Annotated in this window: 89 protein-coding genes and 1 riboswitch; of the genes, 50 read left to right on the plus strand and 39 right to left on the minus strand. The window is 54.7% G+C overall.

What is annotated here, in order from left to right:
• From SBL51_RS18415 to SBL51_RS18425, 3 genes are all read left to right on the plus strand, one after another.
• A partial coding sequence (locus tag SBL51_RS18415; RefSeq protein ID WP_317932584.1) for a PKD domain-containing protein occupies nt 1-4,652 on the plus strand: 4,652 nt, incomplete at its 5' end.
• Nucleotides 4,653-4,672: 20 nt separating this feature from the next.
• On the plus strand, nt 4,673-5,092 hold the full coding sequence (gene mrtJ, locus SBL51_RS18420; RefSeq protein ID WP_317932585.1) for a JDVT-CTERM system glutamic-type intramembrane protease MrtJ: 420 nt from the start codon (nt 4,673-4,675) through the stop codon (nt 5,090-5,092).
• 236 nt (nt 5,093-5,328) lie between these two features.
• A complete protein-coding gene (locus SBL51_RS18425; RefSeq protein ID WP_317932586.1) occupies nt 5,329-5,727 on the plus strand; it encodes a DUF4278 domain-containing protein in 399 nt (132 codons plus the stop codon).
• Nucleotides 5,728-5,757: 30 nt separating this feature from the next.
• Here SBL51_RS18425 and SBL51_RS18430 read toward each other — a convergent pair whose 3' ends face one another.
• Genes SBL51_RS18430 through SBL51_RS18445 form a run of 4 tightly spaced genes read right to left on the minus strand, consistent with a single transcriptional unit; the run spans nt 5,758 to nt 9,557 of the window.
• Nucleotides 5,758-6,525 (minus strand): choline/ethanolamine kinase family protein, encoded by a 768-nt coding sequence (locus SBL51_RS18430; RefSeq protein WP_317932587.1) that lies wholly within the window; start codon nt 6,523-6,525, stop codon nt 5,758-5,760.
• The gene (gene pnuC / locus SBL51_RS18435) at nt 6,522-7,148 is read right to left on the minus strand and encodes a nicotinamide riboside transporter PnuC (protein ID WP_317932588.1); all 627 of its coding nucleotides are present in this window, start codon (nt 7,146-7,148) and stop codon (nt 6,522-6,524) included. The genes SBL51_RS18430 and pnuC overlap by 4 nt, the downstream gene beginning before the upstream one ends.
• Before the next feature lie 11 nt (nt 7,149-7,159).
• A complete protein-coding gene (locus SBL51_RS18440; RefSeq protein ID WP_317932589.1) occupies nt 7,160-7,423 on the minus strand; it encodes a YkoF family thiamine/hydroxymethylpyrimidine-binding protein in 264 nt (87 codons plus the stop codon).
• A 28-nt stretch (nt 7,424-7,451) separates the two neighbouring features.
• A complete protein-coding gene (locus tag SBL51_RS18445; RefSeq protein ID WP_317932590.1) occupies nt 7,452-9,557 on the minus strand; it encodes a TonB-dependent receptor in 2,106 nt (701 codons plus the stop codon).
• A gap of 61 nt (nt 9,558-9,618) precedes the next feature.
• Nucleotides 9,619-9,727, minus strand: a riboswitch (TPP riboswitch).
• A 169-nt stretch (nt 9,728-9,896) separates the two neighbouring features.
• Here SBL51_RS18445 and fadB point away from each other — a divergent pair.
• The 9 genes from fadB to SBL51_RS18490 all read left to right on the plus strand — a co-directional run bounded on the left by fadB (nt 9,897) and on the right by SBL51_RS18490 (nt 22,474).
• Nucleotides 9,897-12,041: a fatty acid oxidation complex subunit alpha FadB gene (gene fadB, locus SBL51_RS18450; protein WP_317932591.1), complete on the plus strand. Its 2,145-nt coding sequence runs from the start codon at nt 9,897-9,899 to the stop codon at nt 12,039-12,041.
• Between the two features lie 63 nt (nt 12,042-12,104).
• Nucleotides 12,105-13,280, plus strand: coding sequence for an acetyl-CoA C-acyltransferase FadA (gene fadA / locus SBL51_RS18455; RefSeq protein WP_317932592.1), 1,176 nt, complete (start codon nt 12,105-12,107; stop codon nt 13,278-13,280).
• 223 nt (nt 13,281-13,503) lie between these two features.
• Nucleotides 13,504-14,814 (plus strand): NAD(P)/FAD-dependent oxidoreductase, encoded by a 1,311-nt coding sequence (locus SBL51_RS18460; RefSeq protein WP_317932593.1) that lies wholly within the window; start codon nt 13,504-13,506, stop codon nt 14,812-14,814.
• 158 nt (nt 14,815-14,972) lie between these two features.
• Nucleotides 14,973-15,410: an OsmC family protein gene (locus SBL51_RS18465; protein WP_317932594.1), complete on the plus strand. Its 438-nt coding sequence runs from the start codon at nt 14,973-14,975 to the stop codon at nt 15,408-15,410.
• Between the two features lie 125 nt (nt 15,411-15,535).
• Nucleotides 15,536-17,440: a molecular chaperone HtpG gene (gene htpG, locus SBL51_RS18470; protein ID WP_317932595.1), complete on the plus strand. Its 1,905-nt coding sequence runs from the start codon at nt 15,536-15,538 to the stop codon at nt 17,438-17,440.
• 245 nt (nt 17,441-17,685) lie between these two features.
• Nucleotides 17,686-18,708, plus strand: coding sequence for an NAD(P)H-dependent glycerol-3-phosphate dehydrogenase (locus SBL51_RS18475; protein WP_317932596.1), 1,023 nt, complete (start codon nt 17,686-17,688; stop codon nt 18,706-18,708).
• Entirely contained in the window at nt 18,705-18,983 is a 279-nt protein-coding gene (locus SBL51_RS18480) for a DUF4389 domain-containing protein (protein ID WP_317932597.1), read from the plus strand. The genes SBL51_RS18475 and SBL51_RS18480 overlap by 4 nt, the downstream gene beginning before the upstream one ends.
• A gap of 228 nt (nt 18,984-19,211) precedes the next feature.
• Nucleotides 19,212-19,667 carry a phosphohistidine phosphatase SixA gene (gene sixA, locus SBL51_RS18485; protein ID WP_317932598.1) on the plus strand — a complete coding sequence of 152 codons (456 nt, stop codon included), beginning with the start codon at nt 19,212-19,214 and terminating at the stop codon, nt 19,665-19,667.
• A 971-nt stretch (nt 19,668-20,638) separates the two neighbouring features.
• Nucleotides 20,639-22,474 (plus strand): DUF885 domain-containing protein, encoded by a 1,836-nt coding sequence (locus tag SBL51_RS18490; protein WP_317932599.1) that lies wholly within the window; start codon nt 20,639-20,641, stop codon nt 22,472-22,474.
• A 99-nt stretch (nt 22,475-22,573) separates the two neighbouring features.
• Here the strand turns inward: SBL51_RS18490 and SBL51_RS18495 are convergent, their stop codons facing one another.
• From SBL51_RS18495 to SBL51_RS18520, 6 genes are all read right to left on the minus strand, one after another.
• Complete coding sequence (locus SBL51_RS18495; RefSeq protein ID WP_317932600.1) at nt 22,574-23,884, minus strand: glycerophosphodiester phosphodiesterase family protein; 1,311 nt, start codon at nt 23,882-23,884, stop codon at nt 22,574-22,576.
• Between the two features lie 199 nt (nt 23,885-24,083).
• The gene (locus SBL51_RS18500) at nt 24,084-24,398 is read right to left on the minus strand and encodes a DUF1244 domain-containing protein (protein ID WP_411860499.1); all 315 of its coding nucleotides are present in this window, start codon (nt 24,396-24,398) and stop codon (nt 24,084-24,086) included.
• Between the two features lie 3 nt (nt 24,399-24,401).
• Nucleotides 24,402-25,595: a gephyrin-like molybdotransferase Glp gene (glp, locus tag SBL51_RS18505; RefSeq protein WP_317932601.1), complete on the minus strand. Its 1,194-nt coding sequence runs from the start codon at nt 25,593-25,595 to the stop codon at nt 24,402-24,404.
• A 73-nt stretch (nt 25,596-25,668) separates the two neighbouring features.
• The gene (gene moaB / locus SBL51_RS18510; protein ID WP_317932602.1) at nt 25,669-26,175 is read right to left on the minus strand and encodes a molybdenum cofactor biosynthesis protein B; all 507 of its coding nucleotides are present in this window, start codon (nt 26,173-26,175) and stop codon (nt 25,669-25,671) included.
• Between the two features lie 63 nt (nt 26,176-26,238).
• On the minus strand, nt 26,239-27,249 hold the full coding sequence (gene moaA / locus SBL51_RS18515; RefSeq protein WP_317932604.1) for a GTP 3',8-cyclase MoaA: 1,011 nt from the start codon (nt 27,247-27,249) through the stop codon (nt 26,239-26,241).
• Nucleotides 27,250-27,341: 92 nt separating this feature from the next.
• Nucleotides 27,342-30,044 (minus strand): molybdopterin-dependent oxidoreductase, encoded by a 2,703-nt coding sequence (locus tag SBL51_RS18520; protein ID WP_317932605.1) that lies wholly within the window; start codon nt 30,042-30,044, stop codon nt 27,342-27,344.
• 493 nt (nt 30,045-30,537) lie between these two features.
• Between SBL51_RS18520 and cobA the strand changes: the two genes are divergently transcribed.
• From cobA to SBL51_RS18550, 6 genes are all read left to right on the plus strand, one after another.
• Nucleotides 30,538-31,350 carry a uroporphyrinogen-III C-methyltransferase gene (cobA, locus tag SBL51_RS18525; RefSeq protein WP_317932606.1) on the plus strand — a complete coding sequence of 271 codons (813 nt, stop codon included), beginning with the start codon at nt 30,538-30,540 and terminating at the stop codon, nt 31,348-31,350.
• A 20-nt stretch (nt 31,351-31,370) separates the two neighbouring features.
• On the plus strand, nt 31,371-33,908 hold the full coding sequence (gene nirB, locus SBL51_RS18530) for a nitrite reductase large subunit NirB (protein ID WP_317932607.1): 2,538 nt from the start codon (nt 31,371-31,373) through the stop codon (nt 33,906-33,908).
• Nucleotides 33,909-34,043: 135 nt separating this feature from the next.
• Entirely contained in the window at nt 34,044-34,376 is a 333-nt protein-coding gene (gene nirD / locus SBL51_RS18535) for a nitrite reductase small subunit NirD (protein WP_317932608.1), read from the plus strand.
• A gap of 287 nt (nt 34,377-34,663) precedes the next feature.
• Nucleotides 34,664-35,950, plus strand: coding sequence for a conjugal transfer protein TraF (gene traF / locus SBL51_RS18540; protein ID WP_317932609.1), 1,287 nt, complete (start codon nt 34,664-34,666; stop codon nt 35,948-35,950).
• Nucleotides 35,951-36,336: 386 nt separating this feature from the next.
• Complete coding sequence (locus SBL51_RS18545; RefSeq protein ID WP_317932611.1) at nt 36,337-37,548, plus strand: efflux RND transporter periplasmic adaptor subunit; 1,212 nt, start codon at nt 36,337-36,339, stop codon at nt 37,546-37,548.
• Entirely contained in the window at nt 37,545-40,691 is a 3,147-nt protein-coding gene (locus SBL51_RS18550) for an efflux RND transporter permease subunit (RefSeq protein ID WP_317932612.1), read from the plus strand. The genes SBL51_RS18545 and SBL51_RS18550 overlap by 4 nt, the downstream gene beginning before the upstream one ends.
• Before the next feature lie 433 nt (nt 40,692-41,124).
• On the opposite strand, the gene SBL51_RS18555 is transcribed toward SBL51_RS18550, so the two are convergent.
• From SBL51_RS18555 to SBL51_RS18565, 3 genes are all read right to left on the minus strand, one after another.
• On the minus strand, nt 41,125-43,518 hold the full coding sequence (locus tag SBL51_RS18555) for a TonB-dependent receptor (RefSeq protein WP_317932613.1): 2,394 nt from the start codon (nt 43,516-43,518) through the stop codon (nt 41,125-41,127).
• Between the two features lie 296 nt (nt 43,519-43,814).
• A complete protein-coding gene (locus SBL51_RS18560; protein WP_317932614.1) occupies nt 43,815-45,191 on the minus strand; it encodes an 8-oxoguanine deaminase in 1,377 nt (458 codons plus the stop codon).
• Between the two features lie 63 nt (nt 45,192-45,254).
• The gene (locus tag SBL51_RS18565) at nt 45,255-46,616 is read right to left on the minus strand and encodes a nucleobase:cation symporter-2 family protein (protein ID WP_317932616.1); all 1,362 of its coding nucleotides are present in this window, start codon (nt 46,614-46,616) and stop codon (nt 45,255-45,257) included.
• Between the two features lie 1,610 nt (nt 46,617-48,226).
• Here SBL51_RS18565 and SBL51_RS18570 point away from each other — a divergent pair.
• From SBL51_RS18570 to SBL51_RS18590, 5 genes are all read left to right on the plus strand, one after another.
• Nucleotides 48,227-49,147, plus strand: a complete 921-nt coding sequence (locus tag SBL51_RS18570; protein ID WP_317932617.1) for a kinase — start codon at nt 48,227-48,229, stop codon at nt 49,145-49,147.
• Nucleotides 49,148-49,406: 259 nt separating this feature from the next.
• Complete coding sequence (locus SBL51_RS18575; protein WP_317932618.1) at nt 49,407-50,243, plus strand: HAD-IIB family hydrolase; 837 nt, start codon at nt 49,407-49,409, stop codon at nt 50,241-50,243.
• Between the two features lie 15 nt (nt 50,244-50,258).
• Nucleotides 50,259-51,485, plus strand: a complete 1,227-nt coding sequence (locus SBL51_RS18580) for a glycosyl transferase (protein ID WP_317932619.1) — start codon at nt 50,259-50,261, stop codon at nt 51,483-51,485.
• A gap of 279 nt (nt 51,486-51,764) precedes the next feature.
• On the plus strand, nt 51,765-53,510 hold the full coding sequence (locus SBL51_RS18585) for a sugar phosphorylase (RefSeq protein ID WP_317932620.1): 1,746 nt from the start codon (nt 51,765-51,767) through the stop codon (nt 53,508-53,510).
• Between the two features lie 31 nt (nt 53,511-53,541).
• Nucleotides 53,542-54,372 (plus strand): hypothetical protein, encoded by an 831-nt coding sequence (locus SBL51_RS18590; RefSeq protein ID WP_317932622.1) that lies wholly within the window; start codon nt 53,542-53,544, stop codon nt 54,370-54,372.
• 29 nt (nt 54,373-54,401) lie between these two features.
• On the opposite strand, the gene SBL51_RS18595 is transcribed toward SBL51_RS18590, so the two are convergent.
• From SBL51_RS18595 to SBL51_RS18610, 4 genes are all read right to left on the minus strand, one after another.
• Nucleotides 54,402-55,439, minus strand: coding sequence for an FAD-binding oxidoreductase (locus tag SBL51_RS18595; RefSeq protein WP_317932623.1), 1,038 nt, complete (start codon nt 55,437-55,439; stop codon nt 54,402-54,404).
• A 28-nt stretch (nt 55,440-55,467) separates the two neighbouring features.
• Nucleotides 55,468-55,857 carry a group 1 truncated hemoglobin gene (locus tag SBL51_RS18600; RefSeq protein ID WP_317932624.1) on the minus strand — a complete coding sequence of 130 codons (390 nt, stop codon included), beginning with the start codon at nt 55,855-55,857 and terminating at the stop codon, nt 55,468-55,470.
• Nucleotides 55,858-56,464: 607 nt separating this feature from the next.
• Complete coding sequence (locus tag SBL51_RS18605; RefSeq protein WP_317932625.1) at nt 56,465-57,121, minus strand: CoA transferase subunit B; 657 nt, start codon at nt 57,119-57,121, stop codon at nt 56,465-56,467.
• 9 nt (nt 57,122-57,130) lie between these two features.
• Nucleotides 57,131-57,832, minus strand: a complete 702-nt coding sequence (locus SBL51_RS18610) for a CoA transferase subunit A (RefSeq protein ID WP_317932626.1) — start codon at nt 57,830-57,832, stop codon at nt 57,131-57,133.
• A 237-nt stretch (nt 57,833-58,069) separates the two neighbouring features.
• Between SBL51_RS18610 and SBL51_RS18615 the strand changes: the two genes are divergently transcribed.
• Together SBL51_RS18615 and SBL51_RS18620 are read left to right on the plus strand one after the other, a co-directional pair.
• Nucleotides 58,070-58,981: a LysR family transcriptional regulator gene (locus SBL51_RS18615; RefSeq protein ID WP_317932627.1), complete on the plus strand. Its 912-nt coding sequence runs from the start codon at nt 58,070-58,072 to the stop codon at nt 58,979-58,981.
• Nucleotides 58,982-59,099: 118 nt separating this feature from the next.
• On the plus strand, nt 59,100-60,560 hold the full coding sequence (locus tag SBL51_RS18620) for an NAD-dependent succinate-semialdehyde dehydrogenase (RefSeq protein WP_317932628.1): 1,461 nt from the start codon (nt 59,100-59,102) through the stop codon (nt 60,558-60,560).
• Between the two features lie 20 nt (nt 60,561-60,580).
• On the opposite strand, the gene SBL51_RS18625 is transcribed toward SBL51_RS18620, so the two are convergent.
• On the minus strand, nt 60,581-61,051 hold the full coding sequence (locus SBL51_RS18625) for an Lrp/AsnC family transcriptional regulator (protein WP_411860500.1): 471 nt from the start codon (nt 61,049-61,051) through the stop codon (nt 60,581-60,583).
• Nucleotides 61,052-61,233: 182 nt separating this feature from the next.
• Here SBL51_RS18625 and SBL51_RS18630 point away from each other — a divergent pair, with 182 nt between their 5' ends.
• The gene (locus SBL51_RS18630) at nt 61,234-62,430 is read left to right on the plus strand and encodes an amino acid aminotransferase (RefSeq protein WP_317932629.1); all 1,197 of its coding nucleotides are present in this window, start codon (nt 61,234-61,236) and stop codon (nt 62,428-62,430) included.
• Nucleotides 62,431-62,612: 182 nt separating this feature from the next.
• On the plus strand, nt 62,613-63,872 hold the full coding sequence (locus SBL51_RS18635) for an HD-GYP domain-containing protein (RefSeq protein WP_317932630.1): 1,260 nt from the start codon (nt 62,613-62,615) through the stop codon (nt 63,870-63,872).
• A 3-nt stretch (nt 63,873-63,875) separates the two neighbouring features.
• Here the strand turns inward: SBL51_RS18635 and SBL51_RS18640 are convergent, their stop codons facing one another.
• From SBL51_RS18640 to SBL51_RS18660, 5 genes are all read right to left on the minus strand, one after another.
• Entirely contained in the window at nt 63,876-64,484 is a 609-nt protein-coding gene (locus tag SBL51_RS18640) for a flavin reductase family protein (protein WP_317932631.1), read from the minus strand.
• Nucleotides 64,485-64,647: 163 nt separating this feature from the next.
• Nucleotides 64,648-65,301, minus strand: a complete 654-nt coding sequence (locus SBL51_RS18645) for a 2OG-Fe(II) oxygenase (protein WP_317932632.1) — start codon at nt 65,299-65,301, stop codon at nt 64,648-64,650.
• Nucleotides 65,302-65,466: 165 nt separating this feature from the next.
• Nucleotides 65,467-65,967: a transcription elongation factor GreB gene (greB, locus tag SBL51_RS18650; protein ID WP_317932633.1), complete on the minus strand. Its 501-nt coding sequence runs from the start codon at nt 65,965-65,967 to the stop codon at nt 65,467-65,469.
• A 117-nt stretch (nt 65,968-66,084) separates the two neighbouring features.
• A complete protein-coding gene (locus tag SBL51_RS18655; protein ID WP_317932634.1) occupies nt 66,085-66,492 on the minus strand; it encodes a GFA family protein in 408 nt (135 codons plus the stop codon).
• Between the two features lie 194 nt (nt 66,493-66,686).
• Nucleotides 66,687-68,669: a S9 family peptidase gene (locus tag SBL51_RS18660; RefSeq protein ID WP_317932635.1), complete on the minus strand. Its 1,983-nt coding sequence runs from the start codon at nt 68,667-68,669 to the stop codon at nt 66,687-66,689.
• A gap of 92 nt (nt 68,670-68,761) precedes the next feature.
• Between SBL51_RS18660 and tilS the strand changes: the two genes are divergently transcribed.
• From tilS to truD, 8 genes are all read left to right on the plus strand, one after another.
• The gene (tilS, locus tag SBL51_RS18665; protein ID WP_317932636.1) at nt 68,762-70,096 is read left to right on the plus strand and encodes a tRNA lysidine(34) synthetase TilS; all 1,335 of its coding nucleotides are present in this window, start codon (nt 68,762-68,764) and stop codon (nt 70,094-70,096) included.
• A gap of 284 nt (nt 70,097-70,380) precedes the next feature.
• Nucleotides 70,381-72,015 (plus strand): CTP synthase, encoded by a 1,635-nt coding sequence (locus tag SBL51_RS18670; RefSeq protein ID WP_317932637.1) that lies wholly within the window; start codon nt 70,381-70,383, stop codon nt 72,013-72,015.
• 49 nt (nt 72,016-72,064) lie between these two features.
• Nucleotides 72,065-72,916 carry a 3-deoxy-8-phosphooctulonate synthase gene (kdsA, locus tag SBL51_RS18675; protein WP_317932638.1) on the plus strand — a complete coding sequence of 284 codons (852 nt, stop codon included), beginning with the start codon at nt 72,065-72,067 and terminating at the stop codon, nt 72,914-72,916.
• A gap of 167 nt (nt 72,917-73,083) precedes the next feature.
• On the plus strand, nt 73,084-74,376 hold the full coding sequence (gene eno, locus SBL51_RS18680; RefSeq protein WP_317932639.1) for a phosphopyruvate hydratase: 1,293 nt from the start codon (nt 73,084-73,086) through the stop codon (nt 74,374-74,376).
• 211 nt (nt 74,377-74,587) lie between these two features.
• Entirely contained in the window at nt 74,588-74,872 is a 285-nt protein-coding gene (locus SBL51_RS18685; RefSeq protein ID WP_317932640.1) for a septum formation initiator family protein, read from the plus strand.
• Nucleotides 74,873-74,883: 11 nt separating this feature from the next.
• Nucleotides 74,884-75,603, plus strand: coding sequence for a 2-C-methyl-D-erythritol 4-phosphate cytidylyltransferase (gene ispD / locus SBL51_RS18690; RefSeq protein ID WP_317932641.1), 720 nt, complete (start codon nt 74,884-74,886; stop codon nt 75,601-75,603).
• A 58-nt stretch (nt 75,604-75,661) separates the two neighbouring features.
• The gene (gene ispF / locus SBL51_RS18695) at nt 75,662-76,135 is read left to right on the plus strand and encodes a 2-C-methyl-D-erythritol 2,4-cyclodiphosphate synthase (protein ID WP_317932642.1); all 474 of its coding nucleotides are present in this window, start codon (nt 75,662-75,664) and stop codon (nt 76,133-76,135) included.
• Nucleotides 76,136-76,162: 27 nt separating this feature from the next.
• A complete protein-coding gene (truD, locus tag SBL51_RS18700) occupies nt 76,163-77,155 on the plus strand; it encodes a tRNA pseudouridine(13) synthase TruD (RefSeq protein WP_317932643.1) in 993 nt (330 codons plus the stop codon).
• An 11-nt stretch (nt 77,156-77,166) separates the two neighbouring features.
• Here truD and SBL51_RS18705 read toward each other — a convergent pair whose 3' ends face one another.
• From SBL51_RS18705 to SBL51_RS18720, 4 genes are all read right to left on the minus strand, one after another.
• The gene (locus SBL51_RS18705) at nt 77,167-78,432 is read right to left on the minus strand and encodes an MFS transporter (RefSeq protein ID WP_317932644.1); all 1,266 of its coding nucleotides are present in this window, start codon (nt 78,430-78,432) and stop codon (nt 77,167-77,169) included.
• Between the two features lie 186 nt (nt 78,433-78,618).
• A complete protein-coding gene (locus tag SBL51_RS18710; RefSeq protein WP_317932646.1) occupies nt 78,619-79,269 on the minus strand; it encodes an intradiol ring-cleavage dioxygenase in 651 nt (216 codons plus the stop codon).
• Between the two features lie 408 nt (nt 79,270-79,677).
• Nucleotides 79,678-80,112, minus strand: coding sequence for a phosphate ABC transporter substrate-binding protein (locus tag SBL51_RS18715; protein WP_317932647.1), 435 nt, complete (start codon nt 80,110-80,112; stop codon nt 79,678-79,680).
• A gap of 17 nt (nt 80,113-80,129) precedes the next feature.
• Nucleotides 80,130-81,392, minus strand: coding sequence for a hypothetical protein (locus SBL51_RS18720; RefSeq protein WP_317932648.1), 1,263 nt, complete (start codon nt 81,390-81,392; stop codon nt 80,130-80,132).
• A gap of 526 nt (nt 81,393-81,918) precedes the next feature.
• Between SBL51_RS18720 and SBL51_RS18725 the strand changes: the two genes are divergently transcribed.
• Nucleotides 81,919-82,326, plus strand: a complete 408-nt coding sequence (locus tag SBL51_RS18725) for a GFA family protein (RefSeq protein WP_317932649.1) — start codon at nt 81,919-81,921, stop codon at nt 82,324-82,326.
• Here the strand turns inward: SBL51_RS18725 and SBL51_RS18730 are convergent.
• Nucleotides 82,323-83,519 carry a multidrug effflux MFS transporter gene (locus tag SBL51_RS18730; protein WP_317932650.1) on the minus strand — a complete coding sequence of 399 codons (1,197 nt, stop codon included), beginning with the start codon at nt 83,517-83,519 and terminating at the stop codon, nt 82,323-82,325. The genes SBL51_RS18725 and SBL51_RS18730 overlap by 4 nt on opposite strands.
• Before the next feature lie 441 nt (nt 83,520-83,960).
• Here SBL51_RS18730 and SBL51_RS18735 point away from each other — a divergent pair, with 441 nt between their 5' ends.
• The 8 genes from SBL51_RS18735 (at nt 83,961) to SBL51_RS18770 (ending at nt 96,103) form a co-directional block, all read left to right on the plus strand.
• Nucleotides 83,961-85,748 (plus strand): diguanylate cyclase, encoded by a 1,788-nt coding sequence (locus tag SBL51_RS18735; protein ID WP_317932651.1) that lies wholly within the window; start codon nt 83,961-83,963, stop codon nt 85,746-85,748.
• 262 nt (nt 85,749-86,010) lie between these two features.
• Nucleotides 86,011-86,679 (plus strand): GntR family transcriptional regulator, encoded by a 669-nt coding sequence (locus SBL51_RS18740; protein WP_317932652.1) that lies wholly within the window; start codon nt 86,011-86,013, stop codon nt 86,677-86,679.
• A 7-nt stretch (nt 86,680-86,686) separates the two neighbouring features.
• The gene (prpB, locus tag SBL51_RS18745) at nt 86,687-87,577 is read left to right on the plus strand and encodes a methylisocitrate lyase (protein WP_317932653.1); all 891 of its coding nucleotides are present in this window, start codon (nt 86,687-86,689) and stop codon (nt 87,575-87,577) included.
• 88 nt (nt 87,578-87,665) lie between these two features.
• Entirely contained in the window at nt 87,666-88,811 is a 1,146-nt protein-coding gene (prpC, locus tag SBL51_RS18750) for a 2-methylcitrate synthase (protein ID WP_317932654.1), read from the plus strand.
• A 201-nt stretch (nt 88,812-89,012) separates the two neighbouring features.
• A complete protein-coding gene (gene acnD, locus SBL51_RS18755) occupies nt 89,013-91,616 on the plus strand; it encodes a Fe/S-dependent 2-methylisocitrate dehydratase AcnD (protein WP_317932655.1) in 2,604 nt (867 codons plus the stop codon).
• 334 nt (nt 91,617-91,950) lie between these two features.
• Complete coding sequence (gene prpF / locus SBL51_RS18760) at nt 91,951-93,129, plus strand: 2-methylaconitate cis-trans isomerase PrpF (RefSeq protein ID WP_317932656.1); 1,179 nt, start codon at nt 91,951-91,953, stop codon at nt 93,127-93,129.
• Nucleotides 93,130-93,288: 159 nt separating this feature from the next.
• Entirely contained in the window at nt 93,289-94,311 is a 1,023-nt protein-coding gene (locus SBL51_RS18765; protein ID WP_317932657.1) for a phytanoyl-CoA dioxygenase family protein, read from the plus strand.
• Nucleotides 94,312-94,384: 73 nt separating this feature from the next.
• Complete coding sequence (locus tag SBL51_RS18770; RefSeq protein WP_317932658.1) at nt 94,385-96,103, plus strand: mechanosensitive ion channel family protein; 1,719 nt, start codon at nt 94,385-94,387, stop codon at nt 96,101-96,103.
• Nucleotides 96,104-96,291: 188 nt separating this feature from the next.
• Here SBL51_RS18770 and SBL51_RS18775 read toward each other — a convergent pair whose 3' ends face one another.
• The 3 genes from SBL51_RS18775 to SBL51_RS18785 all read right to left on the minus strand — a co-directional run bounded on the left by SBL51_RS18775 (nt 96,292) and on the right by SBL51_RS18785 (nt 100,134).
• On the minus strand, nt 96,292-97,434 hold the full coding sequence (locus SBL51_RS18775) for a flavohemoglobin expression-modulating QEGLA motif protein (protein ID WP_317932659.1): 1,143 nt from the start codon (nt 97,432-97,434) through the stop codon (nt 96,292-96,294).
• Nucleotides 97,435-97,462: 28 nt separating this feature from the next.
• Nucleotides 97,463-98,584: a GNAT family N-acetyltransferase/peptidase C39 family protein gene (locus SBL51_RS18780; protein WP_317932660.1), complete on the minus strand. Its 1,122-nt coding sequence runs from the start codon at nt 98,582-98,584 to the stop codon at nt 97,463-97,465.
• A gap of 107 nt (nt 98,585-98,691) precedes the next feature.
• Nucleotides 98,692-100,134, minus strand: a complete 1,443-nt coding sequence (locus SBL51_RS18785) for a RimK family protein (protein WP_411860501.1) — start codon at nt 100,132-100,134, stop codon at nt 98,692-98,694.
• Nucleotides 100,135-101,127: 993 nt separating this feature from the next.
• On the opposite strand from SBL51_RS18785, the gene SBL51_RS18790 reads away from it, so the two are divergent.
• A complete protein-coding gene (locus SBL51_RS18790; protein WP_317932661.1) occupies nt 101,128-101,865 on the plus strand; it encodes an SDR family oxidoreductase in 738 nt (245 codons plus the stop codon).
• A 107-nt stretch (nt 101,866-101,972) separates the two neighbouring features.
• On the opposite strand, the gene SBL51_RS18795 is transcribed toward SBL51_RS18790, so the two are convergent.
• The 3 genes from SBL51_RS18795 to SBL51_RS18805 all read right to left on the minus strand — a co-directional run bounded on the left by SBL51_RS18795 (nt 101,973) and on the right by SBL51_RS18805 (nt 104,796).
• Nucleotides 101,973-102,497: a DUF1993 domain-containing protein gene (locus tag SBL51_RS18795; protein WP_317932662.1), complete on the minus strand. Its 525-nt coding sequence runs from the start codon at nt 102,495-102,497 to the stop codon at nt 101,973-101,975.
• 122 nt (nt 102,498-102,619) lie between these two features.
• Nucleotides 102,620-103,855 (minus strand): hypothetical protein, encoded by a 1,236-nt coding sequence (locus SBL51_RS18800; protein WP_317932663.1) that lies wholly within the window; start codon nt 103,853-103,855, stop codon nt 102,620-102,622.
• A 50-nt stretch (nt 103,856-103,905) separates the two neighbouring features.
• Complete coding sequence (locus SBL51_RS18805; RefSeq protein ID WP_317932664.1) at nt 103,906-104,796, minus strand: LysR family transcriptional regulator; 891 nt, start codon at nt 104,794-104,796, stop codon at nt 103,906-103,908.
• A 169-nt stretch (nt 104,797-104,965) separates the two neighbouring features.
• On the opposite strand from SBL51_RS18805, the gene SBL51_RS18810 reads away from it, so the two are divergent.
• From SBL51_RS18810 to SBL51_RS18825, 4 genes are all read left to right on the plus strand, one after another.
• Nucleotides 104,966-105,169: a 4-oxalocrotonate tautomerase family protein gene (locus tag SBL51_RS18810; RefSeq protein ID WP_317932665.1), complete on the plus strand. Its 204-nt coding sequence runs from the start codon at nt 104,966-104,968 to the stop codon at nt 105,167-105,169.
• A gap of 49 nt (nt 105,170-105,218) precedes the next feature.
• The gene (locus tag SBL51_RS18815) at nt 105,219-105,839 is read left to right on the plus strand and encodes a glutathione S-transferase (protein WP_317932666.1); all 621 of its coding nucleotides are present in this window, start codon (nt 105,219-105,221) and stop codon (nt 105,837-105,839) included.
• A gap of 127 nt (nt 105,840-105,966) precedes the next feature.
• Nucleotides 105,967-106,149 carry a hypothetical protein gene (locus tag SBL51_RS18820; RefSeq protein WP_317932667.1) on the plus strand — a complete coding sequence of 61 codons (183 nt, stop codon included), beginning with the start codon at nt 105,967-105,969 and terminating at the stop codon, nt 106,147-106,149.
• A gap of 14 nt (nt 106,150-106,163) precedes the next feature.
• The gene (locus tag SBL51_RS18825) at nt 106,164-106,355 is read left to right on the plus strand and encodes a DMT family transporter (protein ID WP_317932668.1); all 192 of its coding nucleotides are present in this window, start codon (nt 106,164-106,166) and stop codon (nt 106,353-106,355) included.
• Nucleotides 106,356-106,496: 141 nt separating this feature from the next.
• Here SBL51_RS18825 and SBL51_RS18830 read toward each other — a convergent pair whose 3' ends face one another.
• The 5 genes from SBL51_RS18830 to SBL51_RS18850 all read right to left on the minus strand — a co-directional run bounded on the left by SBL51_RS18830 (nt 106,497) and on the right by SBL51_RS18850 (nt 114,072).
• Nucleotides 106,497-107,549, minus strand: a complete 1,053-nt coding sequence (locus tag SBL51_RS18830) for a 2-oxoacid:ferredoxin oxidoreductase subunit beta (protein ID WP_317932669.1) — start codon at nt 107,547-107,549, stop codon at nt 106,497-106,499.
• 14 nt (nt 107,550-107,563) lie between these two features.
• On the minus strand, nt 107,564-109,426 hold the full coding sequence (locus SBL51_RS18835) for a 2-oxoacid:acceptor oxidoreductase subunit alpha (RefSeq protein WP_317932670.1): 1,863 nt from the start codon (nt 109,424-109,426) through the stop codon (nt 107,564-107,566).
• Between the two features lie 20 nt (nt 109,427-109,446).
• Nucleotides 109,447-111,276: an FAD-dependent oxidoreductase gene (locus SBL51_RS18840; protein ID WP_317932671.1), complete on the minus strand. Its 1,830-nt coding sequence runs from the start codon at nt 111,274-111,276 to the stop codon at nt 109,447-109,449.
• Between the two features lie 1,051 nt (nt 111,277-112,327).
• Nucleotides 112,328-112,855, minus strand: a complete 528-nt coding sequence (locus tag SBL51_RS18845) for a hypothetical protein (protein ID WP_317932672.1) — start codon at nt 112,853-112,855, stop codon at nt 112,328-112,330.
• A gap of 131 nt (nt 112,856-112,986) precedes the next feature.
• Complete coding sequence (locus SBL51_RS18850) at nt 112,987-114,072, minus strand: hypothetical protein (protein WP_317932673.1); 1,086 nt, start codon at nt 114,070-114,072, stop codon at nt 112,987-112,989.
• 327 nt (nt 114,073-114,399) lie between these two features.
• Here SBL51_RS18850 and SBL51_RS18855 point away from each other — a divergent pair, with 327 nt between their 5' ends.
• A complete protein-coding gene (locus SBL51_RS18855; RefSeq protein ID WP_317932674.1) occupies nt 114,400-115,221 on the plus strand; it encodes a M48 family metallopeptidase in 822 nt (273 codons plus the stop codon).
• Nucleotides 115,222-115,343 lie beyond the last annotated feature (122 nt).

Here is a 115,343-nt window from a genome sequence, read left to right on the forward strand (position 1 = left end):
TGTTGGTGAGCAAAGCTGAACTCAATACGGGCGGCCCGTCGTTGGTACGTTCCGGCGAGAGCGTAGTAATTCGTGAGGGAGTTGATCTCAACCTGGATGTCACGGTAACCGGTGACAGCATGCACGGCGATCAATTCAGTTACTACCGCTATGTGGTTTCGAATACCGGCAACAGCAGTTTGGCAGATGTAGTCTTGCGGGTGGTGGCCCCGAACCGGGCCGCGTTCAGCGCAGCCGCCTCCTTGCCTGTGCCCACCGGCTGTTCTGCGTCGGTTTGTAACGGCAGCGAAGCCGAGTGGGGAGTCTATACCATTGGCCAGCTGGATGCCGGTGAAACCCGGGTGATCGTCTACCCGCTATTCGATCAAAGTCCCATCGATGGTGAACCGATGGTGACCCACGCATTATTGACCGAAGGCAGTGGTGACTACACGCTAGGAGTAAAACCCACTGTCCTTTATGAAACCACCACTGGCCTGGACTTGAACGTCTCAGCGAGTAAGCAGGTAGTTGCGGCTGAAGAGGTGTTCGACTACGAATTGAGCTTCGGCAATCGAGGCGGCAGCGCAGTTCAAGATTTGGTGTTAGCCATGACCTTGCCAGCCAATACCACATTTGTGTCAGCCAGTGATGGCGGTACAGAGAGTGGCGGAGTGGTGAGCTGGCCTTTAAATACCTTGAATGCCGGTGTGGCCGGTAAGCGTTTTGTCACTGTGCAAGCCAATACTGGATTAGGTGACGGTGAAGTACTGGTCAGCAAAGCCGAGCTCAATACCGCTGGCCCATCGCTGGTTCGAGCTGGCGAGAGCGTAGTGATTCGTGAGGGAGTTGATCTTAACCTGGATGTCACGGTAACCGGTGATAGCATGCACGGCGATCAATTCAGTTACTTCCGCTATGTGGTTTCGAATACCGGCAACAGCAGTTTGGCAGATGTAGTCTTGCGGGTGGTGGCCCCGAACCGGGCCGCGTTCAGCGCAGCCGCCTCCTTGCCTGCGCCCACCGGCTGTTCTGCGTCGGTTTGTAACGGCAGCGAAGCCGAGTGGGGAGTCTATACCATTGGCCAGCTGGATGCCGGTGAAACCCGGGTGATCGTCTACCCGCTATTCGATCAAAGTCCCATCGATGGCGAACCCATGGTGGCTCATGCAGTGTTGATGGATGGCAGTAATGATTACACGCTGGGTACTACGCCAACTATCCTCTTCGAAAGCTCTCTTTCACCAGAGTTGGTAATTGAGTCTGGTGAGTTCCACGTCACACCCGGGCAGCAGCAAGCCTTTAAAGTCTCTGTAGGTAACCCCACAGCAGAGGCGATAGGCAACGCGTTGTTAAAAGTCGCAATACCAGCGGGTTACAGTTTCACCTCGGCCAGTGGCCGCTACGAGATGGTCGACGGTAAGATTCTTTGGCCGCTTGGTAATATCAGCCCCAATACCTGGCGTGATGAGACATTCACCCTTAGCGTGGCTGGCGATGTTGTCGATGCACAAGTACTCACTATTGATGCGCAGTTGGTGGAAGCCAGCACAGCCGGTGAGGAGACCCCCATTGAGTGGGCAGGTATCTCATCGGTGGTGGAATCCAGTGGTGTGATGACCCTTAGCACAGCCCAATCGTTTACTTCCCCATTGGGTGAAGACAGCGCCATTAACTTTACGCTCACGGCCGATAACCAATCCGGTGTGGAGAATGCTGATGTCGGGCTTTATCACATGGTTTCGACCTACTCCATTGCGCCGGAAGCAACCGCTGGTGTTACCAACTGCTCGGCGTCAACGTGTACTTCAGGCGAATGGGCGAACTGGGCTTTAGGTAATATCGCCTCCGGTGGCTCGGTGAATTCCACAATCATCCCGGCGCTGACCGGCACTGTCCCCCCCGATGGCTTCCTGTTGGTGTTTAACACCTATCTGAATCACGCTTCGACCCCCCGTCACGATCAAATCCTGGTCGATACTCTAGGCGTCGGCAATGAGTTTAGCGTAGATACCAACCACGACAGTGACGCCGATGGCATCCCCGACTGGTGGGAACTGCGTTGGGGTTACAACCGTTGGGATGATTCGGATGCAAGTTCGGACGATGATGCCGATGAATCGACCAACCTGGAGGAGTATCAGGAGGAGACCTCACCTGTAAACTCTGATACAGACGGTGATGGCATTCTGGATGGCCCAGATACCAATGATCCGCTTGGTGACCTAACACCTGTAGCGGATGCTGGCGCTGATTTTAACGCCGCAGAAGGGGTAGACGCCTGTTTGGATGGTACCGGCTCTTACCAGCCAGATGACCCTGATCATACTCAAGCGTTGCTCTATCTCTGGTCACAAAGCAGTGGCACAGGTGTAACTCTCGATGATGCCACGGTAGCAGAGCCCTGCTTCACGGCACCCAATGTGGCGAGCTCCGAAGCGTTGGTCTTCTCCTTGGTGGTAACGGATCCGGGCGATAATGCCTCAGCACCCGACACAGTGACGGTAACGGTTGCGCCGGATGCAGCGCCGACAGCGGATGCCGGTGTAGACCAAACTACCGATTGCGGTCTTTTGGTAACCCTTAATGGCTCCAACTCTTTTGATGATATCGATGCGTTGGCCGATCTAACCTTCGCCTGGCAGGAGACCACCAGCACCGGTGTGACCCTCTCGGATGCTACGGCGGTGTCGCCAACCTTTACCACTCCCTGCTTTGGCTTAACCGGTGGTGCGGTTGCATTTGAGCTGACGGTGACTGATAGCGCAGGACAGCCCGATACCGACTCGGTAATTATTAATGTTGGCGCGCAGTCTGCGCCAATTGCGGCGTCTGGGCCGGACCAAGGCGTGTTGGAGTTTACCGAAGTGACGTTGGACGGCAGTGCCTCCTTTGACACTGACGGTACCGTGGTCAGCTATGTCTGGAGTCAGGCGATGGGTGATACGCCAGTAACTCTCTCGCCCAATGCCAACAGCGCGGTGGTCACCTTTACCGCGCCGGCAGCGACTGACACGCTCACCTTTACATTGACGGTTACAGACGACGACGGTTACATGGATGATGATGCCGTTGTGGTCAGTGTGGGGGATGTGCCTGTGCCCGTTTGTGTCGCCGGCCCGAACCAGAATGTGACGGAATTTTCTGATCCGGATAATGGTGTATTGACCGTGGTTGCCATGGATGCAACGGCAGGATCATCGATCCCATCGGGCAGCATTGTTGCATACGACTGGAACCAGCTTAGTGGGCCGGATGTTGTGTTAACGCCTCCGGATAATGGTGCAACCCAGTTCACCGTGCCTTCGGTGGGTAGTGGTGGTGCGTCGCTGAGTTTTGAGGTGGTCTGTACTTCGGACCTGGGGGCCTCTACCACCAGTGCACCGATTATCATCAATGTCTCTAACGTCAACCGTGCTCCAGATGCTGAAGCCGGTGTCGGACAAAATGTCGATATTGATGAACTGGTCACTTTAGATGGCGCCGGGTCTTCCGACCCTGACGGGGATAACCTCTCCTATGGCTGGGTTATGAGTAGTTCCACGCAGGGGTCAACTGTAGCCTTGGATAATCCTACAGCTGCCACACCAAGCTTCACCGCACCTGAGGTTGACCCGGTGACAGGCGAATCCTTTACCTTCACCTTGACGGTGACCGACGACGGCGAGGGTAACTTGATGGATAGCGACACGGTGATCATCAATGTTGCCCCCTGCGCTTGCCCACCGGTGGCGTCCGCCGGTGCAGATCAGTCGGTAAATGAGGAAGATGTGGTGATGTTGGATGCCTCGGCCTCGAGTGATCCCAATGAAGACACCTTAACCTACGCTTGGACGCAATTGAGTGGGCCAGTGGTGACCATAAGCGGTGCTAACTCGGCTACGCCCGCATTTACAGCACCAGCAGTGGGAGCGGGAGGCGCGGTACTTGAGTTCCGAGTGACTGTCTCTGATGGTTCACTTCAGGATTCTGACCAGGTGGTAGTGAGCGTTGCGGATGTGCCGACCACGCCCGCCGCCGAGGCCGGCGCCAACCAGACGGTATTGGTGGGTAGCCTGGTGTCGCTTAGTGGTGCCGCTTCAAGCGATGCCGATGGCGATATCGACAGCTACCTGTGGACGACCGATGCGGGCTTTACCCTCTCCGGTGCCGGGACCGCTGAGGTTAGCTTTACAGCGGATTCAGTGGGCACTTTCACCTTCACTCTGACGGTAACCGATGCCACTGGCCTCGCGGATAGTGACACGGTCACTGTGACTGTAACGCCGGATGGCGACCCGGTCGCCAATGCCGGCAGCAACCAGACGGTTAACGAAGGTGCCAGTGTTACCCTGAATGGCTCGGGCTCCAGCGACGCTGAAGGTAGCGTCACCTACCAGTGGCAACAGGTGAGTGGCCCTTCGGTTACCTTGTCGGGTGCCAACTCGGTATCGCCCAGCTTTACGGCGGGTACTGAAGGTAGCTTGGTGTTCCGGTTAACGGTGACCGACACTGCTGGCAATACCGATACTGACGAGGTGGCGATTACCGTTAACAAACCTTCGTCTGGCGGCAGTGGCGGTGGTGGCTGTACCATCGGTGGTACGGGTGCCTTTGACCCAACCTTACCGCTATTAGCCCTGTTGTCGTTGCTATGGATAAGCCGTCGTCGAATCAAGCGTTGCTTACTGTAAAAAAGATTTGTTGTGATCCAATGTTTTGGGCGGCACTCTGTGCCGCCTTTTTTATTGATATTGTGATTGCCTTCAATAGCCATTTCCCGGAGCGCTCTGTCTCTGGTTGGCAGGTTTTACTGCTGATTTTGGTTTACCCGGTGTTAGAAGAGATCGTCTTTCGGGGCTTATTGCAGTCTTTGCTACTAAAAGCTACCGGCAGTCGTTATTGCCTCGCCGGCGTAAGCTACGCCAACCTGATGGCAGCACTGCTGTTTGCCTTGGCCCATCTGCCCAGAGTGGGCGGGCTATTCGCGCTTTGGTTTTTTCTGCCCGGGTTGGTGTTTGGCTTCTTTCGGGACCGCACCGGTAACCTGTTGCCGGCCATCCTGCTGCATATTCTCTTCAATAGCATCTGGTTTTTAGTGGTCGAGCCGCTGAGGCTGGTGACTTTAGTTTGAAAAACCATCGAATTTAAATCACTTATTTCAATCTGTTATTTAACCCTGCATTTCGTGCGGGTAAAGGCGCCGTTCGGCCGTTTTCCTCTACCGTTAGCCCGCTGCCTGCTACTTTTGAGAGGTGTGCCCTGAGATTGCAGTAAACGGAAAAACACAAAGCAAGGAATCTTGCCAAGATTGATCGCTAAGCCTCCTGGAGGCGGTCCCAACAACAAAAATGGAACGGTTTAAGGGTTATGTCAGCAATCTACTTTTCTACTGAAAACTTAATTGCCCTCAACAAATTGGAAGCCTCGGTTCGCAAAGAGTCGGGGGTTCGTCATGTGCTCTCTGAAGAGCGGTCGCTGATCGATCTGATTAAAATGGCCAGTGTCAGCAGCAGTATTCAAATTCAAACGTCGTTGTTTAATTTTCTGCAGGGACTATCTTCAGAGCAGAAAAACCAGTTGGTTTATCGTGGTGTGAGTTTCTCTCGCGCCGAACAGAGGCCTGTGACGGAGAGTGATGGTCGTGTGGTTGAGCGCACCTATCGCGGTGTAAAAGTTGCCACACAGGCACCGGCATCAGTGAAGGCTGAAGAACCTGCCGTGAAAAAACCGGTGCGTATCTATCGCGGCCGGGTTATTACCGATTAATCAGATTGTGGTTAGTTTACTGTTGCGGCGTTAAAGCATTTGCCATAAACGAATAAACCAATAACGAATCTGCTCCAATTGTTTCCGGTCACACTGGCTAAACCCGCAGTCCATTTCTGGCAGATCCAGCCAGTCGAACTGTGGGTGGCCAAGCCCCGCGTATTCCCAATCGATGATCTGCAGCCCGCTACCGGTTTCGATGATGTTTTCCGGGCTTAAGTCGTGGTGGGTCAGAGTTTTTGGCCAGGCACAGCCTTGCCAATCTTCCAGGTTTTTGAGAAAAGCTTTTAAAGTGAGTCGTTCAGCTTTGCTGAGTAGGGCGCAGGTCCGGTCGGCATAATTTTTTATATGCCGGTAATAGTTGAACGGCTGAAGCTCGGTCAGCTCCAGTTGCTGGTAGCGCTGAATTATCTGAGCCAGGGCCTGCCGTTTATCGGGGGATTCCAAATCGGCCTGGCTCCAGGTTCTGCCGGGAAGATATTCCACCACGCTAAAGCCCAGGCGATTGTCCCAATAGAGGATGGCCGGGCTGATGCCTTGCTCGGCTGCAAGCTGATGGATTGTCTGCTCATGACAGCGGTTGATGCCGTACATTTTTGTCTGTGGCGAAAACAGTCGCAGCACCAGGTGCGGATAATTCGGATGGGGGGTGGAGAGCAAAAATGCGGTGTTGGTCAGGCCACCGGTAATAGTACCTTCTATTACCGGTGGTTTGTGCAGGTCGAGTGGCCAGAGCTTCCAGGTTGACGCTGCCAAGCGGCACGCTTCCAGGCCCTGAGTGGCAATGAAACTAATCAACCTGCACTAACCAAGGCTGGATTCTCCACAGCTTGTTGTTGCCGATAAATTTGCAGCCACTTGTAATAGCCAACCACGCACATACCCACATACCAGGCGAACAGTAGTGCGGTGAGGTACAACCCGCGATCAATGTAGAGGGCAATGGATACCGAGTCGATCACTATCCAATAGAGCCACTGCTGCAACACTTTTCTGGCGGCCAAGTAGGTGGTAAATACCGCTGCCCAAGTGGTAAAGGAGTCGACATAGGGCCAGGCGGCATCGGTATTTAATGAGAGCCACCAACCACTGGTGACGGTGGCGAAGGCGATAACCGCAAGCCACACCGCATTTTGCCACAGCTGCCACTGGTGAATCTCTATCCCTTCGTGCCCCTGGCCGCCATAACGCCACTGCCACCAGCCAAAGGCCGCCATCAACACATAATAGATATTGAGTGCGGACTCCATCAGCAGGCTGACGTGCCAAAACAGTAGTGTGTAAATAAGCGAGCTGAAAAAGGCGCAGTACCAGGCTTCGATGCGCTCCTTGACCATCAACCATAGATAGGCGACGGCCAATACCACCGCCAAAAGCTCCCAGGGGTTGATCTCTGCCAGCCAGGAAACGAGATTAGTCATAACTCAGACCCCTAATTCGGGGCGCTCTCCAGAACGGTAGAGTTAGGCAGAAATTTAGCGACGAATACCGCTTTACCGTGGGTTTCTTGGCTCCAGCGCAGCAGCATTTTTAAGCTGTCCATTACCAGATCGTAGTCGCCCATCATGATGGTGGCGGTTGGAAAAGTCTGTGTGGTAAGCCCTGTGATGGTATTTAATTTCTCAATAAAACCTTTAATCGGCGGAATATAGTCGCCGTTGAAGGGATACATAGTGAGTTCAACCGATATTTGCATAGGTGCCCCCTGGTCTAACGATTGTTAACTATTTGAATTGGTACTCGGCACTGATGCCAACCACTCTGGGTTCGCCGTACTGAACGTACAATTCGGGTTCGGCGTAGAAATCACGAGGGTCATTGCTAAAAGAGCCAAAGCCGCGCACGTAATAATCTTTGTCGGTTAAATTACGGCCCCATAGGCCCAGCTGCCAGTTGCCCAGGTCGTAGCTCAAGCGGGCATTGAGCAGTTGATAAGCCTTGGATTGATACTCGTGGTCGTTGGAGAAATAAAATTTATCCTTGCCCACCAGGCTCATCGCCAATAGCAGATTTTCGGTCAGCTGAGCCTCGCCACCCACGGTGTAGGTGTAGCTGGGAGCGTGGGGCAGTTCGTGACCGTCCAGATCCACGCCGATATTATTTTCCGGGTCGGCATCCACATGGGTGTAGCTGATGAAATCGGTAAATTCGCTGTGCATCAAGCCCAGGTTGGCAAACACTTTCACGGTGCTGGTAACCTGCCAATCAAGTTGTCCTTCCAAGCCGTAGGTGGTGCCGGCCGAGGCATTGCCGGTGTAATCATTAAAGACGCAGGGGAATCCCGCCGACGGGCACTCAACAAAGGTATTGGTGATCTGAACATCGCTGCGGTCCTGCCAGAAGAGCGCCACCTGGCTAAAAATTTTGCCCTCTGCCATTACGCTTTTTAATCCGAGTTCATAGTTGGTGAGGTATTCGGCATCGTACTCGCGAAATTCTGCGGGCACCTCGTTATTGGGGTTAAAACCGCCGAACTTGTAACCGCGCGAGGCAACACCGTAGAGCGTTTGCTCGTCGGCCAGGGCGTATTGCAACGCAACTTTACCACCCCAGGTATTTTCACTGGTGTCTAATTTGGTGTTGAGGTTGTCCTGGTAATCGGCATCGCGGTTCTCATAGCGCAGGCCGCTGGTCAGGCTTAAACGTTCATTTAAGGCAATGGTCACCTCGCCGTAGAGCGCTTCATTTTCTGTCTGGTAGCTGCTCTGAAAATCGCTGTCGTAGGTGTAAATCCGTTTTAGGTCGACCTCCTGGTCGCGGTAGTAAATGCCCAGCAGCCACTCAATATGGCCCGGTGCCGAGAGATAGCGCAGGTCGATCGCGCTGTTTTTGTTATCGCGCAGATACTGGTCGAAAGAGCTGTAGTCCCAGCCCTCACAAGGGGTGCCGTCACAGAAACCGGCGTAGACCCAATCCTCGTCGTAGCTGTATTCGATATCGGAGTCGGCGAGGCTTAAATTGGCGATCAGTTGGCTCGCGTTGGCAAATTGATAACGGCCAATGAGGGCCGAGGCCAGGGTCTCTTGCGCATCGGTGCCGGGTTGGTCGGAGAGGGTGGTGCGTTTATTGTCGAGGGAGAAGCCGTCGTAGCCGTTGTCGGCGTCGGCGTAAAAGGTGATCCAATTTAACGAGAAGGCATCGCTCGCCTGCCACTGCAGATTGGCCCGCAGATTGGTTTCGTCAATATTGGCGGTGTCGTCGCGCTGCAGGTAGGCGTTTTTGGTATAGCCGTCACTGCTGTTGTTTTGCGCCGCCAGGCGCAACCCCAAACGGCTGTTAATCGGCAGGTTGATAAAGCCGCGCACGTTGGTGGTGTTGTATTCGCCGATATCGGCTTTTATGTCCGCGTTCAGTTGATCCGTCACGGGGTTGCTGCGCACATTAATTAATCCGGCCAGGGCATTGGCGCCATAGACGGTGCCCTGGGGTCCGCGCAAGACTTCGATTTGGTCCACATCCAGGCTGGTGACTGCCGTGCTGATACCGGTGAAATCGATCCCATCAACAATCACGCCCACCGAGTAGTTGGTGGGTTCGATAAATTCACTGCGCTCACCAATGCCGCGAATTTGAATGAAGCGGCCGCGCGAGGCGCCACTGGAGAGGTTAACGTTGGCGCTCTGGGCCAGCACCTGCTCCAGGTGGGAGATGCTCTGTTGGTCCAGTTGTGCCTGATTGTAAATGGTGACGCTGGCCGGGTATTTAAGCAGCTGCGCTCCGCGCAGGTCGGCGGTTACCACCACCTCTTCAATGGCTGTATCAGCAGCCTGCACGGCGGCGGCCAGGGGCATCAGTAAGCTGAGAGAAACTAAAAAGCGAGCGTGTTGCATAGAGCCTCCATTAGAGAATGAACTAAAAGGAGACCCGGTAAGCGAGTGCGCAATAGGCGGAAGGTAATGGATTTCCTATCCCTACGCCGGCATTAACCGGATCAGGTCATAAGGGTTCGCACAGTCAATTGGTGCATCTCAGGCGTTCATTGCCACCCCTTAGGATGGGGGCCATTTTAACGACACGCGCAGAAATTTCTAGCGCTTTAGAGGCGACTTAGCCCATGTGATGGGCCAAAATGAGAGAAAATTGAGCGCAATGGTCATAAGCGTGGCGTACTGTTCGTATTACACTGCTGCGCTTGTCTTTCACACCAACAATAAATGAGGGTAAGCAACATGTTTGCGGGAACCGTCTTATCGGTAAAACCATTGGCCAACGGCATTGCAGAGCTCTGCTTTGACCGCCCGGGCGATGCCATAAACAAGTTTGATAAAGCCACTCTGGCAGAATTCCAACAGGCATTGACGGAGCTCTCCACCGCGACCGACGTCAAAGGTTTGCTACTCACCAGTGCCAAGGATAGTTTCATTGTCGGTGCCGATATCGGGGAGTTTGGCGAGATGTTCGCGCAAACCACCGAGGCGCTGATTGCCAATCTGGAAGATGTCAATTTCAACATCTTCAATCTGCTGGAGGATCTCCCTTTCCCCACGGTGGCGGCCATTAACGGCATCGCCCTGGGTGGCGGTTTGGAGGTGGCCCTGGCCTGTGATTTCCGCGTTTTATCCGATAATGCCCGAGTCGGCCTGCCAGAGACGCAATTGGGTATCTTCCCAGGCTTTGGTGGCACCGTGCGCTTACCGCGATTGATAGGCGTCGATAACGCCGTCGACTGGATTGCCAGTGGCAAAGAGAAAAAGGCCGCGTTGGCTTTGAAAGATGGCGTGGCCGATGCGGTGGTTGCGGGCGATCTGCTGCGCGACGCGGCACTGGATATTATTAGCAAGGCCATCGCCGGCGATTTCAACTGGCAGGCCAATCGGGCCGCCAAAAAGGCACCGCTGCTGTTGAACGACATCGAATCGTTGATGGCCTTTGAAACCTGCAAGGCGGTGGTTGGCCAGGCAGCCGGGCGCAACTACCCGGCACCTCTGGCGGCGGTTAACTGCATCCAGGAGGCCGCCAAACTCGACCGCGATGGTGCACTTAAGGTGGAGGCGAAAAACTTTGCCGCCGTTGCCAAGACGGAAGTGGCCAAGCAGTTGATCAACCTCTTCCTGGGTGACCAGCTGCTGGTAAAAACCGCCAAGGGTTTTGCCAAAGCGGCCGAGCCGGTGCAGCAGGCGGCGGTGCTGGGTGCGGGCATTATGGGTGGCGGTATCGCCTACCAATCGGCCTACACCGGTACCCCCATTATCATGAAAGACATCGCCCAGGCCGGTATTGATCTGGGCGTGACCGAAGCCACCAAGCTACTCAGCAAGCTGGAAGCCAAGGGTAAAATCAACAGTACGCGCATGGCGCAGGTGCTCAACAGCATCCACCCGGCCTTGGATTATCACCAGTTTGGCAGTGTCGATATGGTGGTAGAAGCCGTGGTGGAGAACCCCAAGGTTAAGCACGCCGTGCTGACCGAGGTGGAGTCAGTCATTCCTGAGACCGCCATCCTCGCCTCCAACACCTCAACCATCTCTATCGATTTTCTTGCCCAGCCACTGAAGCGACCAGAGAACTTCCTGGGTATGCACTTCTTCAACCCGGTTAACCGCATGCCCCTGGTAGAGGTTATCCGCGGCAGCAAAACCAGCGATGCCGCCGTCGCCAAAACCGTGAGCTACGCCCTGGCGATGGGTAAAAAGCCGGTGGTGGTGAAAGACTGCGCCGGCTTCCTGGTCAACCGCGTGCTCTTTCCCTACTTTGCTGCCTTCACCCAGCTGCTGCATCAGGGCGCCGACTTTGTCGCTATTGATAAGGTGATGGAGAAGTTTGGCTGGCCTATGGGCCCCGCCTACTTGCTGGATGTGGTCGGCATGGATACCGCGCACCACGCCGCCAGTGTGGTGGCTGAGGCCTACCCCGATCGCATGAAACACGAGTTCCAGGATGCTGTAACCGCCCTCTACCAGGCCAATCGCTACGGCCAGAAGAACGGCAAAGGCTTTTACCAATATGTGGCCGATAAAAAAGGCCGGGTTGGCAAAGTGGCGGATGAGTCTGTGGCTGAGTTTTTGGCGCCCATCTGTGGGCCGGCTAAGGAGTTCTCGGCCGATGAGATCTGTGAGCGTTTGATGATCGCCTTCTGCCTGGAGTCGGTCCGCTGTCTGGAAGAGGGCATCGCCGCATCACCCACCGACCTCGACATGGCCATGATCTACGGCGTTGGCTTCCCACCCTTCAGGGGTGGGCCGATTCGCTACCTGGAGACTATCGGCGTGGCCGAGTTCGTCAAGCTTGCCGACAAGTACGCTGAACACGGTGGCCTGTTTAAGGTAACCGACCAGCTGCGCGCCATGGCTGCTGCCGGCAAAACCTTTTACTAGGGGCGGGCGTTTGTCTCTCCTTAACCAGAATAAAACCTAATACGAGATGATTGGAGGCTAGCCATGAGCTACCAACCGAGAGATGCGGTGATTGTCGACTATGGCCGTACCGCCATGGGCCGGTCCAAAGGCGGTATGTTCCGCAACACCCGCGCCGAAGATTTATCGGCGGATCTGGTCAACGGGCTGTTTGCCCGCAACCCCAAAATCGACCCGGCCGAAGTGGAAGATGTGATCTGGGGCTGTGTTAACCAAACCAACGAGCAGGGCTGGAATATCGGCCGCATGTTGTCGTTGCTGACGGTAATTCCGCACACCGCCGGTGGCCAAACCGTAAGCCGCCTGTGTGGCTCGTCGATGTCGGCCCTGCACACCGCCGCCCAGGCGATTCAAACCAACAACGGCGACGTGTTTGTGGTCGGTGGCGTGGAGCACATGGGCCACCTGCCTATGGATCACGGCGTTGACCCCAACCCCCGCTTGAGCAAGTACGTCGCCAAGGCTGCCGGCCTGATGGGCATGACCGCCGAGATGCTGAGCCTGCTGCACGGCATCAGTCGGGAGCAGCAGGATCAGTTTGCCGTTCGTTCCCACCATCGCGCCGCCGCGGCGGCCGCCAGTGGCCACTTCGACCGCGAAATTATCGCCATCAATGGCCACGACGCCCGCGGCTTTAAGCAGCTCTGCAAGGCGGATGAAACCATCCGTGCCGAGACCAATATGGCCGATCTGGCGAAGCTGGCGCCGGCCTTTAACCCCAAAGGGGGTTCGGTAACGGCGGGCAGCTCCTCGCAAATTACCGACGGCGCCTCGGCCATGATCGTTATGTCCTACGAGCGCGCTCAGGCCCTGGGGGTGACACCTATCGCCCGCATCAGCGCCATGGCGGTGGCCGGCTGCGACCCCTCCATTATGGGTTATGGGCCAGTGCCTTCCACTCAAAAAGCGCTCAAGCGCGCTGGGATGAGCATGGACGATATCCAGATGGTGGAGCTCAATGAAGCCTTCGCTGCCCAGGCGCTGGTGGTTCTAAAAGATCTGCAACTACTGGATGCCATGGATGACAAGGTGAACCTCTACGGCGGTGCCATCGCCCTGGGCCACCCCTTTGGCTGCTCCGGCACCCGTATCACCGGTACTCTGCTAAGCGTGATGCAGGAGAAGGGGGCCACCATAGGCCTGTCGACCATGTGTATTGGCTTGGGGCAGGGTATCAGTACCATTCTGGAACGCTGTTAGCCCCTTGCGCCTGTGCTGGTAAACCAGCGCAGGCGTGCCCTCTATTCCTCTCCTCAAACTCTCCCTTCTAGTAAGCCCGCCGCTAGTGCTTGGGTAGTACAAAACCGCCACCATCTCCCAGTTGAATCGCCAAGGGCGAGCCGGTAACTTGGATTGCTGCCAGGAAATATACCCCTGCTCGCCCAGCCGGCAGCGGTATATTTCTTAAATTAAGGGTACTCACATGAAAATTGTCATTGTTGGAGGTGGCGCCGGCGGCCTGGAACTGGCCACAAAACTGGGACAAAAGTTGGGTAAAAAGGGGCGGGCGGAGGTGGTCCTGGTGGATCGCAGCCAAACCCACATCTGGAAGCCCCTGTTGCACGAGGTGGCTTCCGGCTCCCTGGATGCCGACGTCGAAGGGGTAAGTTATCGCGCCCACGGCCATATCAACGGCTACACCTTCAAGCTGGGGGAGTTGAGTGGGGTGAATCCAGAGACCCGTACCATCCAGCTGCGCGCCATGCAGAACGCCCAGGGCGAGGAGTTTCTGCCGGCCCGCATCGAGAGCTATGACCTGCTGGTGCTGGCCATCGGCAGTGTCGCCAATGACTACGGCACGGCCGGTGTTGCCCTGCACTGTATCTTTCTCGACAGCCTGAAACAGGCCAAGCGCTTCCATCAGCGGTTGCTGGAGAAGTTTATTCAGCTGAATAAGCGCCTGGAGGAGGGCGATACCCAATCGGTGTTGCGAGTGGCCATTATCGGTGGCGGCGCCACCGGGGTGGAGTTGGCGGCGGAGCTGCACCGGGCAAGGGAGTGGTTTGCCACCTACGGTTTGAAAAACCTCACCGCGGAGCACCTGCAGTTAACCCTGATAGAGGCCGGGCCCAGGCTGCTGCCGCAGTTGAACGAGCGCATCAGTGGCGGCGCGGCGGCGGAACTGGTTAACCTGGGAGTAGATGTGCGCACCAACACGGCGGTGACGGCCGCCACCAATGAGGGCTTTGAGACCGGCAGCGGCGAGCTGATTGCCGCCGATATGATGGTCTGGGCGGCGGGGGTGAAGGCGCCGGAGTTCCTTACCCAGATTCCCGGTTTGGAGTTTAACCGCGCCAATCAGATTCTGGTTAAGTCAACCCTGCAATCGACCCGCTACGACAACCTCTTCGCCCTGGGCGACTGTGCCGGTTTCTCCCTGCCCACTGCCGATGGTAAGCCGCGCTGGGTGCCGCCCCGGGCGCAGTCGGCCCACCAGATGGCCGACACCGTGGCCTGCAATGTGGTGCGGCTGCTGCAGGGCAAGTCGCTGCAGGAGTTTCGCTACCAGGATTTCGGCTCGCTGGTATCACTCAGTGACTACAGCGCCTTTGGCCGCTTGATGGGTGGCCTGGCGCGGGGCGGGCTGAGCCTGGAGGGGACTCTCGCACGCTGGGCCTATCTCTCCCTCTACCGCATGCATCAGCTGGCAATTTATGGCTGGTTCCGAACCCTGCTGATCACCATCAGCGACCGCCTCAATCGCTTTATCCGCCCCAAACTCAAACTGCATTAACTCGGTTTTGCCGGCCACCACGGCCGGCTTAAGCCCTGGTAAAAGTTAAGGATTTATGGTTTGGGCTTGAAAAAGCGCGGCGCGGCTGCAATGGTTAGCAGTTATCTAACTAGTGTAGAAAGGCCTAAGCCCGCTAATTTTTATCAGGAATTGATTTTATGAATGAGTTTCCCCACCACTACCCCGTCACTGCCAGCGTCTCCAGCGACAGCTACGTAACCCTGCAGAGCCCGGGTATCAGCGCCACTATTGAGTCGGCCGCCCCCGCCCAGTTTGGTGGCCCGGGTGACCGCTGGTCGCCCGAAACCATTCTGGTGGCCGCCGTAGCCGACTGTTTTCTGTTGAGTTTTAAGGCTATTGCCACGGCCTCCCGTTTTGAGTGGTTGGCGCTCGAGTGTTCGGTTGACGGTGTGCTCGACAAGGTGGAACGCACCATCAGATTCACCGAAATGCACATCAAGGCCAAGCTCACTGTGGCCGAGGGTACGCCGGTGGAGAAGGCCACCAAACTGCTGGAGAAGGCCGAGCAGCACTGCCTGGTCTCCAACTCACTCTCCTCCCAAGTGCACCTCGAAAGCGAAGTCATCTTTAGCTAAGCGCTTGAAATTCGAGGATTTGCCCCCAGTTTCCTTGCCAACCCCCGCCGGGTGCCAGCAGGCGCCCGGTAATAATCCATAAATGGCAAAATAACCTTCGCAAGCACTTGGAGGAGCAACCCTCGATGACCACCAGCCAGAAAGAAACCCGTGGTTTCCAGACTGAATCCAAGCAACTACTGCACTTAATGATTCACTCCTTGTATTCCAACAAGGAGATTTTCCTGCGGGAATTGGTTTCCAATGCCTCAGACGCCGCCGACAAACTGCGCTTTGAGGCACTCAAAAATGACGCCCTGTTCGAGGGTGACAGCGACCTGAAAATTCGCGTCGAATTCGATAAAGAGGCCAAAACCGTCACCATCAGCGACAACGGGATTGGTATGTCGCGCGATGAGGTGATCGACCACCTGGGGACCATTGCCAAATCCGGCACTGCCGCCTTTTTGCAAAACCTCACCGGCGACGAGAAGAAAGATTCCCACCTGATTGGCCAGTTTGGTGTTGGCTTCTATTCGGCCTTTATCGTTGCCGACAAGGTAGAGGTTTTCACCCGTCGGGCTGGCTTGCCGGCCGCGGAAGGTGTTCACTGGGAGTGTGATGGCGAGGCCGAGTACACCATCGAAAGCGTGGATAAAGCCGATCGCGGCACCCGCATTGTGCTACATCTGAAGGCTGATCAATTGGAATTTGCCGATGATTGGCGCCTGCGTTCCATCATCAAAAAGTACTCCGATCACATCTCCCTGCCCGTGGTTATGGCCAAGGTGTTGCCACCGGCCGAAGAGGGCGAAGCGGACGCGGCACCGGAAGATGAGACCATCAACACCGCCACCGCCCTGTGGACTCGCTCGCGCTCTGAAATCAGCGACGAGGAGTATCAGGAGTTCTACAAGCATATCTCCCACGACTTCTCCGAGCCGCTCAGCTGGAGCCACAACCGGGTGGAGGGCAAGCTCGACTACACCAGCCTGCTCTACATTCCCGGCCATGCGCCCTTTGACCTCTACAACCGCGATGGCGCCCGAGGCCTGAAACTCTACGTGCAGCGTACCTTTATCATGGATGACGCCGAGCAGTTCCTGCCCATGTATCTGCGCTTCATTAAAGGGGTGGTCGATTCCGCCGACCTGTCGCTCAACGTTTCCCGCGAAATTCTGCAGAAAGACCCCAACATTGATGCCATGCGCTCCGGCCTGACCAAGCGGGTATTGGATATGCTGGAGAAACTGGCGAAGAACGATTCGGAAAAATACGCCACCTTCTGGCAGGAGTTTGGCCAGGTATTGAAAGAGGGGCCGGCGGAGGACTTCGCCAACAAAGAGAAGATCGCCAAGCTGTTGCGCTTCGCCTCCACCCACACCGACTCCGACGAACAGAACCAGTCTCTGGAGGCTTACATCGAGCGCATGCAGGAGGGCCAGGACAAGATCTACTATGTCGCGGCCGAGAACTTTAACACCGCCAAAAACAGCCCCCATCTGGAGGTGTTCCGCAAGAAGGGGATTGAGGTGCTGACCCTGTTCGACCGCGTTGATGAGTGGTTGATGGGCAATATGTTCGAGTTTGACGGCAAGAAGTTCCAGGATGTCGCCAAAGGCTCATTGGATCTGGGCAGTCTCGACTCCGACGAAGAGAAAAAGGCTCAGGAGGAGAGCGAAAAAGAGCTGGCGGGTCTACTGGAGCGCGCCAAGGAGGCCTTGTCGGAAGAGGTCAACAATGTCCGCCTGACCCATCGCCTGACCGATTCCCCCGCCTGTTTGGTGGTGGGTGAAAACGATATGGGGGCGCAGATGCGACGCCTCTTGGAACAGGCTGGCCAGGCGGTGCCGAGCAGCAAACCCGATTTCGAGCTGAACCCGGAACATCCACTGGTGAAAAAACTGGATATGGAGCCCGATGAGGACCGTTTCGGCGAGCTGATCAAGGTGCTGTTTGACCAGGCCTGTCTGGCCGAGGGCGGCACCCTCAAAGACCCGGCCTCTTATGTGCGTCGTTTGAACAAACTGATGTTGGAACTGACCAACTAAGCGGGGATTACCGCTACCGAAAAAGCCAAGCCTCTGCTTGGCTTTTTTGCTAATGTGAGTAGTAATCTGCGCCAGCGGGGTGACTGATTGGCCAACGGACGAACAATCTACCGTTTAAAACAACAGTCACTTTTAACCGTTAGGGTGGTAGAAATAGAGTTTTTACGGGGCAATTTGACTGACAGGGGCCCTCAGCAACCCCGATAACTCCAAGCCACAATAACTTCAACAGAGAAAGGAGCATCATGCCGGATTCGCAAAAGATCGCAGTGTTGGGCGGCGGCAGTTTTGGTACCGCCATCGCCAACTTTACTGCGACCAACGGCCATCAGGTGTATCAGTGGATGCGCAGTGCCGATCAGGCCGCCGCCGTAAACGCCACGCGTGAAAATGAACGCTACCTACCCGGTTATCAGCTGCACCCCGCCTTGCAGGTAACTGCAGATTTGCAGCAGGCGCTGGACGCTGCTGAGATCGTCTTTGTCTCTATTCCCAGTAAATCTTTCCGTGCGGTCGTGCGCCAGATGAAGCCTTATCTGGCGCCTACAGCCATGGTGATCAGTACCGCCAAGGGTCTTGAGCCTGACGGCTTCGTGCTGATGAGCCAGATTCTGGAAGAGGAGCTGCCCGGGCAGGCCATAGGTGTACTGAGCGGCCCTAACTTTGCCAAAGAGATAGTGCAAAAGCAGCAGACGGGTACTGTGATCGCCAGTGACAACGACGCGTTGATCGAGAAGGTACAGGCCGTGCTGAGTTCGCCCAGCTTTCGGGTCTACGCCAATCACGACCGCTATGGCGTGGAGCTGGGCGGTGCGCTGAAAAACATCTACGCCATTGTCACCGGTATGGCCGCTGCCCTGGGCTGCGGTAGTAACACCCAGGCCATGCTGCTGACCCGCTCGCTGGCTGAAATGGGGCGCTTTGCCCAAGCACTGGGGGCCAACCCCATGACCTTCCTGGGGCTCGCGGGGGTGGGTGACCTGATACTTACCTGTACCTCCGACCTCAGCCGCAACTACCGGGTGGGATTCGCCATTGGCCAGGGGAAAAGCCTGGAGCAGGCCATTGCTGAGATTGGCCAGGTGGCGGAAGGGGTGAACACCCTCAAAATCATCAAAAGCAAGGCCGACCAACTGGGTGTATACATGCCGTTGGTGTCGGGCTTACACGCGGTTTTGTTCGAGCACAAGCCAGTGGCGGAGGTAGCCGCCAGCCTGATGCAGGGGGAGCAGAACTACGACGTTGAATTTACGGTGCCAAAACCATGAGCTCTGAACAGTATGGCTGGAACCGCCAGGCGTTTTGGCTGCGGTTATTAGTAATGCTGCCGGTGGCGCTAGTTGCCTACCTGGCGATTATTGTGGCGTGGCTGTTAATCGTGTTGCAGCTGTTTTATACCCTGATAGCCTGCGAACGTAGTGAGCAATTAAGCCTCTGGGTAACCGGGCTCGGGCGCTTTATTGGGCAGGCGTTCTCTTTTCTCTGTTTTGCCAGTGAGTCCAAACCATTCCCCTTTGGGGACTGGCCTTCTTCCGACCCCTAGTGTACAAAGCGAATACATCGCCTTTTCACCGCAGCACCCGATGAGTTGTTGCACCAGTGTAGGGCGGTTTGGCTGTGGTGTGGCTGAAAAGCAGTCGTTTTTAGCGGGCGAGAATGGATCTGAATTACCCGGAAAATCGTTCTGGCGTTGAGCTGGTTTGATCTCAACCTAGGTGCAAAACCATAAGTTGGCTATAAAAAAAGACCAATACAGATAAGGAGTTCGAGGATGCGTATTTTCCTGTTACGGCACGGTGAAGCGGAACCTCATGTACAGCCGGATAGTGCACGCCCCCTAACTGCACGGGGTATTCTGGAGACAGAAGCGATTATCGAGCGTGAGCTGGATGCGTTGAGGTCGGTTTCGAGTTTGTGGGTGAGCCCCTATACTCGCGCCCAACAGACCGCTGAACGGGTTATCCGCAGGCTGCCGGAACTGGCGCCGCAAACTACCGACCTCTTGGTACCAGAGGCCAATCCCCAACGGCTGGCAACCGCACTGGAGGCGGCGGCTGTTGAGAGTGTGCTATTGGTGAGCCACCAGCCACTGGTGGGGGTGTTTCTGGATTGGCTGGTTGGCTTGGAACCGGGTTGTCAGCGCCTGGGTACCAGTGCCTTGGCAATGATCGAAACCGAGGTAATTGCCGGTGGTTGTGGCGAATTGCGCTGGGTGGTACAGCCCTAGGGGCTTAGCGAAAGCAGGTCTGCAGAGCTTAGATGGGCGAGCGGAATGACAAACCCCAGATACTAGAAGGGCGATTTAACCGAGTGGTTAAATCGCCCTTTTAATTCTGAGCAGCTTCCATTGACCTTACCTGGTCTTAGTAGTTTTCCTTCGTGCGTCCTGCCAAAAAAACATCCTGTGTGCGAGTCCATTGCGGCTGGTAACTCCTTACCAGTACTCCTGGCCCTACCTTGAGCTATTAGCATCCTGCCAATTGGCCGTCCTGGCGAAATCCCTTTACCGAGATCCTTAAGCCCTCCTTGGGCGAGAACAGATTCCTCTTGAATCAGTTCATTGCGCAACTCCTTCGCGCATCACTCCCTGGTTTCGCGCTCCTCGCGAATGAAGCATCCTTGCGCGTCCGTGCAAGCGTCCTGGCTTAACCTTCCTGGTTAAAATTCCCTGCCGGTCTCCCTACCGATATTGATCAGATGATCAATTCTTTTTGGCTTAGGCTCTGCAACTCGATCGCACTTATTTGCTATTCGAAAAGCATTTTCCGTGCCTAATGCCTGTTTACCGCTGTTTAAACCCTTAGACCGCTTTCCCTGTGTTGCTTTAGGGTTTCTGCAATTAAGAGTGAGGGTTTGTGTTACACAATCTCACTCTGTTTTACATTTTTGCTACCGCCCCAGCCGAGCTGTTGGTTGACCTTTGGGTTGTTGCTAACTTTGCCACGGGGGCTTTACAACTTAATGACTCATTGGCGGCGGTTGCCGATACTCCAATTTTGGGTGTACCGGTTAAGTTGAGGTAAGTATGGATCAGGGCCTGGTTGTTATCTGTAGGAGAAAGGAGAAAGATTTGTGAGATATATCGCACACGGCTGGCGTCAATCGCCACATTTTGGGGGCTGAGGGGCCACTGCCTGGCTTCGTCTGCACTTGATAAACCCATGGGCTTTATTTGGCATGACTTTATTGGAGACCCGCATGCAGCCATTATCCAAGGCGCTCTATACCATAACCCTTTTTACCTGCTGGCTGTTGATTGCCTGTTCCCCCAAGCAGGAGGCTCTATCCGAAATGCAGAGCGATGCCAGTGAGGTGCCGGCCGAGGCCTTCTCTGCCTTGCTTGACCGCTACTACCAGGAAGACCTGACCCGTTCTCCGGTCTACGCCTCTTATCAAGGGGTGAAAGAGGGCTATGGCTCCTGGGATGAGGTCAGTGAGGCAGAAGAGGCACGGGAGTTGGCAGTGCAGACCGCCCGCCAGGCGGAGTTGGCTGCCATCGACGAAGCCACGCTGCCCGAGCAGGAGAGAATGGCGCTGGCCATCGCCCGCTTGAATGTCCGACGTAAGATTGAGGGTTACCCCTACCGTAACAACGATTATGTCATGCAGCAATTTCGCGCCTGGCACACCTCCGTGCCCAGTATTTTGATCAATGTGCACAAGGTGAGCAGCAAGCAGGACCTGCGCGACTATCTCTCCCGGCTGGCCAATACCGAACCGCTCTTTGCCCAGGTGCGCAAAAAAATGGCGATACAGGCGGAGTTGGGGGTCTTTCCGCCGCGCTGGAGCTATCCGCAAATGATTGAGGCCGCCGGCAACGTGATCAGTGGTTACCCCTTCAGCGACTCCCCCGAGCCGGTTAATCCCATCTATGCCGATTTCCAAAGCAAGCTCACCAGCTTGGCGCTGGAGCCGGCGGAGAACGAGGCCTTTCTGCAAGAGGCGAAGACGCTGCTGGTAAACACTGTGGCGCCAGCCTATGTGGGGTTGATTGATGATCTTAAAAAGTATCAGGCCGAGGCCCCCGAGGGGGATGGTGTCTGGCGTCTACCCAATGGCGAGGCCTACTACCAATATCTGCTCCGGCTCTACACCTCTACTGATTTAAATGCCGAGGAGATTCACCAGCTGGGGCTCGATAACGTCGAGCGGATTCACGCCGAGATGCGCGCCATTATGGCGAGGGTCGGTTTTGAGGGGTCGCTGCAGGAGTTTTTTCTCTTCATGCGCGAGGAGCCGCAGTTCTATTTTGACAACAGCGATGCTGGGCGAGAGGCCTACCTACAGCAAGCAGTGGCGGTTATCGATACCATGCGCGCCCAGTTGGACGGTTGGTTTGGCATTCAGCCCCAGGCGGAGTTAATGGTGAAACGGGTTGAGCCCTTTCGGGAGAAGAGTGCCGGTAAGGCGTTTTATCAGCGCCCGCCGCCGGACGGTAGCCGCCCGGGTATCTATTACGTAAACCTCTACAAGATGGCGTCGATGCCCAAATACCAGATTGAAGCCCTGGCCTATCACGAGGGGATACCCGGTCACCATCTGCAACTGGCCATTAACGCAGAGTTAAAAGGCATCAGTAACTACCAGAAAAGCGTTCGCTTTACCGCCTTCACCGAAGGCTGGGGGCTCTACAGTGAGTACCTGGGCAAGGAGATGGGCTTTTATCAGGATCCCTACTCCGATTTTGGTCGCCTGGCCATGGAGTTGTGGCGTGCCTGCCGTTTGGTGGTCGATACCGGCATTCACAGCCAAGGGTGGAGCCGCGAGCAGGCCATTCAATATTTAACCGACAATACGCCCAACCCGATTGCCGACCAGGAGAAGGCCATCGAGCGCTACATTGTTTACCCCGGCCAGGCCACCGCCTACCTGATTGGCAAGATAAAAATATTGTCACTGCGCGAGCAGGCCCAGGCCGCTTTGGGTGAGCAGTTCAGCATGGCGCAGTATCACGACCTGGTGTTGAAAAATGGCCCCATGCCGCTGTCGATGTTGGAAGCACGGGTTAACGACTGGATTGCCAGCTATCAGTAGTGGGTACTGGACCGCAGAGACAAAATCCGCAGAGTCAAAAAAGCAGCCCTTTGGCTGCTTTTTTATTGCCGGTTTGTTACTGCCAGAGATCTGTTTCGCTTACTTTAAGTTCATGCAATTAGCGTAGTAGGTGGTGGTGGCCGGCCAATCGGAAAAGACACCAATCACCCCTACCTTTTGCGCCAGGGCATCAAGCACCTTGTATTGGTCACTATCTTTGTTAACTGCCTGGGCCAGTGGATTGATATCGAAGCCATAGTAGAAGGTTGTCTGCGGTCGCCCCTCGGCATCGCTGCCGGTACGTGAACCCCGGCGCAGGTCGGAGCGCTCCAAGGTCCAGGTGATAATTTTCAAGCCGGCCTCCCGGGCCTTTGCTGCGTAAACGGAGGGCACAATATCGCCGTCGTCGGTCACTCGCAGCAACAGTGGTATGGGCGGTGCAATGATATTGACACCGGCCTCGGCCAGTGCCTGCATGCTGGGTTGGAAGGTGCTGGCATCGTTGGGGTTTAAGCCGTTTTCATAGCGCTCGTCCAGAAAGACCGCCTGCTTGCCGAATTTCGGCGCCTTGGCAATCCAGTAGTGAATATCGTCCAGATTAAATGATTGTGGCCAAACCTGGTTTGGATTGACTCCGGCGGCAATGTAGTCGTCGACCATCTTCTGGGCATAGGCCTGCTGTGAGCCAAAAACATCGTCGATGGTTGTCTTCGCACCCGGGTCGCCCACTTTTAATTCCGGTGTGAATTCCACGCCCAGCTGTTGGAAGAGTTCGATGCTCTCTTTGTGGGTCATCAGTGTGCCGCGGGCATCGTAGAGCTGGGTGCGCCAATCGGGCACGCCCCCTTGGTAGGCTTCGGCGCTGGTGGCGGTAGGGTCGAAGGAGTCCATCTTGCCTTTCAGGCTTTTAAACTCCGCCAGGGTCAGGTCACTGGCGCAACACTTAACGGTATCGGGGTTGGGGTTGTTTGGGTCCCAGGGTTGGGTGCAATGGCTATTTAACTCGGTGGTAAGAATATTGGTGGTGGTGTGCAGGTCACACTGGGCATGGCGACAGACCAGTTCGCCATCTGCGGTGAAGGTGACATCACACTCCAGTATGCCGGCTCCCATGCTGGCTCCGGCGATGTAGGATTCGCGGGTGTGTTCAGGGAATTGGGCGGCGGCGCCGCGGTGGCCGATGGAAAATGGGGTTCGGTAAAATGGCTGGTTTTTGCAGGCTTCGAGCTTCTCTTTCAGCTCGCCGTCATCCATGCCGTCGACCAGATAAAAGGGGCGGGGGCCCAGATCAGCCGGGATGTTATTGTGTTGTTCGGGTGTGGCTTTGTTGCCGCCATAAGCGGTTTGCATGGTGCACACTAGCAGCAGAGTGATCGCCAGTCTGTGGGCGACCTTTTGCGCTTTCTGCATTGCTGATCTCCTATCCGGTCATTGGAAAGCGAGCAGGCTATACCAGAAAGTTTGCACTTTTATTAGCAGCGGTTTTGGTGAAAGGCGTATGGCTTTCGGAGTGATTCACCCGTTCACCCATTCCATGGGCCGGCTCGCACCTCTTACCTGCGATTATCTTTCGCTCGCAAAACCTTCCGCTCGCAAAAAAGGGGGCCTATTAAGCCCCCTTGTCGTCACTCTGCGCGTCATTAAATTTGGCCAACTGCTCGGGCGTGGCTTCCGTTTGGTAGCGCGCCTTCCATTCGTTGTAGGGCATGCCGTAAATAATCTCGCGCGCCTGGTCATAATCGAGTTCAACACCCTGCTCGCCGGCGGCGGCCATATACCATTTGCTGAGACAGTTACGACAGAAGCCCGCCAGGTTCATCAGCTCGATATTTTGCACATCTTTTCTTTCGTCGAGGTGTTGCAGCAGGCGCTTGAATGCCTCTGCCTGAATTTTCATTTCGAGTTCGGGGGGAATATTGTTCATGGTTTATAAAAATGCGTAGTCGTTTAAAAGAATTACCTGCAACGGCTCGCCGGATTGAACCGTTGCGCCGGCAGGAATGATGGCCAAACCATCGGCCCAGGCTACCGAAGACAAGACGCCGGAGCTCTGGTTGCCAAAGCGGCTGATCTGGCCCTCGGTGGTAATTTTTACGCGCAGGTAGTTCGTGCGATCGGAGCTTTTGCTGGTGCTGAATTCGGCAGCAAAGGGCCGGGTTGGCAGGGGCTCACGGTTGTGGTTTAGAGCCCGTATAAAGGTTTTTACGGCGAGTAAAAAGGTGATAAATACCGCCACCGGGTTGCCGGGCAGGCCGAGCAACGGTGTCTCGCCAATACGGCCAAAGGCGAGGGGTTTGCCCGGTTTGATGGCGACTTTCCAGCTCTCCAGTGTGCCCAGGTTGGTTACCGCGGGTTTAACAAAGTCAGCCTCGCCGACACTGACACCACCGGTGGTAATTATTAAATCGGCCTCCTGGCCACGGCGCAGGGCGGCTTCGGTGCCGGCCAGGGTATCTTCGGCGGTGCCGAGGTCGATCACCTCACACCCCAATGCAGTGAGGGCGGTGTGCAGCAGATAGCGGTTGGAGTTATAGATTTGCCCGGTCGCCAATGGCTGCCCCGGTTCCACCAACTCGTTGCCGGTAGCCAGAATGGCTACCCGCACCCGCCGAAATACGGTAATGGTTGGCAGGCCGATAGCGGCGATTACCGCCACATCGACGGCGGCCAGCCGATGGCCGGTGGCAAAGATTAACTGCCCCTGGTGGATATCCTGGCCACAGCGGCGGATATTGTCACCGACCTGGGTGGCTGCCAATTTCACCTGCCTGCCATCCGTCGAGCGCTCGCTATTTTCCTGCATAACCACGGTATCGGCCCCGCTGGGGATCTCGGCGCCGGTGAAAATGCGGGCGGCGCTACCGGCGGCCAATGGTTCTGGTGCGGAGCCTGCGTTAATGGTTTGCGTAATCGGCAGCCAGGTATCACCACTGGCGATATCTTCGGCTCGCACGGCGTAACCATCCATGGCGCTATTGTCGGCTGGGGGCACGTTGATAGTGGCGTGCAGATCTTCCGCCAGGTAACGGCCCGCGGCGGCCAGCAGGGGGATGCTCTCTGTGCTGGTGAGGGGCTTGGCGGCGGCAACCAGTATGGCAAGGGTATCGGCTAGACTTTTCATGCCGGCATCTTACCCGCAGATTGTTGGGAACAAAATAGCGCCACCGGGCTGCCGTTTGAGATCGGGGGGCTGCTTACTGCAGCTGGCCGACAAAGTTACAGGGACGGTGGCGGCTGTCGAGCTGCTCTTTGATGATGCGGGTCCAGCCGGTGGTGCAGGCGTTGTTGGAACCCGGCAGACAGAAGATCACCGTCTTGTTGGCAACGCCGGCCAGGCAGCGGGATTGAATGGTGGAGCTGCCAATCTCGTCGTAGGAGACCTGGCGAAAGAGTTCGCCAAAGCCGGTGATCTCCTGGTCGAACAGGGGGGCTATGGCTTCCGGTGTGCTGTCGCGCCCGGCGAAGCCGGTGCCGCCGGTGGTTAAGATCACCTGTACGGCCGGGTTGGCAATCCAGTCTGAGATCACCTTGCGGATCTGGTAAATATCGTCTTTCACGATCACCTTGCCAAAAAAATTGTGCTCGGCTTCCAGCAGGTGCTGTTTCAGCAAGTCACCGGAGGTGTCGGTGCTCTCGTCCCGTGTATCGGAGATGGTCAGTACCGCAATGGCGAGCGGTGTGAAGTTGTCGGAGGCGGACATGGGGCTTAATCCTTGAAGTGGGGGCGGGACGGTGGCAGCCGCTTGAGGGGGCTGTTGGGCTGCTTAGCCGCCGGTGGTGTTCATAAAGCGGACGATTTGGACATCGTCCGTGTGGTCAAAGTGGTGTTGTTCCGGTTTTTGGCCGATGGCCTCAACAATGGCGGCTTTTAACCGCTCACGGTCACCGGGGTGGGCGCGCAGAACCGACTTCAGATCGGCGGCGTGATCATTGCCCAGGCAGAGCAGCAGTTTGCCCTCGGCACTGACGCGTACCCGGTTGCAGCTGCTGCAGAAATTGTTGCTGTGCGGCGAGATAAAGCCAACCCGGGTGCGCTGGCCGGCAACCTGCCAATAGCGGGAGGGGCCGCCGGTTTTGTAGTCGCTGGGGGTCAGGGTAAAGTGCTGCTCCAGTAGGGCTTGCAGCTCCTCGCTGGCAACAAACTCCTCGCTGCGCCGGTGCTCGTCGATCTCGCCGAGGGGCATCTCTTCAATGAAGCTGATATCAAAACCATTGGCTACCGCGTAGGCCACCAGTGCTGGCACTTCATCGAAATTGCGCTGCCGCAAAATAACACTGTTCAATTTGATGGCTTCGAAACCCACCTGGCGGGCGTGGGTCAGGCCGGCCAGCACCTGGTTCAGGTCGCCGGTGCGGGTAAGCTGGCGAAAGCGCGCCTCCTGCAGGCTGTCGAGGCTGACGTTGATTCGTTTAACGCCGGCCTGGTGCAGCCCCTCGGCATAGTCCAGTAGGTGAGAGCCATTGGTGGTTAAGGTCAGTTCTTCTAACTGTGGAATCTCGCCCAACTCGTTAAACATCTGCATCACGTTGCGGCGCACCAGGGGCTCGCCGCCGGTCACTCGAATGGTGTTCACACCCAGCTCGACAAAGGCGCGGCCAATCTCCGCCAGCTCTTCCAGGGTGCAGAGTTGCGCGCGTGGCAGGAATTTCATCTCCTCCGCCATGCAGTAGACGCAGCGAAAATCGCAGCGATCCGTTACCGACAGGCGCAAATACTCAATGCGGCGGCCAAACGGGTCGGTAAGGGCGGGTTGATTGGGCTCGCGGATAGACAAAGTCAGATTCTTCACTAAGTTATAGACGGCCGATAATAAGCAAATTTAGCGGGCGTGGCGAGTTTGGCGAAGCGCGCCGGGATTGGCCGGGCCTAGCCGCCGGCGGGGAACTGTTTCAATATTTCGCCCAGCTCCGGCAGGCAGGAGCCACAGCCGGTGCCGGCATCGGTGGCCAGGCTTAACGCCTCCACCGAAGTTAGCCCCTGTTCGCTGATGGCCCGCTGCAGGGTTTTCAAGCCCACCTTTTTACAGGCGCAAATCTGCTTGCCGTGGGCCAGATCACCCTCGGCGATGCCGCTCAAAATGGATCGCTGTACGCTGGTGTCGATGCGACTGACCAGCAGATCAGCCAGCCAGCCATAGTCTTTGTCGGCCAGGCGGTCGGCAACCACTAAACAGTCCACCAGGCGGCCCACACGCACCCGGGCGCAGCGGGTAAAGCCCCGGCCGGTGTCGGTAAAGCCCAGGGCGTTGACCTGGAACTCTTCACCCAGCAGGGCGTTGAGTTGTGCCGACAGCTCAGCCGGGCTGGCGAGGCTGGCGATGTAGTAGAGCAGCCCTTGTTCCACAGTCTGTTTTACCCAATAGCACTCTTCGGGCAGTTCCACGGCAACCCGGGTAACCAGCATGGCCTCGCTCTGGTAGGGCCAGGGCGACATCTGCACTGGTGTGAACTTGGCCTCCGGCTGCCCCGAGATGGGGTCGTACTCCGGGCTGACCACGGCACTGATTCTGCCTTTGGAGGAGTTGGTGTCGTTCCAGTGAATGGGCATAAATATCTGCCCAGGGCTGACCTCTTCACCAATGCGTACCCGTCCCAGGCAGCTGCCGTAGGGGCTGTCGATCTGGGCGATATCGCCTTCGTTCAGACTGTGGGCCTTGGCATCCATAGCGCTTACGCTGACAAACGGCTCCGGCCGATGGCCACACAGGCGGGGGGCGAGCGAGGTGCGGGTCATGGTGTGCCACTGGTCACGGATGCGGCCGCTGTTGAGTACCAGGGGGTAGTCGACGCTGGTGGCGGTTTGCGGTGGCCGATAGCCGACGGCGATAAACTGGCCCCGTTGGTTGGCGGTGTAGAATTTACCCTCGGCAAAGAAGCGTTTGGGCAGGTGGGCCGGGTCGGGTGCCGGGAATGGCCACTGCAGGGGTTCCAGATTTTGGTACTGACGGTCGCTGATATCGGTAAGGCCGCTCAGGTCGAGGTCGCGCCGGCAGCTGGGTTCATCCTGGCCGAGGGTGGTGAGTTGGGCGTACTCGCGAAAGACATCGGCTTCACTGGCGTAGTTGAACTGGTCACCGAAGCCCATGCGCTTGGCCACCTCGGCCACTATCCACCAGTCAGGTTTGGCCACCCCGGCCGATTCAATCAGCTGTCGCTGGCGGGAGATGCGGCGCTCGGAGTTGGTCACCGTACCCGATTTCTCGGCCCAACCCTGGGCCGGCAACAGCACATCGGCCAGACGGGTGGTGTCGGTATCGGCGATGCAGTCGGAGACCACAACAAAATCGCAGTTGCTCAGCGCTGTTTTCACCTTGTTGGAGTTGGGCAGGCTGGCGGCCGGATTGGTCGCCATAATCCAGAGCGCCTTGATTTTACCGTCGGCGACGGCATCAAACAGCTCAATGGCCTTTAAGCCTGGAGCCGTGGCGAGTTGGGGCGACTGCCAAAATTCGCTGATGAGTTCGTGCCCGCGCGGATTATCAAATTCCAGATGGCCGGCCAGGGTATTGGCTAGGCCACCCACTTCCCGGCCGCCCATGGCGTTGGGTTGGCCGGTTACCGAAAAGGGGCCGCAGCCGGGTTTACCGATGCGGCCGGTGGCCAGGTGGGTGTTGATAATGGCATTAACCTTGTCGACGCCGGCACTGGACTGGTTGACCCCCTGGGAGTAGACCGTCAACGTCTTCGCCGTTTGTGCCACCCAGCGGTAGAAGGTGGTGACCAGCGATGGCGGGACCCCCAGGCGATCGAAAAAGGTCGCGTCGTTGAAGTCGGCCGTGGCGCACGCTAACGCCTCTGGGAAGCCCTCGGTGTGGCTTTCAATGTAGGCGTCATTAAGGCATTCCTGCTTGGCCAGGTAGGCCAGCAGGCCGTTATAGAGCAGCACGTCGGCACCGGGCTTGATGGGCAGGTGGAGATCGGCGATGGCACAGGTATCGGTGTGGCGCGGGTCGATTACCACCACTTTCATATTGGGGCGTTGGGATTTGGCCGCCTTCAGCCGCTGAAACAGGACCGGATGGCACCAAGCCAGATTGGAGCCCACCAGTACCACCAGTTCAGCCTGTTCAAAGTCGGCATAGACATTGGGTACGGTGTCGGTGCCGAAGGCGCGTTTGTGGCCGGCGACACTGGACGACATACAGAGCCGGGAATTGGTATCGATGTTGCCCGAGCCGATAAAGCCCTTCATCAATTTGTTGGCAACATAGTAATCTTCGGTGAGTAGCTGGCCGCTGACGTAAAAGGCCACGGAGTCTGGCCCGTGCTGCTCGATAGTCCGTTGGAATTTTTGCGCCACCAGGTCTAGGGCCTGATCCCAATTGCTGGGCTCACTGCCTATAAAAGGCTGTAACAGACGGCCCTGGTTAACGACTGTCTCCCCCAGTGCCAAGCCTTTGGAGCAGAGTCGGCCGAAGTTGGCCGGGTGGGTTTGATCGCCCTTCACCTGTACGATCAAATCAGCACTGTGCATGGAGGTTTCTACTTTGGCTTCAATGCCGCAGCCAACGCCGCAGTAGGCGCAGGTAGTCTTGATCCACTCTTGTTTGCCGTGTTGACCGTAGTTCACCTATTTCCTCCGGGAGAGTTGGCCGGGTAAGCGGACAGGCTTACCCAGGCGATATGGAATTGTACTGCAATAAGCGAACCAATAATCCTAAAATGTTTCATGTTGGTGCTTTATCTGGCGGGATCAACCAAGTATGGGGTCTTGTTACGCATTTTTATGGCAATATAAAGGGTCACAAGGTATTAAAATGTATATATATGCATATATATGGTGCAATATTGATAGCTATAAAATGATCTAAAATTGACCATTAATAATTAAAATGATTTATATTGGTTCAGTATTCTTATCTCAGAAATTCATTTAGGGTGTTAATTTTGGTGCCATTTGCCCTGATAAACGGTTGTTTACTCAGGAATTATAGCGAGCTGTAGTGGCTGGAGGCCTAATCTGGCACCCGCATTGCTAACCACAGTAGAGTGCTCGATGACGGCCAGTTACTTGGGCTGAGTCGGGCTGGAGAACTCAATTTTACTGAGGTGGCTTTGGGGTAATGGCAATTTCCTGCACTAAAAAGAGACCTGGAACCGTCACAATCGTCGGTGCCGGCCCGGGTGATCCCGATCTACTCACCGTTAAGGCGGTTCGCACTATCACCAATGCCGATGTCATTCTCTATGACGCTTTGGTGAGCGAAGAGATCCAGACTTATTTTCCCGCCAGTGCCGACTGCATCTACGTTGGCAAGCGCAAAGGCCGCCACGCCATTCCCCAGCAACAGATCAATCAGATGTTGGTCGATCAGGCCCAGATGGGGCTTAACGTCTGCCGTCTGAAGGGCGGTGATCCCTTTGTCTTTGGGCGCGGCGGCGAAGAGGCGCTGGCCGTGCGTGCCGCCGGCATTGAGGTGCAGATTGTACCGGGAATTTCGGCCGCCAACGGCTGTGCCGCTTATGCCGGTATTCCCCTAACCCATCGCGGTTTAACTCAGGGCTGTACCTTTGTTACCGCTCACACCCGTGCCGAATCCGGTGTCGAGATCGACTCTTCGGTGAATTGGGCAAGCCTCGCCAGCAGCGGTAACACGCTGGTGTTCTATATGGGTTTGTCGCGCGTCGACACCATTCAAAACCAACTACAGAAACATGGTCTCTCTGGTGCCACCCCGGTGGCGATCATTGAGCGTGGTTGTACCGAGCAGCAGCGTGTCCACGTTGCTCAGCTCGCCAATCTTGAAGCGCTTGTTGCCACCAACGAGGTGGCGGCGCCAGCGCTGATTGTCGTGGGAGAGGTGGTCTCTCTGCACAGCCAGTTAAATTGGTTGGCAGAGGTTGGTACCAATCAAGTAGAACAACTAACAGCCTGATATTGGACGAGGTGATGGCAATGGCTAAACAGCGAGTGTTAGTCGTCGGTAACGGCATGGTAGGACATAAATTTATCGACTGTTTGTTGGATGCCGGCAACGGCGACTACGAGATAGTGACCTTTTCCGAAGAGCCACGCTTGGCTTATGACCGTGTCCGTTTGAGCGCCTACTTCTCTGGCGCCAGCGTCGATGACCTGATGCTCACCAGCGAGGGTTATTATCAGGAACAGGGGGTCAATTATCTGCTCAACGAGAAGGTGGTGGAGATCGACCGCCTGGCGCAACAGGTGGTGACCAGCTCCGGCCGCGAAGAGTATTTCGATAAGTTGGTCTTGGCTACCGGCTCCTATCCCTTTGTGCCACCCATTCCCGGTGGCGACCAACCGCACTGCCTGGTCTATCGCACCATTGAAGATCTGGAGGCGATTACCGCTTCGGCCAAGGAGTCGAAAGTAGGCGTGGTGGTGGGTGGTGGCCTGTTGGGGCTGGAGGCGGCCAACGCGCTGAAAAGTCTCGGCCTGGAAGCCCATGTGGTGGAGTTCGCGCCGCGCTTAATGGCGGTGCAGCTGGATGAGGGTGGCGGTGCCCTGTTGCGCAGCAAAATTGAGGCCTTGGGGGTGGGGGTACACACCGAAAAGGCGACCACCGAAATCGTTCCCGGCGAGAGCTGTCGTTACCGAATGAACTTTGCCGACGGTTCCAGCCTGGAGACCGACATGATTGTCTTCTCGGCGGGTATTCGGCCTCAGGATGAACTGGCGCGCAAGTTCGACTTGGAAATTGGCGAGCGCGGCGGCATTACCATCAATAACCATTGCCAAACCTCCGACGAAAATATCTACGCCGTGGGCGAGTGTGCCTTGTGGAGTGGGCGCATTTTCGGCCTGGTTGCACCGGGCTACACCATGGCCAAGGTGGCCGCGGCGCATATCACCGGCGCGGCCGATGAGTTCACCGGTGCCGATATGAGCACCAAATTAAAATTGCTGGGCGTCGATGTTGCCAGTATTGGCGACGCCCATGGCCGCACCCCCGGCTGTTTGAGTTACACCTACAGCGATGATGTCGGCCAGGTTTATAAACGGCTGATTGTCTCCGCCGATGGTAAAAAACTGGTGGGCGCGGTGCTGGTGGGCGATGTGGAAGCCTACGGCAGCCTGTTGCAGTTGATGCTCAACAATATGGATCTGCCCGAGGCACCAGAGGCGCTGATTCTACCCTCGGTCGATGGTGCCAGTGCCGGCCTTGGCGTCGATAACCTGCCTGAAACGGCGGTGATCTGCTCCTGTTACGACGTCACCAAGGGCGAGATAGAAGCCGCTGTTGCCGCCGGTGCCACGGATATATCGATGCTGAAAAAGGCCACCAATGCCTCGACCGGCTGTGGTGGTTGTTCGGCGCTGGCCAAGCAGGTGTTGGATGCCAAGTTGCTGTCGTTGGGTTACGAGGTGAATACCGACCTCTGCGAACACTTTGCCTACTCCCGGCAGGAGCTGGCCGATATTGTCCGAATTAAAAAGATTAAAACCTTTGACGAGCTCCTGGCCAGCCATGGTAAAGGCCATGGCTGCGATATCTGTAAGCCCGCGGTGGGTTCGATACTCGCCTCCTTCTGGAACGAATATGTGCTCAAAGATGAGCTGGTGGGGCTGCAGGATACCAACGATGTATTCCTCGGCAACATGCAAAAGGATGGTACCTACTCCATTGTGCCGCGCATCGCTGGTGGCGAAATCACCCCGGAAAAATTGATTGTGCTGGGTGAGGTGGCCAAGGAGTTTAATCTCTACACCAAAATTACCGGTGGTCAACGAATTGATCTGTTTGGTGCCCAGTTGCACGAGCTGCCGCTTATCTGGAAAAAACTGGTTGAGGCCGGTTTTGAAACCGGGCATGCCTACGGTAAATCGGTGCGTACGGTTAAATCCTGTGTTGGCAGCACCTGGTGCCGTTACGGCGTGGACGACTCGGTTGGCCTCGCCGTGGCGATAGAGAACCGCTACAAAGGGCTGCGTTCTCCCCATAAGTTGAAATTTGCGGTATCGGGTTGCACACGTGAGTGTGCCGAAGCGCAGTGTAAGGATGTGGGTGTGATCGCCACCGAGAAGGGTTGGAATCTATACGTGTGTGGCAACGGCGGTATGCGCCCCCGCCACGCCGATTTGTTGGCTTCCGACCTCGACCAAGCCACGCTGATCAAAATGATCGATCGCTTTTTAATGTTCTACATTCGTACCGCCGATCGCCTGCAGCGCACCTCGGTTTGGTTGGAGAATTTAGAGGGCGGCCTCGATTATCTGAAAAAAGTGGTGCTGGAAGATTCGCTGTTAATTGGTGAAGAGCTGGAAGCCGAGATGGCCAGCAATATTGCCAATTATCAGTGTGAGTGGAAGTCCACGATCGAGTCTCCGGAAAAACTGAAACGTTTTGCCCACTTTATTAATTCCGATAAAAGCGATAGCCAACTGGCCTATGTGGTGGAGCGGGGGCAGCGTCGGCCGGCGACTGCCGAAGAGAAGGCCAACAACATTACCGTTATTGAGCTGGTGAGTTAGCAACACCGAACTTGAAACGTTTATTGATTGCTGAATCACTTCTGCATAAGTGATGCGGTATAGAGTGTAAAACCGCACAGAGTGAATACCGGTTGGGTGTTCATCATCGACGAATTTAAAAGGGTGGTTGTGTTTATGTCAGAAACTTGGGTGGCAGTGTGTCAGGACGATGACCTTATCGCCGGTACCGGTGTTTGTGCGTTGGTGGGTGAAGAGCAGGTGGCGGTATTTAAATTGCGCGCCACCGGCGAGCTGTTTGCCATTGGTAACTACGATCCCATTGGTCAGGCCAATGTTCTCTCGCGCGGTATCACCGGTTCTCTTGGCGACGCCCTGGTAGTGGCCTCGCCACTCTACAAGCACCATTTCAATCTGCAAACCGGCCAATGTCTGGAGGACTCAAGTATCGAGGTGAGCACCTATCCGGTACGACTCCATGAAGGCCAAATTGAGGTGGCATTAGGCTAAGTGGTTTGCTAACACGGCAACGGTGGGCTGCTTCTGGCAACGCCTACCAATGCCGTTTGTTTATCAATTCTTCAGTTGTTCTCTGTGTGTTCGGGTAGCCTGGCTACCCTTTTTTTCCAGTGTTGTTCTCATACCGCTGGTGGTTGCCACTGCGCTTTCTCTTACCTCCTTCCGCTTACCCCCTCTGATTGAATCCTCGGTTCGAGTGTGGCCTGCTTCTCGCGCTGGCGCCTCGTGTCTGTCTTCTCCGGTGATAAGTGCTAGGCTCAAATGGAGCAAAAACGGGAATGGACACGATGAAACCGATTCACTATAGAACTCTCGTCCTGGCCTTGGTGGCGGCCTGTGCATCCGCCACGCTGCGGGCTGAGGGCTATGGGATATACGATGCAAAGGTGATGGCCCTCGGCGGCAGTGGCACCGCCATTGCCGATTCCGGTGCAGCGGTCTTCTATAACCCGGCGCTGCTGGCGCAGTACGATTACGACGAAGACCGCGGCCACCACGGCAGTTTCTATTTTCCCACTCTGGCTCTGCAGTTGGCGGAGGTCGCCGAAGATATTCAGGATATCGACGACGACCAGTTGGCCGATAATCTGAGCGACTCCGTGGCCGCGTTTAATGCCGCACCGGGGGCGGCCAATGCCGGCGGCGTGGTGGATGCCAGTTCGGCGTTGCTCTCTTCGCTCAACCAGATCAAGGGCAGCAGCCTGTTTGTCGATGGCTTTCTGGGTGTGGCAATCGCCGAACCCGGCGAGCGCCAGGGGGGCGCCTTCTACTGGGGAGCTCGGGTAATCGGTGATGGCGATCTCTCTTCAATCGAGCAGGCTGACCTCGATCTGCTGGCCGACTATGTGGAAGGGCTCGATTTTATTGCCACCGGCGGGCAGAGCGGCACTGCCCATCCGGAGCTGTTCAATGCCGATGGTACTTTGGTTGACCCGCGCGATAACCTCATAAGCAGTGCGCAGGCCGTGGGTGCCGTGGCCAATGAACTCGGTGTGGCGGTGGCCAAAGAGGTGAGCCTCTGGGGGCAGCCGGTCGCCTTTGGATTCACACCCAAAATCATGGTGCTCAAGACCTACGACTCCTACCTGGATGTGAGTGGCAATAGCGTGGAAACCGGCGAGAGTAGTGCGTGGCAGCGCAAACTCAGTGCCGATTTAGGGGTGGCGACCCGGGTGGGCCACTGGAATTTTGCCTTTACCTGGAAAGATGTCGCCCGCCATGTGCTCGCCACGCCGCTGGAGCGTGAATTGACTATCGACAGCAAACCTCGCCTGGGCATTGGCTATTTCGGTGATCGATTTAAGCTGGGCTTTGACTACGACCTGGTGCCCATCACCTCCGCTGCTGGCCACCGCGAAATCCAGGAGTGGGCGCTGGGTGCCGAGTGGCAGGTATTAGCGCCGCTCGCTCTACGCGTTGGCTACCGCCAAGACCTCGAAGATACCCGGGGAGATGTCATCAGCTATGGGGTTGGCCTGGAGTTGGGGCGCTTTCTTATGGATGCTGCATTCGCTGAGAGTGACGATCTGCTAGCGGCGGCGCTGCAATTCGGTTACCGAATTTAACGCTCGTTGCCAATTTACCCGCCTTTCTAAGCTCTAACGCTAGGCCTCGGGCAGATGCCCGGGGCTGAGCAACTATCCTCTCTTTTTAAATAAGTTAACCGGGTAAACGCTTTCTTCTTCGTCTGAGTCTTACTGCCCGGTAAACCTGAAAATCTTTCTACCTGACTGGCGCTAATTTCAACATTTTATAGAGAATTTCGCGACAGAACAGGCCGCGCATGCCGGTATCGACCACTCGCCTCGTAATTTGGACAGGTGATTTCCCAGTGGGAATCGCGCAGCGTGCTGATTTTGGTGAACCGCATTGACTATGGATGGCGCCAGCTAATTTTCTGGCTGTCGCTGCCGGGCATTCAACGATAAAAAGAGAATGGATGGAGAGGGTTATGTCTCGGCTGCAAAAGATTGTTGTGCCGTTGGCAGTGGTGCTGGTGACCGTCGCCGGCATTTGGGGTTTATCGGCCAGTAAGCCAGAACCGGAGAGCAAGCCGGAGGTGCCCCGGCCGCGTACCGTTTATGTGGAGAGTGTGCAGGAGAGCGTGCGCCAATTAACGGTGACCAGCCAGGGTGAGGTGAAAGCCAGAACCGAGATCGACCTGATCGCCGAGGTGAGTGGCAAGGTGGTCTATGTATCGCCGGAATTCACCGAAGGCGGGGTCTTTACTCCCGGTCTGGTTCTATTGCGCATCGAAGACAGCGACTACCAGGTGGCACTGGCCAATGCCAAGGCCGAGCTTGCCCGCCAGCAGGTGCAGGTCGATCAGGGGTTGGCCGATGCCGAGGTGGCTCGCCAGCAGCTGGCGGGCGTTAAAGCCTCCGCCCTCGGCCTGAAAAAACCCCAACTGGCTGAGGCACAAGCGGGCTTGGCGGCCGCCAGGGCGCGTCTGCAGCAGGCGGAGATTGACCTGGCGCGAACTCAGGTTGCGCTGCCATACAGTGGCCGGGTGCGGGCCGAGGCCGTGGGTCTGGGGCAGTACGTTACTCAGGGCACGCCGCTGGCCAAGGTCTTTGCCGACGATGTGGTTGAGGTCCGCCTGCCGCTCACCGATTCACAGTTGGCCTCGCTGGGGTTGCCCATCGGTTACACCGCCCCCTTGGGCGATGGCCCCTCGGTGGCCCTCTCGGCCAAGGTGATGGGTTTTACCCGCTACTGGCAGGGACACCTGGTCCGTGTCGACTCCGCCTTCGATCCGCTTACCCGGGTTATATACGCGATGGTGCAGGTGCCCAACCCCTACAGTGAGGAGACTTTGCAGGCCAGTGGTTCGCCCCTGGCGGTGGGGCTGTTTGTCGATGCCGAGATCGGCGGCCAGCAGTTGGCCAATGCCCGAAGCATTCCCCGGGAAGCGCTGCGCGCCGGTAATCGGGTATTTGTGGTTAAAGATGGCGCTCTGGATATCCGGGTGGTGGATGTGCAACACACCGATAATGACACCGCCGTGATCCGCGCCGGCCTGGCCGTCGGTGAACAGGTGGTGGTCTCGCCGGTGCGCGACCCCATTAACGGCTTAAAGGTGGAAGCGCTGGCCCCGCAAGGTTTCGCCGGCCCTGATACCTCTGTTAGCCCAGCGGCCACTGCCCGAGGGGATCGCTCATGAAAGGTTCCATCGCCTGGTGGGTAAACAATCCGGTGGCCGCCAATATGTTGATGATTGGCATCATCATCGCCGGCATTTTGGGCTTCTTTCGTATGGACCGCGAGTTCTTCCCCACCATTCGGGCGACTGCGGCGACCGTGTCGGTGGCTTGGCCGGGTGCCGCGCCCCAGGAGGTGGAGGAGCAGTTGGTGATGCGTATCGAAGAGGCGCTCACCGATCTGGACTCCATCGAACGGTTGCGCTCCACCGCCAGCGAAGGGCTGGCTGAGATCTCTATTGATGGCAAGCCCGGGGCGGACCCGGTGCAGTTCATGAACGACATTCGTGCCCGGGTCGACTCCATTCGCAGCTTCCCCAGTGATGTTGAGCCGGCCCGCATCCGCCAACAGGTGTGGCGCAACGAAATGCAGCGTGTCGCGGTACACGGTAACGGCTTCAGCGAACGTGAACTCAAGCGCATGGCGGAAAAGCTGCGCGATGAGATTACCCTGTTGCCGGGAATTTCGGTGGTGGAGCTGTTTGGTGTTCGGCCTGAGGAGGTCTCGGTCGAGCTCTCCGAAGAGGCGATGCGCCGTTACCGCGTCAGCTTTGATGAAGTCGCCCGGGCGATTCGGGCGACCTCGGTGAACACCTCCTCCGGGCGGGTAAAAACCGAAACCGGCGACGTACAACTGCGCACCCGCAACCTGGCGGAGAACGAAGATGAGTTTGGCGATGTGATCGTTCGCCAAACCGAAGAGGGCGCTATTGTGCGCGTACGCGATGTGGCGCACGTGGTCGACGGCTTTGAGGATAATGAAATCCTGGCCACCCTCAACGGTGAGCCGGCGGTGTTGATTCAGGTACTGACCACTGAGCAGATCAATATTGTGCAGGCCAGTGAGTCGTTGCGCGCCTGGTTGGCAGAAGCCCAACCGCGGATGCCGGAGGGTATGAGCCTCACTCTCTGGACGGATATGGCCGACGCCTACAACAGCCGCATGAAAACCATTATGGACTCCGCCTTTTATGGGCTGATTCTGGTGTGTGTGGTGCTGCTGTTAACCCTGCGTCCGAAGGTGGCCTTTTGGGTTTCGTCCGGCATTTTTACCGCCTATTGCGGTGCCTTTATTTTGTTGCCCTACACCGATGTCTCCATCAACTTTATCTCCACCTTCTCTTTCCTTTTGGTACTTGGCATTGTGGTCGATGATGCCATCGTGGTAGGCGAGAGTATTCATCACGTAGGCGCTAAAAAAGGTGGGCCGAAAGCGGCGGTGCTGGGTACTCAGCTGGTTTTAAAGCCGGTTATTTTCGCCGTGTTGACCACCATGATCGCCTTCGCCCCCTGGTTGTTTATCAGTGGCGAGGATGCTCAGTTAACCCGCCAGGTCTCCATTATTATTATCTGTGCGTTGAGCTTTTCGCTGGTGGAGGCCTTTTTTATATTGCCGGCACATTTAAGCAAATTGCAGCCGGTAGAGCCCAAAGGCCGCTTTGGTAAATTGCAGTCGCGCATTGAACATGGCCTGATCGATTTCGCCGGCGGCCCCTATAAAAAGTTTCTGCTGTTATCACTGCATAACCGCTACACGGTGTTGGCTATCTTTTTTGGCATGCTGGCCTTGAGTGTTGCACTGTTGACCAGTGGTTGGCTGAAATTTGATTTTATGCCCGATATCGAAAGTGACGAGGTGGTGGTTAATGTTGATCTACCCGATGGCGTACCCTACACGCGTGCCTTGGCCGTGCTTGATCAGTTGCAGGAGGGGGAGCGCAAATTGGTGGCGGAAATCGAACAGCTGGCCGCCACCGAAGGGGGCAGTGGCAAATTAATTGAGAACTGGTATACCCGCTCCCGCCGTGAAAGTGTGATCGCCATTGTTAAACTGGTCCCGCCTGAGAGTCGGCAGATCTCCGCCAAAGAGGCGGCGGAGCGGTTGCGGGTATTGGTGGGCGATATTCCCGATGCCGACGCCGTCTCTTATCATCACTCCTTGGGTAACTGGGAGCCGGATATCGAATATTCCGTCAGCCACAGCGACTTCGATGTATTGAAAGCGGCGGTGGCAGCACTCGAGACCCAGCTGCGCAGCTACGATAATTTGTACGATGTGCGCAGCGATCTGCAGGCGGCAACGGAAGAGTATCGCTTGAGCCTGTTGCCCGGCGCCGAGAAGTTGGGGTTGACCCTGGCCGAGGTGTCACGCCAGGTACGCCAGGCCTACTACGGTGAAGAGGTACAGCGTTTAGCGCGCAGTGGTAACGATGTGCGCGTGATGTTGCGCTACCCCGCCACCAGCCGAACCAATTTGGAGAGCCTGAATCATTTTCGCGTGCGTCTGACCGATGGCAGGGAAGTGCCGTTGTTGGCAATAGCGGAGATCGATACCTATCCGGGCATTAATCGCATCGACCGTCGGGAGCGCAAACGTTCCAGTGTGGTGAGTGCGGAGATGGTGGGCGATGATCGCCATCTGATCGCCGCCGACCTGGAAGAGAATTTCTTTCCCGCCTGGAAGGCACAGTTTCCCGGTGTGTTTCTGGGGGCGGTGGGCGAAGCCGAAGGCGAACAAAAATTTCTGGAGGAGTTAAAGAGCCTCTACGTGATGGCCCTGTTTGCTATGTATGCGCTGATCGCCATTGCCTTTAAATCCTACTGGCACCCGGTGTTGGTGATGACCGCTATCCCCTTTGGTTTTATGGGGGCTGTGTTCGGCCACATGCTGTGGGGTATGCCGATGGCGATGTTCTCCTATTTGGGGATAGGCGCGGCGGCAGGGGTGGTGGTCAACGATAACCTGGTGCTGCTCGATGCTCTGCATCGCAATCGCGATCAGGGGGCAGCGCCCTTTGAGGCGATTGTCGCCTCGGCGGTGGGGCGCTTTCGGCCGATATTGTTAACCTCGGTAACCACTTTTGTAGGCCTGTTACCGATGATGCTGGAACGCTCCATTCAAGCCCAGTTTTTAATTCCAACCACTATCTCGCTCTCCTTTGGTGTGCTCTTCGCCACCTTTGTAACGCTGCTGCTGGTGCCTTCAATGTATCTGATAGGTGAAGATATTCGGCATGGCTTTGCCAGGTTGCATCAGTGGCTGACTGTAAAACTGTTGGGGCGGGAACCGTCACCGATGACCGACCAGGAGTCCACTGGCCACTGAGTCCTAGCGAGCTTAATTGGTAATCGGTTTTCTTCGGGCAAAAAAAAGCCCTCTTTCGAGGGCTGCAGGAGAGATCACATGCCTCACACAATTGGAGCTGGAGCTAAACAAAACTGGCAAGCCATACTTACCAGCACATTATTCCAGCCCCACGATTGCCACTCACTGTGGTTGTTACCGATGGCAATGACTGGCTTAGTGCCTGGCAAATTTAAATTGGCGCTACCTTAATCTAGACAACGATTGAGCATTAAAGCTACTCAATGAAAACTGATTAAATTGAAGAAATTAATTGCTGAAATGGTGAGTCCGTTCAGCGGTAAATTTCTCTGTCCTTAACAGCGTCGCTGGTTAAGAGGTTATTCCTTGGCAGCGACGTTACAACGACTATCTTCTTCAAGGCACATCCTTGTGCGCTATGGGTTGTTACTAATTAAAATTTGTAATTGACGCTGGCTTCATAACTACGTGGCAGTTCTGGAAGCACAATCTGACTACCGAACAGATCCGGGAAGTTGGAGCGGTAGTAGGTTTCGTCAGTCAGGTTTTTGCCGTTCAAGCTAATGGTGAATTTATCGTAGTTAAAATAGATTCCCGCATTAACCAGGGTGTAGCTGGGTAGCTCAACGGATTGTGAGAAGCCGGAGTAGACGGAATCGACATTGATGATAGAGGTGTTGAACGCCAGACCATTACCAAAATCGTAGGTGCCAGTGAAGGTGTATATATTTTCAGGCACACCGGCTTTCTCGCCGTTACCCGCAGGTACCAAACCAATTACCCGACCGCCGTAGACCAGTGAAGGATCGGTAATGCCATAGTAGGTGGCAATATCGTCCGCACCAAAGAAGCTGAATTGAGTACCCTCTTTTTCTGCCGTGAGGTTGGTTACCGTCACGTTGGTGTAACCGGCGGTGAGTACCAGGTGTTCGTTCACCACCCAACGCAGTTCAGCTTCGACACCTTCTGTTTTAGTGGTGTTGTTGGTGACCGTGTTTTGCGCGCTGTAATCAATACGTTCCTGTTCGTAGTAATCCAGAGCAAAATAGAGCGAGTCTTCCAGGAAGCTGCCTTTCACACCAAATTCCTGCAGCTCGGAGCCTGAGAAAGCCACGCCATCGGTAATATTGGAGACGGGAATCTCAGCACCTTGGCCCGCGACAGTAGTGACCTGTTCTGAGAAGGTGACGTAGGGGATCAGGCCAACGGGAGAGTCGTAACTCAAGCTCACTGTCCAGGAGACATCGTCGTCGGTGTCTGAATCCGTTACGTCGGGAGCATCATCAGCCTCGCCAAGCAGTTTATTGGTAACCGAGGTTGATTCCATATCGATAACGTCGTATCGAACACCGATTAAGGCACTAAAGCCATTGGTGAAGCTCAAATCGACCAGCGCGGCCGCGCCATAGTTGGTGTAATTACCGACATCGTAATTGTCAAAATCGTCGTTAATTTGTGTTGCCAACAAGCGGGTGTCGACTGCAGAGGCTGGGCCCGTTAAATCGCGACGATCAAAATATTCATCGGCAAAGTCATCACCGTGTTTGAAGTCGGTGTAGCGAACTGAAGGCGACAGCTGAATGGAGGTGGTCAGTGTCTCACTAGAGAAGCTTTTGGCGAAGATCAGTTTCTCTTCGAGCGCATAGCTATCGTGGAACTGGGAGAAGCCGTAGGCGTTTTCATTGAGGTTATCGTAGCTATCGTAGAACATTTTGTTGGTGATTTCCCAACCGCTGCCCATGGTGTAGATAGTATCGAAATAGAGTGTGACCGCTTCGTTTTCCAGGGTATCTTGTGGTGCCACCAGTACGTTGCTGCCATCCAGTTTGGCAGTGCCTGGGTTCTCCAAGGCCATGGCGTCACTGACGGCAGGACCAAACACGCCGGGAATGCTGAATTGGCTCAGGCCGCCGTCAACTGCGCCATACTCCTGGTGGGAGATGACACCGTCCTGAACGCCATCGAGTATGCCGTCGATGGCTTGCGCGCTGCCGGTGACATAAGTGCCGTTGTCAATCAGATCCTGGCTTAAGCGGTTCCAACCCGCAACCTGGTTGCCTTCATAGTCGTGGTACATACCGCCCCACTGGAAACGCAGTTGGTCGGTGACGTCCATATCAAATGAGGCTTGTACGATATTTTGCTTGGTGGCGGTGTTGTCGTAGTAGCTGTCGGAGTCTTCAAATTCGCCGTACAGGTAGAAGCCAACTTTATCGGCGATTGGGCCGCCCACTTCAGCGGTGATAATACTTTTATCCCAGGAGCCAGTGGTGTAACCGATTTCTCCTTCGTAGCTCTCCAGATATTGGCCGCCGTTGGCGCGGGCGGACTTCGGATTAAAGTTCAGATAACCACCAATTTTTGACGGACCAAAAATGGGTGAGGCTGGGCCACGCACGATATCAATGCGGTCTGATGCGCCGATGGGGGTGGGGTAGTTGCCGGGGTTATCCAGGCGGCGCATGCCTCGGAAATAGGCTTCGCCAGGTGTGCCGCGTACATCCAGTGAACCGGCTACACCAAAGAAGGACTGGGTAAAGGTACCGGGCGCAAAGGCGACGAGCTCATCGATATCGGAGACGCTAAAGCGCTCCAACTGCTCGAAACTGATGGTGGAGGCTGAACGTGGGGTCTCCAGCAGTGATTTGCCGAAACCAAATACCTCTACGTCTTCGCCGGGCAAGCTGCCCAGTGAACCCTCGACGATAACCTCTTCCAGACCGCTGGTGTCATCTTCTGCCCAGGCAGTGGTGGCTGCGGTGGACACGACAATGCCATAGGCGACAGCGGCTGCCATAGGCAAGCGTCGGAAAAATCTGTTTTGCATAATTCCTCCCGAAGGAAATAAGGGCTAGGCCCAAGACCTGAGTGTGTGGAAAGTAAAACGAATGGTGATGGTTGGGGGATAGCAGGATTGGTGCCAATAACCTGTCCAGTTGGTCAGATAATTAACGGATTAAGTTGATCATTAAATTGAAGGCTGAATGGTGGCTTAATCGAATTAGCTGTTAGATTGCTCAGGTGCCCAATTTGGTTGGTTTGGCAGAGTTGGTGGCGGTCAACTTGGCGGATGGCCATCGTCCGCCAGGGGCCGCATTCGTGCCATGGCGTCACAAATCCTATTTATAACCCGGCCTTGCCCCACAATATTTTTGCTTTTCTATGGTGCGTTGCCATTAGTTTGTGCTCATCAATGAAGCGGTGCTTGCCGTGCTCGATCAGCCACTGCCCGGCAACCATCAATTTATCGACTCGATGAGCTCCGCAGGTCACCAGTGCAGCGATGGCATCAGCTGCACCGGAAAAGCGCAGTTCATCCAGCTTAAATATCGCCAGGTCGGCCTGTTTGCCGGGGGCAATCTGGCCCAGCTCTGGCCGTCGATAGATATCGGCGCCTCCCTGGGTTGCCCAGCTGAGAACAGTTTCGGCAGTGATGCGGGTGGCGCCGTAACGCAGGCGCTGTTGCAGGAGCGATTGCCTGGCTTCCTGAATCATATTGGAGCAATCGTTGGAGGCGGAGCCATCCACAGCAAGGCCCACCCGGCAGCCGGCCGCCTGCAGCTCCAGAGTTGGGCAGATACCGGAGGCCAAGAGCATATTGGAGCTGGGGCAGTGGGCGATGCCGACACCGGCCTTGCCCAAGCGGCTGATTTCAGCTGGTGTAAAGTGGATGCCGTGAGCCAGCCAGGTGCGCTCGTTGAGCCAGCCGCACTGCTCGAGGTAGTCCACCGGCCGGGCACCATAGGTTTGCAGGCAGAATTGGTTTTCGTCTTCTGTCTCTGCCAAATGGGTGTGCATCAGCACATTGTGTTGGGCGGCGAGAGCGGCCGTCTCGCGCATCAATTGCGCGGAGACGGAAAACGGGGAGCAGGGCGCCAGAGCGACCTGCAGTCGGGCGCTGGCACCTTTCTGGTGGTAGCGCTGAATCACCCGCTCGCAGTCGGCCAGTATCTCATCTTCGCTCTGCACCACGCTGTCGGGTGGCAGGCCGCCATCCTTCTCGCTCAGGCTCATGGAGCCGCGGGTGAGCTGAATGCGGGCACCCAGCTGGGAGAGCCCCTCAACCTGGGCATCAATGGCCTGTTGCAGCTGGCGGGAGAAGACATAGTGGTGGTCGCCTACCGTGGTGGCGCCGGAGAGCATCAACTCCAGCACGGCCAGTTGACTGGCGGTGGTTAACATCTCCGGGGTGATGTGCTGCCACACTTGGTAGAGGGACTTTAACCAGGGGAACAGCTCTTTGTTGAGCGCTGTGGGCAGGCAGCGGGTTAAGGTCTGATAAAAGTGGTGGTGAGTGTTGATCAGTCCGGGGATGAGCACGCAGCCCGACAGATCAACCTCCTCCCCATAGCGGGTTTCAGGTGTCTGGCCTGCGGCCACCAGTTCGACAATTTCACTGCCGGCGACCACCACACCGCCAGCGGCGTTTTGATCGTTACCCGTGAAGGTGGCTTGTGGGTTTTTCAGCCAAATAGCTTTGTGTACGGATAAACGGCTCATGGTGGTCAACTGGCAATGGGGTGGACAACAATTCTGAACAATTACAGGCGGGCTTGCCAGTCTCTAACAGTCTGCAGGCTCAACCTTAGCCACATTGCTGGCGTCGCCTGGCTCCGGCAGCAGCAGTGATAGGAGAATAGCGGTCAAACCGGCCACGGCCACCGATGAGGAGAAGATCACCTGCATTAATTGCGGAGTTTGGGTGAGGAGCTCGGGCACCATCATACTGCCCAGGCCCAGCCCTAAGGACGAGGCGACGATAATGGTTTTGCGACGGTCCAGCCGTTCACGCGAAAGAATAGAGACGCCGGCCACAGCCACTGTGCCAAACATCACCAGCGTGGCTCCTCCCAAAACCGGTTTGGGTATCAGCTGCAGCAGCGCGCCGACAATGGGGAAGAGCCCCAGCAGTGCCAAAATGCCCGCTACGTAGAAACCCACGTAACGACTGGCAACCCCGGTCATCTGAATGACAGCATTGTTCTGGCCAAAGGTGGTGTTGGGAAAGGTGCTGAACACAGCCGCCACCATGGAGTTAAAACCATCGGCCAGAACCCCACCTTTAATGCGCTCCAAATACTCCTTGCCCTGTAACGGTAGGCCGCAAAAATGGCTGACTGCGGTCAAATCGCCGGAGGTTTCAATGGAGGTTAACAGGTAGATAAATGCCACCGGCAGAAAGAGTTGCCAGTCGAAGTCGAAGCCGTATTTAAAGGGGATGGGTAGGGAAACCAGTGGCAGGCCGGGGATGGTGTGGGGCTCAAAAATACCCAAGCCATAGCCAACCAGGGAACCGGCCAGCATACCAATCAGAATCGCCGACAGGCGCAGCCAGGGGTTGCGCATCGCATTCAGTACAATGATCAGTAAGAAAACTGAGATGCCCACCAGTAGGTAGGCGGGCGCACCAAAATTGGCGGCGCCAAAACCGCCCGCCATATCGGTCATGCCCACCTTAATCAACGAGATACCGATGGTGGTAATGACTACTCCAGTCACAACGGGGTTGATCACTCGCCCCAGTTTACTGATGAACTGGCTGACGAAGATTTCGATAAACGCACCGGCAAAACAGATGCCCACCAGCATGGCTATGATCTCTTCGCTGCTGCCACCGCGTTGTTTCACTATCGAGCCGGCGGTAATCAGTGCGCCCATAAAGGCGAAGCTGGTGCCTTGGACTGCAATCACACCGGAGCCAAGGGGGCCAATGCGCTTCACCTGGACGAAAGTGGATACCCCGGAGACCAGCAATGCCATGCTGAGCAGGTAAGGTATTTCTGTTTCTAAGCCGAGGACACTGCCAATTACCAGGGTGGGGGTAATGATGCCGACAAAGCTGGCCAGGATGTGTTGCACGGCAGCGGTAAGTGCTAATTGTGGTTTGGGTTTGTCGTTAAGACCGTAAAGAAGGTTGGCTTGCATGTCGGTTGCATCTAAGAAAATCAGCGTCAATAGAAACAAAATTTCTCATTAAAAGATAGGTGTAACTAATGGCGCAGGAAAACTGTGTTTGCACTTTAATGTTGCGCAATCACAAATGGTTGCACTCTATCGTTAAGCGGATTCCTTGCCAAAATGCCGTGCTCCGTAAAAACGACCATCAATATTCCAAATAATTATTCGGCTTATCGTGTTGTGTTGCCGCTGGGCGGCCATGAGTTGTTTGGCGATAAAGGGTAGGTTTGCCGCTCGTCTCGCCCCAAGCCCGCCTTGCTAACAGTTGTGCTGCCGCCACTAATCTGCAGGCAGCGATTATTCTACAGGCAGCGATTATATGGTTCGATGCAATCACTAATAGTGCAGGGGTTGTGGGCTGTGGTCCGGATTTGGGCATCTTGCTTTGAGTTTGCCCCTTTCCGCCAGTGGGTTGGATTGATACTGGTGGCCAGGCAGACTGTGGGCGATAAGCTTTTGCGTTGCTACTGAGAAGAGTGAGTTCGTTATGAACGGATTTTTTGCCTCGGCTGCGCTGGTGGTTCAATAAAAATTTGGTGATTAGCACAAATTCCAGAGGTTGGCATACTCTGTGCTGTACTGAAATTGCCCGTGAGTCCGTTCTCATCGGGTATTCTCTCATGAAGCTTGCTCTTAAGGGGCTGTGCACTGGCCCCGTTTTTTCTCGACCTCTCTTGTTGAATCGGGCTTAACGCTTTTTATGTAAGAACAGCGGCCGTGCAATTGATTGTTGGCTAACAATGCTGGCGGATCAACTCCCACCTCTAGGCTTATGCTCTCCTCTGCGATTAATTGTTATTGAATTCCCGGCACATTCGTTATTGCTGTTTTAAACAGTTGGCTTAATGCGCTCGACATTACAACCTGTGAATTTGCTGAATGATCAGGCTTGCCAGGTAACTGTTTAAACCCCTTGCATTGGATGACTGCGATACTGGTTTCAGGGCGCTTTCATTGGATATGGCTTACACTAAGTTACGAGGGTTGCTGGTTGGGTGATCAGTTGCAGAGTTTTCTATTGTGAATTGATTTGTGGGCGCTAACCATTCGCCAGGTCTGTGTCTCGACACCGCTTGGTAACGACCGGAGGGGCGCCGAATTTGGGCACGGTGGAACCATTGTGATGCGTTACGGCGTGACCTCGCAATCCGTTGGCAACAAATCAATCTGAGCCGCTTATAACCTGCAGACGGTGTTCAAATAGGTGGTGTTATCGTCAGTTACTATGGCTACAGCGGTTTGGGTATAACAGCTTGTCATATCATTCGGGAAAGATCGGTAATGAACGCTGTTAGGCATGGAACCTGCAAACACTCTATGGCTGACGTGAAAGTGTCTAGAGGCTCGCATTGAGGCCCACCGTGATAATAGCGAGCGAACTATTTCTTGCATTTAACAGCCGATAAATTGGTTAGGTTAATATATATACAGAAAAAGTCTGCGCTAAAATTATTGGGAATTGAGTTGTTAAATATTATCTGATGGTGGTATTTGGCAATCACATAGGTTAGGGAGTGGTACCGATCAACGATAGCTTAAGCAACAGCATAAAAGAGTAAGTAAAAGAGGACAGGGCTTTGCAAACAGCTGTATACAATCACATAGAGGATGTGCTCAATCGATTTTTAGCGGAGCAAAAACTGCCGGCTGCTTATGGCACAATTGCACTCACTTGGTTTTGGCCAGTACTTGAAAAAATCGTAAATTTTCAGGCGGCGGAAAGAAGACCAATTGTTGTTGGTATTAACGGCTGCCAAGGATCCGGCAAGAGTACACTGGCCGCATTGGCAGTGGATATTTTTACCAATATTCACAATAAAACAGCTGTCGCTATTTCAATTGATGACTTTTATTTAACGATCGCTGAACGGGAATCGCTTGCGCAAACCGTTCACCCTCTGCTGCTCACCCGCGGAGTACCAGGAACCCATGACATGGCATTGGCCAACAATACGTTGGCGGAGCTTATGGCTGGTAAGTCACCGGTAAAAATACCACGCTTTAACAAAGCCATTGATGATCGGGCGGCACCCGAAGAGTGGGTAGCTCATGATGCTCCGGTGGATATTATTATCCTTGAAGGCTGGTGTATGGGCTCGGTCGCACAGACGGAAGGGGAGTTGGAAACACCGGTCAATGAGCTGGAAGAGTTTGAAGATCGCAGTGGTATCTGGCGAAAATACGTTAATGAACAGTTGGCGACCAGCTACAAAAGTTTTTTTGATCTGGTCGATATGTGGATAATGTTAAAGGCGCCTTCCTTTGATTGTGTTTATCGGTGGCGTTTAGAGCAGGAAGAAAAATTAAAACTCTCATTGCAAGGACTTAAATCTGGGCGCGCGGATTATCGTGTAATGAGCCCGCAGCAAATTAAGCGGTTTATTCAATACTATCAGCGGGTCACTGAGCATACTTTGCAAGCACTGCCGGGTAAGGTTGAGTTTTTATATGAGATGGACGGTGATCGTAACATACTAACCCTGCATGAACGCTTGTGACTTCATGATTGTAATTTGCTGGTAACAGAAGGTTGGTCAAATTTATTTCGGCACAGGATTAAGCTATAAGTTATAGCTGTGGTTTGCTGTTTGAAGTAGTGCTTATTTCTCAGTAGGCCGCCTTTACAGCCACACTGTTGGCCAATTAAAGGTTGTGCCCTGTGCGGCCTGCACATTAGAATGTGATTTCGTTAGAAACTGCTAGTTAAAAATATAGGTTGGGCCTAATAGAGATATTGGTAAACCCAACGAGAGCCTCATGAGTCAGCTATTAATATTTACGGATATGGATGGTACCTTATTGGACCATCATACCTACAGCCATCAGGCGGCTGATCCTCTCCTGGCGGAATTATCCCGTCGTTCCATCCCTGTTATTCCATGCACCAGTAAAACGTTTGCCGAATTGGTTGAGCTGCGCAGTGAATTGCAAAACCGCGAGCCCTTTATCGTTGAAAACGGAGCAGCGGTGTATATCCCCACTGGTTATTTCTCAGCGCAGCCGAAAGACACCGATTGCGTGGCTGGCTACTGGCGAAAAGCCTTTGTCGAACCCCGTCAATATTGGTGCTCCCTGTTGGATGATGTGGGTAAGCAATTTAGCGAATATTTCGACTCCTATTCCGAGCTGGGCGTTGCTGGTATTGCCAGGTTAACGGGGTTATCAGAAGCCGAGGCGGAACGCTCTGCGCAACGGCAATTTGGTGAGCCGGTGCACTGGCACGGCCCACCGGAAGTAAAGGCTGATTTTGTCCAGGCGTTACAGGCAGCCGGTGCCCAGGTGTTAATTGGTGGCCGGTTTATCCATATTTCCGGTGCGGTTGACAAAGGCCAGGCACTACTCTGGTTAAGCCACTGCTATCAGCGACATTCGCACGCCTCTGTGACAACTGTCGGCTTAGGCGACAGCGGTAATGATGTCGCAATGCTGAATGTGGTCGATAACCCGATTATTGTGCGTTCTCCGGTGCACGAGCCACCGGCGGTGACGCCGGCAGCGGTCGCCAATTCATTAATTATTACAAAAGCCACTGGTCCCCAAGGTTGGGTAGAGGGCGTTACTCTCGTGCTGTCTCGACAGTGCGGTTCAGTTTAAATACGAGGCAGCGACATGGCAGATTTCCACCAGAACGGGATAATTACCACGTTACATAATTTATCGCCAAGGCCCTTGGCGGATATGGAATCTGAGCTTACCAAGTTCAGCCGTAAGCGGTCCATGGCGTTGGTGCTGCCGTGCCTCTATTCGGAGCTGGAAGGCCCTGCCATGCCCAATATCCTGGCGGAATTGAAGCAGGTCCCCTATTTGGGGGAGGTGGTGGTTGGCCTTGATCGAGCCAGTCGGGACCAGTACCGCAAGGCCTTGGATTTCTTCTCAGACTTGCCACAGTACCACCGTGTGTTGTGGAATGATGGCCCACGTTTGCAGGCCCTGGATAATGATCTGCGCAGCATGGGCCTGGCGCCAGAGGAGAAGGGTAAGGGCTGCAACGTCTGGTACTGTATGGGTTATATTCTGGCGGCCACCAAAGCCGAATCTATTGCCCTGCACGACTGCGATATCGTTACCTACTCGCGCGAACTGCTGGCTCGTCTGATCTATCCCGTTGCCAACCCGCTGTTTAACTATGAATTTTGTAAAGGCTTTTACGCGCGTGTGGCCGACGGCAAAATCAATGGTCGCGTCTGCCGGCTATTGGTGACACCGTTATTGCGTGCACTGAAAAAGGTGCTGGGTGATTTGGAGTACCTGGAGTATATGGACAGCTTCCGTTACTCCCTGGCCGGAGAGTTCTCTTTTCGGCGTGATGTATTGACCGACCTGCGTATTCCCAGCGACTGGGGATTGGAGATTGGGGTGTTATCGGAAATGCACCGTAACTATGCCCACAATCGACTCTGCCAGGTGGACATTGCCCAGAATTACGATCACAAGCATCAGGATCTCTCCCTGGAGGATAAAAATGCGGGCTTATCGCGTATGTCGATCGATATCGCCAAAGCCCTGTTTCGCAAGCTGGCGACACAGGGTGAAGTATTCAGCCCGGAAACATTCCGCAGTATCAAGGCCACCTATTTTCGAATCGCGTTGGATTTTGTCGAAACCTATCACAACGATGCGGTGATGAATGGCTTACACCATGATCTGCACGAAGAGGAGCGCTCGGTGGAGATGTTTGCCGAAAACATCATGGAAGCCGGCAAGATTTTCCTCGAGAGCCCAAAGATCACCCCCTTCATTCCCAGTTGGAACCGGGTTGTCAGTGCTATGCCGGATGTTTATGAACGCCTGCAGGAGGCCGTTGAACAGGATCACCAGGAGTTTATGGCCGGATGATAAGGCCCTCTCACTCATTCCGGGCATAGGTTTGGATCGGTTGCCATAGGCTCTAGCGTCTCTCCGGTGAACTATGGTAGAAAGTGGTTTTATCTGCTAGCGCGTGGTATTAACGAGTGATTGATAAGCAGTTGCTGGCCGTGGGCGAAACTACGGCCGTGCAGATCAACAGCCACGCAGATTCTCGCCAAATAGCCGCAAGCCACTGTTTGACGGTTGGCACAAGGATGAGTTGTTTCTATTTCTAATGGTTGGCATTTAGCGGAGCACTAACGCCATATGAGTGAATTACTTGAATACCTGCGTCCGAAGATTCTTCACCACTTAGAGCTGATTTACGCCGAGGTGGAATTGCCCGAGCCGCTGGAGGTGCTGGCGGACAATCTGATCGATGCCATGCGGTTAAACCACTCTGTGTGTGAGCCGACTGCTCACGCAAATCATTGGGATGAGTCCGATGTGATCATGATCACCTACGGCGACTCCATCAAAATGGAGGGGCAAAAGCCCCTGCACACACTGCACGAGTTCCTGAATCACTGTTGCCAAGGTGTGATCAATTCTGTGCACATATTGCCGTTCTTTCCCTACAGTTCGGATGATGGATTCGCGGTGATCGATTTCTCCACGGTCAATGAGAGCCTTGGTGATTGGGACGATGTTGCCGCTATTGCCAGGGATTATCGCTTGATGGCCGATCTGGTGATTAACCACTGCTCCAGCCGCAGCTTATGGTTTGAGAACTTTAAGCAGGGCAAGGATCCTGGTTCCAATTATTTTGTTGAAGCTTCGCCAGAGGATAACCTGGAGGGTATTGTCCGGCCGCGAACCAGCCCGCTGTTGCGAGAGACGCAAACATTGGCCGGGACGAAGCATGTTTGGTGTACCTTCAGCCACGATCAGGTCGACCTGGATTTTAGAAATCCGGTGGTACTGCTCGAGTTCGTGCGTATTATCCGCCTCTATCTCGACAAGGGGGTACGGATTTTCCGTTTGGATGCGGTGGCCTTCCTTTGGAAAAAGCTGGGCACGAGCTGCATTAATCTGGACGAAACCCACGAGGCGATCCGGCTGTTGCGTACGCTCATAGAGCACTCCTGTGAGCACGCCATGATCATTACCGAAACCAATATTCCCAACCGGGAAAACCTGACCTATTTCGGTAACGCCAACGAGGCGCACTGCATCTACAACTTCTCTCTGCCGCCGTTGTTGGTCAACACACTGGTGACCGGCAACTGCAAATATTTAAAACAGTGGATGATGAGCATGCCCCCGGCGCAAAACGGGACCGCCTATTTTAATTTTATTGCCTCGCACGATGGTATTGGCCTGCGCCCAGCCGAAGGGCTGTTGAAAGATGAAGAGATAGACACGCTTATCAATACCATGCAGATGTTTGGTGGGCGTGTCTCCTGGCGGGCCGCCCACGGCGGAATGAATAAAGCCTACGAGATCAACATCGCTCTGTTTGACGCCTTGCAGGGTACCACCAAAGGGCCGGATCGCTGGGGTAAGGAGCGATTTCTCTGTGCCCACGCCATCATGTTGGCGTTAGAGGGAATTCCCGGTATCTATATTCACAGCCTGCTGGCGACCGGTAACGACTACGAGAAAGTGAAGCACACCAATCAGAACCGCTCCATCAATCGTCATCAGTGGGACTATGGAATGCTCCTGGAAAAACTGGAGGGGGAGTTGTCACAGCATAATCAGGTATTTGAGGCGATGAAAAACCTGATAAGCGTCCGCTGTAAGCAGCCCGCCTTTCACCCCAATGCCACCCAGTTTACGCTGCACCTGAGTGAGAAGCTGTTTGGTTTCTGGCGGCAGAGTATCAATCGCCGGCAGAGTATATTCTGTATCTATAATATTTCCGATGAGGTGTGTGAACTGTCATTATCCGATATTAATCTTATCGGCACAGACAGCTGGAAGGATCTTATCAGCGGCGTAATTTTCCAGTCACTGGAAGAGGTGGTGACGATTCATCCCTACCAAAGTTTATGGATCACTAACCAATAGCGGTTCCACTATTAATGAGGCAGGCTGAGGTATGCTTGATCAGACGCTCTTGGTATTCGGGTTGCTATTAAGTGTCGCTCTGCTGGGCGTGGTTGGGCTATTCACTGTTCGTCACTTTCGCCGAAAAAAGAGCCTGCGCCGCACTGGTCTGTCGGCTGTGCGTGGCCTGCAGCAACTGCTCACGCTTATTCAGCAACACCGCGGACTCTCCAACGCTATTTTACATGGCGACCACTCCTTACAGACGGCTATTGTGGCGGTGCGGCCCAAGGTGCTCACGCAGATTGAACACTGTGAGGCGACTTCTGTCTGGCTGAAGGACGATAACCAGTGGCGGGAGATCACCCTGGCCTGGGCGAAAATCACCGCAGACTTTTCTACGTTTACCTCAGAAACCAGTTTTCAGCGGCACTGCGATTTAATTGCCATGGTGCTTAATATAATCGTCACTACCGCCCAGCGAACCTATCTGGTCGGTATGCGGGGTGTCAGACAGAAAAACGATTTGGCTTATTTGTGGCAGGATCTGTTGGTTGTGGCTGAGAAGATTGGCCAAGTACGCGCGTTGGGAATTGGTATAGCCGTTGATGGCTATTGCTCGCCGGACAGAAATGAGCGGCTGCAGTTTCTGCTGGCAGAGGTGATTAATGCCTCCGAGCAGCTGCTGTGTGTGATTCCCAACCCGGAGGTGATTGCGGCGAACATCGCCCGTTTTGTCGCGACCGTTGAGGAGCGAATACTGCTTGCCAGGCCGACAATATCGGCCTTGGACTATTTTCAGATCGCCAGTGATGCTATCGATTCACTCTACGAGCACTACCAGTCAGAGATGCGCCTACTGATGGCGGCTGCCTTTCGCTAAGGGTGCCAACAGGCACTCTTTCCGGCAACTTAACTTTTGATAAAGGCGTCAGCGTTGATGTTGCGCATCGGGCAGCCTTTCATGAAGGCAGTTTTTTTCATCTTCTGCACAAAATTTTCGGACCCGGCTAAAAATAGGGCTGCGCGCGAGAAGTCGATATCCAACGAACGTACAAACTCATAAATATCGGCCTGTTGCCATGGCCCGCTGGGACCGGCTTCCTGCACTAACAGCGACAAGTGCAACTGTGGGTTCTGTTGTGCCAGCTGCTGCAGTTCGTCGATCAGATAAAGCCCTTCAGGCTCGCGGGCGGCAACGATCAAATGCAAGCTGCCCGAGTAATTTTGCAGCAGTGCTCTGCGCACAATTCCCCATAAGGGGGCCAGGCCGGTGCCGATGCCGATGAGCAGCAGGTGTTTGCTCTCCAGATGCTCTTCTGTGAGAAAACAGTGGCCATGGGGGCCTTCCAGGGTGACGATTTGCCCAACGGGAGATTGTTGCAGCCAATGGCTGAACTCACCGCCTTCAATCACCTTAACTTGGAGCTCCAAGTGTTCATCCAGGCCGGGTACGCTCGCCAGCGAATAGCTGCGCTGCCAATGGCCCTGCTGGTTGGTGATGCCCATATTGATGAATTGACCTGGCTGATAGTCAAACCCAGTGGTTAACGAGAGCCGTACCACATTGCCATTGAGAGGCTCGATGGCTTCTACCTTGGCTTGATGGCTGGGGTGCTGCTTTTCACTGGGCAGGTAGACGTTGATAGGAGCGGTGAGTTTGGCACAACAGGCCAGAAACATCCCCTGTGCCTGTTCGGCTTCGGTGAGTGGCTCGCGCGAGGCAATTGGCAGGGTTACCAGCGCGCTCTGGTCGGTGACCAACACACAGGATTGGCAGGCACCGGCGTGACAACTGTTGGGTATTGGAAAACCCGCACCCAACAGTGCATCCAGAACCGTCTCTTCAGAGCCAGGCGTAATTTTCTGGCCCCGGAACATTAAGCTGGGTGGTGGTGCCTGGGTTTTAGGTTGACGACTAAAAAGCCCTTTGACCAGTTTTGCAAACACCACCCAAACTCCTTAGCTGCCAATGGCATTAACGGTTCAATACATCATCTTTGACACTGACGGCGATAGTGACCACAGCATCGATATCGGCCTGAGGCACTTTCAGCTCTTGCAGGGTACCCACCAACGCCTCGGCCACCGCGCCGAAGTGCTCCTCGGTTAAACTCAGGTGCTTGTGTGCCTCGCGCATATCCTTGCCAGTGTAGGCATTGGGCCCGCCAAACGCCATGGTCAAAAAGGCTTTCTGTTTAGCGTGTTGGTTAGCCATGTCGACGCTGTCGAAGAAATGGCTAATACGATCGTCGGCTAATACTTTGCGATAGAAAATATCCACCGCTGCGTCGATAGCAGCGGCTCCGCCGAGCTTTTCAAATACTGACTTTTCAACGTCCTTTTTCTTTTTAAATAGGCCAAACATGGTGATCTCCCGAGGGCTGTGTTGTGTAACGTTTTTAGTTTTATGCTCTGGCCCAGTGATCCAAGCGGTGAATCCGCAGCTAGCGCTCGCGACCATTGGTGCTATTGACAGCAGTGCCGCCGGTAGCGGGTCAGTTCACAGTCGACTGACTAGCCCAGGTTCATGGCTTTGGGTATTTGGTCAGAGTGCTATGGTCAGCTTGCTTTCAGCTGTCTGCTTTGGAGCAAGCCGAGTGCCAATCTTAGCATTAACATGCAAAATAAATGAATCTTTTGTGTTGATGGCTGTGCTGCAAGGTACTGTGAACAAATTAAACGGCAGAATCGGTGGTTCTGCCGTCAGGGGGACGAACGTGGCCAACGATGTTGGTGAGCTGTGCCAGCAAAGCGATGGCCTGGTACTGGCGCGGTGCACAAGAGTGCGTCACTGCCGAATAGGGTGCGCCTGCATCGAGCGGTGGGGAGGGTGGTGAGGAGGGTGGTGGGGATAGTGGTGGGATAGTGGTGGGATAGTGGTGGGGATATATCAGGGGCGTGCCGGAGCTTTTTAAGCCCGGAGGAGCTTGGTATCAACCCGTTTGAGTTCGGGTTGATACCAAGAGTAAATTTTAAAACTCGATTTCGGGGACTACCTCGGGCACGACCAGTTCACCGGCGGTTTTAGCCACGATTTCATCCACGGAAACGCCCGGCGCCCGCTCTTTTAACCAGAACTTCTCGTCTTTGATTTCGAGATAGGCCAAGTCGGTTAACACCTTGTTAATGCAGGCCGCTCCGGTTAGGGGGAGGGTGCAATGCTTTAACAACTTGGATTCGCCATGCTTACTGGCGTGGGTCATGGTGACGATAATATTGTCGGCACCGGCCACCAGATCCATCGCGCCCCCCATCCCTTTCACCAGTTTGCCGGGAATCATCCAAGAGGCGATGTTACCGTGCACATCGACCTCGAAGGCGCCGAGCACGGTCAGGTCGACGTGGCCGCCGCGAATCATGGCGAAGGATTCTGCCGAGGAGAAGATGGACGCTCCTTTAATCGCGGTGACGGTCTGCTTACCGGCGTTGATCATATCAGCGTCGAGTTCGGCTTCGGTCGGGAAAGGGCCCATGCCGAGAAGGCCGTTTTCCGACTGCAGCATCACCTCCATGCCTTCCGGGACATAGTTGGCGACCAGAGTAGGGATACCAATACCGAGGTTTACGTAGTAGCCGTCCTGCAGTTCGCGGGCGACTCGTTGAGCGATCTGTTCTCTTGATAGTGCCATGACTGCCTCCTAACCTGCACGAACGGTGCGTTGTTCGATGCGCTTCTCAAAGGTGCCTTTGATCACGCGGTTAACGTAGATGCCGGGGGTGTGTACATGGGCTGGATCCAGCTCGCCGGGTTCGACGATCTCCTCCACCTCAACCACGGTAATTTTGCCGGCGGTAGCGGCCATGGGGTTAAAGTTCTGGGCGGTATGGCGGTAGACCACATTGCCGTAACGGTCGGCCTTCCAACCTTTGACTATGGCGAAGTCACCGGTGATGGACTCCTCCAAAATGTAGTGGCGGCCATTAAATTCGCGTGACTCTTTGTGTTCGCCAACGGGGGTACCAAAGCCAGTTGCGGTGTAGAAGGCTGGAATACCAGCACCGCCAGCGCGCATTTTTTCGGCCAGAGTGCCTTGCGGTGTAAGCTCCACCTCCAGCTCGCCGGAGAGCAGCTGTTTCTCGAACAGTGCGTTCTCACCCACATAGGAGGAGATCATCTTTTTAATCTGCATATCTTCGAGCAGAATGCCCAGCCCGAAACCGTCAACACCACAGTTGTTAGAGACTATGGTCAGGCCTTTAACGCCCATTTTCTTTATTTGCTTTATGCAGCCCTCGGGGATACCACAAAGACCAAACCCGCCGGCGAGTATGGTCATGTTATCCGTCAGACCGGCCATGGCTTCTTCGTAGCTGTGCACTACCTTATCAAAACCAGACATGCCGCCTCCTAGTGAATGACAGTGTCGAATGGGATGTATTGATTATTAAGTGAAGATGCGGTGGCACGTTGTTTATCAGTTTCTTGGCCACTCACCATGCCCCCTGGAGCGGGCGCATTCCATCTAACCGAACAGAGTTTTGCTGATTTGGTTATATTTATCAATTAGAAAAAATATAAAGATTAATTTATAAAGTAAAACAATTGTCCATTCTCCCATACCAATGCTGGAGCCGCGATGAATGTATCCATTAAACAGTTAAGTGCGTTTGTGGCTGTGGCTCAAAGCCAAAGCTTTGCCGAGGCGTGTGAGCGGATCCATCTGTCGCAACCGGCGCTCAGTATCAGCATCAAAAACCTGGAAGATGCGCTGGGCGGGGCACTGTTCACCCGCTCCACCCGGGCCGTTTCATTGACTCCGGAAGGGGAGCGCCTGTTGCCGATGGCTAAGCGCTTGCTGGCCGACTGGGACCAGACCCTGGGCGATATCAGTGATCTGTTTACCCTGGCTCGAGGCCGTTTGAGCATCGCCGCCATGCCCTCATTCGCTGAGGCGAGGCTGCCTGAGGCCCTGGCCGACTTCCGCAGCAAATTCCCCAACATTAAAATCTCCTTGCATGATGTGTTGAATGAGTCGGTACTGGAGATGACCCGGGCCGGGCGGGTGGAGCTGGGCATATGTTTCAAGCCGGCGGTTACCGATGATCTGGAATTTACCGAGTTGTTCAGCGACGAGATGGTGGCGCTGCTGCCAGTGGGGCATGCGCTCTGTGAGCAGACGGAGATCACCTGGCAGGCGCTACAGAATTACCCAATGGTAGCGCTGGCACCACCCTCCAACGTGCGCGCCTATATCGATGACATGCTGGCTGAACACGATTTGAGTTTGGGGGTCGAGGTGGAAGTGAATCAGCTGGCCACCATAAAGCGGCTAGTGGCGCTGGGGGTGGGGGTCAGTGCCGTACCGCGTATGTGTGTTGATACCCGGCTGGATGTCGATGTTGTCTATCGGCCGCTCAGTGCGCCAGTGCTTTCCCGTAGTATTGGCCTGGTGGTGCGTAAGCGCTACACCCTCTCGAGTGCCGCGAAAGCGATGCGCGAGCATATTTTGCAGCGCTGCAAGGGTGAAAAAGGCGGCGCCCTATGCTAATTTGCAGCCCTCACCGGTAGTGGTTTTGGTATTCCGCCTGCCTTAACCCTTTGAATGACAAGGGCAAAATCAGAGACTCCAGAGAGAGTCGTCCTCGCTGCCCACTTAGGAGAACACTATGATCGACCTCAACAGACCAGAACTGCTTCGCTGCCAGTCATACATTAATGGCAAATGGGTGGACGCTGACAACGGCGATACCCTGGCAGTGACCAACCCGGCAACGGGCGAGGTGATCTGCGAGATTGCCAGTTTGGGCGTCGATGAAACCCGCCAGGCGATTCAGGCGGCCAAGGATGCGATGGCCGTTTGGTCGAAAAAACCTGCCAAGGAGCGCGCCAATCTGTTGCGTGCCTGGTTCAACCTGATGATGGCCAACCAACAGGATCTGGCCAAAATCCTCACTGTCGAGCAGGGTAAGCCTTTGGCAGAAGCGGCCGGCGAGATCGCCTACGGTGCCAACTACATTGAGTGGTTTGCCGAACAGGCCAAGCGTATCGACGGCGATATTATCCCGGCCCCGTCATCGGATAAGCGCCTGCTGGTGATCAAACAACCGGTGGGGGTGGTTGCAGCGATCACCCCTTGGAATTTCCCCAACGCCATGATTACCCGTAAAGCGGGCCCAGCCCTGGCGGCTGGCTGTACCTTTGTCTGTAAGCCCGCCAAAGAGACACCACTGTCGGCGCTGGCCTTGGCGGCTTTGGCGGAAGAGGCCGGTATTCCGCCAGGTGTATTCAATGTCGTGGTTGGTAAGAGCTCACGGGATATCGGTGGTGAGATGACCTCCAATCCGCTGGTGCGCAAAGTGACCTTCACCGGCTCCACCCCGGTGGGCAAGGTGCTGATGGCGCAGTGCACCGAAACCGTGAAGAAGACCTCCATGGAGCTCGGTGGCAACGCTCCGCTGATCGTCTTTGATGATGCCGATCTGGATGCCGCCGTAGCCGGTACTCTGGCTTCCAAATACCGCAACTCCGGTCAGACCTGTGTCTGTTCCAACCGTATTCTGGTACAGGCCGGGGTCTACGATGCGTTTGCGGCCAAGCTGGCCAAGGCGGTTTCTGAATTCAAGCTGGGTGACGGTGTCGCCGAGGGGGTTACCCACGGCCCGTTGATCAACGAAGGGGCAGCCAATGATGTGGCGGCTATGGTGGATGATGCTATCGCCCACGGTGGCAAAGCGATTATCGGCGGCAAACGCTCCGACCTTGGAGCCTGTTTCTATGAGCCGACCATTCTCACCGACGTTAACGACAGCATGCGCGTGTTCCGCGAAGAGATTTTTGGCCCGGTGGCACCGCTCTTTAAGTTTGAGACCGAAGCCGATGCCATTGCCATGGCCAACGATACCGAATTCGGTTTGGCCTCCTATTTCTACACCAAAGACCTGGGTCGTATCTTCCGGGTGGGTGAGGCATTGGAGTACGGTATTGTCGGCGTCAATGAAGGGATCATCTCCAACGAAATGGCTCCCTTTGGCGGCATAAAAGAGTCAGGCTCCGGCCGTGAAGGCTCCAAGTACGGTATCGACGACTATTTGGAATTGAAGTACATGTGCCTCGGGGGCTTGAACTAAGCGTTCAAGCCCGGCCGGGTTCAGATAGGTAGTTCGGTGGTGAATTTCACTTGTTTGAGGGCAAAGATGGAATTCACCGAAGCGACGTTCGGCAGGTTGACCAACTTGTGTTTTAGCAGTTTTTCATAGTGGTCGACGCTGTTCACGATGATGCGCAACAGGTAGTCTTTTTCGCCGCTGGTTGAGTAGCATTCAACCACTTCGTCCAGGTCCATTACCGCCCGTTCAAAAGCGGCGAGCGACTCCTCTTCGTGGCTCTTGTTGGTGATATAAGCATGTACACTAACGCCCAGGTCGAGTTTTTGGGCCTCCAGTAGTGTTACCCGGCCTCGAATAACGCCATCCGCTTCCAGCCTTTTTATGCGGCGCCAGCAGGGGGTGTGCGAGAGACCAACTTTTTCGCCCAATTCGGCCATTGAGTAGTCAGCATTTTCCTGCAGTGCTCGTAGAATCTTTCGATCGTAATCATCTATTTCGATAGTCAAAGACATTCGCGGTCTTCCATTTCTTGAACCATACCCTCTAATGATAGAAGCAGTTTTAAAAAATGCTTAACATGAGCGGCTTTTTGTGAAAAATGCCTGCCTCTTTTTTGTCAGGGCGCCGTAGCCTGGCCTGGGCCGGGCTACGTGAGTGTCTATATTAGCTGTGCTGAATGCTCGGAGATGTAACTATGTTTGAATTATTGCCAACCTTACCCGCTGACCCAATTTTGGGGCTCACGGTGGAGTGCCGTGCAGATACCAACCTCAACAAGGTGGATCTCGGTGTTGGCGTGTTCAAGGATGAATCTGGAAATACACCCGTGTTGGCGGCCGTGAAGGAAGCCGAACGTCAATACTTTGATACTGAACAGTCCAAAGCCTACCTGCCTGCCGGCGGAACGCCGAGGTTTATCGGGTTGGTGAATGATCTGGTATTCGGCAGTGGCCACCCGGCCTTACAGCAGCAGCGGGTTGTCACCATCCAGGGCACCGGCGGTTGTGGCTCCCTGCGCGTGGCGGCAGAGCTAATTAAGCGGGCTAACTCCTCGGCGCGGATCTGGATCAGCGACCCGAGCTGGCCTAATCACTCGGCGTTACTCGGCAGCTCGGGTCTGGGTTTCTGCCAATATCCCTACTACGACCAAAACAGCAATAGCATACCGTTTGAGCAGATGCTCGCGGCCTTAGCTGAGGCCGAGGCCGGCGATCTGGTTTTGATCCATGCCTGCTGTCACAACCCCAGCGGCGCTGATTTGAGTGAAGCACAGTGGCAGGCGGTGACGGAGCTGGCGAAAAAGAACGGTTTCATACCCTTCATTGATATGGCCTACCAGGGTTTTGGTCAGAGCTTAGAGGCCGACGCCTATGGTATTCGCTATATGGCTGAACAGCTGCCTGAATTAGTTGTTGCTAACTCCTTTTCGAAAAACTTTGGCCTCTATCGGGAGCGGGTCGGCAGTGTTTCCATTGTTGTTAAAGATCCCAATTTGGTAGCCACTGTCAATGGGCAGATGATGAACATCGCCCGCACCATCTACTCTATGCCCCCAGCCCATGGTGCTGCTCTGGTGGAGACGGTTCTGGCCGATACCCAGTTGCGTCAAAAGTGGCAAGAGGAGTTGGGACAGATGCGCGATCGCATTAAGAGTTTACGTAGTGCCTTAGTACAAGAGCTCAAAAATTTAGGCTGTTCTAGAGATTTTAGTTTTATAGAAGCGCAGCAGGGGATGTTTTCCTTCCTGGGTTTGAGCAAATCCCAGGTAGAACAGCTCAAAACCGCCTATAGTATTTACATGGTGGATTCGAGTCGGATCAGCATCTGTGGACTGAATTCCAAGAATATGAATTATGTTGCCCGAGCAATTGTTGACGTTGTAGACAAGTAATCTCACCAACCAATTATATCCGGCTACCGCCGAACGCTCGTCACTACTGATTACACCGCCACTGCCGCGCCTGTTAACGCAGGTGGTGCAGTGGCGACTTTATAGTGACGAACTGTTGCTGCAGGCAAGGAAGCACAGCGTGGCCGGCTTTAAGGATAATTGAATGTATTGGTGGGGAAACAATGGGTGCAAAAACTCCCAGTAGTGGTCGATTTGTCTCTGAACGGCGCAGCCACAAAATCCATGTCTCGGAGCTGCAAATCGGTATGTGGATTTGCAAGTTGGATCGGGATTGGCTGGAGACCCCCTTTCTATTACAGGGCTTTATGGTTGAATCCATGGCCGATATTGAAGTGGTTGCCGAACACTGCCAGTACGTATGGGTCGATGCGGTAGAAGAGCACTGGGTTGGTAATCAGCGTTTGCAATCAGCCAGCCCGGCTGCGAACAAAAAGAATATCTTTGTTAATCAGGTGGGTTTTAGCGAAGAGACCAACCATGTTCTGGGGGTTTACCGCGAAGCCCGACGCATCACCAAATCATTACTGGATGAAGCGCGCCTAACCTCTGTCATTAATACCCGCCAGGCCAAGGAGACCGTTAACGAATGTGTTAACAGTGTCTTGCGTAATTCCGATGCGCTCATGTGGTTATCAAAAATACGCAGCCAGGACGAGTACACCAGCGAACACTGTTTAAATGTCTGCATCCTGGCCATCGCCTTCGGCCGGCAACTGGGCTACACCGAAGAGGAGCTGCACGATATCGGTATTTGCGGCCTGTTGCACGATGTCGGCAAGATGCGAGTGCCGCCGGAGGTGCTCAACAAGCCAGGCAAGTTAACCCCCCAGGAATTTAAACAGATACAGCGCCACACCGTGTATGGCCGCAACCTGTTGATGTCCGCAGGCAGCGGTGCCGCGCAGGCGGTGGACGTAGCCTGGGCTCACCATGAACGTCTCGATGGCAGCGGTTATCCGCGCGGCCTTAAGGACAGCAATATCTCCCGGTACGCACGTATTATTGCCATCGTTGATGCCTTTGATGCGATGACGGCAGACCGCTGTTATGGCCGGGCAATGACCTCAACCGAGGCATTGAAGAATATCTACCGGGCCCGGGGCACGCAGTTTGACGGCGAGCTGGCCGAGCAATTCCTGAAAACCATCGGCTTGTACCCACCGGGCAGTTTGGTGGAGCTGGTTAATGGCGAGGTTGGTTTGGTATTTGAGACTAACCAACGCTATCGGCAGTTGCCTAAGATTGTGCTCCTGCGCGATGCCAATAAAGCGCCGATTAATGAAAAAGTGCTCGATTTAGCGCTGGTTGAACAGGGCAAGCTGAGCCGTGACTATCTCATCCGCACTGTGCACCCCGATGGCAGTTTCGGGGTGAGTGTGCGCGCCTACCAGCAGCAGGGTTTAATGTTTCGCCACCGCTAGTGGCTATTTGGGCCGGGCAACGGTGGTGATGCCACCCATCAGCGCGTAGTCGTTGCCGCCCAGGCGGGCGATCGGATCCAGTGCTTCTGCATTTACGGTCAAGCGGTTGCCATCCTGTTGAACGATGGCATCGTCGATATAAACCAGCTTAATCTCTCCCAATATCATCGCCTGGGTCTCGGTAATCTCCTCCACTCGATAGCATTCGCAGCCAAAGGCCACTCGGCAGTCGTTTAGACGCGGCAACGGAAAGCCATCAAACGCCACCGTCTGCAAATTTTGGGCACTGATTTCAGATTCGCCATAGTTGCGAGTGCGAGAGCTTTCGGTAACGGCTGGTGCCAATTCCCGGTGGGCGATATGAACCACAAAGTGGTTGCGTTCGATAATATTTTTGCGCGTGTCTTTGATAGTGCCGTCGGGCTTCTTGCCAATGGAGAGCATCAGTAGTGGTGGATCACTGGCGACGCCGCCAAAGTAGGAGAAGGGTGCCAGATTCAAGCTGCTGTCGCTGTTTTCTGAAATAACCCAAGCCACGGGCCGCGGAACTAAACACTGGGTGATGGTGTGATAACGCTGGTTGGGGGAGAGTTGAGCTAGGTTAGTGATCATATTGGTACATCAAAGTTTATTGAGGATCGAACTGAGTCAAAAAACTGAAACTGCCCGGCCAGTTACCAAAACATGGTTGCCCACAAACAGCTTTCTAAAACCAGGTAACTAAAGCCGGGAACGATGAATTCAGACGCTCAGTAACAGTGAGCCGTTGCCCGTTTTAATAGTCGTCATCGGCGCTTTTGTGTTTGAGCTTTTTCCACATCGCACTTAAGCCGTGGAAAAATTGGTGTTTGGCGTTGGCGGTGGTGTTGGTCAGAAAATTTATTTGAATGGACTGCCGTTTGCCTTCAAAGCTCGGGTAGCCATGCCAGCCGTTGTCGGTCACTTTAAAAGCGAACAGGGTACCCGGGCCCGGGGTGACCTCGGCGGTGTAGTCGTTCATGTCGGTTTGACTGCGCAGTACCCGCAAGCGACCGGTTTCGGCTGGCCAATCTTCGTTCATGTAGATCAGAATGGTCAACACCTTGGTTTTGGAGTCGGAGTGGATACGCCCGTCTTTCTGCCGGGAAAAGCCGCGCAGTGTGATCATCATGGGCAAATCCATAACGTCGACATCAAATTTGTCGCACAATATTTTCCGGAATTCGGGGGTGTCCAGGGAGTCCAATAGCAGCTTGAAGTTGGGGCCGTAAGAGACGTCACTTAAATTGAAACTGCCGCCCATATTGATGTTGGGGAAATCTTCAATGACCTTCGCTTCACTGCCTGATTGCAGAGCCCGGTCCACAATAAAGAAGGGGTAGGGTTCCTGTTCCACAGGGGCGGCCTGTAGGGCATCCAGGTTGAGTAAATTGTTTTGGAGGTTGCTCATACTGTCACTCTCTTTGCGGCGGTGCTCGTCGCTGGTTGGCTCGCCGCCGTTGTTTTGCTGAAGGCGTGTGGCTCGAGGTGAATTTTCACCTCTGGCTTAAAGGCTTTGTTGGCCCATCGCCATTACTGTTTGCCCAACTGTCTGTTGGGCCTGTTCTTGGCTGCGCTATGGCTGAGCCTGTTCCTGGTTGGCTGGTGATTGGTAGGCTATCGATTTTACGTACCAATAAAATTCACCGGCCTCTGTTCTAACGGATATTTCGTCATCGACCGTTTTGCCGAGCAGCGCCCTGGCCATGGGTGAGTCGATGGAGATGTAGTCCTGGGTGTTGAAGATTTCATCATAACCAACGATTCGAAAGCGTTTTGTTTCGCCCTCTTCGTTTTCTATCTCGACCCAAGCGCCGAAGTAGACTTTACCTTCCTGCTGCTTGGCGTAGTTGACCACTCTCAATTCATCCAGACGTTTGCGCAAATAGCGCACCCGGCGGTCTATCTCGCGCAATCGCTTTTTATTGTATTGGTAATCGGCATTTTCACTGCGATCCCCGAGGCTGGCCGCCCAGGAGACTTTCTGGGTAGTCTCCGGGCGCTCCACCCGCCACAAGTGTTCCAGCTCATCTTTCAGGGCACGAAAGCCATCTTCGGTAATCAGTGCGGTGCGCATTTGCCTATTGGTATCTGTAGGGCTGGTTGGTAGAGCCAGACTATTCGCAGGCCCGGTTACTAATCGGGGTGGGATGGTAAAGCCTTTGACCGTGTATGCACTACCCCCATTTTACTATTACCCCTGTTTGTCCATGACGATTACCCCGTCGGGGATGGTAAACCAGGACTGCTTCTGGCTCACCCAGATGTGGGCGGTCGGTTGCAGTATGCTGGTATCGTCCAGATTGGCCGGTTTCAGCTTTATCTGATCGGGTTGCTCGGGATTGTAGTGGTAGATGCGATTGCCACAGGTTGGGCAGAAGCGGGCGGCGTTGATATTGCCGCTGTCGGCGGTGCGTCGCCACTCCTGCATTTCGCCTTCAAATTCAACGGCGTCGGCACTGACAAAGGCGGTGATGCTGAAAGCGCTGGTTGATTGCTTTTGGCACGCTTTGCAGTGGCAGGCCACCACTTTCTCTGGTGCGCAGAGCAGCCGGTATTTTACACCGCCGCATTGGCAGGACCCGGTAATGGGGTAACTCATGGGTGGCTCCTCTGAATTTGGTTCCGGCCGAGCTTAGCGTGGCTAAAGCCAACCAAGCGTGGTTGCCGCGTTATGCACCTTAGGTGGCCATAACCGCCACTGCTTAGTGCCTGAATTGTGAACAAGTTTTGATAATAAACCGCTATCAGCCGCTCATGTGTGTGTTTAACCGTTAAGCGCATGAGCAGCTGAGGTCAGCTGCCCACTGGATCTTTGGTTAGATTGCGAATGTGTACTGGTGTTAGCGGTTCATGGGGTTGAAAGTGGAAGATTTGGCTGTAGAAGTAGAGTTCGGCCTCAATGGCGCGGACGATATTTTCCCCCTGCCGAAAACCGTGGCCCTCACCTTGAAACAGCACATAGGCGACGGGCACTCCCTTATCGGTTAATGCCTGTACCATGGTTTCGGCCTGGTTGGGTGGGACAATCTTATCTTCGTCGCCCTGGAAGAAGATCACCGGACAGTTGAGCTGCTCGACATGGTAGAGCGGGGAGCGGGCCCGGTAGAGGCTCAACTTCTCCGGGTAGGGCCCCACCAGTGAATCCAGATATTTGGCTTCAAATTTGTGGGTGTCGCGTGCCAAGGTTTCCAGGTCACCAATGCCGTAGAGGCTGGCGCCGGCTTTGAAGGTATCGGTGAAGGTGAGAGCTGCCAATACCGTGTAGCCGCCCGCACTGCTGCCTTTTATCGCCAATCGATCGGGGTCGGCCAGACCCTTTTCCACCAGGTAATCGGCGGCACGACAGACGTCCTCCACATCGCTGACTCCCCAGCGACCATTCAATGCCAATCGAAAATCCCGACCATAGCCGGTGCTGCCGCGGTAGTTGACGTCGACCACGGCGAATCCGCGCGAACACCAGTATTGGATCTTGATATTAAACGCGGTGCTGGCTTGGCCGGTAGGCCCGCCGTGAGCAAGCACGATCAGTGGCGGTTGTTCGTCGGAAAGGCCGCAGTTTTTGCCGTTGAACGGCGGATAGTAGAAGCCGTGCGCGGTTTGATCCAATGGACCAAAGCTGATTGGCTGGGGACGGCTGAGTTGGTCAGGGGTCAGGTCGGAATCGATGCTGCGAATGATTTGCCAGCGGTCGCCGTTGTCGGCCTGCCACAGCGCCAGAGTGCCGGCCTGGTGATAATTGGCCGCCAATACCACCGCTTTGCCTGGCGCCGTGGCGACGGCGCTGAATTCGCTCCAAGGGGTATCGAGCCGCAACCAGCGGCCACTGGTAACGTCAATGGTGCACAGCTGGTTGATGCCGTCCTGATTGAAGCTGGCGAACAGGGTGGTGGCATCGACAAAGCCCCAGGTAGATAGCCCAAATACCCACTGGGGGGTGGCAAATTCGGCATCGATGGGAGGGTGGTGCAGCACCGGTTCGGGTAGGGGCGGCGATTCGCCATCGCTCTCAATATGGTAGATACGCCACCAGTTGTCGCAATCACTGATAATGTACAGTTCGTTGTCGGGCGACCACTGGGGTTGAAACAGGGATTGGGTCGGGTCACCTGCGCCGCTGCCCAACAGGGTTTGGCTGCCCTGCACGGTGCCGTCGGCATGCAGTTGCGCCACCACACAGCTGCTGTCGGTCCAGGGCATGGCCGGGTGATCCCAATAGAGCCAAGCCAGGTATTTGCCGTCAGGGGAGAGTTTGGGAGAGGAGTAGAAGTCGTTGCCTTCCACCAGGGTGAAGCAGTCCCGGCCCTGGTTGTCCAAGCTGATGATGCTGGCCGCTGGCTCCTGTCGCGGATTGCTGTGATCTTCGCGCACCGCCAGTAATCTTTGGCGGCCGGCATCGAAGGCCAGATCGCCATAGCGATAGTCGCCTTCGGGCGAAATAACCACAGGTAGCGGCTGGGGGTCATTGGTATTGAGGCGATAGATGCGCTGATCGTCGGCCAGCACAAAATAGACCACGCCATCGGCAACACAGTAGCAGCCGCCGCCATATTCATTGGCTTTGGAACGGGCGTTGAGTGGCTGAGGTAGCAGGTCTTCGGGCGCCTGGCCTGGGCGGGCCCGCACGATGCAGTTGCGGCCTTTTTCGGCGGGGCGCGACTCCAGCCAATAGATGTACTCGCCATCGAGCCTCGGTTCGGCCAGGCGCAAACTTTGGGCGACTAACTGTTCGGCGCTGATGGTGGATGGCCAGCTGCCGTAGGCTAAAGGTTCCATAGGCTCTGTTTTGTCGGTTGCTTTGCGCGGCTTAGAGTAGCCCCAGAGCGATAAGGTCGCAACTGCTTAACTCTTGGGTACAATGCGCCACTATGAGCAACACTATTGTCGAAAAATTTCTTGCCGCTACTGCCTCCATTCCGGCAGCAGCACCCTTGCGAATTGGCTTTAGTGGCGGCTTGGACTCCACTGTGTTGCTGCACCTGGTGGTCTCCCATTTGCCACATACCGAGGTGGCCGCCATTCACGTGAACCATGGTCTGGCTAAAGAGGCTGCGGCCTGGCAGGCCCATTGTCAGGCGCTCGCCAGCAGCTGGCAGGTTGCCTTCAGCACGGAATCGGTGGTGGTCACCAACCAGGGGGCCGGGGTGGAGGATGCCGCCAGGCAGGCGCGACGGGCCGTGTTCAAGCAACATCTACCGGCGGGTGGAGTACTGTTATTGGCGCATCACCAAACCGACCAAGTGGAGACTTTACTGCTGCGCCTACTGCGAGGCTCCGGGCCGTTGGGGTTGGCAGCCATGGCGCCGCGAGCCCCTTTTGCTGAAGGTGATCTACTGCGGCCACTGCTGGCTATCAGCCGGCCTGAGCTCGAGCACTACGCCGAGCAGCATGGCCTGACCTGGGTGGAAGATCCCAGTAATCAGAGTGTGCAATTCGATCGCAATTTTCTTCGCCAGGAGATTATTCCGCATCTGCAACAGCGCTGGCCAAGCCTGGAGGCCACCGTCAGTCGGGCCGCCAACCTCTGCCGGGAGAGTGTGGTGCTGGCAGCCGAGCGCGCGGCAGAAGATCTGGTTGCACTCGAGCTGCGCCAGGAGCTGCTTGGCGTCAGTTGCCAGTTGCCACCGCTGCTTGCCTGGTCGCGCTTGCGTCAGGCCGATGTACTGCGCCACTGGCTACAGACGAGTGCTGTCGAGCTGCCGGCCCAGGCGGTGCTGACGCAGATCTTCCAGCAGCTGCTGGTGGATGATTACCAATCCGATAACCAGCCCTGTGTAAGCTGGCCGGGCGCCAGCCTGCAGCGATTTCGCAATCGCCTGTATCTACTGCCCACGCTGGCGCCTGTTGCGGCGATCGATTGCAGCTGGTCCGGGTTAGAACCTCTCGTCTTACCTGGTGGCGGGCAGTTGAGCTTGCAACCGGGCGGGCCTCTGCGTTGGCAGGGTGAACCGCTGACGGTTCGCAATCGCCAGGGCGGCGAGCGGGCGCACCCGGCCGGGCGTGGTCACTCGCAAACCCTTAAAAAACTGTTGCAGGAGCACAAGGTCGAACCCTGGTTACGGGAGCGACTGCCGCTCCTCTATCTCGGCGACCAGTTGGCTGCGGTAGCCGGCTATTGGGTGGAACAGCCGTTTGCCTGTAGCGACCAACAACAGGGCTATCAACTGGTCTGGCAGCCGGCTTGGGTTGCTGGAAAGAATTGAGCGGAAACCGGGTTTCTGGTAATCTGGCTTCCCATCTTGAGATGGGTGGAATGGCCCGCTTTGGCAATGGCGGCGAACCGTCCCAAGACTATTCGCCAGCCGTCATCGCGCTGTCTTAGAGTCTTAAAGATTGGTTGTTATGTGTTGTTATTTATAGACATTCGCCAACCCCACCCCGAGACCGGCAGACCTGTAACTCTCAGTGATTTCGCCGTTTCCGCTCCAACTGCTGGATACGACAACTACCCCAAACCCAACAACAGACAGCGCTAACAGGGCACTTGATGACTCGTTTTCTTTTCGTAACCGGCGGTGTGGTTTCATCGCTGGGTAAAGGTATTGCTTCGGCTTCTTTGGCCGCCATTCTGGAAGCCAGAGGTTTAAAAGTCACCATCCTCAAACTGGATCCTTACATCAATGTGGATCCAGGCACCATGAGCCCCTTCCAACACGGCGAGGTATTCGTTACCGACGATGGCGCCGAAACGGATCTGGATCTTGGTCACTACGAGCGCTTTCTGCGCACCCGCATGACCCGCCGCAACAACTTTACCACCGGTCGCGTGTACGAAACCGTGCTGCGCAAAGAGCGCCGCGGCGACTACCTGGGTGGTACCGTGCAGGTGATTCCCCACATTACCGATGAGATCAAGCGCCGTATTTTGGAAGGCGGTAAAGGTTTCGACGTGGCCATCGTAGAGATTGGTGGCACCGTTGGTGATATTGAATCCCAGCCCTTCCTGGAGGCCGCCCGGCAGCTGAAGGTGGAGCTTGGCCGCGAGCGCGCACAGCTGATGCACCTCACATTGGTGCCCTATATCGCTACTGCCGGTGAAACCAAAACCAAGCCGACCCAGCACTCGGTAAAAGAGCTGCGCTCTATCGGTATTCAGCCGGAGATTCTGTTGTGCCGCTCAGAGGTTGAGGTCGACGAAGATTCCCGCAAGAAGATCGCCCTCTTTACCAATGTTCAGGAGAAGGCGGTGGTGCCGCTGGCTGATGCCCGAACCATCTATGCCATTCCCCGTATTCTGATGGAGTACGGCCTTGATCAGATCGTTTTGGATAACTTCGGTATCGAGGCGCCGTCGGCGGACCTAAGCGAGTGGGATAAGGTGGTCGATGGCAAGTTGAACCCCGATAAAGAGGTCACCGTGGCGATGGTGGGCAAGTATATGGATCTGCCCGACGCCTACAAATCCCTGATCGAGGCTCTCACCCACGCCGGTATTCACACTCGCACACGCGTAAAGATGCAGTTCATCAACGCCGAGGATGTTGAAGAGCAGGGGTTGGGCCTGTTGGAATCAGCCGATGCCATTCTGGTTCCCGGCGGCTTTGGTGAACGCGGGCTGGACGGCAAGTTGGCCGCGGTGCGTTACGCCCGGGAGCACAAAATCCCCTACCTGGGTATCTGCCTGGGCATGCAGGTGGCGGTGATTGAGTACGCCCGCAATGTGGTTGGCTGGGACGACGCCAACAGTACCGAATTTGACCGCAATACCAAACACCCGGTGATTGGCCTGATTACCGAGTGGCTCGACTCCACCGGTAAAAAAGAGACGCGCGATGAAAGCTCCGACCTGGGCGGCACCATGCGCTTGGGCGCCCAACAGTGCCGCCTGGTCGAGGGCAGCCAGGGGCGTGAGATCTACGGCCACGAGATGATTGTCGAACGCCACCGGCACCGCTATGAGGTGAACAACAACCTGGTCGATGGCCTGCAAAAGGCGGGTTTGAAAGTGTGTGGCTGGTCCGCAGACGATACCCTGGTGGAGATGGTTGAACTGCCCGACCACCCCTGGTTCCTGGCCTGCCAGTTCCACCCGGAATTTACTTCAACTCCGCGCGACGGCCACCCGCTATTCACCGGCTATATTTTGGCGGCTATTGAGTACAAAAAGGGCCGCGCTCTGTAGCTGGCAAGCCAACCAGCAGCTCGCAATATAATGAGAGAATCGATAAGTGATGAATTGTAAGACTGTTAATGTCGGGGCTATTTCGGTGGCCAACAACCTGCCGATGGTCCTGTTTGCCGGCATGAATGTTTTGGAGAGCCGGGACCTGGCCCTGCAGGTGGCCGAAGCCTACGTTAAGGTGACGGAAAAACTGGGCATCCCTTACGTTTTTAAAGCCTCCTTCGATAAAGCTAATCGCTCCTCCATCCACTCCTATCGTGGGCCCGGTATGGAGGAGGGGCTAAAAATATTTGAAGAGATCAAGCGCACGTTCAATGTGCCCATCATCACCGATGTGCATGAAATCGAGCAGTGCCAGCCGGTGGCCGAGGTGGTTGATGTGATTCAGCTGCCCGCCTTCCTGGCTCGTCAAACCGACCTGGTGGTAGCCATGGCCAAGACCGGTGCGGTGATCAATGTCAAAAAGCCGCAGTTTGTCTCGCCGGCCCAGATGAAAAACATCGTCGACAAATTCCATGAGTGCGGCAATGAGCAGGTGCTGCTGTGTGAACGGGGCAGCTGCTTTGGCTACGACAATCTCGTAGTCGATATGCTCGGTTTCCGCATTATGAAGCAGGTCAGTGGTGGTGCGCCGCTGCTATTTGATGTTACCCACGCGCTGCAGTGCCGGGACCCAATGGGAGCGGCCTCCGGTGGCCGCCGCGAGCAGGTGGCGGAGCTTGGCCGGGCCGGTGTCGCTGTTGGTATCGCCGGCCTCTTCCTGGAGGCACACCCAGAGCCCGAACGGGCCCTGTGCGATGGCCCCAGTGCGCTGCCGCTGGCCATGCTTGAGCCATTCCTGGCGCAAATGAAAGCGTTTGACGACCTCTACAAATCGATGCCGGAGTTGGAAATCCGCTAGCAGAGGCAGGTGCTGCGGGTGCTGGCGAGAAGTTAATGCCGGCAAAGTTGCCATTTAGCGCAAACAGACAGCAATACCGGGTAAATTTCAGTAAAATGCAAAACGGCTCGCGGAAGGAACTCAGCGGGCGTTTTTCTTTCCTTAGACACAATGCTTGGAGCGAACGAATGAGCAAGATTGTTGATATCAAAGCGTTTGAAGTGCTTGATTCCCGCGGTAACCCCACTGTTAATGCCGATGTAATTTTAGAGTCTGGAGTGGTGGGCTCCGCTTGCGCTCCTTCTGGTGCCTCCACCGGTTCACGCGAGGCGTTGGAACTGCGTGATGGCGATAAGAGCCGTTACCTGGGCAAAGGCGTTTTAAAAGCCGTTAACAATATCAACACCACCATCAAAGCGCTGTTGGTTGGCAAAAACGCCGCCGATCAGCGGGCTTTGGATCAGACAATGATCGACGCCGATGGTACCGACAACAAAGCCAACCTGGGTGCCAATGCCATTCTGGCGGTATCACTGGCGGCCGCTAAAGCCGCCGCCGCGGACAAGGGTATTCCCCTCTACGCTCACATTGCTGAAATCAATGGCACGCCCGGCCAGTACTCCATGCCGGTACCGATGATGAATATTCTCAACGGTGGCGAGCACGCCGATAACAACGTCGATATCCAGGAGTTTATGGTACAGCCGGTGGCTGCCAAGTCTTTCTCCGAAGCGCTGCAAGTGGGTGCCGAGATTTTCCACTCACTGAAAAAAGTGTTGGTGGCCAAGGGCCTCAACACCGCTGTCGGTGATGAGGGTGGCTTTGCTCCCAACCTCTCCTCCAATGCCGACGCCTTGGCGGTAATTAAAGAGGCCACCGGAGCCGCCGGCTATACCTTGGGCAGCGACGTTACCCTGGCTCTGGATTGCGCCTCTTCTGAATTCTACAAAGACGGCAAATATGACCTGGCCGGTGAGGGCAAGGTTTACAGCTCTGAAGGTTTTACCGATTTCCTGGCGGAGCTGTGTGATCAGTACCCGATTATCTCCATCGAAGATGGCCAGGATGAGTCCGACTGGGATGGCTGGAAGTACCAAACCGAAAAGCTGGGTACCAAAGTACAGCTGGTTGGCGATGACCTGTTTGTTACCAACACCAAAATATTGAAAGAGGGTATTGAGAAGGGCATTGCCAACTCAATCCTCATTAAATTCAATCAGATCGGTTCACTCTCCGAGACGTTGGATGCCATCAAAATGGCAAAAGATGCGGGCTATACCGCAGTGATTTCACACCGTTCCGGTGAAACCGAAGATACCACCATTGCCGACCTGGCGGTGGCAACCGCTGCCGGCCAGATCAAAACCGGCTCTCTGTGCCGTTCTGACCGCGTAGCCAAGTACAACCGTCTGCTGCGCATCGAAGCGGAACTGGGCAGTGCCGTTGCACCCTACAAAGGCCGGGCTGAATTCAAAGCCTAAATGCATTGGGCCGGTGTGTAGCCAATGGCTGCGCACCGGCCCAAGCGCTGTAATTGGAGTTGCTAAACAGGGAGGACGCCTACCCCAATTACCCACATCTCGCTGAAAACAAGTGTTTTTGTTGGGTATTTCCCTGAAATAGACATACAATCAGCCTTCGCGCACCTACACTCAGTGGATCGAATTGGATATCGGGAGCTTGTAACCACCCATGAAGTGGATAGTAACCACATTGGTTATTCTGCTTGCAGGACTGCAGTTACGCCTATGGGTAGGCGAAGGCAGCCTGGCCGATATTGCTCGCCTGAAATCAGAAATAGAGCAGCAGGAACGCTTTAACGCACGTGATCGTGAGCGTAACCGCATGCTTCAAGTCGAAATTTCCCACCTTAAAAATGGCCTTGCTGGCGTTGAAGAACTGGCCCGTGAAGATATGGGTATGGTCAAACAGGGCGAAACCTTCTACCTGGTTGTTGATCGCAATAACCGCAAATAACTCAGCTGTTCATGGTTAAGACTCCTCAAACTTGGGTGGTGGTTCCGGCCGCGGGAATAGGCTCGCGTATGGCCGCCGCTACCGCCAAACAGTACCTGCCACTCGCTGGCAGCACAGTTATTGAGCAAACATTACAGCGGCTTCTACAACTGCCTAATTTGGCTGGGATTGTCGTTGCATTACGCGCGGGTGATCCTATTTGGCCAACGCTGGCCGTCAGCCGACAGCCACTTATCACCGTTGCCCCCGGTGGCGACGAGCGCGCCCATTCGGTCTGTAATGGACTGGTTGCGTTGCAGGCAACCGCGGCGGAAGATGATTGGGTATTGGTGCACGATGCTGCCCGCCCCTGCCTGTCGCCGCAGCTACTGACCGAAATGGTCCAGGCGCTTTCGCCGCTGGCTGTCGGTGGCGTTATGGCGGTGCCGGCGGCCGATACACTAAAGCTTGATCGAGGCACCCTGAACGGGGATGGCTTGCCGTCGATTGAGCAGACCTTGGATCGTCGCCGAGTGTGGCAGGCACAAACGCCACAGATGTTTCGCTATGGATTGTTAAAGGCTGCGCTAGAAAAAGCGCTGGCGGAAAATTTTCTGGTCACCGACGAAGCTTCAGCGATGGAGTATTGCGGTTACGATGTTGCCCTCTTTGCCGGTCGCCGGGACAATATTAAAATTACCACCCCTGAAGACTTGGCGTTGGCCGAGTTTATTCTCAGCACGCTGCAGTAGCCCAGCGGCTGCTGCCTAACCCAGTTATTACTTAACCTGTAGTCAGATAGGTATTTCTATGCGAATCGGACAAGGCTTTGATGTGCACGCCTTTGGCCTCGGCGACAAAATCGTGATTGGTGGGGTGGTTATTCCCCACAGCCAGGGTTTGGTCGCCCACTCAGATGGCGATGTCTTACTGCACGCTCTGGCAGATGCGCTATTGGGAGCGGCTGCTCTGGGTGATATTGGCCATCACTTCCCAGATACTGACCCGCACTACAAAAATGCCAATAGCCGCGAATTATTGCGCTTGGTGTTAGCCAAGGTAAAGCAGAAAGGTTGGCGCCTGGCCAATGCCGACATGACCATTATTGCCCAGGTACCGAAAATGGCTACTTACATTCCCCATATGCGTGAATGTATTGCCCGTGATCTGCAAACGGAGGTTGATAACATCAACGTTAAAGCGACGACCACAGAAAAGCTCGGTTTTACCGGCCGGGGCGAGGGTATCGCCGCACAAGCGACCGTGTTGTTGCAGCCTCTCTAAAAGCCCCCATTCAAGTTTACGCCCACTATGACACTCACCAATCAAGCTACGCCGGAATTTTCATTAGAGTTTGCCTATGCCTATGGTAAGCCTGAAGTGGAAGCCCAACTGAAAGCCACCAACGCAGATTTTAAAGTGGTTGAAAACTTGGCTATCGATTTTTCCGGTGACGGCGAGCACCGATACCTCTGGCTGGAAAAAGATGGCGAGAACAGCCACTGGGTGGCCAAGAAAATCGCTGAGTTTGCCGGCATAGATGTTAACAGCGTTGGCTTTTCCGGAATGAAAGATCGCAATGCAATTACCCGGCAATGGTTCAGTGTGCACCTGCCGAAGTCCGATATCACCGACTGGTCCACTTTTGATTGCGCAGGCTACCGGGTGTTGGAATCTCACCGCCATCGACAAAAATTGCGGCGGGGCCAACACCAAAGCAACAGCTTTGAAATTCTGTTGCGTGGCGAATTTCCTGATGCTGATAAAAACGAAATAGAACAACGCCTGCTTTCAATTCAAAAGAGCGGTGCACCCAACTATTTTGGGGAGCAGCGATTTGGCCGTCAGGGATCAAATCTGTTGGCGGCGGAAAATTGGTTGGTGCATGGCAAAAAAATTAAAAACAAACGAGAAAAGGGTTTGGTGTTATCGGCAGCCCGCTCCTATCTTTTCAACCAACTGCTTGCCACCCGGGTTAAGGCCGGTAACTGGAACCAACTTATTACCGGTGACGTTGAGCTGAATGGCCTTGCCACCGGGGCTTTATGGGGGCGGGGGCGCTTGGCCAGCCAAGCAGAAGCCCTGGCCATTGAGCAGGCATTAGCAGCCGAGTGGCCCGAGTGGACTCATCAATTGGAGCACCAGGGTCTGAATCAGGAACGGCGCAGCCTGGTATTGCAACCATTGGCACTAACCTGGCAATGGCTGCCAGAAGGGTTAATGCTGCAGCTGCAATTGGCTGCTGGTCAGTTCGCTACCACGCTGTTGCGGGAGCTGGTCTGCTTGGTTTCCAAAGACCATTAATTTTTGTTTGATTAGGTGGGATTGCTTTGTGGGGCAAGCTCTGCCTCGCCCCTTTGTAGCGGTGTAACACGCAAGCGGGTTAACCACATCAAGGTAAAAAGCAGTAGCGCCAAGTAACCGAAAAAGGCGAAATCGTAGCTGCCGGTCTGATCAAAAACCCGGCCAAAAATCGGTGGCGATAATAACGTAAAGGGCATAATTACAAAGGTCATAACCCCCATCACCTGGCCAATTCTTGCAGGGCCGTAAACCCGCGAAAGCACCAAGCTCCAAACGGGTACTGCACCACCACTGGCCAAGCCACCCAGCAGTGCCATGGCCATCATCAATGGGTAGTTATGAGCTTGTTGCATGCCCAGCATACTCAGCCCCAAGGCAGAGAGCATAACCGCCAACACCACCCGCAAACTGGCACGATCAATAATCGCAGCACAGATTAGCTTGCCGCCAAAGTTAGCACCCGATAAAACCGAAATTAGAAACGCAGCTTCCACTGCAGCGATGCCTTTGGTATCGGCCAGTTGCATCATATTGGAGACTACCGCCATCGGCCCAGCGAACAGTGTGCCGAGAATCAAGGCAATCACCCAAAAGGTAGGGTGTAAAAGAATATCTTGGCTGGTTAATTTGGCCGTGCGGGCGATGGCACTTTTCGGTTCCGTTGAAATGGTAGCCCCTTCCACCTGAACATTGATCTTTTCTGGCCGGTCGACAACAAACAGCAGAATTGTTGGGCAGGTAATTAGAAATAGTAAACCACTATAAATTTTAAGGGCGATACGCCAATCAAATCCGCCCATCAATGTTTGCATCAGGGGTGGCAGAATTAACCCGCCCACTGCGCCGCCGCTGGCGGCGATCCCCAAGGCCAACCCCCGGCGCTGAGTAAACCAGCGGGAGAGCAGTGCTGAGCCCGCAATTGGCCCCAGGAGCACCGTGGCAGGGGCCATGCAGAGCCCATAAATGATGACGACCTGGTTCATAGAACCGGCAAATGAGAGGGCGAAAAACCCGCAGCTGATCAGCCCCGCACCAACCATCATCAGGCTGCGGATAGAGTAGCGATCAATTGCAGAGCCCAGCAGAGGGCTTAAAATGCCCGAGGCCAATGAGGTAATGGTGAGACCAAACATCAGCACCATATTGCTGGGTTGAAATTCAGCTTTAAGGGGTACAGCAATGATGCTGTAGGCAGTAAATACACTGGCTGCGGCAACAGCCTGCATGAGGAGTGCGATGGCCACCTGCCACCAGCCGGGATAAAAGGTTCTCTGCATGGCAACGGTAACCTTAATTATTGTTATTGAATAATTTTACCGAGCTACAATAGCAAGCCACCGGGAGTAATAAAAGCATTCTGTACTAGTGTTCGAAGATGCGAACATGAGTACAGGCCTGCGTTTACAAACTATATTGTTGTCATGCGTCGCTGTACCGGGTTTGCCGTAATTACCTGTGATTGATCACGCTATCTGTATTGCTTTGTAGGCCAACATGGAGTTGTCGGCCTGTCGCTCAACGATAAATTGGTACTGCTCGTAATTGGCATCGAATACGGTATCGCTGTTGTTGCTGGTATCTTTCGCCTGCCCGGTATAGTCAGAGTGGTTTAAATAGATATCATTACTTAAATCGTCGTCAAAGCAGAACTGAGAGACCAGTAGCTCCAAACCATCCTGTACGATTCGAAAATGTATATGGGTGGTTCGGCTGGGGTACCAGCCGGGGAAACAGGCCTTAAAATAGACGTTGCCATCGGCATCTGTGGTCTGTACACCACGAAACCATTTGGCGGCCAGCGCTTCGCTGTCATTGTCGGTACAGAAGCCACTGTTAAAACTGCTGGCGTCCGCACTGTCGGATGTATCGCCAGAATAGAGCCCGGCATAGTTGCAAAACCAGATTTCAATATCGGCTCCACTGATAGGATTACAACTGGCATCAACCAGTTTCAGTACCAGAGCCATGGGTACTCCAGGCTGCCCCTCGGAGATATCCTCTCGATACTCATCTGGGCTGTAGTAGCAGGGGCCGAGGGTATAGGCGCTGGTGGCGGTGCAGAGATTGCCCAGGCCACTGACAAATGGGTCGCTGGGCGGATAGGTGGCCGTCATGACAGCTGTGCCGCCAGCGGCCCACTCTGTTGTGTTGGTACCGGTGGAACTGCTGTCGCTAGAGCTGTTAGCGCCCGTATCCGAATTGGTGTTGTTGCTGGTAGCAGAACTCGTAGTGGTGTCTCCGCCGCTGCCGCCTCCGCTGCTTCCTCCGCCACAAGCTAATAGCGATAGCGCTGGCACAGCGACAACGCTGCCGCCCAGCAGTTTTAATAACCGTCGTCGGTTGACTTCATAATCGTACAGCTTCACGTTTGCCCCCTGGCTGCCAATTTCAATCGGGCGTCAGTAAGCCACAGCTAAACTTAATTGAATCTGAACGGAAATTTGGAGTTGTGACTGGCAACAAAAAAGGCCTCCACTTGGGAGACCTTTTTTGTTGCAGTTACTGCTCAATGGGCGGTTGTCTTAGAACTCGTAGACAACCTTCACCGAGCCATCGACTTCACCGGAATCGATATAACCAATCAGCGCGGGATTTTCCGCTACCAATTTTTTAACGTCACTTGCTCCACCAACCGATTTGGGGGGGGTGCCCTTCCCGGTGAACAGCAGCTGAGCCCAGTAGGCTTTAATTTGCTGGTCGTTCTTTTTCAGTACGGTGCTGACAAACGCGCTGCGGGTAGCTGATCCTTCGTTCTGGTCAACTGGAATTGCTTCCGAGCCATCAGGAAAAGACTTCTTTTTACCGAGGAAAACACGAGAAATGTCGTCCTCGGTTAGCGCATTAGTGTTACTTGGGTGAACAATTACGGCGGTACCAGCAAAAACAGCCGTGGTGGCGATTAAGCTAAGCCCAGCCACCGTGGCAGCGAGCACTCTTTTGATTTTTAAAATAGTCATCTAGTGTGCCCCTTCGATTAAAAAATAACGTCCACAGAAAACGAAACAAGGTCTACTTCCAGTGAGTCACCGAAGCCCTGTCCGAATATACCGGCGTTGTTTTTGTAAAAATCGTCACTTTCATCGGAGCGGGTTAAATATTCAAGCTTGAAAGCCGCACTTGGGTGGAAGTCCCAGCGAACACCTACAGTAATCTGACTAGATTTCTGGGTAGTCTCAATTAATGTAGAGGGATCGAAGCTACCAGCTGAGAACACATAGTCGTGTTCACGTTCGCCGTAGGTAATATGTGGTGTGAAGGCTCCTAGACGGTAACCGGCAGAGATGTACCAGGCGGCGTCCGTATCACTACCACTAGGAGTAACCGGTGCGTTCGTATCTGGTGTGCCGTCGTTATCGGTGTCAGCAAAGACGAAAACACCCGTAGCGTCTTCTGGATCGCCGTAGGTGTATTCCGCAACGACAAAGGCATTGCCGAAGTTTACATTGGCGGCAAGACCAATGAATGTGTAGTTTATGGGGTCTTCTTTGCTCAATTGAGGTTGTAAGTCTGGGCCCAGAAACACGCTTGATTCACCCGGGATTTCAACATAGGTATCAGTGTTGAGGAAAGAGGCTCGCAGTACTAGCCAACTGTTACTGGCCTTGAGTACCGCCCCGTACATGTCTACGGAGTAGTTGGTAGCTACCAGATCGGGGGTTACCAAATCCTCCTCACCTTCACCGTAGCGTACGTCGGCATTAAAATCCCAACTTCCTGCAGCTCCATGCCAGCGCAACTGTATACCATCGAAGGTGTCACCACTGTTGGCAGACAAATCTTGTGGCGGACGGATCCAGTGGTAGGCGTAACCAACGTCAATAAAATCAGAGTAATAAAATAGTGGTTGGCGTTGGCGGCCTACTTGAACAGAGACATTTTCGTTGAACGCATAGGAAATGTAAGCCCAAGAGATAACGGCTTCGAAGCTCTCACCGCCGTTACCGGTGACCTGGCCGGTGGCACTTAGGCCGTTGCCGAGATCTGCTGAAATCTGAAGGCCGTAGTTACTGTCTGGGCTGAAGGTGATGTCATCGCCGTAGAAACCCTCAGTCACGGCATCCGCTGTATACTCGACATCGTACGCGTTGCCCAGGGCGTCTCGGGCTTTACCCTGACTGATTGCCTTACCACCACCTGCGGAGAGGAAACCATTAAGTCGAATGTCCGCAGCGTTTGCACCACTAGCCGCTGAAACTGCAGCAGCCAGTAGGCAGAGTTTGATTATTGGTTTTTTCATGGAATGAGTCCTGTGCTCGATGTTCAGATACATTAATAGACCAACTTTAATTGCTTGCAAATTTCTACAGCTGGGATGTGGGGTATGGATAACCGCTCAAATATCCGCTTTGCTGCTGTCGCTAAAATCTTTTCCATTGGTTTAAAAGGAATAGTACAAATCCGCGCTTTAGCAAGATTTAGGCGTCATTAAGATATCGATGACCATAATCGACTACCGATAGGGACAAGCTTGTTTGAGCCAAGCGTGGATTCGTTGATGCTGATGAGTGTTCGCAAGTGCGAACATCTTGGAGGGGGCCTCTGTTAAGTGTTCGCGATTGCGAACATTGGAGCAGTGGCCGCTACTGGCTGTCCCTATTAGTAGCGTAATATGCGAGGTCTGTTATATCCCTGACTAAATAAATTCCTGGTTTTGTGCGACGTAATTAATATGAGACTATTCTAATTTAAACGTCGTGTAAACCCCGATTACCCAACTACTGATCGCATCGGTTGGTATTGTATTGAAGGAAGGAGGAGAGAAGATGAAAGGTAGCTGTCTGTGCGGCAAGGTGACTTATGAAGTCGCGCCACCGATAAAAGTATTTCAGTATTGTCATTGCTCCCGCTGCCGAAAGTTTACCGGTAGTGCCCATGCATCCAATTTTTTTGTACCGCCAGAGCAGTTTCACTGGCTGCAGGGGGAGGAGTGGGTTGGTCGCTACGAGGAGCCCAAAGCCAAATACTATGCGACCTGCTTTTGCAAAAATTGCGGCTCTTCACTGCCTTGGCTGGTGCAGGGTGGTAAGAACGTGGTCATCCCAGCGGGCACTTTGGATGAAGATCCGGGTATCCGGCCCACTCAAAGTGTCTTCTGGGGGTCGCGGGCACCCTGGTACGAGTCACCCACGAATCTACCCCATCATGAGGATATGCCCCCCAGAAAAGGTTAGTGCTGCTCTGTTGGAATAGTCTGGTTGCGTTGAGAGGGGCGCCAGGCTATTACCAGGCAGGCGATCGAACAGGCCGCCTGGCTGAGCACAATCGTTAACAGCGATTGTGGCAGCCAAGAGGAGAAGCCCGTAATAGCGGCGCCTATGGCAAACTGGCTGGCGCCAAGCAGGGCGGCGGCGGTACCACCGTGTTTGGCGAAGAAATCCATATAACAGGCTTGGCTGTTGGGGGTGATCGCCCCCATTGAGCCAATCGTCAACACCATCGCCGGCAGAAAAAGCGCGAGCGTGGGGTAGAGCAGGCTAACCAGTAGCAGGCAGGTGATGCCTATACCCTGCACAGTTAATCCCCAGCGCAAAATAGTGGGTGACGGAAAATGATTTAACAACGCCCGATTGATCAGGTTCATAACCAGCATCAGGCCAATATTGGCAGAAAAGAGCAGGGAAAATAGCTGTGGTGAGGCACCAAAATGGGATTGATAAATAAACGCCGAATGGGCAATGAATATTAGCATTACGGCAAAGGAGAGGGATTGCAATAACAGATAAGGCATGGCGCGTCGAGTAGACAACACCGTAGCGTATCCCTGCCAAATGCTCTGGTGAACTGTTTTATGGGGGCTGTGAGATGGCTTGCTGAACAGTCCCAGCCAAAGTAGCGCCAACAGTACGGCTGCGTAACCGCTTAAAAATAGAAAAATAGTCCGCCAATCTGAGACCGATAAAATAAGAGTGCCAATGTTTGGCGCCACGGCTGGCGCAATAATCATTATTAAACCAATAGTACTGATAAAACGGGCTGCCTGATTACCGAAGAAGCGATCCCGTACCAAGGCCGGTACACAGACGGCGGCCCAGCCTCCGCCAAAGGCTTGCAATCCCCGCAGTAGCAATAGCATTTCAAACGAGTGGCTTAGGCTGATACCCAGGCTCGCTAAACCAAAGATGGCGAGCCCGGATAACATAACCACCTTGCGTCCCCAGCGATCGGCCATGGGGCCTCCAATCAGCTGCCCCAGGGCCAGTAGCAGCACATAAACGGCGATGGTCAGGGAGATATTGGCAAGCGTTGTATCCAAACCCGTTGCCATGGTTGGAAAAGCGGGGAGGTAGGCATCTATCGCCAGTGGCGCCAGGGCCATAGTCATTGCCAGCAGTACTGCGGTTAATGCCGGGGTTTTCGAGTCCAACGTGGTTTCCTAAATGGCGGGATTCTACAAGGTGTGGTTTGCTGAAGTTCTCTTTATCACGGCCAATCGTTCAAGGTAAAGCGGTGTCCGCGACGTTTTTGATCCTGCTCTGAGCCTGTGTTTTGAGGGAATACGTCAAATTATGAGACATTGGCTTTGAGTTGGCATTCAAATTATTACCAGCAACGATTAGAATTCTTGGGAGAACTGCGTACTCGGGACCAACTCCTGCTTTAGGCTCCTACGACAGGCAGCACAAAAGATCAAATAATAATCACAATAAAGAGACAGGGCCGGTTGACCTCTAACGAGACGCGGTTAGATGCGCTAACCCATAGGGAAATGGATTTGAACGTAAGCACCAGGATATTAGCCGTGCTGCCCCCACAGTTAGGGAAGAAAGCCCTTCTAACTCTGTGGTTTCTCTTCTTGTGTTGGCCCGTGTGTGCCGATACTCCCGTCGCGACCGTCAATGCCAGTATTACCCCAATTGATGTCAGCACCGTTAACCGTTATACGCGCTTGATGGAAACGGTCTATATCTACCACGATCGCGAGCGAACCTTGGATATTAACGCAGTCGACCACCTGTGGCACGAGGGCTTGTTCCAACCGGTTAACCGCAAGCGAGCCGGGCAGGGAATTGTAAAGCATGATGTCTGGGGCCGGTTTGTATTAAGCAATAGCTCTTCACAACCGGTCACCGTGGTACTGGAGTATCCCGATCACGCCCTGGCTCATATCGAACTTTATCAACAGGTGGGTGAGGGGCTTTTTCAAAGCCTGGGCCAGCAAAGCTACTTTCGCCCCTATGTCGATCGTTCCGTGGAGCACTCCCGCTACTCCTTTCGGGTCACTGTGCCGGCACTCACACAACAGACCTTCTATCTCTTTTGGGGGGTAGAGAACGCGGGTACCATCTATGCCGATATGAGGGTTTGGAAAGACCGCGCCTTTGAGCGCTTCCATTCCAGCGAACTCTACGCTTACGGAATTTTCACCGGCTACTTGACGCTGGTGGCGATCCTCTCATTTGTGTTTTACCTGGCCACACGCAACAAGGGGTTGCTCTACTACGTCGGCTTTGTGGTGAGCAATATTATTGCCTGGGGCTTCATTTTTGGCTTCCTGCCGGAGATGTTCCTGCGCGAAGGCTCCCATTGGCGCTATATGGTGATTGGTGGCGCGGCTAGCATCAGCTTTGCTGCACTGTTTACTCAACACGTATTGCGCACCCGCCGTTTCCTGCCTCGACTCAATTACTGGATTAAAGGGCTGGCCTGGTTTGGTCTGTTTCCCATTGTCTGTGCCATCTTTAACTGGTCGTTACCGGCCCTGCTCGGGGTGGAGATTAACCTGCTCGGCATGCTGTTGCTGGCTGCCGCTGGGGTGATTCGGGCACGCCAGGGGGAGCCCATTGCCATTGCTTTCAGTCTTAGCTGGGCCTGTTACTGTGCGGGTATGGTTATCTTTCCATTTCGCGATTTCGCCATTATCGATCACACGCCACTGACCTATTGGCTGACCCCCGTCGGTGCTCTGTTCGAAGTTAGCCTGCTGTTTACCACCATCTCAGTATTAATACGCCGGGGGGAGCAGGCCAAGCAGAAGGCCCGTAAGAATTATGTCTGTGCCCTGGAACACCAGCGTTTTTTGTTGGAGGCGACCGTGCGCGAGCGCACCCAGGCACTTCAGAGTGCCAAAGAGATGGCCGAGCGCGAGGCGCGCACAGACAGCCTGACCCAGTTGGCCAACCGACGCCTGTTTATGGAGCGTTTTAGCGAAGAGCTGTCGCGCTGCCAGCGGCTGGGCAATCCGTTATCGCTGTTGCTGTTTGATATCGACCACTTTAAAGCCATTAACGATCAATACGGCCACGAGGCGGGTGACCGGGTGTTAACGGCTTTGGGGCAGCAGATTCGCAGCCATATCCGGGAGTATGATCTGCTGGCCAGAATCGGCGGGGAGGAGTTTGCCCTGTTGATGCCCAACGCCCGGCTGGAAGAGGCAAAAGCGCTCAGCGAGCGGATTTTGGGAGAGGTGACAGCCGCCTCAGCGGCGCTCTCCGGGCTGCCCATTGAGATCAGCTTCACCGGTGGCGTGGTGGAAGCGAGCCCCGGTGATGAACCGACCAAACTGCTCTCCCGAGCCGATGACCTGCTCTACCGTGGCAAGAACGCCGGCCGCAATCGCATCTGCAGCGCCGAGCCCGATACCACCTCGGCTTGATTCCCCTTTCCCCATTTAGTCTGGCGTCTCGCCGGCGGTTGCGTTGCGCCGCCAGGTTGGCTAGTGTATTCCACCTCGGTTTGGGCAACCTGTAGACAGAATCACAATAAATCCTTATAATCGCCCCCCGTTTTAGGCGGTTCTGGCAAATATTGTCGACAATCTTTCGCGATAATCATCCAGGCAACCGCTATCAGAAGAAGTGTAAAAGACGAAATTGGCGTAACGAAGCCTGGGTTTAACGCAGTGAGGCGAAGGGTTAATGGCAACTCCGGAACACTCTCTCGAGGACACTCTCGGTAGCCACATCACCACCACATTACGCAATGCCATTGTCTGTGGCGACATCAAACCCGGAACCAAATTGAGCGAGCCCAAGCTCGCCCGCGAGTACCATATCAGTCGCGGCCCCCTGCGTGAGGCAATTCGACGCCTGGAAAGCATGAAGCTGGTTAAGTATGTACCGAGGGAAGGTGCGCGCGTTATCACCTTGGATCTTCCCCAGGTAATTGAGATTTACCATATTCGTGAAGCCCTGGAGAGCAAAGCCGCCGCACTGGCCGCCCATAACATCAGCGAAGATGGGTTAAACAAGCTCAAGCATCTATTAGCATTGGCCGAGCAGCACATGGCCACCAGTGGCGGCGCCTATATTCAGGCGGATGTAGACATAGACTTTCACTACCAGGTTATTCAGAGCAGCGGTAACCAGATGTTGATTCATCTGTTGTGTGAAGAGCTCTACTACCTGATTCGGATGTACCGATACCAGTCCAGTCTGCAACCTAATCGATCTCACAATGCATTGATTGAACACCAGCAACTCATCATGGCGCTGGAACAGCGTGATGAACAACTCGCCGAAATGATTATGCGCAAGCATATCGTTCGGGCCCGACAAAACATTGAACAACAAATCCTAAAGAGCTGAGGCAACTATGGCGACATTAACTTCCGCAGGAGCGCGTTTTCGTAAAGCGCTTGTTGAAAACAAACCTTTGCAGATCGTAGGTACCATCAACCCCTACCATGCAATGATGGCCACTCAAATTGGCCACCAGGCGATCTACCTGTCCGGTGGCGGCGTGGCTAATGCATCCTATGGCCTGCCCGACCTGGGTATGACCTCCCTGAACGATGTACTGGTCGATGTGCAGCGCATTACCTCTGCCACCGACGTGCCCCTGCTGGTCGATATCGACACCGGTTGGGGTGGTGCTTTCAACATCTCCAAAACCGTCAAAGATATGATCAAAGCCGGCGCAGCCGCGGTACATATCGAAGATCAGGTGGCGCAGAAGCGCTGTGGCCACCGGCCGAATAAAGAGATCGTCTCCACCGATGAGATGGTTGACCGTATCAAGGCGGCGGTCGATGCCAAATATGACCCGGACTTTTTCATCATGGCGCGTACCGACTCCTTTGCTCAGGAAGGTCTGGACGCCGCTATTGAGCGCGCTAAAGCCTACGTCGAGGCCGGTGCCGACGGCATCTTCGCCGAAGCAGTGAAAACCGAAGAGCACTACCGTGCCTTCTCTGAAGCGCTGGATGTGCCGATTCTGGCCAACATCACCGAGTTTGGCCAAACCGAACTGTGGAACCGCAAAGAGCTGGGCGAGTGGGGCGCGGCGATGGTGCTCTACCCATTGTCTGCTTTCCGAGCGGCCAACAAAGCGGCCGAGACCGTGTTCAAAGCAATTCTTGCCGATGGCGACCAGAAAGCTGTGGTTGATCTGATGCAAACCCGTATGGAGCTTTACGAGTACCTCGGTTACCACGACTACGAGCGCAAGCTGGATGAGCTTTTTGCCCAGGGCAAAAACAAGTAATCGAGAGACGATTGCCCTGGCCGGGCGCCGGGGCAGCATTCGTCAAATTTAAATTTAAATTTAAAAGTGCAAATAAAGGGGTAAAACAATGGCAGAAGGTAAAAAACTAGAAGGCGCCGGACTGCGCGGCCAGGTAGCTGGTAAGACAGCGCTCTCAACGGTAGGCAAATCTGGTTCTGGCCTGACTTACCGCGGCTACGACGTGAAAGATCTGGCCGAGAATTGTGAATTTGAAGAGGTGGCGTACCTGCTGTTAAAAGGTAAGTTACCCAACCAGGCTGAATTGGACGCCTACAAAACCAAACTGAAAGGCCTGCGCGGCCTGCCGCAAGCATTGAAAGATGTGCTGGAGCGTATTCCCGCCGATGCTCACCCAATGGATGTTATCCGCACCGGTTGTTCCATGCTGGGTAACCTGGAGCAGGAAGACACCAGCGTTATGGGTGAATTCCCCAATCAAATGGATGTGGTTGAGCGCATGCTGGCCTGCTTCCCATCCATCATCTGTTACTGGTACCGCTTCAGTCACGACGGTGTGAAAGTTGAAGCCGAAACCGACGACGACAGCATCGGTGCCCACTTCCTGCATATGCTGCGCGGCGAGAAGCCCAACGAGCTGCATGAGCGCGTAATGAACGTCTCTCTGATTCTCTACGCAGAGCACGAATTCAACGCCTCTACGTTCACTGCCCGCGTCTGTGCCTCTACTCTGTCTGACATGCACAGCTGTGTGACCGGTGCGATCGGTTCACTGCGTGGCCCACTGCACGGTGGTGCCAATGAAGCAGCCATGGATATGATCGAAAACTGGACCTCTGCAGAGCAAGCCGAAGAAGAGATGATGGGCAAACTGGCTCGCAAAGAGAAAATCATGGGCTTTGGCCACGCGATCTACTCTACCTCTGACCCACGTAATGAGATCATCAAAGGTTGGTCTGAGAAGCTGGCCGCCGACGTTGGCGATACCACCCTCTACCCAGTGTCTGTGCGCTGTGAAGAGGTGATGTGGCGCGAGAAGAAACTGTTCTGTAACGCCGACTTCTTCCACGCCTCTGCCTACCACTTCATGGGTATTCCCACCAAGCTGTTCACGCCCATCTTTGTGATGTCGCGTTTGACTGGCTGGGCGGCTCACGTTATGGAGCAGCGGGCAGACAACCGTATTATTCGTCCGTCTGCAGAGTACACTGGTGAAGATCTGCGTAAAGTTACGCCGATTGCTGAGCGCGGTTAATTAACCGCTTGGCGTCCGGGGTTTGTTCTGAGCCCCGGGGGCTTGCCAGCCTATTCACCCGCCAATCATTGTCGGCAGGGATAAAATAGGTGGCCAAGGTGGCTACTGAGTTCTCATGGCACAGCAGTTACCAGATTTCTACCTAGCTCAGCTCGCGCTGAGCTAACCCTTCAAATACACTCAACTACGAGTAGTAAAACTATGAACACTGATTATCGTAAAAAACTGCCAGGTACCGATCTGGACTATTTCGATACTCGTGAAGCCGTGGAAGCCATTCAGCCAGGTAGCTACGCCAAGCTGCCCTACACCTCCCGTGTTTTGGCTGAGCAGTTGGTACGCCGCTGCGAACCGGAAAGCCTGACCGATAGCCTGAAACAATTAATTGAACGCAAGCGCGACCTGGACTTCCCCTGGTACCCCGCGCGTGTTGTCTGCCACGATATTCTCGGCCAAACCGCACTGGTCGACCTGGCCGGCCTGCGTGACGCCATTGCCGATCAGGGCGGTGACCCCTACCTGGTTAACCCAGTGGTCCCCACCCAGTTGATCGTCGACCACTCCTTGGCGGTAGAGTTCGGTGGCTTCGACCCCGATGCCTTCCAGAAAAACCGTGACGTGGAAGATCGCCGCAACGAAGACCGTTTCCACTTTATCGAGTGGACCAAAACCGCCTTCAAAAACGTGGATGTGATCCCTGCCGGTAACGGCATCATGCACCAGATCAACCTGGAGAAGATGTCTCCGGTTATTCAAAGCCGCGACGGCGTTGCCTTCCCCGATACCTGTGTCGGTACCGACTCCCACACCCCGCACGTGGATGCCCTGGGTGTAATCGCCATTGGTGTGGGTGGTTTGGAAGCGGAAACCGTTATGCTGGGCCTGCCCTCCATGATGCGCCTGCCGGATATCGTCGGTGTGAAATTGGTTGGCAAGCGTCAGCCTGGTATTACCGCCACCGATATCGTCTTGGCCCTGACCGAATTCCTGCGTAACGAACGCGTGGTGGGTGCTTATCTGGAGTTCTTTGGCGAGGGTGCCAAGAGCCTGACCATCGGTGACCGCGCCACCATCTCCAACATGACACCGGAATTCGGTGCCACTGCCGGCATGTTCTACATCGATGACCAAACCCTCGATTACCTGAAGCTGACCGGTCGTGAACCCGAGCAGGTTGCTCTGGTAGAGAACTACGCGAAAACCACTGGCCTGTGGGCAGACACCCTGGTTGAAGCCGAATACGAACGGGTATTGGAGTTCGATCTCTCCACTGTTTGCCGCAACATGGCTGGCCCCTCCAACCCACACCGTCGTCTGCCGACCTCTGCCCTGCATGAGCGCGGTATCGCGGTAGACCTGGATAAGGCGCTGGCAGAAGAGCAAGAGGGCAAAATGCCCGATGGGGCTGTCATCATCGCCGCCATCACCAGCTGCACCAACACCTCCAACCCGCGCAACGTGGTTGCCGCAGGCCTGTTGGCGAAAAAAGCCAATGAACTGGGCCTGGTACGTAAGCCCTGGGTTAAATCTTCCTTCGCGCCTGGTTCGAAAGTGGCCAAGCTCTACCTGGAAGAGTCTGGCCTGCTGCCGGAACTGGAAAAACTGGGCTTTGGTATTGTCGCCTACGCCTGTACTACCTGTAACGGTATGAGTGGCGCGCTGGATCCAACCATTCAGCAAGAGATCATCGATCGCGACCTCTACGCCACGGCGGTGCTGTCCGGTAACCGTAACTTCGATGGCCGTATTCACCCCTACGCCAAACAGGCGTTCCTGGCTTCACCGCCATTGGTGGTGGCCTACGCCATTGCCGGTACCATGCGTTTCGACATTGAACAGGATGTATTGGGCACCGACAAAAACGGCAACCCAGTCACCTTGAAAGACTTGTGGCCGAGCGATGAAGAGATCGACAAGATTGTCTCCGAGTCGGTTAAACCCGAGCAGTTCAACCAGATCTACATTCCGATGTTCGACCTGGGTGCTATTGAAGAGGCCAAGAGCCCCTTGTACGACTGGCGTCCGATGTCTACCTACATCCGTCGTCCTCCCTACTGGGAAGGTGCACTGGCGGGTGAGCGTACTCTGAAAGGGATGCGTCCGCTGGCGGTGTTGCCCGACAACATCACCACCGACCACCTGTCGCCTTCGAATGCGATTTTGATGAACTCCGCCGCCGGTGAATACCTGCATAAAATGGGCTTGCCGGAAGAGGACTTCAACTCTTACGCCACCCACCGTGGTGACCACCTGACCGCCCAACGCGCCACCTTCGCCAACCCCAAGCTGATCAACGAGATGGCTGTGGTTGATGGTGAAGTGCAGCAGGGCTCGCTGACTCGCCTGGAGCCAGAAGGTGAAGTGATGCGTATGTGGGAAGCGATTGAGACCTACATGAATCGCGGTCAGAACCTCATCATCGTGGCCGGTGCCGACTACGGCCAGGGCTCTTCCCGCGACTGGGCCGCCAAAGGCGTACGCCTGGCCGGTGTTGAAGCCATCGCTGCCGAAGGTTTCGAGCGTATTCACCGTACCAACCTGGTGGGTATGGGCGTACTGCCTCTGGAGTTCAAAGCGGGTACCACCCGTAAGACTCTGGGCCTCGACGGTACCGAGACCTACGATGTGGAAGGTGATCTGTCCCCCCGTGCTGAATTGACCCTGGTGGTTCACCGTAAAAATGGTGAAACCGTGCGTGTACCGGTGACCTGTCGCCTGGATACCGCCGCTGAGGTCTCTATTTACCAGGCCGGTGGTGTACTGCAGCGCTTTGCCAACGATTTCCTGGAGTCGGCAAACGCTTAAGTGACTTTATCCTGAAACGGCATTATCGCCATGGAAGGCGTGTATGCAGCTGGCGCAGGAGCAAATAGCGGTCCTGCCGTTTCGCGGAGTCGGATTTAAAAAGCGTGGTTTTTAAATCCTCGCGCTAGAAAAAGCTTCTGCTTTTTTAGCGGCGGCACTTCCCTGTGCCGCTATTATTCCAACTCCGTGGCGAGTGATAGTTACAACACGCGGGCTAGGCTTTTTTCTCGGTAGTTTCGAAAAGCCTGCCCGGCCCGCAACCCGACGCAAGTGACTTGTGTCGGGTTGCGTGTTTTAGTTCGACTCACTTTTATCTCTCTATTTGGAATCGATTATGTCTTCAGTTCCACAAATAAAAATCCCCGCGACCTACATGCGCGGTGGTACCTCGAAGGGTGTTTTCTTTAGCCTGACTGATCTGCCGGAAGTGGCCCAGGTGCCGGGTGAAGCGCGCGACAAAATTTTGCAGCGCGTGATTGGCAGCCCCGACCCTTACGGTGCTCAAATCGACGGTATGGGTGGTGCGACTTCCAGTACCAGTAAAACCGTTATCCTGGCTAAGAGTGAACAGCCTGACCACGATGTCGATTACCTGTTTGGCCAGGTCTCTATCGATAAAGCCTTTGTCGATTGGAGCGGTAACTGCGGTAATTTAACCGCTGCCGTGGGTGCCTTTGCCATTAACAACGGCTTGGTGGATGCCGAGCGCATTCCTGAAAATGGCATTGCTGTTATCCGCATTTGGCAAAAAAACATTCAAAAAACCATTATCGCCCACGTGCCGATTACCAATGGCTTGGTGCAGGAGACCGGTGATTTTGAGCTGGATGGTGTGACCTTCCCTGCGGCTGAAGTGGAAATTGAATTTATGGATCCGGCCGATGGCGAAGGCTCCATGTTCCCCACTGGCAACCTGGTGGATGACCTGGAAGTCCCTGGCATTGGCACGCTAAAAGCGACCATGATCAACTCCGGTATCCCCACCATTTTTGTTAACGCCGAAGCGATAGGTTACACCGGTACCGAGTTGCGCGACCAGATCAACAGCGACCCGAAAGCGTTGGAGATGTTTGAAACCCTGCGCGCCTATGGCGCCGTAAAAATGGGTTTGATAAAGGATATCTCTGAAGCGGCCGGCCGCCAGCACACCCCGAAAATTGCCTTCGTAGCCCCGGCTACCGACTACACAGCGTCCAGTGGTGCCAAGGTGACCACCGATGATATCGACCTGTGTGTGCGGGCGCTCTCCATGGGTAAGCTGCACCACGCTATGATGGGTACTGCCGCGGTTGCCATTGGTACCGCCGCTGCGATTCCCGGTACCTTGGTTAACCTGGCTGCGGGTGGTGGTGAACGTAACGCCGTACGCTTCGGTCACCCCTCCGGTACCTTACGTGTTGGCGCGGAAGCGGAAGTTCGCGATGGTGAGTGGACGGCAACCAAGGCCATCATGAGCCGCAGTGCACGGCGTTTGATGGAAGGGGTTGTTTACATTCCCGGTGACTGCTTCTAAGCAGTGAAAAAAACGGCGCTTAGCGCCGTTTTTTTATGCCTGGACGGCAACAGTCATTCTAACGTTTGCCGTTTACTTGGTTCGAATAGTAATGAATTGCGAGGCTTGCTGGCCGGCAGTAAACTGCCCGCTCCTCCATAGTGAAATCAATAGCCGTTTATGCTCCGCAGAATAATCTACAAAATAAAACGGTCGGTGCAAAGCCACTCTCGGCTCTATCACTTTATCTATCTCTTGGTCACGTTTAACCGCGACTACATTGCAGTCCGCTTAAGCGGAGTTCGCTACCCATCACGATTTGGTGGCTTGTGGACCGATAAACCTGGGGCGGAAGCCGAGATCCAACATAAATATGCCCGGGGTGAAATTACCGCCGAAGAGATGGCGGGCTTGCAGCAGTTCCGGGAGCGGGGTTTCCTGGTGACTCCGAGGGCCATTGCTGAGGAATTAATCGAGCAGTACCTCAACGATTTAGCCCGCTTGCAGCGGGAGGATTCGCCATTATTGGTGACTTCGATTGGCTTGCCAGAGCCCGCCCCCTATCGACCGGGTATTGATGCTGAATACCTGAGCGTGAGAACGGTGGATGACTATTTCCATATTGAATCGGCTCGGCGGCTTCTCTTTGCCAAGATTATCAATCGCTGGCTGAGCCTACTGCTCGAGCGGCCACCTATGTTGACGCAGTCACTCAACTTCTTTTATGGCTCTGAACAGGCGCTGCACCAAGACACCGCCTTTGTCACCATGAATTCACCCATGAAATTCATTGGCGTATGGATCGCGTTGGAAGATATTGAAGAGGGCGCGGGAGAGCTGCTCTACATTCCTGGTAGTCATCTATGGCCGGACTACCTGTTTAGTGGCTGTTTTAAACACTACGATGCCGAGCGAGATGGCTTGGATCAGTTGCATCAGTGGTACGACTGGATTCAAAACCAGGCGGCTGAGCAAGGTAATGCTGTGGAGAAGTTCCTCGCTAAAAAAGGGGATGTGCTCTTCTGGCATGCCGGGTTGGTGCATGGGGGGGCGCCTGTCACCAAGCCTGGGCTTAGCCGGCGAAGTTTAGTTGGCCACTACTGTGCGGAGGGTGTACGGCCTTTGTATCACTACTACAAACCGGCTCAACGGATGATCTACACCAACCAGGATCAGCGCTACACCTCATCGTATTACTCCTGATTGACTCTGCACTCCGGGGCGTGAGCCGCAGAAACTAAGGATTTCTCTTTCTCTGTTTATCGGTAATTGCACAATGATGAAAGCACTTCTGCGTCTGTTTATTGTGGGCTTGTGTTTGGTAACTGTCAGTGTGGTCAAAGCACAAGAAACTAATGAAGCGGAGCCGGGCGCACTAGAGGCACAGAGTATCGATGCTGCGCCTCTGCCCGAGGAAGATAAACCGGGGCAGGAGTTACTTGGCTTCCTCGCTAAAATCCGCCAGTTGCAAACAGAGATTATCGCACTGGATGATCAGTTTAACTCGGCGGAGGGTGATCAGCAGGATGCCATCGCCCTGCAGCGCAATGAGAAATTCCAGCTTTTGCTGAACGAGTTGAAAGAGTTCAATGCCAAGGCAACCAACTACATCGATTCCGGCGAAAACCTCTCGCAGCTGCTGCAACCCTACCGAAAAGAGATATTGGCGGCCGGGGTATCGCTACGTTCCAGAATAGCTGCCTATACGTTGCGGGTAGAGAACAGCTCACTGGACAAAACCGGGTTAACGGCTGAGAGCTTGCAAAAGTATAAAGAGGATAACGATATTCTGGATAAAGCCTATTCACTGTTGTACAGCTACATCCAACTGGTGGAGAAACTGGATTTCGACCCGGCCCTATCGCGCAACTATCTATTGGAAAATCTACCTATACGCCTCACTTATCTGGTGGGCAGAATCCAACTCTCGGCAGATAGAAAACAGGCCTATGAGAAAGTGCTTGGCGTTAAAAAAGATGATATCGATACGAAAAACCTACTGGCACTGATTGAAGATAAACTGGATCACGATACCGCCAGCCTACGTGGTGCCGTGGCGATTGCTAACAAGTTGGAACTGGATACCTCCAGCTATCAAACGGCACTGGTGCGGACAACGGGGCAGATCAGTACCGAGGTGCTTAATACCCAGGTGCTGAGCGCACTGTTTGAAGAGTGGTGGCTGGAAGCCAAACACTCCGTTCGTGCTAATCTGATGGGGGTGGTATTTAAGGCTGTGGTGTTTATCCTGATTATTGTCGCCTTCAAGCTGCTTGCCATCTTACTTCGGAAGCTGGTTAAAAAAAGTGTGCAATCCTCTCGTGTGAATATCTCGCAACTGTTAAGCGAGGTGCTGGTCTCCTGGATTTCACGTTTCGTCATTCTGATAGGCCTCCTGGTAGCGCTCTCACAGTTGGGAATCTCACTAGGGCCACTACTGGCAGGGCTTGGTGTGGCTGGCTTTATTGTTGGCTTTGCCTTGCAGGATACATTGGGCAACTTTGCTTCGGGTATGATGATATTAATTTATCGCCCATTTGATGTGGGTGATGTGGTGGAGGCAGGTGGCGCCTTCGGCAGGGTGCGTAGTATGACCCTGGTTTCAACCACCATTCTTACCTTCGATAATGAGACATTGATCATTCCCAATAACAAAATATGGGGTGACACCATTAAAAACGTGACCGCCCAGCGGGTACGGCGTGTGGACCTGGTGTTCGGCATCGGTTATAGCGACGATATTGAAAAAGCGGAAGCGATCTTGCAGTCCATTGTTGATGACCACGAGAAAATCCTGCCAGAACCTGCTCCCTTAATAAAACTGCATACCTTGGGCGAGTCGTCGGTCGATTTTATCGTGCGTCCCTGGTGTAAAACCGAAGACTATTGGGATGTTTATTGGGATGTTACCCGGGCGGTGAAAACTCGGTTCGATGCCGAAGGGGTATCCATTCCCTTCCCGCAGAGAGATATCCATATTTATCAGAACGGATAGGAGCGATTTAATCTCTCCGTTCAGCACGCTTGTATTCAACTAGCACTGGCCCAAAAGCAGTGAGTCAAAAGTAATGGCTCCAAATAGAATTGGGCCTATGCGTGAGGGTTGCTGCTTCGGTAAAAGCTCCTGCCGAATGATTTCAGGTTATTAATCATGGCAGATGGGCATTTCAGCCCAGGCCGCTATCATTTTATGGCGTGGGCAATAAATTGTTTCACTGCGTCATTCTCCACGGGGTTGGCGATGGCAGGGCTGATATACATTGGTTCGCTTAAGTACCCTTTGTTTATTAAGTTACTGACGATTCCGAGGTAATCAATCGAAACCTTACCACCCAGCAGGTTGATAAAATCTGCTCGCGTCTCGTAGGCATTGAGCATTTGGTGCAAGCCCTGTAGATATAGATAGTCTTTGGTGAAACCGCCGCCACGATAGACCCGAGAGGTTATGGTGAACGCAGTATCGACGCTGGTTTTATGCTCCTCCACCAGCATGGAAAATGTTGTCTTAAAATCTTTCTCCTTGATCATTGAATCCACGGCCAATACCCGCAGAGCCAATACTTTTAGCCGGGGTAGATCCATATAACCCGCTAAATATTCGCACAATATTGCCAGCCCTTCCTGGGTCATGGTATTCACTGGGCAGCCAAGGGAGAGGATTCGCAGCGGTTGTTGTCGGGCGTTGAGTGTTGTTGCCAGATGCACACCCACTTCGTGGTGGGTGAGCGCGTTCATCTCCACGCTGGAAATTTTAGCCCCGCGGTTTACCTTGATAGTTGTGCCAGAGACAAGAATGTTGGCGATCATGCTGTCGCTTAAACTGATCTGATACTGGTAGCCCTGCTGTTGGGCAAAGGCTTCCAGCTCCGTCACTATTTTTTCTGAGGGCAGCAGTTCATCAGCGGGTGTCTGTTGGCCATCTGGTAAATGCATTATAAAGTTGGCGTTACGTAGATCCTTTTCACTGGGCTCGCCATAGTAACGCATGGAGTCGTAGAGAAAGTCTGGGCTACCAATGGATTTACACTGATCAATTTTATCGACGTAGGATTCAATCACATCGCTGTAGAGTTTAATTATGTCGTCATCCTGCAATGACTCTACCGGTAGATTAAACAGCGCGCGTTTACGTTGGAAGGTATCGATATTCTGTTTGCCGTAGTTAAACTCCGGGTTGCGAGTGAAGTTACTGTTAAAGAAAGCGATTTTTTGCTCTTTGTAATTGAGTGGTGTTACCGCATCGAGGATATCAACACCTTTAACCAGCTCAAATAGATCATTATCGAGCTGCTTCAGGATGGGTGAGATAGATTCCGGTTGGCTCATAATGCAAATACCCGCGGTGGTGAATGAGTCAGTGGCTGGCTTTTTTAATGGCAACCGCCGTGCGCAACCGGCTGCTACCATAGGTAGACATATTGGCGAAGTCCTCGCGCGCTATTGGCACATACTGATATTCGACAGCGGCACTTTCGTCGTCGGGCAGGTCGGGGTCGTGTACGTAGAAGCAGCGCTCGTCCATCCCCGTAATCACCACCCAGTGCGGTGCCTTTTTACCCTCAAGCTGATAGGTGCTAATTAACACCAATATTGCAAAATTGTCACGCAGCATTTGTTCTATCTGCTGTTGATCAAACTCCTGGTAGTGGATGGCCACATTTTGGTTCTGGCAAGCCTGCTGAAATTGATTGTGAACGACGGCCATAATCTGCTTTTTGTGATCCGAGCGCACTCCATCCAGGAACAGTGGTTGTTCGCTGTTTACCCAGATGTTCGCCTCAAAGCCTCGCCGGTGGGCGGCCAGGGCCAGACCAAATGGGTGGCAGCCTCCGTGTCCGGAGGTCATAAAGACCGTGGTAGCTTCCCGCCAGATATCGAGTTCGTTCTCCTGGCTGCAGGGAACGTTGTTGTCGAGGCTGTTCATGGCCATCATCAATGCTGCAGGACCGCAGGTGAACTCCATGGTCTGCTTGTACCAAGGGGTAATACGGTTGATACCCGAGGAGGTAATGCGTTGAATTTTCTTCTGCATACGCAAGGCATCGGAGTGATCTTCGTAGTAATCGCTGTATTCCCCAAAAACTCGATAACCCTGCTGCTGATAGAGTTTAATTGCAGCGTGATTGCTTTTGGCCACTTCCAGCCGCATGTAGTGTCGACCTTCCGCCACCGCCAGCGATTCCAATTCACTCAGCAGCCGTTGGGCTACACCCAGGCCGCGCGCGCTGGGTAAAACTGCCAGGGAGTAGAGTCGGGAGAGGCGAGTTCCGCGTCGACGGAAGGTGAGCCCATAGCCAATCAGTGAGCTGCCGGCGGCAGAACTCTGTTCGGTGACCATCAGATCGCAGTGCTCTGAGTTAAGATGCCGGCGAAAACTGCGTTTACTCAGTCGGTCTGCTGAAAAACAGGTTTGCTCAATGGTGAGCAGACCATCGAGATCGTGGTTTTCAGCCCGGCGAAAAATGAGCGCATTCATGACTTGCCAATCGTTAGTGATAATGACCCATGGTGTGGTGTTAACTCACTACCTGGGTGTTACAAATAATAAATAAGGCTGTGCCACTCATAATTGATAAAGCTGGCCTATTGCCCTCGAAGCTCCAGACGCCGCAGAAATTCCGACATAATTTGCATGTAGAGCTCCTCTCCTAAATATTTATCCTCTACACCGTGATCAATGCTTGGGTTGTCATTGACTTCCAATACATAGGCCTTGCCGTCCAGCTCTTTGATGTCGATGCCGTATAGTCCGTCACCAACCACGGCGGCAGACTTCATGGCGGCTTCCAAAACCACCCGCGGGACCTCAAATGTGGGTAGGGTATCGAAACCGCCGGAGAAGAAACGCTTGGAACCGTGGTTGTAAATCTGCCAGTGGTTGCGTGCCATAAAATAGCGGCAGGCGTAGATGGCCCGGTTGTTAAAAATGCCAATACGCCAATCAAACTCGGTAAACAGATACTCCTGGGCGAGAACTAACGCCGAGTCCGCCAATAATTTATTGGCAACCTCCTGTAGCTCGTCTCTGGTGGTAACCTTGAATACCCCTCGGGAAAAGGAGCCCTCCGGCATTTTTAACACCAACGGGTAGGTGAACTGCGCTTCCACCTTGTCGACGGTATCCGGGCTGATATCGCTCAGGATCAGCGTTTTTAAACTCGGCACTTTGCGATAGTTGAAGGCGTCGTGCAGAAAGACTTTGTTGCAGCAGCGCAAAATGGAGTTCGGGTCATCAATCACCACCATGCCGAGTTCTTCAGCTTTGCTGGCCAGCCGATAGGTGTGATGGTCGATGGCGGTGGTTTCACGTATAAACAGGCCGTCAAATTGATTGAGGCGGTAAAGTTCCGCCGCTTCCAAGGGTTGCAGATGGATGCCCAGTTTCTCGGCGGCACGTACAAACCGTTTTAGTGCGCCCTTGTCACTGGGTGGTACCGCTTCGTCTTTGTCGACCAGCATGGCTACCTCCCAGCGGTATTTTTTACTGGCCCCTTTTTTGGCCCAGGTTTTCTGGGAGTAGTCCTCCAGCACGCGCCAGCAGAAGGCGGTCTGCTCCTCGCTGAGCTCGCTGAGGCTGGTGTTGCTCAGTTGTATTTTGAGTGCTGAGGCCTCTTCGACCACCGTCATACTTAACAGTGGAGCCGGGAATTCGTTAAACAGTTTATAGGCGAGTTTTTTATAACGGCTGTCGGCTACCTCACCCATACATATAAGCAGCGTGGTGCCCGGTTCGATATCAATCTCCTTGCCGGTTGCCAAAGTCTCCAGCCATAGATTACTGCCGTTTTCACGCAGGTCGTTAATCACCTTGATTGTCGGCAGCACCTGGTGTTGTCTGGCCTCGGCCAGCAGCGAACAGTAGTAGCCGGCACTGAGATAGCGTTGGGTATCACACAGGTTGATAATCCGCATTTTCGGCTCCCCCAGTTTGGGGTAGTCATGCAGATAATTTTTAAAACTGATGGTTTTTAGAGTGGTTTGTTCGACGGGTAAGGCTTCATCGGTAACAAAAAGGGTGGTCAGCACGGCTCAGTCCTCCGGACTGGGATAGAAATAGAGCAGATTGACCAAGCCGGTCGGCATAGGGCAACTAAAGCCGCTATTTACACCCTTTTTGTGGCTTAGGCAATTTATAAATTTGCTGGCAGATTGCGTCTAAGTGGGAGGTGCCGGTTGCTGCTGGGGGGTGGTGGTTACGAGGGCCTGTTAACACTAATTTAGCACCTCTGTTGAGCTTGAAATGAGCTTGATCTAAGCGCGAGCCGCGTAGTTTGGTGAGCCCAAATCAGCGGTGAGCAACAACGAGCGAGCTCATTTCAGGCTCAACCCTTCGGGCTGGGGCCAGTTTTTTGCCCAGTGTTGTTGCCAGCCGCTTATGTAGGCCCACTACATGGCACGTCTGGCGCCTAGCTGGACAAAAAGCTGACCTCCAGCCGTGGTGCTAAATTAGTGTTAACAGGCCCTAGCAAATACCAAATGAATTGTAATTGTTAATGGTTTTCTCCATCTGCTAATTAAAATAATTTAATGGGTGGGTTAATTCTCTGGGTGCCGGCATCGACTATTTAGCTCAGACACGGATTTACTGCTTTAAACCCTCTATTGGCTGGTTGCAGTGGTGGCTAGGGCATCTCGTAAATTGCCAATTGGGCGTCCCCATCAGCGTTCGACCTATTACCCCGTCGGTTGCCGGACCAAAATTTCTGGCCTAAAGTCGCTTGCCTGTGCTGGGGCAATGGCCAGCTTAAAATAGTGTTGCTTGAAATCTAGATTGTTTGGTTCTGTAGTCTGTTGATGTTTGCTTTACAATAACTACCTTTATCAATTGTGTTGGCGGCAAGCTCAGGCCTGCGACTGGAGTTAATCAGATAGCTGGCCTGCTCGGCTATGATTGCCACTGGTATGCCATAAACTCGGCCAGCCGCTGGCTGACTGCAGCGCAAGGTAAAATCAGTGAGCCTGGTAGCGAAGTGCCAGCGTTTGCATTCAATAAGAGTAGGCTTCGCAGGGAGACCAGAAATGTCGAAAACTATTGTGATCACCGGTGCAGGGTCCGGCCTGGGCAAGACCTTTGCCAAACATTTTGCCGAGCGCGGTGAGCAGGTGGTGCTGTTGGGGCGTACTTTATCGAAGTTAGCCACCGTGGCAGAAGAGATCGGCAACCGGGCAACGGCCATTGAGTGTGATGTGGGCAATGCGGCATCGGTTGTCGCCGCTTTTCAGGCCGTCGCTGAGCAGTTTGGCAAAATCGATGTATTGATCAATAACGCCGCCTATGTTGATCGGGTGCTGTGCGAAGAGGCCAGCGATCCACAGATTATCATGAGTTACACCACCAATTTGATTGGCCCAACCCTGTGTGCACGAGAGGCGATTCCGCTTATCAATGCCGGCGGCAGTATCGTTAATATCAGCAGTGGGGCGGTCGACAATAACTATCCAGGCTACGCCATCTATGCCGCTTCCAAGGCGGGTTTGGAGCGCCTATCCCTGGGCTTATATGAAGAGTTAAAGCCACGTGATATCTGCGTCAGCTATGTCCGTTGCGGGCAGATGGTCGAAGAGGTGGGTAATTGGGAAAACCTCGACCCACAAGTACAGAAAATGTTGGAAGAGGCCATAAAGATGGGGCAGGACCCACGCCAACGGCCCAGCTCGGCGTTTAGCTCGGTGGCGCAGGCGGTGGACAATTTAATCAATTTGCCGCCCGACCTGCGTTCTCCCAGCCTTACCTTAAAGCCGCGCGCATTACCCTGATACTAGCAGGGCCAACTACTGACGGGAGTTGCAGGCCGGTGCTCTGCTACTGTCTGGCGCGGGCCCGACGATGTTTGCCGTCAAGAGTGTTTGGTAAACAGCGGGGACTAGTCACCGCTTTCAGTGTGCCGCACAAACGGCAGCAGGTACGCCATAAAATCGGCTTTGCCGAGGGGTGCACCCAGCTTGCGTAATATGGCGTAGGCGGTGGTGATGTGGAAATAGAAGTTGGGCATTATAAAGTCGTTTACATATTGTTTGCCGGGCAGCTCACAATAGATCTCCGGGCTTAAAACAATTCGCTTAATCTCTTCCAGTTTTTTGTCGTCAATATCGATAGCCGCAATCAGGGCTTTGGTCTCGCTGAGGTGGGCCAAGGCCATTGCTTTGGTGGGCACCTCGGCGGGTAGATTTTCTATCTCTCTATCCGCTGCCCAGTAGGCAAAGGCCCTAGGTTGATTACAGCTGAATGCGATCTGGGTGCCCAGTGGATACATGTCGGGGGCGAGTCGCTCTGCCAGTAACGGTTCAAGGTCGCCAAAGTGTTCTTCGGCTTTGGTTAACAGCTGGTCTAAAACCTCCAGGCGGGTGGTAAACAGTCGTTTTAATTCATTAATTTCTTTATTGCTCATATCAACTCCGGTAGCACTGGTTGGTAGTTTCTGCGCTGAGGTGAATACAGCAGGGGTTGGTTTTATTACGGCTGAATTGTATGACGCTTGTGTTAACAGGCCCTACAACCGCATCACACTTCTCAAGCGGCAACCGGCAGTGCCCACAGCGCCACCATTAACATCAGCAGTGCCAGCAGAAGATAGGCGCCGGTTCGAAAATTTCGTCGCCAGCCGCGCAGCATACCAAATGCCAATGCTGCAGCCAGCAGCGACTGCAATCCGTAGTAGAGGGCAAAGGCGCGAGAGGCAAGGGAGACCACTTCAAATATATTACTGCTCCACACCAGGGTAATGGCAAACAGGGCGATGATTGGATAAACAACCCGGGCGGAGATCGCTTTCCGGCTCTCCAGTTCAACAACGCCGCCGGCGCCAATGGTATCGGCAATGGCGGCACTGAATTGGCTCATGGCGGCGGCAATAATTAACAGCAGTGGCAGCACCAGAGTAATTTTATGAGACATCTCAATAATGGCGGTTTCGCTGGGTGGGCGGCCGCCGAAGTCGGTCATTAACGGCGAGGCGAGGGTGACAAAGGCGATGTAAATCACCCCCGCCAATAGTTGCGCAATTAACATGGTGCGGCAGCGTAGTTTTGCGGAGTAGGCATCGGCCAGATATTTTGAGGTTTCAAAACCCTGCACGATTAACAGCATGCCCGCCAACAAACGCAGGCTCTGCCACAAGCCGGCATCGCCGGCGTGCACCTGGCTGAGGTCATAGCCGTGCACGCCGTTGTAATGCACCAGGCCGAGCAGCAGCGCGGCGATGATCGCCAGTTTAATGGTCACCGAATACTCTTCAAGGCGCTCCAGGCCAAACAGGCCACGGCTAATACCGATCAGCCCGATAGCGGCAATGACCAGGGTGGCGAGAATGTCGGCATTAAAGGTGGAGTAGGCGTTGACACCGGTCAGCAAAAAGCCGCTCATCAGGCGAAGGTAAAAGGTGACCGAAATAATATAGGCCAATGTCAGGGCAAAATTGGACGAGCGCTCAAAAAACTGAATGAGCTTCCCGTGGGGGCTGGGTGCGACATGCTGTTCGTGCAAAATATTGAAGCGCACCGCTGAGCCCAACCAAAAAGAGAGCAGTACGATAGCGGTTACTGCGATGGGTGAATATTTCCCGGTAATATCCGAAAGCAGCGGCACCACCACCAGAAAGCCGCTGCCAATGATTGAGGCCAGTGGTGTTACCGTTGCCCGCCAGATATCGGCATCGCGTATTTTTTTGGTGGTCAGTAGGCCAATAACCAGCAGGGTCACCAGTAGTAGAGCGCCATCAAGCAGACCAAAATTATTTGCTGTAGCCAAACCCTTTCCTTAATTAATAAGCTGTTTTGTTGTTTAACCCAGAGGTGGGATTATTGCGCGGGCAGAGCACCATACACCGAGTGCTGGCCCCGAAACAGCGGAATAATTTCGGTTAACTTTTCATTTAAAAATGCTTTGCAGTGGTTAATGCGCGCGGTGTTGCGCAGATCCACATGATTTAACAACCACACCCCCCAAGTTGACAGCGCCTGTTCGATAGGCAGCCTCACCACACTCGCCTCCTGCACTGCATCGGCATAAAAACAGGGCATACGAGCGACGCCAAAACCGGCTGCCACCGCCGCGTGCATACTGGCCAAATCATCCACCCGCAAGCCAAACAGCGGCTGCGTGAAATGGTCATGGGCCCACTGCGGTATGCCGTCATCGCCGCCCCAAATAATTATCGGAGTGCCGCGTGAGCAGTCCAACTGCGTGTGGGCGTAAAGGCCATGCTGCATGGGGGTGATGCATTTGCCCACCAGGTAGTCCGGCGGCTTGGGGGTAAAGCGTACCGCGAGGTCGGCCTCCCGGTTGGCCAGGTCGCGCAGGCCAGGGGTTACCGACAGATGCAGGTCGATGGCGGGGTGGGCCTGGCAGTAGTGCTGCAGGTGCTGAACCATGCAGCTCTTAAAGAGATCGTGGGGCATGGTCAATTTGATCTTGCCCTCCAGCCGCGCATCCTGGCCCAACAATACCCGCGATGCTTTCAGCGTGTCGTCCCTGACCGATTCGATAATCTCGTAAATAGCGGCACCGGCATCAGTCATGGCGTAGCCGTTGCGTGTGCGCTCGAACAGGCGCACGCCGTGGCGCTCCTCCAGGGACTGAATCCGGCGGGAGACGGTGCTGTGGTTGACTCCCAATTTCTGTGACGCCACGGAAAAACTGCCGTGGTCCGCCACCGCCAAAAAATAGCGAAAATCGTCCCAGCTGTGCATTTTTGCAAAACCTTGCTGCGTAATGTGTGAATTTATCGGGAGTCTAGTGGCAATTACACTGCCTGTCGATGCTTGGCTGGTGGCCGCTTGCTCTGCCTCAGAGTGTCAAACCGCCATTAGTAGGCATCAGCAACCGCCATTTCCCCACAATCGACAGCGGAGGTTCATCATGCCACTCGTTACCATTCAAATTACGGATGAGGGGGTAACCCCAACTCAGAAGGCGGCGCTTATCCAAGGCGCGACGGAGCTATTGCAGCGTGTATTGGATAAAAATCCCGCCACCACCATGGTGCTGATTGACGAGCTGCCGTTGGCGAATTGGGGTATCGGTGGCTTGCCGGTGGAGATTTATCGGCAGCAACACCGGTAGTGGGCGGCGCCAAGTTAACTCCCTTTAACCTTTACAGAAGAGAGATGTTATGTATCAACTTTTTACCATTCCAGGCAGTTGTTCCACCGGTATACATGCTCTGCTCAATCAATTGAACCTGCCCTATAAGATGACTCTGCGCGACGACGTTGAGGATTACACCGCCCTGGTGCCCACCAATCAGGTGCCGGCGCTGCGCACGCCAGAGACGGTGTTAACAGAGGGGGCGGCCATTGTGCTCTACCTGCTGGCGAACCACGGTGAGCAACAGTTGGTGAGCGAGCCGGAATTTCTGCGCTGGCTGATGTTCAACTACGCCACCTTACACCCCGCTTACGGTAAGTTGTTTGCCAGTAATGGCCTGCTACCGGCCGGGCCCGAGAAGGTGCACCTGATGCAGACCCTGGCTGCCAAAACGGCTGATCTCTGGGCGATAGTCGATCAGCACCTGGCGGGGCGGGAGACGATGTTTGGCAACCGGATTACCGTGCTCGATTATCTGATCTCGGTCTATGTGCGCTGGGGTAACGTCTTCCCCGAGCTGGCCATCCCCGTGGGCCAAAATGTGCTGAGATTGGTGGATAAGGTCTGCCAGCTACCGGAGTTCCAACAGGCGTTTGTGCGTGAGTCGGTGACCTATGCCATTCCCGACAACGCCCTGGCCGCGTAAGAGTGATAGCCGTTACCGGGCTGGCCCGGTAGCGGACTTTTCGAATTCCCGCTCATGATCAAAACGGTTCTCAATAGCCTGGTGATGTTCGTCGCCGGGCTGGGTATTCCGGCCATGGCTGCCCTCAATGGTGGCCTTGGTGCCCAGGCTGCAGAGCCCGCCGCTGGCGGCGGTTGTTCTGCTGTTGTTGGGCGCCTGCCTGGCCGCACTTTACCTGCTGCTGGCCGGTGGCCTGCCTAAAGTGTGGTTCAACAATCCGGTGCCCGGCTATTTTAACTGGCCGGCATTTTCCTCGCCTTTTAACTCTTGAGAATCACCGCTGTTGTGCCGCGTTTCGGTGTGGTCAATGCCATCGCCTGTGTGCTGCGCGGGCAGCTGATCGCCATGACGTTAATCGATAGCCTGGGTTGGTTCGGTGTTGCGCCTGTGTCGTTCACCGGTCGTCTGTCGGGTTTGCTGGTGCTGGGACTTGGTATCTATCTGGTGTTGATTGCCAGCGCTGGCCAAGCGCTATAACGCGCAGCTCGATTTAAATTGATCAGCAACTGGTGTAACCGGGCGCAGGAGCGCGGGGATAACGGTGAGGGGGCGGAGAAAGTTGATTGCGCGGCGGGGGAATAAAAAAAGGTGGGCTTTTTAGGCCCACCCTTTAAGCGATTAACGCAAGCTTTCGTTAATGCTGTTTAACACGCCGGCACCTGGGCAGAGATCTTTCTCATCCAACTGGCGCAGGGGCTTTTTGCAGGTGTCGATGTTTTCGTGCAACTCCTGGGAGTCGGCATCCATGTAGAGCAGGCCGGTCAGGATTTTACCTTCGGCTTTGTAGGCCGCCATGCGGTTCAGCGCAGAGTTGCGGCTGTGCACATCCAACTGGTTATCCATTTTACACAGGTGTACCACAGAGCCATCGTGCAGGGTCACCTCTTCCGAGGTTTGATCCGGATAGCAGGCGGTAATCTCTTCGCGCATCGGCACAAAGTCGACGGTTCCGGTGGCCGCCAGGTGTTCACGCACATACTCGTAACCCTTGGTGGAGCCCGGGTTGTTGTTGAAGGTGACACAGGGCGAGATGACATCGATAAAGGCAAAGCCGCGATGGGAGATGGCCGCTTTGATCAGGGGAATCAACTGCTGCTTGTCGCCGGAGAAGCTGCGTGCCACGAAGGTGGCGCCCAACTGCAGGGCCACCGAAGCCAGGTCGATGGCTTCAAAGGGGTTGGGTTCACCTTTTTTGCTCATGGAGCCGGCGTCGGCGGTGGCGGAATCCTGGCCTTTGGTCAAACCGTAGCAGCCGTTGTTCATGACCACGTACATCATGTTCAGGTTGCGGCGTACGGCGTGGACAAACTGGCCCATACCGATGGAGGCGCTGTCTCCGTCGCCGGAGACACCGATATAGATCATCTCACGGTTGGCCATGTTGGCCCCGGTGGCCACCGACGGCATGCGGCCGTGGACCGAGTTAAAGCCGTGCGAGTTGCCCAGGAAGTAGGTCGGCGTCTTGGAGGAGCAGCCGATGCCCGACAACTTGGCGATGTTGTGCGGCTCGATCGACATCTCAAAGATCGCCTGCACAATCGAGGCGCTGATGGAGTCGTGGCCACAACCGGCGCACAGCGTGGAGATGGCGCCTTCGTAGTTCTTCTTGGTGTAGCCCAGATCATTAACCGGCAGATCGGGATGACGGAATTCGGGTCGTAAATAAGTCATGGTTGAGTACCCCGTTACGACTTGGATTTAGCGGCTCGTTTCGGGAGCGGCTTAACGTTGTTAGCGGCGACGCCGAGCTGCTGCTTGATCTTATCGACCACAAAGCGGGCAGTGAGCGGCATGCCATCAAAGTTGAGTATTTTGCGCAGACGTTTCGGGTCGATTTCGCACTCGTTAACCAGCAGCGAACGCATCTGAGCATCACGGTTCTGTTCGATCACAAACAGGGTGTCGTGGTCAGCAATAAACTGCTCGATATCGCTGTTGAACGGGAAGGCACGAATACGACAGGTATCGACCGCAATGCCCTCGGCGGCGAGCAGATCGGCCGCCTCCAGGGTGGCGTGCATGGAGGTACCGAAGTGGATGACACCGATGCGGCTGCCGGAACCGATGATCTCCGGTGCCGGTACGTAACTCTTGGCGGTTTCCCACTTCTTCAGCAGGCGCTCCATGTTGCGCACATAGGCACTGCCGTCTTCCGTGTAGACCGCATACTCGTCGCGCGAGGTACCGCGGGTAAAGAAGGAGCCCTTGGTGGGGTGGGTACCCGGGTAGGTGCGGTAGGGAATTCCATCGCCATCGACATCCAGGTAGCGGCCAAAGCGCTCGCTCATATTCTCCAGCTCCTCGGCGGTGAACACCTTGCCGCGGTTGTACTGGCGGTTGTCGTCCCACTCGAACGGGTCGGACATGGTGTCGTTCATACCCAGGTCGAGGTCGGTGAGCATGATGATGGGTGTTTGCAGGCTGTCGGCCAGGTCGAAGGCCTGGGCGGTCATGTCGAAACACTCTTTCGGCGTGGCCGGGAAAACCAAAACATGCTTGGTGTCGCCGTGGGAGGCGTAGGCACAGGCCAGCACGTCGGACTGCTGGGTCCGGGTTGGCATGCCGGTTGACGGGCCGGCCCGTTGTACGTCGATCAGTACCGCCGGAATTTCCGCAAAGTAAGCCAGGCCCAGGAACTCGCTCATCAGGGAGATACCGGGGCCGGAGGTGGCGGTAAAGGCGCGCGCACCGTTCCAGCTGGCACCGATCACCATACCGATGGCTGCCAGCTCATCTTCCGCCTGCACAATGGCGTACTTCTTCTTGCCGGTGCCTGGGTCGATACGCATGCGTTTACAGTATTTCTCGAACGCTTCCACCACCGAGGTCGATGGCGTGATCGGGTACCAGCCGGCCATGGTGGCGCCGGCGTAAACCGCGCCCAGACCACAGGCGGCGTTGCCTTCGATCAGAATCTTGTCAGACGCTTCCCGGCGCTCCACGGTCAGGTGCAGCGGGCAGTCGAAGTGGCTTTTGGCGTATTGGAAGCCGAGCTCCAGCGCGTGCACGTTGGGGGCGATCAGCTTCTCTTTGCCTTTGAACTGATCGGCAATCAGGCCGGTCAGTACATCGAACTCGATGTCGATCAGCGCCGCCAGGGCACCCACGTAAATGATGTTCTTAAACAGCTGGCGCTGACGGGCATCTTTATACTCGTTCAGGCAGATTTGTGTCAGCGGCAGGCCGATAAAGTCGATATCGTTGCGCATCAGACGCAGATCGAGGGGCTTGCTGTTGTCGTAAACAAAGTAACCGCCGGGCACCACCTCGCGGATATCCTTGGCCATGCTCTGCGGGTTAACCGAGACCATGATATCGGTACCATCGCGACGGCCCAGGTAGCCCTTGTCGTTGACGCGGACTTCATACCAGGTGGGCAGCCCCTGAATGTTGGACGGAAAGATGTTTTTCGGGCTAACGGCCAGGCCCATGCGGAACAGGGCCTTGGCGAACAGGTTGTTGGCACTGGCAGAGCCGGTACCGTTGACGTTAGCAAATTTGACTACCAGGTCGTTAACCTTGGCTTCTCGTTGAAATTTGGTACTCATGTTGGCAGCAGGCTCCTGACTCATGATGACTGCTTAACTTCGGCCACCGGCTCGAAGTATTTGACATTGCCAGCTTTGCTCACGTTGTAGGTGAACTTCTGCATGTCCCAGGCGGCCGTTGGGCAGCGCTCGGCACACAGGCCGCAGTGCAGACAGACGTTTTCGTCCTTGACCATCACCCGTTGGGTCGCCAGCAGATCGGAAACCAGCAGCGCCTGGGCGCTGTTGTTGGCCGGCATCTTCAGGTGCTGGCGCAGGTCGGTTTCCGCTTCGCCCTCTTCCACGGTGGTGAAGGTGAGACAGTCGGTCGGACAGATATCGATACAGGCGTCGCACTCGATACACTTCTTCTCTTCGAATACGGTCTGCACGTCACAGTTGAGACAGCGGTGGGCCTCGCTCAGCGCGGTTTCCACGTTGAAGCCGAGCTCCACTTCCAGCAGGCGGTCTTTCACCGACTTGGCGACCTCCTGGTGTGGCACCAGGAAGCGGTGGTCGGTGGTAACGGCCGATTCGTAGCTCCACTCGTGGATACCCATCTTCTGGCTGATCAGATTAACACCGGGCGCCGGGCGCTCGGAGAGGGCTTCACCCTGCAGGAACAGGTCGATGGAGATTGCCGCCTGGTGGCCGTGGGCGACGGCGGTAATAACGTTTTTCGGGCCAAAGGCGGCATCGCCACCAAAGAACACCTGGGGCAGAGTCGACTGAAAGGTCACCTCATCCACCACCGGCATATCCCACTTGCCAAACTCCAGGCCCAGATCCTTTTCGATCCAGGGGAAGGCGTTGTCCTGGCCAACGGCGATACAGACATCGTCACAGGCCAATACCACATCGGGTTCACCGGTGGCGACCAGGGAGCGTTTACCGTTGGCGTCGTATTCAGCACGCACCTTCTCAAAGCGCATGCCAACCAGCTTGCCCTCTTCGATGATGAACTCTTTAGGCACGTGGTTTTCGAACATCTCCACCCCTTCGCGCTCGGAATCTTCGATCTCCCAGGGCGAGGCTTTCATTTCGGCGCGGGGGCTGCGCACCACCACCTTCACCTCTTCGGCACCCAGGCGCAGAGCGGTACGGCAGCAGTCCATGGCGGTGTTACCACCACCGAGTACCAGCACTTTCTTACCCACAGCCTTGGTGTGTTCAAAGGCTACCGAGGCCAGCCAGTTGATACCCAGGTGGATATTGGTATCGCCTTCGGCGCGGCCAGGCAGCTGCAGGTCGCGGCCGCGGGGGGCACCGGTGCCGACAAACACGGCGTCATAGCCCTTGTCGAGAATCGCCTTAAGGCTGTCGATGTAGGTGTTGTAGTGGGTGGTTACGCCCATATTGGTGATGAAGTTAACCTCTTGGTCGAGGACCTCATCGGGCAGGCGGAAACTGGGGATCTGGCTGCGCATAAAGCCGCCACCGGCGGGCTGGTCGTCATACAGATCGACACTGTAGCCAAGCGGCATCAGATCGCGGGCAACGGTCAGAGAGGCGGGGCCACCACCAATCAGGGCAACGCGCTTGCCGTTTTTCTCTGTCGGAATCACCGGCATAGCGGCGGTAATGGCGTCGCTGTTTTTGTTGTCCGAGGCCACCCGCTTCAAACGGCAGATAGCAACGGGCTCTTCTTCCACTCGGCCGCGACGGCAAGCGGGTTCGCATGGGCGGTCACAGGTTCGGCCAAGCACACCGGGGAATACGTTGGATTCCCAGTTGAGCATATAGGCATCGCTGTAACGACCGGCCGCAATTAAGCGAATGTATTCCGGCACGGGGGTATGCGCCGGGCAGGCATACTGGCAGTCCACTACCTTATGGTAGTACTCCGGATCACGGGTATTCGTAGGCTTCACCACTTCCTCTCCAAACAACAACTGTACTGGTTGATTGCAAGCCGGCTACAAGTTTGATGAGTAGAGTGATAATGAGTGATCTGGAAACTCGTCAACGCGGGCATGGGCAGCCTGATGCGTCGGGTAGGGTTTCTCCCATCTGAAGTTGATACGCGGGTACACGCCAGAGTCAGTTGACTCGCATACTTCTTATAAGCACTGTCACAGTTACATCAGACTCGAAGCCAAATCTTCTGCTGAATTTATGTATCGTTATGTCAAAGCCGCCCTAATTTACTGATTTTCGATCAAATAACAAGGAACTTTTTTGGGTTCTGCCGGATATTTCCGGGTTGGCCGGGGCTCGTCTGCGCGCCGGTCACTAACAAGTGGAAAGTAGGTGACCACTTTTCGGAAAAATGGCCGAAAAAGTAATCAGGCTGGAGAACAAAAATATGGCCGGATAGGTGATTGATGGCCCTATATCGCCAGGGATTTCGCTTTCTTAATCCATTAATTAAACGCATATGCGGTCGTTAATTTCCGGTAGTTATTTTAGCTTGATCAAGATCAAAAAAATTGGAAGTGTTCTGCCCGTGGGGGAGGTACTCTCTTTGCCAATCTTTACTCCCGTCTCTTCACGGGTTTCTGCTTAGATTTCTGCACTGGGTCCACGCTATTAGGCTCGTCCAACCGCTGGCCCTAAGCAGCTTTGTTGGTTACCCAAGATTAAAACCATTAGCAGAGGCTGGCGATTTCGTTGACCGTCCAGTCTGGAAAGCTGCTGGCAGTAGGTGTTTAGAGAGGCTCAACTTGCGCCGATCGCAGCCCCAATTTCTCGTCTTATTGCTCGTGGCCGTTTACCTCTTTCCCCGGCCTCTTTCGCCTTGCCTCTTTCCTCTTTCCACTTGTGACTAGTCACTAGGCACTAGTCACTAGGCACGAGGCACTCGCCTCGGACTTAGCAGGCTTCTGTGATTAGGTGCTGGGCGGGGGCCCTAGTCGGCCCCGTTGCGCTTGATGGTGGCCTCGTCTTATGAAAAATGTTGGTTATGCCGTGCTTGGGCACTCATTAAAGTGCCGGTGTTCTGGTGGAGAACTTCTCCACCGTGCTCTGCCACCAGGCGCTGTAGGCGCTGCCAATGGCATTCAAGGTGGCGGCCTGTTGGCTCAGGTCCTGCTGCAGCTGGGTGTAGCTGTCGATCTTCTGGTTGATGATGCGGGCCAGATTCTGCTGCAGGCTCTGCTGCGGCTGCAGGCTGGTGAAGGCCTGCTGCAGGTCGCTGAGGCTGTCTTTCAACAGCTGCTGCTGTGCCTGAGACCAGCGCGTGGTGCCAGCCTGCTGAATATCGCGCAGTTCGCTCAGCGAATCCTGCACATCCTCCTGGCGGTTTTTATCAAACAGAATATTGAGCCACTGGCTGTTGTAGAGAAACTGGTTCATCTGCAGCCCCACCGCCACCAGCGATTGCAGCGGATTAAAGGCATTTTTCAATGTATCGAGCTCCGACAGGGTCGTTTGGCCAAGGCTCGCCAGACGTTGCAGGGCGGCTTTAAGGTCGGCATCCAGGGCCAGGGGTTGGGTGGTGGCAGGCAACATATTTTTATTCTCTTAGCGTTAGCGATTTATAGGTAGCGTTGACGAATTGTGGTTAGCGATTGCGGTTTGTTTGTAGAAAGAGATAGCGATTTGTAGAAAGCGATAGCGGTAAATGGTGGCCGTGAATGACATCAGTCAACGGCCTGACCGAGACGATCGATCATGGCGCGCAGCGCTTTTAGCTGCGGCGCCTGCTTGCTGTAGTAGTCGGGTTCGGCGCTGTCGGGCTGGGAGTAGCCCCAAAAATCCCAGCAGCCTTGAGGGTTGAACGGCTCCTTAGAGGAGGGCTGCACCTGCGGGTAGAGCACCACAATATTGTTGGCGTCGGCCACCGGGTTGTAGCCGGTTTGGGTGTAGTAGGCATCGTCGATCACCTTGTAGCCCTGCAGGCAGCCGTGAATGGCAACGTGCAGCCGGCAACCGCCCTGGTAACACTGGGCGGGAATATAGACGAACGCATCTTCGCTCATGCTGGTGTAGTCGCTGTCGATAAACTCGGCTTGGTCGAAGGTGACGATATCGCCACTCAATTTATGCTTATCTTTTTTGGCGGGCTTCAGATCGGGGTAGAGCTGTTTGAGCAGTTGTGTGGCCTGGTCGAGGTCGCAATCGTTGATAAACGGCGACTGGGTAATATCGCAGGCGTTTTCGTTGCCGTTGTTGGTAATAAAGGCATGGCCGGCATCCACGTTGGTAACATAGTCAATCGACTCCGCCGGCAGCCCCAGCCCCAAAAAATATTGGTAGGTCTGATCCATCACCAGGCGGGTCACCACCTGGTCGGCTTCACCGCTAAACAGGTAGAGGTGGTCGTTTCTGAGGTTGCTAATCGGGTCGATACTGCCGTTGGCGGCGAGGGTTTCGGTCAGTTGTAAAAGTGCCGGGGTGTTGGGGCCAACGGCGGCGGTGAGCGGATTCATACAGGAGGTGGTGGCGGTGGTGATATTGGCTTGCAACTCCCAGGAGCGGGCGCAGAGGTAGGGGCCGCCGGCAATCACCGCCGCGCCGGTCATAATGCCGGAGTTGGCAACATAGAGCTGTACCGTCATAAAGGCGCCGGAGGAGAGGCCGGAGACCGAGACATCACTCAGGTCCACCTGTAGAGCTGGCAATGGCTGGGCGGAGTCGTGCACCGTGTCGGCCAGAACATTTGCGGTTAGCAGATTCACCAAGAGAAAAAGCAGCGCGTTAAAACGCAGTGGGGCGCGGTTGGGCATCGTCTCAGTCCACAGTAATTATCGGTTTTATGGTGCGCCCGAATGGGCAGTGAAATTGACAACAACAGCAAGGCGAGAAACAGCGGCGAGTATAAAGCGCATCGCGGCTGGTTTGCTATGGGTCTCAGGCGCCATCGGGGAACCTGCTGCAATGTTGGCGTCTAACTCGGCAGCCAAGCTGTCCTCGGCAAGTGTTGCTTAGCTTAGCTGAATACCAGTGGGTCATATTTATAACGCCGGTTAATAAAGCGGAATCCGACTGTTAATACCATCCAATCCAAGTTGGCGTATACTTGCGCCATTTTAAGCATGAGGGAAGCCAAGACTATGAAGCGCATTGTCGGAATTGTGTGTGCGGCTATCACCGCCACATTGATTGTTGCCTGTACCACCAGCCCCACCGGGCGCACGCAGTTGATGATAATCTCGCCCGAGTCCGCCATCGTCGAATCCAAGGCCGCCTACCTGAGCACCATGCAGTCCCTCGATGAACAGCAGAAACTGGTCACCGACCCAACCACCGTCAAACGCATTCAGACCATCACCGGCCGCCTGGTCACCGAAGCGGTGGCCCGCTACCCAAGTTCGCGCAATTGGGAGTGGAGCGTGGCCATTATCGATGATGCCGAGACCCTCAACGCCTGGTGTATGGCCGGCGGTCGCATGGCGATCTACACCGGCATTATCTCCAAGCTCGATCTGAACGATGACGAAATTGCTCAGATCATGGGCCATGAAATCTCCCACGCCCTGGCCAACCACACCGCCGAGCAGATGTCGCGCGCGATTGCCATCAATATGGGCGTGACCGCCGTGGGGGTGGCCTCGGATAACAGCGGCATCGCCCTCAGTGCCACCGCCATTGCCGCGCAACTGGCCCTGCAACTACCCAACAGCCGCACGGCGGAGTCCGAAGCCGACCGCATTGGCATCGAGCTCGCCGCCCGCGCCGGCTACGCGCCGGAAGCGGCGGTCACGCTTTGGCAGAAGATGAATAAACAGGGCGGCGACCGGCCACCGGAATTTTTAAGCACCCACCCGTCACCGGGCAACCGGGAAAAAACCCTGCAGGCGCTGGTGCCAGAGATGAAAGCGCTCAACCCTCAGCAGGTAAAAGCGGCGGTGCACGCGATTACCATAGTGCAGTAAGGTCAGCGTTGGATTTTAATCGGAGGTTGGTGCGCCAACCTCCGAGCCTCCGTTAAATATCCCCTCGATTTTTGAATTATTGGCGCATTAATTTTTCGGCTCACCTCCTCCCTTCTTTCCCT

The organism is Halioxenophilus sp. WMMB6, from assembly GCF_033283405.1.
GTDB lineage: Bacteria > Pseudomonadota > Gammaproteobacteria > Pseudomonadales > Cellvibrionaceae > Halioxenophilus.

What these genes read in the sequence shown, in the direction of transcription:
- SBL51_RS18835 (WP_317932670.1), bottom strand. Translation starts at nt 109,426, where the DNA reads ATGAGTACCAAATTTCAACGAGAAGCCAAGGTTAACGACCTGGTAGTC.
- SBL51_RS18475 (WP_317932596.1), top strand. Translation starts at nt 17,686, where the DNA reads ATGCCGGATTCGCAAAAGATCGCAGTGTTGGGCGGCGGCAGTTTTGGT.
- SBL51_RS18640 (WP_317932631.1), bottom strand. Translation starts at nt 64,484, where the DNA reads ATGATCACTAACCTAGCTCAACTCTCCCCCAACCAGCGTTATCACACC.
- prpB (WP_317932653.1), top strand. Translation starts at nt 86,687, where the DNA reads ATGGCGACATTAACTTCCGCAGGAGCGCGTTTTCGTAAAGCGCTTGTT.
- SBL51_RS18565 (WP_317932616.1), bottom strand. Translation starts at nt 46,616, where the DNA reads ATGCAAGCCAACCTTCTTTACGGTCTTAACGACAAACCCAAACCACAA.
- nirB (WP_317932607.1), top strand. Translation starts at nt 31,371, where the DNA reads ATGGCTAAACAGCGAGTGTTAGTCGTCGGTAACGGCATGGTAGGACAT.
- SBL51_RS18610 (WP_317932626.1), bottom strand. Translation starts at nt 57,832, where the DNA reads ATGTCTGGTTTTGATAAGGTAGTGCACAGCTACGAAGAAGCCATGGCC.
- SBL51_RS18810 (WP_317932665.1), top strand. Translation starts at nt 104,966, where the DNA reads ATGCCACTCGTTACCATTCAAATTACGGATGAGGGGGTAACCCCAACT.
- SBL51_RS18685 (WP_317932640.1), top strand. Translation starts at nt 74,588, where the DNA reads ATGAAGTGGATAGTAACCACATTGGTTATTCTGCTTGCAGGACTGCAG.
- SBL51_RS18425 (WP_317932586.1), top strand. Translation starts at nt 5,329, where the DNA reads ATGTCAGCAATCTACTTTTCTACTGAAAACTTAATTGCCCTCAACAAA.
- SBL51_RS18575 (WP_317932618.1), top strand. Translation starts at nt 49,407, where the DNA reads ATGAGTCAGCTATTAATATTTACGGATATGGATGGTACCTTATTGGAC.
- acnD (WP_317932655.1), top strand. Translation starts at nt 89,013, where the DNA reads ATGAACACTGATTATCGTAAAAAACTGCCAGGTACCGATCTGGACTAT.
- SBL51_RS18790 (WP_317932661.1), top strand. Translation starts at nt 101,128, where the DNA reads ATGTCGAAAACTATTGTGATCACCGGTGCAGGGTCCGGCCTGGGCAAG.
- SBL51_RS18585 (WP_317932620.1), top strand. Translation starts at nt 51,765, where the DNA reads ATGAGTGAATTACTTGAATACCTGCGTCCGAAGATTCTTCACCACTTA.
- fadA (WP_317932592.1), top strand. Translation starts at nt 12,105, where the DNA reads ATGAGCTACCAACCGAGAGATGCGGTGATTGTCGACTATGGCCGTACC.
- SBL51_RS18490 (WP_317932599.1), top strand. Translation starts at nt 20,639, where the DNA reads ATGCAGCCATTATCCAAGGCGCTCTATACCATAACCCTTTTTACCTGC.
- SBL51_RS18625 (WP_411860500.1), bottom strand. Translation starts at nt 61,051, where the DNA reads ATGTCTTTGACTATCGAAATAGATGATTACGATCGAAAGATTCTACGA.
- SBL51_RS18850 (WP_317932673.1), bottom strand. Translation starts at nt 114,072, where the DNA reads ATGCCCAACCGCGCCCCACTGCGTTTTAACGCGCTGCTTTTTCTCTTG.
- SBL51_RS18605 (WP_317932625.1), bottom strand. Translation starts at nt 57,121, where the DNA reads ATGGCACTATCAAGAGAACAGATCGCTCAACGAGTCGCCCGCGAACTG.
- nirD (WP_317932608.1), top strand. Translation starts at nt 34,044, where the DNA reads ATGTCAGAAACTTGGGTGGCAGTGTGTCAGGACGATGACCTTATCGCC.
- SBL51_RS18815 (WP_317932666.1), top strand. Translation starts at nt 105,219, where the DNA reads ATGTATCAACTTTTTACCATTCCAGGCAGTTGTTCCACCGGTATACAT.
- SBL51_RS18460 (WP_317932593.1), top strand. Translation starts at nt 13,504, where the DNA reads ATGAAAATTGTCATTGTTGGAGGTGGCGCCGGCGGCCTGGAACTGGCC.
- SBL51_RS18740 (WP_317932652.1), top strand. Translation starts at nt 86,011, where the DNA reads ATGGCAACTCCGGAACACTCTCTCGAGGACACTCTCGGTAGCCACATC.
- htpG (WP_317932595.1), top strand. Translation starts at nt 15,536, where the DNA reads ATGACCACCAGCCAGAAAGAAACCCGTGGTTTCCAGACTGAATCCAAG.
- SBL51_RS18720 (WP_317932648.1), bottom strand. Translation starts at nt 81,392, where the DNA reads ATGAAAAAACCAATAATCAAACTCTGCCTACTGGCTGCTGCAGTTTCA.
- kdsA (WP_317932638.1), top strand. Translation starts at nt 72,065, where the DNA reads ATGAATTGTAAGACTGTTAATGTCGGGGCTATTTCGGTGGCCAACAAC.
- traF (WP_317932609.1), top strand. Translation starts at nt 34,664, where the DNA reads ATGGACACGATGAAACCGATTCACTATAGAACTCTCGTCCTGGCCTTG.
- SBL51_RS18830 (WP_317932669.1), bottom strand. Translation starts at nt 107,549, where the DNA reads ATGACTTATTTACGACCCGAATTCCGTCATCCCGATCTGCCGGTTAAT.
- greB (WP_317932633.1), bottom strand. Translation starts at nt 65,967, where the DNA reads ATGCGCACCGCACTGATTACCGAAGATGGCTTTCGTGCCCTGAAAGAT.
- truD (WP_317932643.1), top strand. Translation starts at nt 76,163, where the DNA reads ATGACACTCACCAATCAAGCTACGCCGGAATTTTCATTAGAGTTTGCC.
- SBL51_RS18660 (WP_317932635.1), bottom strand. Translation starts at nt 68,669, where the DNA reads ATGGAACCTTTAGCCTACGGCAGCTGGCCATCCACCATCAGCGCCGAA.
- SBL51_RS18845 (WP_317932672.1), bottom strand. Translation starts at nt 112,855, where the DNA reads ATGTTGCCTGCCACCACCCAACCCCTGGCCCTGGATGCCGACCTTAAA.
- SBL51_RS18645 (WP_317932632.1), bottom strand. Translation starts at nt 65,301, where the DNA reads ATGAGCAACCTCCAAAACAATTTACTCAACCTGGATGCCCTACAGGCC.
- SBL51_RS18715 (WP_317932647.1), bottom strand. Translation starts at nt 80,112, where the DNA reads ATGACTATTTTAAAAATCAAAAGAGTGCTCGCTGCCACGGTGGCTGGG.
- SBL51_RS18550 (WP_317932612.1), top strand. Translation starts at nt 37,545, where the DNA reads ATGAAAGGTTCCATCGCCTGGTGGGTAAACAATCCGGTGGCCGCCAAT.
- SBL51_RS18795 (WP_317932662.1), bottom strand. Translation starts at nt 102,497, where the DNA reads ATGAGCAATAAAGAAATTAATGAATTAAAACGACTGTTTACCACCCGC.
- moaB (WP_317932602.1), bottom strand. Translation starts at nt 26,175, where the DNA reads ATGTCCGCCTCCGACAACTTCACACCGCTCGCCATTGCGGTACTGACC.
- SBL51_RS18440 (WP_317932589.1), bottom strand. Translation starts at nt 7,423, where the DNA reads ATGCAAATATCGGTTGAACTCACTATGTATCCCTTCAACGGCGACTAT.
- SBL51_RS18635 (WP_317932630.1), top strand. Translation starts at nt 62,613, where the DNA reads ATGGGTGCAAAAACTCCCAGTAGTGGTCGATTTGTCTCTGAACGGCGC.
- ispF (WP_317932642.1), top strand. Translation starts at nt 75,662, where the DNA reads ATGCGAATCGGACAAGGCTTTGATGTGCACGCCTTTGGCCTCGGCGAC.
- SBL51_RS18590 (WP_317932622.1), top strand. Translation starts at nt 53,542, where the DNA reads ATGCTTGATCAGACGCTCTTGGTATTCGGGTTGCTATTAAGTGTCGCT.
- SBL51_RS18705 (WP_317932644.1), bottom strand. Translation starts at nt 78,432, where the DNA reads ATGCAGAGAACCTTTTATCCCGGCTGGTGGCAGGTGGCCATCGCACTC.
- sixA (WP_317932598.1), top strand. Translation starts at nt 19,212, where the DNA reads ATGCGTATTTTCCTGTTACGGCACGGTGAAGCGGAACCTCATGTACAG.
- SBL51_RS18770 (WP_317932658.1), top strand. Translation starts at nt 94,385, where the DNA reads ATGATGAAAGCACTTCTGCGTCTGTTTATTGTGGGCTTGTGTTTGGTA.
- SBL51_RS18465 (WP_317932594.1), top strand. Translation starts at nt 14,973, where the DNA reads ATGAATGAGTTTCCCCACCACTACCCCGTCACTGCCAGCGTCTCCAGC.
- SBL51_RS18655 (WP_317932634.1), bottom strand. Translation starts at nt 66,492, where the DNA reads ATGAGTTACCCCATTACCGGGTCCTGCCAATGCGGCGGTGTAAAATAC.
- mrtJ (WP_317932585.1), top strand. Translation starts at nt 4,673, where the DNA reads ATGTTTTGGGCGGCACTCTGTGCCGCCTTTTTTATTGATATTGTGATT.
- SBL51_RS18445 (WP_317932590.1), bottom strand. Translation starts at nt 9,557, where the DNA reads ATGCAACACGCTCGCTTTTTAGTTTCTCTCAGCTTACTGATGCCCCTG.
- SBL51_RS18560 (WP_317932614.1), bottom strand. Translation starts at nt 45,191, where the DNA reads ATGAGCCGTTTATCCGTACACAAAGCTATTTGGCTGAAAAACCCACAA.
- cobA (WP_317932606.1), top strand. Translation starts at nt 30,538, where the DNA reads ATGGCAATTTCCTGCACTAAAAAGAGACCTGGAACCGTCACAATCGTC.
- SBL51_RS18820 (WP_317932667.1), top strand. Translation starts at nt 105,967, where the DNA reads ATGGTGGCCTTGGTGCCCAGGCTGCAGAGCCCGCCGCTGGCGGCGGTT.
- SBL51_RS18780 (WP_317932660.1), bottom strand. Translation starts at nt 98,584, where the DNA reads ATGAATGCGCTCATTTTTCGCCGGGCTGAAAACCACGATCTCGATGGT.
- SBL51_RS18710 (WP_317932646.1), bottom strand. Translation starts at nt 79,269, where the DNA reads ATGACGGCCACCTATCCGCCCAGCGACCCATTTGTCAGTGGCCTGGGC.
- SBL51_RS18480 (WP_317932597.1), top strand. Translation starts at nt 18,705, where the DNA reads ATGAGCTCTGAACAGTATGGCTGGAACCGCCAGGCGTTTTGGCTGCGG.
- SBL51_RS18600 (WP_317932624.1), bottom strand. Translation starts at nt 55,857, where the DNA reads ATGTTTGGCCTATTTAAAAAGAAAAAGGACGTTGAAAAGTCAGTATTT.
- SBL51_RS18805 (WP_317932664.1), bottom strand. Translation starts at nt 104,796, where the DNA reads ATGCACAGCTGGGACGATTTTCGCTATTTTTTGGCGGTGGCGGACCAC.
- ispD (WP_317932641.1), top strand. Translation starts at nt 74,884, where the DNA reads ATGGTTAAGACTCCTCAAACTTGGGTGGTGGTTCCGGCCGCGGGAATA.
- tilS (WP_317932636.1), top strand. Translation starts at nt 68,762, where the DNA reads ATGAGCAACACTATTGTCGAAAAATTTCTTGCCGCTACTGCCTCCATT.
- SBL51_RS18545 (WP_317932611.1), top strand. Translation starts at nt 36,337, where the DNA reads ATGTCTCGGCTGCAAAAGATTGTTGTGCCGTTGGCAGTGGTGCTGGTG.
- SBL51_RS18495 (WP_317932600.1), bottom strand. Translation starts at nt 23,884, where the DNA reads ATGCAGAAAGCGCAAAAGGTCGCCCACAGACTGGCGATCACTCTGCTG.
- SBL51_RS18855 (WP_317932674.1), top strand. Translation starts at nt 114,400, where the DNA reads ATGAAGCGCATTGTCGGAATTGTGTGTGCGGCTATCACCGCCACATTG.
- SBL51_RS18725 (WP_317932649.1), top strand. Translation starts at nt 81,919, where the DNA reads ATGAAAGGTAGCTGTCTGTGCGGCAAGGTGACTTATGAAGTCGCGCCA.
- SBL51_RS18765 (WP_317932657.1), top strand. Translation starts at nt 93,289, where the DNA reads ATGCTCCGCAGAATAATCTACAAAATAAAACGGTCGGTGCAAAGCCAC.
- SBL51_RS18500 (WP_411860499.1), bottom strand. Translation starts at nt 24,398, where the DNA reads ATGAACAATATTCCCCCCGAACTCGAAATGAAAATTCAGGCAGAGGCA.
- SBL51_RS18670 (WP_317932637.1), top strand. Translation starts at nt 70,381, where the DNA reads ATGACTCGTTTTCTTTTCGTAACCGGCGGTGTGGTTTCATCGCTGGGT.
- prpF (WP_317932656.1), top strand. Translation starts at nt 91,951, where the DNA reads ATGTCTTCAGTTCCACAAATAAAAATCCCCGCGACCTACATGCGCGGT.
- SBL51_RS18615 (WP_317932627.1), top strand. Translation starts at nt 58,070, where the DNA reads ATGAATGTATCCATTAAACAGTTAAGTGCGTTTGTGGCTGTGGCTCAA.
- fadB (WP_317932591.1), top strand. Translation starts at nt 9,897, where the DNA reads ATGTTTGCGGGAACCGTCTTATCGGTAAAACCATTGGCCAACGGCATT.
- glp (WP_317932601.1), bottom strand. Translation starts at nt 25,595, where the DNA reads ATGAAAAGTCTAGCCGATACCCTTGCCATACTGGTTGCCGCCGCCAAG.
- eno (WP_317932639.1), top strand. Translation starts at nt 73,084, where the DNA reads ATGAGCAAGATTGTTGATATCAAAGCGTTTGAAGTGCTTGATTCCCGC.
- SBL51_RS18630 (WP_317932629.1), top strand. Translation starts at nt 61,234, where the DNA reads ATGTTTGAATTATTGCCAACCTTACCCGCTGACCCAATTTTGGGGCTC.
- SBL51_RS18620 (WP_317932628.1), top strand. Translation starts at nt 59,100, where the DNA reads ATGATCGACCTCAACAGACCAGAACTGCTTCGCTGCCAGTCATACATT.
- SBL51_RS18555 (WP_317932613.1), bottom strand. Translation starts at nt 43,518, where the DNA reads ATGCAAAACAGATTTTTCCGACGCTTGCCTATGGCAGCCGCTGTCGCC.
- SBL51_RS18775 (WP_317932659.1), bottom strand. Translation starts at nt 97,434, where the DNA reads ATGAGCCAACCGGAATCTATCTCACCCATCCTGAAGCAGCTCGATAAT.
- SBL51_RS18580 (WP_317932619.1), top strand. Translation starts at nt 50,259, where the DNA reads ATGGCAGATTTCCACCAGAACGGGATAATTACCACGTTACATAATTTA.
- prpC (WP_317932654.1), top strand. Translation starts at nt 87,666, where the DNA reads ATGGCAGAAGGTAAAAAACTAGAAGGCGCCGGACTGCGCGGCCAGGTA.
- pnuC (WP_317932588.1), bottom strand. Translation starts at nt 7,148, where the DNA reads ATGACTAATCTCGTTTCCTGGCTGGCAGAGATCAACCCCTGGGAGCTT.